Annotated in this window: 101 protein-coding genes and 1 pseudogene (1 of these 102 cut by a window edge); 44 read left to right on the forward strand and 58 right to left on the reverse strand. The window is 65.3% G+C overall.

The genetic code is table 11. The features are described 5' to 3' along the window. The 5 genes from AC0KXH_RS18580 to AC0KXH_RS18600 form a co-directional block, all read right to left on the reverse strand. Positions 1–491, reverse strand: partial view of a type I restriction endonuclease subunit R gene (locus AC0KXH_RS18580; protein WP_488223850.1) — the start only. It extends 2,548 nt beyond the left edge of the window; only the first 491 of its 3,039 coding nucleotides appear in the window; its start codon is at positions 489–491; its stop codon lies beyond the left edge, outside the window. Further along, complete coding sequence (locus AC0KXH_RS18585) at positions 488–1,666, reverse strand: restriction endonuclease subunit S (RefSeq protein WP_488223851.1); 1,179 nt, start codon at positions 1,664–1,666, stop codon at positions 488–490. Before AC0KXH_RS18585 ends, AC0KXH_RS18580 begins: the two co-directional genes overlap by 4 nt. Further along, the gene (rhuM, locus tag AC0KXH_RS18590; protein WP_286946124.1) at positions 1,663–2,664 is read right to left on the reverse strand and encodes a virulence RhuM family protein; all 1,002 of its coding nucleotides are present in this window, start codon (positions 2,662–2,664) and stop codon (positions 1,663–1,665) included. Before rhuM ends, AC0KXH_RS18585 begins: the two co-directional genes overlap by 4 nt. After that, positions 2,661–4,241 carry a type I restriction-modification system subunit M gene (locus AC0KXH_RS18595; protein ID WP_488223852.1) on the reverse strand — a complete coding sequence of 527 codons (1,581 nt, stop codon included), beginning with the start codon at positions 4,239–4,241 and terminating at the stop codon, positions 2,661–2,663. Before AC0KXH_RS18595 ends, rhuM begins: the two co-directional genes overlap by 4 nt. A gap of 73 nt (positions 4,242–4,314) precedes the next feature. Then, positions 4,315–5,199: a helix-turn-helix transcriptional regulator gene (locus AC0KXH_RS18600; protein ID WP_488223853.1), complete on the reverse strand. Its 885-nt coding sequence runs from the start codon at positions 5,197–5,199 to the stop codon at positions 4,315–4,317. 165 nt (positions 5,200–5,364) lie between these two features. On the opposite strand from AC0KXH_RS18600, the gene AC0KXH_RS18605 reads away from it, so the two are divergent. The 5 genes from AC0KXH_RS18605 to AC0KXH_RS18625 all read left to right on the forward strand — a co-directional run bounded on the left by AC0KXH_RS18605 (position 5,365) and on the right by AC0KXH_RS18625 (position 11,272). Further along, the gene (locus AC0KXH_RS18605) at positions 5,365–6,543 is read left to right on the forward strand and encodes an NUDIX hydrolase (RefSeq protein ID WP_488223854.1); all 1,179 of its coding nucleotides are present in this window, start codon (positions 5,365–5,367) and stop codon (positions 6,541–6,543) included. Positions 6,544–6,593: 50 nt separating this feature from the next. Further along, complete coding sequence (locus tag AC0KXH_RS18610) at positions 6,594–9,128, forward strand: McrB family protein (protein ID WP_488223855.1); 2,535 nt, start codon at positions 6,594–6,596, stop codon at positions 9,126–9,128. A gap of 11 nt (positions 9,129–9,139) precedes the next feature. Then, positions 9,140–10,450, forward strand: coding sequence for an McrC family protein (locus AC0KXH_RS18615; protein ID WP_488223856.1), 1,311 nt, complete (start codon positions 9,140–9,142; stop codon positions 10,448–10,450). Between the two features lie 226 nt (positions 10,451–10,676). Further along, on the forward strand, positions 10,677–10,886 hold the full coding sequence (locus tag AC0KXH_RS18620; RefSeq protein ID WP_488223857.1) for a hypothetical protein: 210 nt from the start codon (positions 10,677–10,679) through the stop codon (positions 10,884–10,886). Positions 10,887–11,041: 155 nt separating this feature from the next. Beyond that, positions 11,042–11,272 (forward strand): hypothetical protein, encoded by a 231-nt coding sequence (locus AC0KXH_RS18625; protein ID WP_488223858.1) that lies wholly within the window; start codon positions 11,042–11,044, stop codon positions 11,270–11,272. Positions 11,273–11,361: 89 nt separating this feature from the next. Here AC0KXH_RS18625 and mobI read toward each other — a convergent pair whose 3' ends face one another. After that, positions 11,362–11,958 carry a conjugative transfer protein MobI(A/C) gene (mobI, locus tag AC0KXH_RS18630; RefSeq protein ID WP_488223859.1) on the reverse strand — a complete coding sequence of 199 codons (597 nt, stop codon included), beginning with the start codon at positions 11,956–11,958 and terminating at the stop codon, positions 11,362–11,364. A 181-nt stretch (positions 11,959–12,139) separates the two neighbouring features. Here mobI and AC0KXH_RS18635 point away from each other — a divergent pair, with 181 nt between their 5' ends. Continuing rightward, entirely contained in the window at positions 12,140–12,526 is a 387-nt protein-coding gene (locus AC0KXH_RS18635; protein WP_488223860.1) for a hypothetical protein, read from the forward strand. Here AC0KXH_RS18635 and AC0KXH_RS18640 read toward each other — a convergent pair. Both AC0KXH_RS18640 and AC0KXH_RS18645 read right to left on the reverse strand, forming a co-directional pair. After that, positions 12,525–12,940, reverse strand: a pseudogene (locus AC0KXH_RS18640) (transposase family protein); the annotation flags it as partial. The gene AC0KXH_RS18635 and the pseudogene AC0KXH_RS18640 overlap by 2 nt on opposite strands. 102 nt (positions 12,941–13,042) lie before the next feature. Then, positions 13,043–14,395, reverse strand: coding sequence for a site-specific integrase (locus AC0KXH_RS18645; protein ID WP_488223861.1), 1,353 nt, complete (start codon positions 14,393–14,395; stop codon positions 13,043–13,045). Positions 14,396–14,765: 370 nt separating this feature from the next. On the opposite strand from AC0KXH_RS18645, the gene AC0KXH_RS18650 reads away from it, so the two are divergent. Continuing rightward, positions 14,766–15,380 (forward strand): DedA family protein, encoded by a 615-nt coding sequence (locus tag AC0KXH_RS18650; protein ID WP_043222558.1) that lies wholly within the window; start codon positions 14,766–14,768, stop codon positions 15,378–15,380. A gap of 3 nt (positions 15,381–15,383) precedes the next feature. Here the strand turns inward: AC0KXH_RS18650 and AC0KXH_RS18655 are convergent, their stop codons facing one another. Next, positions 15,384–16,475, reverse strand: a complete 1,092-nt coding sequence (locus AC0KXH_RS18655) for a DUF1615 domain-containing protein (RefSeq protein ID WP_325165355.1) — start codon at positions 16,473–16,475, stop codon at positions 15,384–15,386. A 62-nt stretch (positions 16,476–16,537) separates the two neighbouring features. Next, positions 16,538–17,047 (reverse strand): SixA phosphatase family protein, encoded by a 510-nt coding sequence (locus tag AC0KXH_RS18660; protein WP_488223862.1) that lies wholly within the window; start codon positions 17,045–17,047, stop codon positions 16,538–16,540. Between the two features lie 293 nt (positions 17,048–17,340). On the opposite strand from AC0KXH_RS18660, the gene AC0KXH_RS18665 reads away from it, so the two are divergent. From AC0KXH_RS18665 to AC0KXH_RS18680, 4 genes are read left to right on the forward strand one after another with little or no spacing between them, the layout of a single operon-like run. Next, on the forward strand, positions 17,341–18,732 hold the full coding sequence (locus tag AC0KXH_RS18665) for a GntP family permease (protein WP_041109501.1): 1,392 nt from the start codon (positions 17,341–17,343) through the stop codon (positions 18,730–18,732). A gap of 46 nt (positions 18,733–18,778) precedes the next feature. Further along, positions 18,779–19,549 carry a 3-hydroxybutyrate dehydrogenase gene (locus AC0KXH_RS18670; protein WP_200290452.1) on the forward strand — a complete coding sequence of 257 codons (771 nt, stop codon included), beginning with the start codon at positions 18,779–18,781 and terminating at the stop codon, positions 19,547–19,549. Positions 19,550–19,576: 27 nt separating this feature from the next. Beyond that, positions 19,577–20,272 (forward strand): CoA transferase subunit A, encoded by a 696-nt coding sequence (locus tag AC0KXH_RS18675; protein ID WP_488223863.1) that lies wholly within the window; start codon positions 19,577–19,579, stop codon positions 20,270–20,272. 2 nt (positions 20,273–20,274) lie between these two features. After that, positions 20,275–20,904 (forward strand): CoA transferase subunit B, encoded by a 630-nt coding sequence (locus AC0KXH_RS18680; RefSeq protein ID WP_043222568.1) that lies wholly within the window; start codon positions 20,275–20,277, stop codon positions 20,902–20,904. A gap of 21 nt (positions 20,905–20,925) precedes the next feature. On the opposite strand, the gene glgP is transcribed toward AC0KXH_RS18680, so the two are convergent. Beyond that, positions 20,926–23,433: an alpha-glucan family phosphorylase gene (glgP, locus tag AC0KXH_RS18685; protein WP_488223864.1), complete on the reverse strand. Its 2,508-nt coding sequence runs from the start codon at positions 23,431–23,433 to the stop codon at positions 20,926–20,928. Between the two features lie 15 nt (positions 23,434–23,448). Further along, positions 23,449–23,670: a YgdI/YgdR family lipoprotein gene (locus AC0KXH_RS18690; RefSeq protein WP_041109493.1), complete on the reverse strand. Its 222-nt coding sequence runs from the start codon at positions 23,668–23,670 to the stop codon at positions 23,449–23,451. Positions 23,671–23,807: 137 nt separating this feature from the next. Between AC0KXH_RS18690 and AC0KXH_RS18695 the strand changes: the two genes are divergently transcribed. After that, entirely contained in the window at positions 23,808–24,833 is a 1,026-nt protein-coding gene (locus AC0KXH_RS18695) for an NADP-dependent oxidoreductase (protein ID WP_061339125.1), read from the forward strand. An 81-nt stretch (positions 24,834–24,914) separates the two neighbouring features. After that, a complete protein-coding gene (locus tag AC0KXH_RS18700) occupies positions 24,915–25,922 on the forward strand; it encodes a zinc-dependent alcohol dehydrogenase family protein (protein ID WP_041109489.1) in 1,008 nt (335 codons plus the stop codon). 4 nt (positions 25,923–25,926) lie between these two features. On the opposite strand, the gene AC0KXH_RS18705 is transcribed toward AC0KXH_RS18700, so the two are convergent. The 10 genes from AC0KXH_RS18705 to AC0KXH_RS18750 form a co-directional block, all read right to left on the reverse strand. Beyond that, on the reverse strand, positions 25,927–26,598 hold the full coding sequence (locus AC0KXH_RS18705; RefSeq protein ID WP_488223865.1) for a uracil-DNA glycosylase family protein: 672 nt from the start codon (positions 26,596–26,598) through the stop codon (positions 25,927–25,929). Between the two features lie 7 nt (positions 26,599–26,605). Continuing rightward, entirely contained in the window at positions 26,606–27,139 is a 534-nt protein-coding gene (locus AC0KXH_RS18710; protein WP_043222579.1) for a DUF3299 domain-containing protein, read from the reverse strand. 54 nt (positions 27,140–27,193) lie between these two features. Beyond that, a complete protein-coding gene (locus AC0KXH_RS18715; protein WP_041109483.1) occupies positions 27,194–27,445 on the reverse strand; it encodes a GlsB/YeaQ/YmgE family stress response membrane protein in 252 nt (83 codons plus the stop codon). A gap of 192 nt (positions 27,446–27,637) precedes the next feature. Next, a complete protein-coding gene (locus tag AC0KXH_RS18720) occupies positions 27,638–28,723 on the reverse strand; it encodes a 5-(carboxyamino)imidazole ribonucleotide synthase (protein ID WP_488223866.1) in 1,086 nt (361 codons plus the stop codon). Positions 28,724–28,759: 36 nt separating this feature from the next. After that, positions 28,760–29,251, reverse strand: coding sequence for a 5-(carboxyamino)imidazole ribonucleotide mutase (gene purE / locus AC0KXH_RS18725; protein WP_041109479.1), 492 nt, complete (start codon positions 29,249–29,251; stop codon positions 28,760–28,762). A 124-nt stretch (positions 29,252–29,375) separates the two neighbouring features. Then, on the reverse strand, positions 29,376–30,470 hold the full coding sequence (locus AC0KXH_RS18730) for an HD domain-containing phosphohydrolase (RefSeq protein ID WP_488223867.1): 1,095 nt from the start codon (positions 30,468–30,470) through the stop codon (positions 29,376–29,378). Next, positions 30,463–33,333, reverse strand: a complete 2,871-nt coding sequence (locus AC0KXH_RS18735) for a hybrid sensor histidine kinase/response regulator (protein ID WP_488223868.1) — start codon at positions 33,331–33,333, stop codon at positions 30,463–30,465. Before AC0KXH_RS18735 ends, AC0KXH_RS18730 begins: the two co-directional genes overlap by 8 nt. Positions 33,334–33,456: 123 nt before the next feature. Next, positions 33,457–35,367: a bifunctional sugar phosphate isomerase/epimerase/4-hydroxyphenylpyruvate dioxygenase family protein gene (locus tag AC0KXH_RS18740; protein ID WP_488223869.1), complete on the reverse strand. Its 1,911-nt coding sequence runs from the start codon at positions 35,365–35,367 to the stop codon at positions 33,457–33,459. A gap of 30 nt (positions 35,368–35,397) precedes the next feature. Beyond that, positions 35,398–38,082, reverse strand: coding sequence for an AMP-binding protein (locus AC0KXH_RS18745; RefSeq protein WP_488224627.1), 2,685 nt, complete (start codon positions 38,080–38,082; stop codon positions 35,398–35,400). Between the two features lie 233 nt (positions 38,083–38,315). Then, positions 38,316–39,230, reverse strand: coding sequence for a LysR substrate-binding domain-containing protein (locus AC0KXH_RS18750; protein WP_043222590.1), 915 nt, complete (start codon positions 39,228–39,230; stop codon positions 38,316–38,318). A 159-nt stretch (positions 39,231–39,389) separates the two neighbouring features. On the opposite strand from AC0KXH_RS18750, the gene AC0KXH_RS18755 reads away from it, so the two are divergent. After that, positions 39,390–40,814, forward strand: coding sequence for an aspartate ammonia-lyase (locus AC0KXH_RS18755; RefSeq protein WP_043222593.1), 1,425 nt, complete (start codon positions 39,390–39,392; stop codon positions 40,812–40,814). A gap of 61 nt (positions 40,815–40,875) precedes the next feature. Continuing rightward, positions 40,876–42,135: a dicarboxylate/amino acid:cation symporter gene (locus AC0KXH_RS18760; RefSeq protein ID WP_041109471.1), complete on the forward strand. Its 1,260-nt coding sequence runs from the start codon at positions 40,876–40,878 to the stop codon at positions 42,133–42,135. Between the two features lie 20 nt (positions 42,136–42,155). Here the strand turns inward: AC0KXH_RS18760 and pdxR are convergent, their stop codons facing one another. After that, entirely contained in the window at positions 42,156–43,628 is a 1,473-nt protein-coding gene (pdxR, locus tag AC0KXH_RS18765) for a MocR-like pyridoxine biosynthesis transcription factor PdxR (RefSeq protein WP_488223870.1), read from the reverse strand. Positions 43,629–43,721: 93 nt separating this feature from the next. Between pdxR and AC0KXH_RS18770 the strand changes: the two genes are divergently transcribed. Then, complete coding sequence (locus AC0KXH_RS18770; protein ID WP_488223871.1) at positions 43,722–44,354, forward strand: FMN-binding negative transcriptional regulator; 633 nt, start codon at positions 43,722–43,724, stop codon at positions 44,352–44,354. A gap of 13 nt (positions 44,355–44,367) precedes the next feature. Then, positions 44,368–44,808, forward strand: coding sequence for a GNAT family N-acetyltransferase (locus AC0KXH_RS18775; protein ID WP_061340316.1), 441 nt, complete (start codon positions 44,368–44,370; stop codon positions 44,806–44,808). A 4-nt stretch (positions 44,809–44,812) separates the two neighbouring features. Here the strand turns inward: AC0KXH_RS18775 and AC0KXH_RS18780 are convergent, their stop codons facing one another. Then, a complete protein-coding gene (locus AC0KXH_RS18780; protein WP_165562500.1) occupies positions 44,813–45,631 on the reverse strand; it encodes a helix-turn-helix domain-containing protein in 819 nt (272 codons plus the stop codon). A gap of 172 nt (positions 45,632–45,803) precedes the next feature. Here AC0KXH_RS18780 and AC0KXH_RS18785 point away from each other — a divergent pair, with 172 nt between their 5' ends. Then, on the forward strand, positions 45,804–47,243 hold the full coding sequence (locus AC0KXH_RS18785; RefSeq protein WP_488223872.1) for an alanine/glycine:cation symporter family protein: 1,440 nt from the start codon (positions 45,804–45,806) through the stop codon (positions 47,241–47,243). Between the two features lie 190 nt (positions 47,244–47,433). Continuing rightward, the gene (locus AC0KXH_RS18790; RefSeq protein WP_488223873.1) at positions 47,434–48,423 is read left to right on the forward strand and encodes an asparaginase; all 990 of its coding nucleotides are present in this window, start codon (positions 47,434–47,436) and stop codon (positions 48,421–48,423) included. Between the two features lie 10 nt (positions 48,424–48,433). Here the strand turns inward: AC0KXH_RS18790 and AC0KXH_RS18795 are convergent, their stop codons facing one another. The 6 genes from AC0KXH_RS18795 to AC0KXH_RS18820 all read right to left on the reverse strand — a co-directional run bounded on the left by AC0KXH_RS18795 (position 48,434) and on the right by AC0KXH_RS18820 (position 54,767). Continuing rightward, complete coding sequence (locus AC0KXH_RS18795) at positions 48,434–49,132, reverse strand: carbonic anhydrase (protein ID WP_041109459.1); 699 nt, start codon at positions 49,130–49,132, stop codon at positions 48,434–48,436. 77 nt (positions 49,133–49,209) lie between these two features. Then, positions 49,210–50,118 carry a glutaminase B gene (gene glsB, locus AC0KXH_RS18800; protein ID WP_041109457.1) on the reverse strand — a complete coding sequence of 303 codons (909 nt, stop codon included), beginning with the start codon at positions 50,116–50,118 and terminating at the stop codon, positions 49,210–49,212. A 67-nt stretch (positions 50,119–50,185) separates the two neighbouring features. After that, positions 50,186–50,488, reverse strand: a complete 303-nt coding sequence (locus tag AC0KXH_RS18805) for a P-II family nitrogen regulator (protein ID WP_061339114.1) — start codon at positions 50,486–50,488, stop codon at positions 50,186–50,188. Between the two features lies 1 nt (position 50,489). Beyond that, a complete protein-coding gene (locus AC0KXH_RS18810; RefSeq protein ID WP_488223874.1) occupies positions 50,490–51,431 on the reverse strand; it encodes a sodium-dependent bicarbonate transport family permease in 942 nt (313 codons plus the stop codon). A gap of 103 nt (positions 51,432–51,534) precedes the next feature. Continuing rightward, positions 51,535–53,340: a sodium-extruding oxaloacetate decarboxylase subunit alpha gene (oadA, locus tag AC0KXH_RS18815; protein WP_041109452.1), complete on the reverse strand. Its 1,806-nt coding sequence runs from the start codon at positions 53,338–53,340 to the stop codon at positions 51,535–51,537. An 11-nt stretch (positions 53,341–53,351) separates the two neighbouring features. Further along, the gene (locus AC0KXH_RS18820; RefSeq protein ID WP_041109450.1) at positions 53,352–54,767 is read right to left on the reverse strand and encodes an acetyl-CoA carboxylase biotin carboxylase subunit; all 1,416 of its coding nucleotides are present in this window, start codon (positions 54,765–54,767) and stop codon (positions 53,352–53,354) included. 226 nt (positions 54,768–54,993) lie between these two features. Between AC0KXH_RS18820 and AC0KXH_RS18825 the strand changes: the two genes are divergently transcribed. Then, positions 54,994–55,953, forward strand: a complete 960-nt coding sequence (locus tag AC0KXH_RS18825; RefSeq protein ID WP_041109448.1) for a LysR family transcriptional regulator — start codon at positions 54,994–54,996, stop codon at positions 55,951–55,953. On the opposite strand, the gene AC0KXH_RS18830 is transcribed toward AC0KXH_RS18825, so the two are convergent. Together AC0KXH_RS18830 and hexR are read right to left on the reverse strand one after the other, a co-directional pair. Continuing rightward, a complete protein-coding gene (locus AC0KXH_RS18830; RefSeq protein ID WP_488223875.1) occupies positions 55,898–56,113 on the reverse strand; it encodes a PA3496 family putative envelope integrity protein in 216 nt (71 codons plus the stop codon). The two genes, AC0KXH_RS18825 and AC0KXH_RS18830, sit on opposite strands and share 56 nt — an antisense overlap. A gap of 152 nt (positions 56,114–56,265) precedes the next feature. Beyond that, entirely contained in the window at positions 56,266–57,129 is an 864-nt protein-coding gene (hexR, locus tag AC0KXH_RS18835; RefSeq protein ID WP_041109444.1) for a transcriptional regulator HexR, read from the reverse strand. A gap of 158 nt (positions 57,130–57,287) precedes the next feature. Between hexR and zwf the strand changes: the two genes are divergently transcribed. The 8 genes from zwf (at position 57,288) to trhP (ending at position 65,947) form a co-directional block, all read left to right on the forward strand. Next, a complete protein-coding gene (gene zwf / locus AC0KXH_RS18840) occupies positions 57,288–58,730 on the forward strand; it encodes a glucose-6-phosphate dehydrogenase (protein WP_041109442.1) in 1,443 nt (480 codons plus the stop codon). Between the two features lie 541 nt (positions 58,731–59,271). Then, a complete protein-coding gene (gene ectA, locus AC0KXH_RS18845) occupies positions 59,272–59,805 on the forward strand; it encodes a diaminobutyrate acetyltransferase (protein ID WP_041109440.1) in 534 nt (177 codons plus the stop codon). Then, positions 59,802–61,079 (forward strand): diaminobutyrate--2-oxoglutarate transaminase, encoded by a 1,278-nt coding sequence (ectB, locus tag AC0KXH_RS18850; protein ID WP_041109438.1) that lies wholly within the window; start codon positions 59,802–59,804, stop codon positions 61,077–61,079. Before ectA ends, ectB begins: the two co-directional genes overlap by 4 nt. Before the next feature lie 10 nt (positions 61,080–61,089). Further along, positions 61,090–61,494, forward strand: coding sequence for an ectoine synthase (locus AC0KXH_RS18855; protein WP_041109436.1), 405 nt, complete (start codon positions 61,090–61,092; stop codon positions 61,492–61,494). 55 nt (positions 61,495–61,549) lie between these two features. Further along, entirely contained in the window at positions 61,550–62,467 is a 918-nt protein-coding gene (gene thpD / locus AC0KXH_RS18860; RefSeq protein ID WP_488223876.1) for an ectoine hydroxylase, read from the forward strand. Between the two features lie 174 nt (positions 62,468–62,641). Continuing rightward, positions 62,642–64,072 carry an aspartate kinase gene (locus AC0KXH_RS18865; RefSeq protein ID WP_041109433.1) on the forward strand — a complete coding sequence of 477 codons (1,431 nt, stop codon included), beginning with the start codon at positions 62,642–62,644 and terminating at the stop codon, positions 64,070–64,072. Between the two features lie 164 nt (positions 64,073–64,236). Next, positions 64,237–64,455: an HP1242/YdcH family protein gene (locus AC0KXH_RS18870; RefSeq protein WP_041109431.1), complete on the forward strand. Its 219-nt coding sequence runs from the start codon at positions 64,237–64,239 to the stop codon at positions 64,453–64,455. A 121-nt stretch (positions 64,456–64,576) separates the two neighbouring features. Further along, the gene (trhP, locus tag AC0KXH_RS18875) at positions 64,577–65,947 is read left to right on the forward strand and encodes a prephenate-dependent tRNA uridine(34) hydroxylase TrhP (RefSeq protein ID WP_041109429.1); all 1,371 of its coding nucleotides are present in this window, start codon (positions 64,577–64,579) and stop codon (positions 65,945–65,947) included. Here the strand turns inward: trhP and AC0KXH_RS18880 are convergent, their stop codons facing one another. From AC0KXH_RS18880 to gspE, 9 genes are all read right to left on the reverse strand, one after another. After that, on the reverse strand, positions 65,948–66,457 hold the full coding sequence (locus AC0KXH_RS18880; protein ID WP_041109427.1) for a type II secretion system protein M: 510 nt from the start codon (positions 66,455–66,457) through the stop codon (positions 65,948–65,950). It lies immediately after the preceding gene. Further along, a complete protein-coding gene (gspL, locus tag AC0KXH_RS18885; RefSeq protein ID WP_488224628.1) occupies positions 66,454–67,596 on the reverse strand; it encodes a type II secretion system protein GspL in 1,143 nt (380 codons plus the stop codon). The genes AC0KXH_RS18880 and gspL overlap by 4 nt, the downstream gene beginning before the upstream one ends. 2 nt (positions 67,597–67,598) lie before the next feature. Next, positions 67,599–68,570: a type II secretion system minor pseudopilin GspK gene (gene gspK, locus AC0KXH_RS18890; RefSeq protein ID WP_061339107.1), complete on the reverse strand. Its 972-nt coding sequence runs from the start codon at positions 68,568–68,570 to the stop codon at positions 67,599–67,601. Further along, a complete protein-coding gene (gene gspJ / locus AC0KXH_RS18895) occupies positions 68,567–69,298 on the reverse strand; it encodes a type II secretion system minor pseudopilin GspJ (RefSeq protein WP_043222620.1) in 732 nt (243 codons plus the stop codon). The genes gspK and gspJ overlap by 4 nt, the downstream gene beginning before the upstream one ends. A 1-nt stretch (position 69,299) precedes the next feature. Next, a complete protein-coding gene (gene gspI, locus AC0KXH_RS18900; protein ID WP_041109420.1) occupies positions 69,300–69,698 on the reverse strand; it encodes a type II secretion system minor pseudopilin GspI in 399 nt (132 codons plus the stop codon). Beyond that, positions 69,695–70,270 carry a type II secretion system minor pseudopilin GspH gene (gene gspH / locus AC0KXH_RS18905; protein WP_439931952.1) on the reverse strand — a complete coding sequence of 192 codons (576 nt, stop codon included), beginning with the start codon at positions 70,268–70,270 and terminating at the stop codon, positions 69,695–69,697. The genes gspI and gspH overlap by 4 nt, the downstream gene beginning before the upstream one ends. 3 nt (positions 70,271–70,273) lie before the next feature. Further along, a complete protein-coding gene (gene gspG, locus AC0KXH_RS18910) occupies positions 70,274–70,708 on the reverse strand; it encodes a type II secretion system major pseudopilin GspG (protein WP_041109416.1) in 435 nt (144 codons plus the stop codon). Between the two features lie 4 nt (positions 70,709–70,712). Next, a complete protein-coding gene (gene xcpS, locus AC0KXH_RS18915; protein WP_061340325.1) occupies positions 70,713–71,927 on the reverse strand; it encodes a GspF family T2SS innner membrane protein variant XcpS in 1,215 nt (404 codons plus the stop codon). A 90-nt stretch (positions 71,928–72,017) separates the two neighbouring features. After that, positions 72,018–73,532: a type II secretion system ATPase GspE gene (gspE, locus tag AC0KXH_RS18920; protein WP_041109412.1), complete on the reverse strand. Its 1,515-nt coding sequence runs from the start codon at positions 73,530–73,532 to the stop codon at positions 72,018–72,020. Between the two features lie 521 nt (positions 73,533–74,053). On the opposite strand from gspE, the gene AC0KXH_RS18925 reads away from it, so the two are divergent. From AC0KXH_RS18925 to AC0KXH_RS18935, 3 genes are read left to right on the forward strand one after another with little or no spacing between them, the layout of a single operon-like run. After that, entirely contained in the window at positions 74,054–75,175 is a 1,122-nt protein-coding gene (locus AC0KXH_RS18925; RefSeq protein WP_043222630.1) for a Re/Si-specific NAD(P)(+) transhydrogenase subunit alpha, read from the forward strand. A gap of 12 nt (positions 75,176–75,187) precedes the next feature. After that, the gene (locus tag AC0KXH_RS18930) at positions 75,188–75,505 is read left to right on the forward strand and encodes an NAD(P) transhydrogenase subunit alpha part 2 (protein WP_003284152.1); all 318 of its coding nucleotides are present in this window, start codon (positions 75,188–75,190) and stop codon (positions 75,503–75,505) included. 3 nt (positions 75,506–75,508) lie between these two features. Then, complete coding sequence (locus AC0KXH_RS18935; RefSeq protein WP_061340326.1) at positions 75,509–76,945, forward strand: NAD(P)(+) transhydrogenase (Re/Si-specific) subunit beta; 1,437 nt, start codon at positions 75,509–75,511, stop codon at positions 76,943–76,945. Between the two features lie 62 nt (positions 76,946–77,007). Here AC0KXH_RS18935 and AC0KXH_RS18940 read toward each other — a convergent pair whose 3' ends face one another. Then, entirely contained in the window at positions 77,008–77,895 is an 888-nt protein-coding gene (locus tag AC0KXH_RS18940) for a LysR family transcriptional regulator (protein ID WP_041109407.1), read from the reverse strand. Positions 77,896–77,990: 95 nt separating this feature from the next. On the opposite strand from AC0KXH_RS18940, the gene AC0KXH_RS18945 reads away from it, so the two are divergent. From AC0KXH_RS18945 to AC0KXH_RS18970, 6 genes are all read left to right on the forward strand, one after another. Further along, entirely contained in the window at positions 77,991–78,980 is a 990-nt protein-coding gene (locus tag AC0KXH_RS18945; protein WP_348692747.1) for a YeiH family protein, read from the forward strand. Between the two features lie 169 nt (positions 78,981–79,149). Next, complete coding sequence (locus tag AC0KXH_RS18950; protein WP_488223877.1) at positions 79,150–79,359, forward strand: DUF1127 domain-containing protein; 210 nt, start codon at positions 79,150–79,152, stop codon at positions 79,357–79,359. A gap of 89 nt (positions 79,360–79,448) precedes the next feature. Then, positions 79,449–79,766, forward strand: coding sequence for a DUF2388 domain-containing protein (locus tag AC0KXH_RS18955; RefSeq protein WP_041109401.1), 318 nt, complete (start codon positions 79,449–79,451; stop codon positions 79,764–79,766). Positions 79,767–79,860: 94 nt separating this feature from the next. Continuing rightward, positions 79,861–80,157, forward strand: coding sequence for a DUF2388 domain-containing protein (locus tag AC0KXH_RS18960; protein ID WP_041109399.1), 297 nt, complete (start codon positions 79,861–79,863; stop codon positions 80,155–80,157). 41 nt (positions 80,158–80,198) lie between these two features. Then, positions 80,199–80,519, forward strand: coding sequence for a DUF2388 domain-containing protein (locus AC0KXH_RS18965; protein WP_041109397.1), 321 nt, complete (start codon positions 80,199–80,201; stop codon positions 80,517–80,519). Beyond that, on the forward strand, positions 80,516–82,471 hold the full coding sequence (locus AC0KXH_RS18970) for a DUF7844 domain-containing protein (RefSeq protein ID WP_488223878.1): 1,956 nt from the start codon (positions 80,516–80,518) through the stop codon (positions 82,469–82,471). The genes AC0KXH_RS18965 and AC0KXH_RS18970 overlap by 4 nt, the downstream gene beginning before the upstream one ends. 174 nt (positions 82,472–82,645) lie before the next feature. Here AC0KXH_RS18970 and AC0KXH_RS18975 read toward each other — a convergent pair whose 3' ends face one another. From AC0KXH_RS18975 to polA, 5 genes are all read right to left on the reverse strand, one after another. Continuing rightward, entirely contained in the window at positions 82,646–83,581 is a 936-nt protein-coding gene (locus AC0KXH_RS18975) for a hypothetical protein (RefSeq protein WP_312360314.1), read from the reverse strand. Then, on the reverse strand, positions 83,578–86,814 hold the full coding sequence (locus tag AC0KXH_RS18980; RefSeq protein ID WP_488223879.1) for a toxin VasX: 3,237 nt from the start codon (positions 86,812–86,814) through the stop codon (positions 83,578–83,580). Before AC0KXH_RS18980 ends, AC0KXH_RS18975 begins: the two co-directional genes overlap by 4 nt. After that, positions 86,811–87,680: a DUF4123 domain-containing protein gene (locus tag AC0KXH_RS18985; RefSeq protein WP_200629507.1), complete on the reverse strand. Its 870-nt coding sequence runs from the start codon at positions 87,678–87,680 to the stop codon at positions 86,811–86,813. Before AC0KXH_RS18985 ends, AC0KXH_RS18980 begins: the two co-directional genes overlap by 4 nt. Beyond that, positions 87,677–89,779 carry a type VI secretion system Vgr family protein gene (locus AC0KXH_RS18990; RefSeq protein ID WP_488223880.1) on the reverse strand — a complete coding sequence of 701 codons (2,103 nt, stop codon included), beginning with the start codon at positions 89,777–89,779 and terminating at the stop codon, positions 87,677–87,679. The genes AC0KXH_RS18985 and AC0KXH_RS18990 overlap by 4 nt, the downstream gene beginning before the upstream one ends. 437 nt (positions 89,780–90,216) lie before the next feature. After that, positions 90,217–92,961, reverse strand: a complete 2,745-nt coding sequence (gene polA / locus AC0KXH_RS18995; protein ID WP_488223881.1) for a DNA polymerase I — start codon at positions 92,959–92,961, stop codon at positions 90,217–90,219. Positions 92,962–93,036: 75 nt separating this feature from the next. Here polA and AC0KXH_RS19000 point away from each other — a divergent pair, with 75 nt between their 5' ends. The 3 genes from AC0KXH_RS19000 to ppnN all read left to right on the forward strand — a co-directional run bounded on the left by AC0KXH_RS19000 (position 93,037) and on the right by ppnN (position 95,849). Then, a complete protein-coding gene (locus AC0KXH_RS19000) occupies positions 93,037–93,318 on the forward strand; it encodes a DUF2782 domain-containing protein (RefSeq protein WP_041108988.1) in 282 nt (93 codons plus the stop codon). 27 nt (positions 93,319–93,345) lie between these two features. Continuing rightward, positions 93,346–94,299 (forward strand): homoserine kinase, encoded by a 954-nt coding sequence (locus AC0KXH_RS19005; RefSeq protein WP_041108986.1) that lies wholly within the window; start codon positions 93,346–93,348, stop codon positions 94,297–94,299. Between the two features lie 176 nt (positions 94,300–94,475). Next, positions 94,476–95,849 carry a nucleotide 5'-monophosphate nucleosidase PpnN gene (ppnN, locus tag AC0KXH_RS19010; protein ID WP_200290383.1) on the forward strand — a complete coding sequence of 458 codons (1,374 nt, stop codon included), beginning with the start codon at positions 94,476–94,478 and terminating at the stop codon, positions 95,847–95,849. A 123-nt stretch (positions 95,850–95,972) separates the two neighbouring features. On the opposite strand, the gene AC0KXH_RS19015 is transcribed toward ppnN, so the two are convergent. The 3 genes from AC0KXH_RS19015 to bipL all read right to left on the reverse strand — a co-directional run bounded on the left by AC0KXH_RS19015 (position 95,973) and on the right by bipL (position 99,925). Beyond that, positions 95,973–96,671 (reverse strand): TSCPD domain-containing protein, encoded by a 699-nt coding sequence (locus AC0KXH_RS19015; protein WP_041108982.1) that lies wholly within the window; start codon positions 96,669–96,671, stop codon positions 95,973–95,975. Positions 96,672–96,739: 68 nt separating this feature from the next. Further along, positions 96,740–98,890 carry an adenosylcobalamin-dependent ribonucleoside-diphosphate reductase gene (locus AC0KXH_RS19020; protein WP_488223882.1) on the reverse strand — a complete coding sequence of 717 codons (2,151 nt, stop codon included), beginning with the start codon at positions 98,888–98,890 and terminating at the stop codon, positions 96,740–96,742. Between the two features lie 96 nt (positions 98,891–98,986). After that, positions 98,987–99,925 (reverse strand): phospholipase BipL, encoded by a 939-nt coding sequence (bipL, locus tag AC0KXH_RS19025; protein ID WP_488223883.1) that lies wholly within the window; start codon positions 99,923–99,925, stop codon positions 98,987–98,989. A 107-nt stretch (positions 99,926–100,032) separates the two neighbouring features. Here bipL and AC0KXH_RS19030 point away from each other — a divergent pair, with 107 nt between their 5' ends. Further along, complete coding sequence (locus tag AC0KXH_RS19030; protein WP_041108975.1) at positions 100,033–100,602, forward strand: DUF6436 domain-containing protein; 570 nt, start codon at positions 100,033–100,035, stop codon at positions 100,600–100,602. A gap of 36 nt (positions 100,603–100,638) precedes the next feature. Here AC0KXH_RS19030 and AC0KXH_RS19035 read toward each other — a convergent pair whose 3' ends face one another. The 8 genes from AC0KXH_RS19035 to AC0KXH_RS19070 form a co-directional block, all read right to left on the reverse strand. Next, entirely contained in the window at positions 100,639–101,541 is a 903-nt protein-coding gene (locus tag AC0KXH_RS19035) for an ABC transporter permease subunit (protein ID WP_041108974.1), read from the reverse strand. Continuing rightward, positions 101,538–102,437 carry an ABC transporter permease subunit gene (locus AC0KXH_RS19040; RefSeq protein WP_041108972.1) on the reverse strand — a complete coding sequence of 300 codons (900 nt, stop codon included), beginning with the start codon at positions 102,435–102,437 and terminating at the stop codon, positions 101,538–101,540. The genes AC0KXH_RS19035 and AC0KXH_RS19040 overlap by 4 nt, the downstream gene beginning before the upstream one ends. Continuing rightward, positions 102,434–103,585, reverse strand: a complete 1,152-nt coding sequence (gene potA / locus AC0KXH_RS19045; protein ID WP_041108969.1) for a polyamine ABC transporter ATP-binding protein — start codon at positions 103,583–103,585, stop codon at positions 102,434–102,436. The genes AC0KXH_RS19040 and potA overlap by 4 nt, the downstream gene beginning before the upstream one ends. A gap of 111 nt (positions 103,586–103,696) precedes the next feature. Beyond that, positions 103,697–104,782, reverse strand: coding sequence for a polyamine ABC transporter substrate-binding protein (locus tag AC0KXH_RS19050; RefSeq protein ID WP_041108967.1), 1,086 nt, complete (start codon positions 104,780–104,782; stop codon positions 103,697–103,699). A gap of 195 nt (positions 104,783–104,977) precedes the next feature. Further along, complete coding sequence (locus AC0KXH_RS19055; protein ID WP_041108966.1) at positions 104,978–106,075, reverse strand: polyamine ABC transporter substrate-binding protein; 1,098 nt, start codon at positions 106,073–106,075, stop codon at positions 104,978–104,980. A gap of 217 nt (positions 106,076–106,292) precedes the next feature. After that, on the reverse strand, positions 106,293–107,651 hold the full coding sequence (locus tag AC0KXH_RS19060; RefSeq protein WP_043222674.1) for an aspartate aminotransferase family protein: 1,359 nt from the start codon (positions 107,649–107,651) through the stop codon (positions 106,293–106,295). 64 nt (positions 107,652–107,715) lie between these two features. After that, a complete protein-coding gene (locus AC0KXH_RS19065; protein ID WP_041108962.1) occupies positions 107,716–109,074 on the reverse strand; it encodes a glutamine synthetase family protein in 1,359 nt (452 codons plus the stop codon). A gap of 33 nt (positions 109,075–109,107) precedes the next feature. Beyond that, on the reverse strand, positions 109,108–109,854 hold the full coding sequence (locus tag AC0KXH_RS19070; protein ID WP_200629513.1) for a gamma-glutamyl-gamma-aminobutyrate hydrolase family protein: 747 nt from the start codon (positions 109,852–109,854) through the stop codon (positions 109,108–109,110). 253 nt (positions 109,855–110,107) lie between these two features. Here AC0KXH_RS19070 and AC0KXH_RS19075 point away from each other — a divergent pair, with 253 nt between their 5' ends. From AC0KXH_RS19075 to aguB, 3 genes are all read left to right on the forward strand, one after another. Then, positions 110,108–111,484 (forward strand): glutamine synthetase family protein, encoded by a 1,377-nt coding sequence (locus tag AC0KXH_RS19075; protein WP_488223884.1) that lies wholly within the window; start codon positions 110,108–110,110, stop codon positions 111,482–111,484. A gap of 96 nt (positions 111,485–111,580) precedes the next feature. Continuing rightward, positions 111,581–112,210, forward strand: a complete 630-nt coding sequence (locus tag AC0KXH_RS19080) for a TetR/AcrR family transcriptional regulator (RefSeq protein ID WP_043223354.1) — start codon at positions 111,581–111,583, stop codon at positions 112,208–112,210. A 127-nt stretch (positions 112,211–112,337) separates the two neighbouring features. Next, positions 112,338–113,219, forward strand: coding sequence for an N-carbamoylputrescine amidase (gene aguB / locus AC0KXH_RS19085; protein WP_061338766.1), 882 nt, complete (start codon positions 112,338–112,340; stop codon positions 113,217–113,219). Positions 113,220–113,286 lie beyond the last annotated feature (67 nt).

A 113,286-nucleotide genomic window follows, 5' to 3' on the forward strand; every position in this document is an offset into this window, starting at 1 on the left:
ACATCGAAGCGCGTGGCGTGCTTGCCGCCATGCTCGCCGGTTGGCGTTTCGTACTGGTTGATCACCTGCAAGACGTTGTTGTGGATATTGGCCTTGTCGATCAGGTAGATGTTCTTGCTGCTGCCGTCGTCGCGCTTCAAGACCTGGACGTGGTCTTCCTGCAGGCGCGCAGTTTTTTCCAGAATGCCGTCATTGGCGCCCGCAATGCTGGTGGCAAAGAAACTCTTCCACTCGGTGTCGGAAAACTCGACCTTGTTGAGCTGCTCCAGCCGGGCCCGCAGGTTGGCGACCAGCTCGGCCTCCGCACTGATAGGCAGGTACTCGTAGGCCTGCCGCTGCAGTTGTTCGATAAAAGCACTCTCCAGCGCCGCCTCGCTCTGGTAGCCGGTCTCGCGCGCACCCAGCGCATCCGGCAGAAACTCGGCCACCACGGTGCTCTCGTTGGAGAGTGCAATGGCCTCGTAGCGGTAGGGCTGGTTCTCAATGCTCATGCGGCTTCCTTGAATGTGAGCAAACGGTCGCGGTAGTAAGCGTACTGCCGACGGCGAGCGGCGATCTCGGCAGGCAGGCCGATGGAGATGTCATTTACCAGCGCATCGAACTTGTCGAGGATGGCGACGATGCGTGCCTGCTCCTCAAGCGAGGGAACAGGGATGGTCAGCTTGGCCAAGCTTTCTGAGGACAAGCGCTTCACCTTGGCTCGGGCGACAAACTTGTTCTTCTCCGCGTGAAACGCCGTGGTCTGGAAGTAATAGGAAACGAACCGTGGGTTCAGCGAATGCCGGAAGGCAAAGCAGTCGTCATGAATCGCCACTTCGTCATGGCCGAGCCATGCCACAGCCTTGCCCACATCCTCGACCGTCTCGCCCACGCCAGCGATTATCAAATCGCCTGGCTGTGCAAAGCGGAGCGACGAAGCCAAGTCGGCATCTACATGTGACGTCGTTGTTTCGGTGGCTGTGCCGTAATGCGTGTAGATGTCGCCATAGTGGATACAGGGCACCCCGTCTTCGACGTAGTCAGCCTTGGTGAAACGCCGACCTCGGAAGAACTCGCCGACCTCGGCCATCGCGGCCCAGCGAATATCTTGATCGCTGAAAGCGAGCAAGGCGTCGCGGTAGTACTTGTACTGCCTGCGACGCGCCTCAAGCTCCGCCTCAAGCTCCGCCTCAAGCTCCGCCTCAAGCTCCGTGAAAGTGTCCAGCACTTTCACGATTTCGCGCTGCACTTCCAAGGGTGGAATCGGAGCTTTGACCTGCTCAAGCGTACCCACCGCAAGACCAGGCTGCGCTGATTTCGTTGCGTACTGATTCAAGTTCATGGCGGTAAGCAAGTGGAATGCCCAGTCCATATCCACTTCAACCTTTCCTTCACACACAACAGCATGCTCTGTGGCAAAAAACCTCCCTTCTGTACGCTTCACGTTCCCGCAAAGCGCACCTTGCCGGCCAATCAGGACATATTTACCTTCTTGATTGCTGGCACGAACAAATCCACGAACACCATTTCCGCCGTAGCATGGATATGGGAAATCAGCATCCTGACGTTCCGATATTTTGCTGGCAGAAATGAATTTACCCGCTTTCATATCGAAAATTTCGCCAAGGGCTTTGTACTCCACCCCCTCCGGGCAAAGCTCAGCGATCAGCGCATCGATCCGGCTCATGGCTTTTTCTTCCCGGTGATTTTCTTCTGCACCGTCTTTACGGTTTCCAGATAAGCCGTTTCCACCTCGCTCGGCTGCTCAGCCAACTGGGCACGGAACTTGGCGTATTCCGTTTCGGCGTGAGCAATGGCCTGCTGATGGCTGACTTTGCCCGCACCTTCCAGAGCCTTACCACCCATGGCCAGGATCAATTGCTCCAGGTGCGCGAGCCAATCCTTCATATAGGTCGGTTCATGGTTCATGGCGCGGAACTCGGCGGCATCGAAATAGGCCGAGACCAGCGTATTCAGGCGCTTGAGCTCGTCAGCGTTGAGGTAATTCTTGGCGTTGGTGACTTCGGCCTTGGTGGGCTGCTTGCCGCTGAAGGACAGCAGGCCCATAAAGGGCTTACCAGCATCGGCACGCTGCCTGACCACTTCCGCCGCCGTCTGGCCGTGGGCCGCGTAATGCAGCTTGTTCTGTACGGCCTTGAAGAACACCACGCTGGCTTCGGCCTTGGGGTCGTAATCCACGCTGGTGGCGTACAGGTCGAGCACCTGGCGGTAGAGCACCTTCTCGCTGGAGCGAATGTCACGGATGCGATCCAGCAGTTCTTTCCAGTAGCTGCCGCCGCCCAGGTTCTTCAGGCGTGCGTCATCCATGGTGAAGCCCTTGACCAGGTATTCGCGCAGGCGCTCGGTGGCCCAGATGCGAAAGCGCGTGCCCTGCTGCGACTTGACCCGGTAGCCGACCGAAATGATGACGTCGAGGTTATAGAAGTTGGTCGGTTTGGTAGAAAATTCGGAAATTCCGATTTTTCTCATCACCTGCTCCGGCACCAGCTCGCCTTCCTCGAAGACGTTCTTGATGTGCTCGTTGATGGTCGACTTGGCCTTGCCGAACAGTTCCGCCATCTGCTCTTGGGTCAGCCAGACCGTATCGCCGTCTAGCCGCACATCGATGGCGGTTGCATCGCCACGTTGGTAAAGAATGATCTCCCCTGCTGGCTGCTCGCTCATGCCTGGGCTCCTTCCAGATCCGCAACGATGGCATCGATCTGCTTTCGCAGCTCCGCTTGCCGGGCAACGATGCCGCTGATCTTCTCGTTGAGCTCACGAATGTCTACCGCTTCGCTGGTGTCGGCCTGCTCGACGTAGCTGGAGACGGCGATGTTGTAGCCGTTGGCGGCGATGTCGCCATTCTCCACCATGCGTGCGAAATGGTCGATGTTCTGGCGAGCGGTGAATGCATCGAGAATTTTCCGCTGGTGGTCGAGCAACATCTTGTTCTTGTTGCCGCTGCGCACGAACAGGCTGGAGGCGTCGATGAACAGCGTGGCGTTGTCGCGTTTGGACTTCTTCAGCACGACGATGCAGGTCGCGATGGTGGTGCCGAAGAACAGATCGGGCGGCAACTGAATGACGGCATCGACGTAGTTGTTGTCGATCAGGTACTTGCGAATCTTGGCTTCCGCACCGCCGCGATAGAGCACGCCGGGGAACTCGACAATGGCAGCCGTACCGTTGACCGCCAGCCAGCTGAGAATGTGCAAGGTGAAGGCCAGGTCGGCCTTGCTCTTGGGCGCGAGCACGCCGGCCGGCGCGAAGCGCGGGTCGTTGATCAGCAGCGGGTTGGCATCGCCATCCCATTTGATCGAGTAAGGCGGATTGGAAACGATGGCCTCGAAGGGCTCGTCATCCCAGTGCGCCGGGTCGGTCAGCGTGTCGCCATGGGCGATGTTGAACTTCTCGTAGTTCACGTTGTGCAGAAACATGTTGATCCGGCACAGGTTGTAAGTGGTGAGGTTGATTTCCTGGCCGTAGAAGCCCTGGCGCACCTTGTTGTGCCCCAGCACCTTGGAGAAGCTGAGCAACAGCGAGCCAGAACCGCAGGCTGGGTCATAAACCTTGTTGACCTCCTTCTTGCCCACCACCGTGATGCGGGCCAGCAGTTCGGAGACCTCCTGCGGGGTATAGAACTCGCCACCGGACTTGCCGGCTGTGGAGGCATACATCTGCATCAGGTATTCGTAGGCGTCGCCGAACAGGTCGATGCTGTTGTCGGCAAAATTGCCCGAGCTGTTGCCCAGCGGCAGATCGCCGATGGCGTCGAGCAGTTTCACCAGCTTTTCGTTGCGCTTGGCCACGGTGGGGCCGAGCTTGCTGCTATTGACGTCCAGGTCATCGAACAGCCCCTTGAAGTCGTCCTCGCTACCAGCACCCAACGCCGAGGCCTCGATGTCCTTGAACACTTGCGACAGGGTTTCATTGAGGTTCGGGTCATGGCGGGCGCGCTTGCGCACATTGGCGAACAGCTGCGACGGCAGGATGTAGAAGCCCTTTTCTTGCACTGTCTCGTAACGCCCCACGATAGCGTGGGCGTCTGCTAAATCGCTGTAGTCAAAATCCGCACTGCCCGCGCGGCGCTCCTGTTCGTTGAGGTAGTTGGTCAGGTTCTCCGAGATAAAACGATAGAACAGCATGCCCAGCACGTAGGTCTTGAAGTCCCAGCCATCAACGCTGCCACGCAGGTCGTTGGCGATGCGCCAGATGGTTTTGTGCAGTTCGGCGCGTTCAAGATCTCTGGTATTGCTCATGGGACGTTAATCACTCTCAGCTTTCGTGTCGCCGGATGACTAACGCATCACAGCGTGTATGTAATTTGTTCGCTCAGGCCGCTCGGTAACCGGGCGCCAGCACCGCTGTTTCCACGCCGTAGAGCAGCAGGGGGTCTTTCAGCCAGAGGCGGTACTCTGGATCACGCAACCGATGATCTGGCGAACAGTCGACGCTCCATTTGCGCAGTACGTAACCCGCCGTAGCCCCGCGCAGCCTCAGGCGCAGCACACCGTCTCGCATGGCGTAATCCATGGCTGTGATGTCCGGATGTGGCTGGTCGGGGTGTGGCACCAATTCGACCTCCACTATCCGGCTCCACTGGACGTCCTGCTCCGGTCGCTCGTGCTCGGCGACGGGAGACTCCATCAGCAGCTTTGGCCGCCTGATGCGCGTGACCACGAAGTCCCGAAACGCACGGCGCTTGCGGTCATAGCCGCGCACGTGCCAGCGCAGGCCCGTATCGATCAGGGCAAACGGCACGATCTCCCGCTGGGTCTTGCCGCTGCCAAGGGAGTAGTAATCCACACGCAGAGGGCAGCGGTGGTAAATGGCACGCGTCACGATACCCAGTGTGTCCAGATCCGGCTGAGCAAGGCGCCCGGACGTTACGCATGAGATTCCCGGCGCACTGCTTGCCGGCTCACCATCACCAAAACCCTCTGCTAGCCAGGCCAGAACCCGGTCAGCGGAGAAGGTGAAGATCGGCCGGAACTCCTTGGTCGGCGTGTAGATTTTGCTGCTGCGGTCATAGGCCAGGTTGTTGCCGGCGAGCTCACGATAGGTGGCGAGGTCACGGGTAGCGGCCGCCGTTTGAATGCCGAAGCGCTGAATCAGGTCCTGCCGTCCTATCTCCCCCACGAATCGCAGGCGCAACTCCAGGTAGGCCAGGCGATCGCGCTGGGCTTGCGTTAGTTGCGAGAGAGCTGCAGTTGTCATGGTGGACTAGTCGCGGTTAAAACCTGGACAGCATAAATTGCGATCACAACACCCGCAATTAAAAATCACGAACGCACCGTTTACAGATCATTTTGATTCGTAATAGCCTAAGGCAATCGTCGGGCGCCAACTGCCCGACCCACAAACTCAGGGACGGGCAGGCACATGTGGCTGTTTACCAAATTCGGTTTCTTTTCCGTTGTAAAGAAAGGCACCCACGATGACCTGACCATTCGCAGCCGCACACGCAGCGACCTGGACCGTCTTCGCAATCACTATCTGCCTTCGCTCTCTGCCTCCCGAGCCCATGAGGGCACTGACTACCCCTGGCGAGCCACGGCGTCTGCTTCCGCCCTGGCGGAGGCGATGAGCGCCATTGCGCAGGACATTGACTATGCGAATTTCAAAGACGAAGTAGCGCTTAGCCTTGGGAAAGATCGCGCCAAACGCTACGGCAGAGTCTGGTCGGCGCTCTACGATATGTCGGATGATCTCAGCGAACCCCATCCGGAAGGCTTCGAGGGCCTCCCCTGGCAACAATGCGCCAGCACCGGTAAAGCCGTGGCCTATGGCGGCGTGGTGATCGACCCCAATGGCTACCTGCTGATGCGCGAGGTGAAAAACCACTTCGATGGCTATGTGTGGACATTTGCCAAAGGCCGCCAGGATAAAGGGGAAAGCCCAAGGCAGACCGCACAGCGCGAAGTCCGCGAAGAGATGGGCATAGATGCCACCATTCTCTCAGCTATACCCGGCGAATTTGCTGGCGGCACCACAATCAACCGTTTCTTCCTAATGCTGACGGACCGTGGAACACCAGACCTCACCTTTGGGAATCGGGAGACTGAGCGCCTGATCTGGGCAACTGCAGAGGAAGCCAAGCGACTGATCGCGCAATCAACCAACACTAAAGGGCGACAGCGTGACCTTGCCATTCTTCAAGCTGCGCTGGCCCTTCTGCCTGCCGAACCTCCACTTAAACGTGCTATGGCTCGCCGCACCGACTGGCAAAGCAAGTTCATGCCTGCTGCGCGAGTAATCGTGCCCCTGGAAACTCGCTATTCGCTTCAGGAAATGGCCACAATCATCCCTGGTTCCTTGCCCAACAGCCAGGATGACAAGTGGTTCATCTTCTACGAAGACGGCGTGCTGCACTGTCACCGCAGCTGGACAGGCATCTGCATTTTCCGAGTTCACTTCAGGCCCTGCGATAGCGGCTGGCAAGCATGGCAAGTGGAAATCAATCGACACAGCGGACAATACACAGCAACCGATGAACGCGAGGATTTTGCGCTGCTGGATATGATCATTGAGCAACTGCTGATCTTTTGCCCCGCAAGCTGACCCCAATGGTTCTGCTAAACCATCCGAATTACACGCAAGGCGAAAGCACAATGAGCGATTTTCAAAAAGAATACGCCCTGTGGGATGAATTTCTGTCTATCTGGCCTGCCTCCCGATTGGCCAGCATGACGCTGGACGAATACACCCAGGCAGGATCGAAAGACAGCTTCACCTATTGGATCGAATCACGCCTCGATGAACTGGGCAGCATCTGGGGTGGCTCGTCTTTCAAGTTCGGCGTGTTCTCGCGCAAGGACACTGAAGACAAGGGTTCGGACACTAAGCTTTCCTACTCGGAAACACACGGCTGGTATTCATCGCTTGGCACATCAGCCGAGGCTGCTTTCGACAAAGTCCGGAGTTTCGTAGCGCAGGTGGCGGACTGGGCCGCCAAAGGCGATCTGGACGCCATCGAGTCCTTTGAGCATCTGGGCGAGGCTTTTAAATGGAAGATTGCCTTCCACTACCAGGACCGGAAGGCGCCAGTGATCGTCGATATTTTCAAGCGTGCGCCGCTGGCAGTGTTTGTTGGCGGTACCGCAAGTCAGCGCATGGCCACGCTGCAGAAGGCCACACTGGCCAAACGCCCAAGCGACCTCGGCATTCTGGAGTTCGGGCGGCAGGTGTGGGAGGCGTGGAGCCAGAAGAATCTGGCCATCTGGAAGCTATCGCACGGACTAAACGACTTTTCTGCCGAAGAGCGCAGGCAGTACCTGCAGGAAGAGCTGGGCGTGATGCATAGCGATACCGCGAAGGGCCAGGCCGAGAGCTTCCAGAAGGCGCCAGCCGGCAGCTTGTTCTACTTGTGCCACGGAAATGAAAGCCTTCAACTAGTCGGACAGTTCATCTCTGATCCTGCACCATGCTTGAAAGGGGATGGTTGGCTACAGCGCCGCTACAGGGTGTTGAAGCACGGCATCAAGCATGGTGGCTTTCAAGGCAGCCAGAAAGGCTGGACGCCCAACTACCGCTCCACCTTCAAACAAGTGCCCGCTCACGATCTGCCGGAGTTCGAGAGTGATTTACTCAAGCCGTTTTTCGGCACCGATTTAGCTGAACTGGCCGCATTGGCCGGTGACCCCATCGCGGATGTCAGCCCCCTCGCCGCAAGCCAGTCATTGCCCCCAACCTCTCAGGTAAAGCATGTGGCCAGCAAACCCGTCGCAATCTGCTCCAACCGCATCTACTACGGGCCGCCCGGAACAGGCAAAACCTTCACACTGATGCAGCTACTCAAGCACGACTACGAAGAGCAGGTGGCATCGGTCAATGCAGATGAATGGCGGGCTCAGATTATTGCTGAAAAGATTGCACCGCTGACCTGGTGGGAAGGTGCGGCCGCTGCGCTATATGACCTGGGGGGCAAAGCCAAAGTACCAGAGCTAGCAGGACACCCCTTCATCAAAGCCATCGCTAGCGCAAAAGGTCGTACCAGCGGCATAAAGCAGACACTCTGGGGCACACTTCAGCACCACACGGTTCTGGAGTCAGCAACGGTCAACACGAAACTTCGCCTGGAACCTGCCATTTTTGATAAGTCGTCAGACTCGGCGTGGCAATTTGCGGGAGTCTCTCAAGACATCTGCTCGGACATCTTCACGCTTGTCGACAAGATCAAGCAGGGCCCCGTCCCCGACACAGGCGAACAACTGCAACGCCATAGCTTCGTCACCTTCCACCAGTCTTACGGATATGAGGAATTCGTTGAGGGCTTGCGGCCAGTACTCGCGGACGACCCGATTGATGGCGACGCTGAAACGGGCCAAGTGGCTTACAGGATCAAAGACGGAGCATTCAAGGAGCTCTGCCGCCGTGCACGCAACACACCTGACAAGCGTTTCGCGATGGTCATCGACGAGATCAACCGCGGCAATATCAGCAAGATTTTCGGCGAGCTGATCACGCTGATCGAGGCCGACAAGCGAGACCCACTCGATGGGACTCCACCGCCGACTGAAGTGATCCTTGCATACTCAGGAAAGCCTTTTTCGGTGCCAGCCAACGTAGACATCATCGGCACGATGAACACTGCGGATCGTTCACTGGCTCTGCTGGATACGGCGCTGCGCCGCCGTTTTGATTTCGTACCGCTGCTACCCGACACTCGCGCAACCAAATCACCTGATGAACCGCACAGTGCGCCGCTGGCAGGGTTGATAGTAACCACGGGGGCAGGCGAGATCGACGTGCGCCGGATGCTGGAACGCATCAATGAGCGAATCGAGGCGCTTTACGACCGTGATCATTGCATCGGTCACGCCTACTTCACTCATCTGTGGAGAAAGACGGATGGCCCGGACAGATTCGACGCACTGGCCGACACGTTCCGCAATCGAGTTCTACCCCTGCTGGAGGAATACTTCTTCGAGGATTGGCGCAAGATTCGCTTAGTTCTAGGCGACAACCAGAAACCCGACGCCGCCCAGTTCATTACAGAGAATGACTCACATGAGCAGGATCTGAGCACTCTCTTTGGGAGCGATCACGGATTGGATAGCTATAGCACCAAGCGCCGCTACCTACCCCAGTCCTCGGCTTACAGCGAACCAGCCGCCTATTTCGGTATTTACCAAACCTCGACCTGACAGGTACGGAAATGGCGGGCATTACGATTTTCGAGTTTGACGCCATGGCGGTTTTGCCGTCCGGCTCGCACGATATGGTTGGGTTGCACAGGATCTCTGCCAATGTTTTTGCCTGGCTGGAGACCCAGGCATTACGCAACGCAGAAGCGGGCGAGTCGACCTGGCTGCGCCTGACTCAACGGCACGGCCGAAGGGCCATACAGGTTAAAAGCTTCGTGGGCGTGATTCGCTGCCCCGACGGCTTCCAGATTGAAGTGCTGCCTAAGCTGGGTAAAGCCAATGGCGAAGCAGATGCGCGACAGCTGCTAATCGAGATGCTGTGTTGCCTCGGTAGTTTTCGCCACATCCAAACCAATAGTGCCCAGTTACAAGCTCGCCGGATGCCTTTGCTGGAGGTGTTCATCGCTGAGTTTCTGCGAGCAGTAGATCACACCGTGAAGCGAGGCCTGCGCAGCGATTACCGCGCCCAGCAAGATAATCTGTTCGCTCTGCGCGGCAAGCTGAATATGGCACAGCATCTTCGTCTCAATCTATGCCGTCGTGACCGGTTCTATACCGAGTTCGACGAGTTTTCGCTCAACAGACCGGAAAACCGCCTACTGCATACAACCCTAAAGCGCGTATTGAAGTGGACTGCCTCGCAAGCAAACCAGCAGCTAGCACGAGAGCTGTGTTTCGTTTTCGCCGAAATTCCCACATCTGACCAGATCAACGCGGACTTTGGTCGGATACGGCCAGATCGAGGGATGGCTCATTACGACGCAGCAATGGCTTGGGCCCGACTGATTCTGCTAGATGAGTCACCCCTTACTGGTACAGGCCAACATTCCGCGCCGTCCCTGCTCTTTCCGATGGAAGCGGTCTTTGAGGCTTTTGTCGCGAAACATCTCGCCCGACAACTCAACTCAGGCCACGACCTGCGCCCCCAAACACGCAGCCTGAGGCTTGTACGACATAAAGAGCAGGACTGGTTCCAGCTCAAGCCTGATCTGCTGGTACAAACTGCCAAAACCAATCGCTTGGTGCTCGACACCAAGTGGAAGCTGGTTGATGAGCGGAAAGCCAATAGCAAGGAAAAGTACGGCTTGAATCAAAGCGACTTCTACCAGCTACATGCTTACGGCGAGAGCTATCTCGACGGAAAAGGCGATGTGATCCTGATCTATCCCAAGACCGAAACCTTCGGCCAGCCCCTGACAGTATTTAGCTTCCCCAAGTCCCCCGACATGCGCTTGTGGGTTCTCCCCTTCTGTCTGCGTACCAAACAGATGCTCTTACCGCCTTGCGGAAAACTCGCTCGTTTTTTCTCGTCAGCAACCTGAGCGATAGTCGCTCAACATTCGGGAATCCCATGCTCAGTCGCTATCTCGCGGGTCTGCTGCTTGGCCTCACAGCAACAGCAAACGCAGCTGATACCTCCAGCTGTTACGCCATTGCTGAGGCTGATGCCAGAACCTACTGCCTAGCCCTCGCGCACAATGACCCAGGTCGCTGCTATGCGATTCAAAACTCCCCGATGCGCAGCCGCTGCCTGGCTGAAGCAAGACAATGAGTCCTGGCGAAATCAAAGAGCTGCTGCTTGACCTGCAGAGGCTCGTTTTGGAGACAGAGCAAGCAGAGCAGGCGATTCTGCGCAAAGCCCAAGAGCGTCTGGATCAACTGCCTAAGGCGCAATCCAGCGAAATTGAAAGGCGTCTGCTTCGAGGGGTGATATATCGAGCGGAAGCGGCACTAGGGCTGAAAAATCAGCTTGATTAAGCCACCTCCAAGCAACTTGATGGCGCCACGCAGTAGCGTGTCGAGGCCCGTAGGTTTTGTTCCAACGCATGGTCACCGCCAGCCGGAGCCCCAGGAGACCGTGAACAGCCTGTCGGCGCTGGATATTTAACCGCGGGGTTCGACGGAGGAAAGACATGGATGTTCATCAGCTGCGCGGCAAGAAAGGTGTTCACGCATGCTGTGGTCGCGATATGTCCATCACCACTTCGTTTCCCCGTTTGTTTTCTGAAAACAGAACGGTGCGAGATGTGTTGCGGGGCAATGCGAAAGTACCATGCGAGGCCTTGGTCGCCGAGGTAGTAAATATGACGCTGCCCAACTTGCTTCCTGGAGCCCTACGAGCTGATTTGCCGGATTATCTGTAGATCACAGGTCGGTAGGCTCCGGTTCAAATCTACCCTTGGGCGTAAGCCTCCCCCTACGGTACAGGATCGGGCTGTACCGTAGGGGGAGGCTAAAGACCCAGCAGACGGCGTACTGCGCTTTTGTCAAGCTCAGCGTGCTTTCGACTGATGTCATCCAACTCTGCAAGCGCATCTAGTATGCGCCTTTCTTCTGGGTCAACTTCAACTGGATGAGTCGGTAGGTTAAGCACAGTGTTGGTTATGCCTTTAATGGCTATTGCTGACTCCAAGGTTTTCCCCAAATGTGCGCTAATCTTACGGACTATCGCAAAGCTTCGCTCTGCTTCCATAATCGCTTTCTTTTCTGTTTTTGTGCATTTGCTGAATGCACTGGCTGGCAACTTGAATTCTGTCAGCTCCCCGCTTTCGATTGGCGACGAGAATTTGGACTTTCCGGAGTATTTCCGCCACCTCACAGTTACAGCTGTTACTCCTTGTTCGACGCTGCAAATGTGAGACCAGAATCGAAAGTTAGGGTTATTTTCTTGATCTTCCGCTCTGGTTGACTTGTACTTCTCAACAATGGCTTGAGAAAATTCAAATAGTAGAGCGATGGCTTGGTTTATTTCCGCGCGTATCACAAGCTCTGAGTCGGCTGCTCTATCGCTTAACTTGGCGAGCGCAACGCTAAGCTCGTTTTCTTTCATAAGATGTGCCCTCATAGTTTGCCCGCTGCTGGACAGCATAAGCAGGGGCGTAAGCCATATTATGGCGAGGCGATGCTGACTTGATTTTTGCCTAATTGCGGGAAATTAGCGTTTATACCGAACATCGAAATCTTTTACGGCGTGATAATTGGCAGTGTCTCGATGTATATAGGAGGTTTCTATGGCTGCTATCCGTTTGCGCGATATCGTTCACAACCGGGCTGTATATCGTCAGACCAGTACTTTTTTGGGGGAGGTCCAAGCCCTGCTTGGAGACGCCTCGGTGAAAGGTTTCGAAACCGACGTCAGTTTTCGCTACTCGTTACTAGCTGCGACGGCTCATCATTCGGTGCTCGAAGATTTGAAGGGGGTAGACGAGAACTTGCATTGGAGGGTTGCGTCGTTCCTGTCTGTCATCGAGTCCTATTTGGCTGACCGCCCATTTGACTCTAACAACTCCACGCAGCTCTTCGGTGCAATGAGCGTTCTGGCGACAGACTGCAGGATTAGAAGCGAGCAGCGGCTGAGTTCCCTGAGGTCTGCTCTGTTCTTGGACGGGGCTCGCTGACCTCAGCCTCCAGGGGGCGTTTATCGAGTGCTTTGAGGGTGTGCAAGCCGGTCAGATGGCTGACGTGGCTGATAGGCATATCCGCAGCAAGCCTTCGAGCCAAACCCGTAACCGCTGAGACAGAAGGGAAGCCGGTTCCAGCCAATCGATCCGCTCGCTCACTCGCCCACAGCGCAGGCAGTCGACGCGACGTGCGGGCAGTTGAAGTAGGACTCGTTGATCCAACAGATCGCGGTCACGTAGTTGCCGTAGACGCCGGTCATGAATCAACGGACTGGGCTGCTGGCAGCGCCCGCACCGAGGCACTAGCGTGGCTTGGGGTTCCAGCTCAATTAGCAGGGTGTTTTCAGCAACGGGGCGAGAGGCGACGACGTCGTAGCCTGGGCAGAAAACGGCAAGATCAACAGGATGCAGGGCGACAGCAGGGTGTGGGAGTTGGTGTGTGTGGCGACTGCCAATCTACCCACTTCCTTGCATATTAACTTACTCTTCCGCCAGAGTCCGCAGAACCTTTTTTTATTCGCTACCAGACTCCTCCTCTGGCGCATAGCTTTTCTTCCCACCGTTGGCGATCTGGAGCATTGCTTGCGTTGCCGTTTCCACGGACTGTCGGACCGGATCAAGATCGAGACGGGCATATATAAGGGTTGCCTTTAGGCTCTTCTGATTCAAGCTCTTTCCGATTATAGGGAGGGTAGCCCCCGTCTTTGCCTGCCAGCTCGCAAGAGTACGGCGTAAATCATGAATGCGCAGGTCGGTCATGTCATAGAGAGCAGGGTCGACTTGCAATGCTTTCGCTAGTTTGAGCAGGCGCCTTTCGGCTGTAATTGGCGCTGTGGCCACTTGCTCTTCAGCCTGCTGACGCCCTTCGGCGTCCAGCTTACCGAGCCGCTCCAATGTATCCAGCAATCGAAGTAAGCTCGCATGACGCAGCACAGCCGCCCAAGCTTTTTTGGGCTCCACTAAATGACCGGTTTTCCCCGTCCCGGGGAAAACGAAGGGTGAACCCTTGGCGCTGCGTTTACGAAGCCTCAATATCTCAATGGCCTCGTTGGATAAGGTGACATTCTGTGGCGTACCGTTTTTGGTCATATCAACACGCCAGACACGGCTCTCAAAATCTATATCGTGCCAGGTCATTGCCTGTACATTCGAGCGGCGGGCGCCCGTAAGTAGCGCGAGCAGGAAAAAGTGCCCCTGAGCAGACTTGTTCAGAGCCTCAAAAAGATAAGGTAGCTCAGATGCTTGGGCGAATCGATCGCGCTCAACGATCTCGTTCTTTTGAATCCGGACGGCGGGGTTGATACCAGAGTAGTGCTCATGGTCAGCCGCAAAGTTGAATACGGATGAAATGATCGCGACCGCCTTGTCCGCCTGCCGGGGGCTATTTTTGCTCACCTGGCGGTGGATGGAGGTCACCGCAGAACGCGTTACCTGCGACAGCTTGGCGTTAGCTATCGAGCCCATATGAAGCCGCGCGGTGTCGAGGTAGTCTTTCTTTGTACGCTCCGTTATATGGGCCCCGTTACGCTTACGCTTCTTTTCAAGCATCTCCGAGAGCATTGCGTTAAAGGTTGGCTCCTGCCGTATCGCACGTCGGGCTGCGGCCGGGTCTGCACCTGAAGCGAATTTTCCTAGCACTTTCTGCGCTTCCGAACGCGCCTGCTCAACAGTCATCTCCGGAAAGCCTCCAAGCTTTACCCAACTCATCGACGCGCCGGCTCGCTTGATGACATAGAACGTGCGGGACCCAGAAGAAGTGACTCGCATTGCCAGTTTAGGAATCTCGATGTCGTACACCGTGAGGCGCTTGCCCGCTTCAGGCGGCTCCACCGCCAACAACGCCCGTTTGGTGAACTTCAACTTCATCGCTCGCTCCTTCTCAGCGGTCACTAAGGCTATCGCCGGGCTAGCACTGGCTATCAATTATGGTCTATTAGCATCAGATCATAGAGCCATCAGAAGAGCCTGCAACCCACGCCACACCTACGTTTATTAAGTTCCATCCATGACCGTCAATATGCGGAGCCCCAAACTTGTAATCAGTAGGTCCCGGGTTCGACTCCTGGTGCCGGCACCATCTAAATCAAGGCTCGCAGCGATGCGGGCCTTTTTTGTTTTCGCGCGGACGGCACCCGGTCGAGCGCACCTGTTTCCAGATGCCTCCATCCGCTGTGCGCTCCGGCGCCTTCGTGGTGCAATGCGCGCCTGTGTGGCTGGCGCATTGGAGTGACCGAGCATGTTCGAATCGATTACCGGGCTGATCGAGCAGGGAGGCTATTTCGGCATCCTGGCGCTGATGTTTCTCGAGAATCTGTTCCCGCCGATTCCCTCGGAAGTGATCATGCCGCTGGCCGGTTTTCTGGCTGCGCGCGGCGAGCTCAATCTGTTCGGCGTGGTGGTGGCCGGTACGCTGGGTTCGTTTCTGGGTGCGCTGCCCTGGTATTACGCTGGCGCGCGGCTCGGCGAGGAGCGCATGCGCCGGCTTGCCGCGCGGCATGGGCGCTGGCTGACCCTGTCGGGCGACGATGTGCTGGAGGCCGGAGTCTGGTTTCGTGCGCACGGCCGCAAGGCGGTGTTCTTTGGCCGCCTGGTGCCGGCGATCCGCACGCTGATTTCGGTGCCGGCCGGGATCGCGCAGATGCCTTTTGCCAGCTTTGCCTTCTACACGCTTGCCGGCTCGGCGATCTGGACCTTTGTGCTGACGCTCGCCGGCTATCTGCTGCATGCCGAGTACGATCGCGTGGCCGACTACCTCGACCCGGGCTCGAACATCGTGCTGGGCACGATCGTGGCGATCTACCTGTACCGGCTGCTGCGCAACGGGCGCAGGGCCGGCGAGCGACAGCGCTGAGCCTTAGCCGCCGCGGGCGAGGCAGCGGCGGCGGCGCTCGTCGACCCGCTGGGCGAACCAGGCGGTGGTGAGGTTGCGGGTGATCTTCGGGCTTTCCAGCTTGATACCCGGCACCAGCGCACGTGGCAGCCGCTTGCCGGCGCGCCGGTCGGCCAGCGCGAACACCTTTTCGTAGAGTTCGCTGTCCTCGAAGGCCAGGCTGTCGCCCTGCAACAGGGCACGGCGGATCTCGTCTTCATCGAGATCCAGCTGCTTGCCGAGTGTGCGCACCGCGCGTTCGGTGGCCCCCACGCGGCTGCTGCCATGAATGACCAGGTCGCCATCGAGCGCGAGCTTGATGCCGCTGGCCCGGGTCACGGCGTTCTGGAAGGCCGCGTTGCGGCTGGCGTACCAACCGGCATTGAAGTCGGCGTAGCGATACAGCGACTTGTCGTAATGGGCCGGGTAGCCGAGCAGGTGGGCGATACCGAAGTACATGCCGCCGCGGCGGCTGAACACCTCGTCGCGCACGCTGCCTTCGATCGGGTACGGGTAGTCGCCTGCGCGGCTTTCGGCAAAGGCGATGCTGACCTGCATCGGCCCGCCGGTGCGCACCGGGTTGAGGCTGCCGAACAGCTGGCGGCCGAGCGGCACCATGCCGGTGAAGTCGTCGAAGATGGCGCTCAGTTCCTGCTCGGTGCGCACCCGGCTCAGCCGCTCGGCGTAGGTCTTGCCGGTCGGCGAATCGAGGCTGAGTGCGCCGCGCACGAGAAACTGCGGGATATGCAGGCGCGCGGCTCGGCGGTCGATCTCGGCGCGTGCGATCTTCGCCAGTCCGGGTACGGGCGGCGCGACCTGGAAGGTCGACTCCTGCTCGGTGACGGCGATCACCGAGCAGAGGTTTTCGCGGCTCGGCTCGATCTCCAGCGTCGTGAAGGCCGTCTGGATGTCCTGCGCCCAGCCCTGGCGATCGCGCAGGTTGCCCGGCAACAGGCGCATGAGCTCGGCGCGCACTTCGGCGGGTGTCGGCCCGGCGGGCTGCGGCTCGCGCAGGCCGCAGCCGGCCAGCAGCAGGGTTACGAGAAGGCTGAAGAGCAGAGGAAGCGGTGTGCGCACGGGGCCATCCTGGTCGGGTGTTCGCTGGGTTTGATCCTGCCAGGCGGTGGAAGGTCCGCCGCTCAGTCGCCGGCCTTGCGCTCGCGCTTGCGAGTCGGCCGATGGAACAGGCGCTGCACGGGCGCCTGGCCCTCGATCCCGGCCCAGCGACCGGATGCGAAGACCAGCTCGACGACGGCACAGGTCGGCATATGCTCGATGCCCGCGCCCAGGCGCGTGGCCAGCTCGGTCAGCTCCGGGTTGTGGCCGACCAGCATCAGGCTCTGCAGGTCGTCCGGCTGTTCGCCGATCACCGCCAGCAGCACGTCCGGCGTGCAGGCATACAGGCGCGCCTGGTAGTCGATGGCCGCCGGCGGATAGCCCATCGCCTCGGCCAGCGGGCGTGCCGTAGCCTGGGCGCGCGCGGCGGTACTGCACAGCAGGCGCTGCGGCCGCACGCCGCGCGCCGCAAGCCAGGGGCCGATCTCCTCGAGCTGCCGCAGGCCGCGCTTGGCCAGCGGGCGGTCATGGTCGGCCAGGGCCTGGTCGTCCCAGCACGACTTGGCATGCCGCACCAGATAGAGCGTTTTCATCGATTGCCTCTTTTCGCGTTAACGCCAGTCTCGATAAGGAGATCAAATCCCATAACTGGGAATGACCTATCTATCCCGGATTCATGGACACCACCGGGTGACTCCGGCTGTTTCTATCCCACAAACGGGACGCAGCATGCCAGTGGGCAGCCAGCATTCGTGCAAAATTCCTTTAAAAACAATAAGTTAGATCATTGGCACGAAACTGGCTATTCCGCCAGGCGCCCTGCGCAAACCACAACAACAAGAAGGTCTGCCATTGCCCCGCCGTGGTCAGGCCAGGAGATCGAACGATGAGTGTAGTCATCGCCCTTGCTGCTCTGGGGCTTCTGATGCTCGCCGCCTACCGCGGCTACAGCGTCATCCTGTTTGCCCCCATCGCCGCCCTCGGTGCCGTGCTGCTGACCGACCCCAGTGCGGTCGCGCCCGCCTTCACCGGCATTTTCATGGAAAAGATGGTCGGCTTCATCAAGCTGTATTTCCCCGTGTTCCTGCTCGGTGCGGTGTTCGGCAAGCTGATCGAGATGAGCGGCTTCTCGCGCTCGATCGTCGCCGCGGCGATCCGCCTGCTCGGCGGCGGCCAGGCCATGCTGGTGATCGTGCTGGTCTGCGCGCTGCTGACCTACGGCGGCGTCTCGCTGTTCGTGGTGGTGTTCGCGGTGTACCCGTTCGCTGCCGAGATGTTCCGCCAGAGCGACATCCCCAAGCGGCTGATCCCCGGCACCATCGCCCTCGGCGCCTTCACCTTCACCATGACGGCAGTGCCCGGCACACCGCAGATCCAGAACATCATCCCGACCACCTTTTTCAACACCACCACCTGGGCTGCGCCCTGGCTCGGGCTGATCGGCACGCTGTTCGTCTTCAGCCTCGGCATGCTCTATCTCAAGCGCCAGGCGAACAAGGCCCGCCACGCTGGCGAAGGCTATGGCACCAACCTGCGCAACGAACCGCAGACGCCGGACGACATCGCCCTGCCGAACCCCTGGCTGGCGCTCTCGCCGCTGCTGCTGGTGCTGCTGGCCAACCTGCTGTTCACTCGCTGGATCCCCGAACTCTACGGCAACAGCCATGTGCTGCAGCTCGCCGGCATGGCGGCGCCGCTGACCACCGATGTCAGCAAGGTGACTGCCATCTGGGCGGTGGAGGCCGCGCTGCTGCTGGGCATCCTGCTGGTGCTGGCATCGAGCTTCGCCACCCTGCGCGGCAAGCTGGCCGAGGGCACCAAGAGCGCGGTCAGCGGCTCGCTGCTGGCGTCGATGAACACCGCCTCGGAATTCGGCTTCGGCGCGGTCATCGCCTCGCTGCCCGGCTTCATGGTGCTGGCCGATGCGCTGTCGGCGATTCCCAACCCGCTGATCAACGAGGCGATCACCGTCAACCTGCTGGCCGGCATCACCGGCTCGGCTTCCGGTGGCATGAGCATCGCGCTGGCGGCCATGGCCGAGAGCTTCGTCGCCGCCGCCAACGCCGCGCAGATCCCGCTGGAAGTGCTGCACCGGGTCGCCTCGATGGCCTCTGGCGGCCTCGACACGCTGCCGCACAACGGCGCGGTGATCACCCTGCTGGCGGTTACCGGGCTGACCCACCGCGAGTCCTACAAGGACATCTTCGCGATCACCCTGATCGCCACCACCGCGGCCTTTTTCATCATCGGTGTGTTCTACGCTACCGGTATCGTCTGACGTGCAGCGCGCCGGCCCGGGCCGGCGCCGTCAAGGAGAGCCAAACATGAACCTCGCAGGCAAGACCGCTCTGGTCACCGGCTCCACCAGCGGCATCGGCCTGGGCATTGCCAAGCGCCTGGCCGAAGCCGGCGCCAACCTGGTGCTCAACGGATTCGGCGATGCCGAGCCGGCGCTGGCCGCGGTGCGTGCCGCCGGCGGCCAGGTGCGCCATCACCCCGCCGACATGGCCCGGCCCGAGCAGATCGCCGCGCTGGTGGCCTTCGTCGAAAGCGAATTCGGCGCACTGGACATCCTCGTCAACAACGCCGGCATCCAGCATGTCGCGCCGGTCGACGAATTTCCGCCCGAGCGCTGGGACAGCATCCTGGCGATCAACCTGTCCTCGGTGTTCCACACCACGCGCCTGGCGCTGCCGGGCATGCGGCGGCGCGGCTGGGGGCGGATCGTCAACATCGCCTCGGTGCACGGGCTGGTCGGCTCGACCGGCAAGGCCGCCTATGTCGCGGCCAAGCACGGCGTGGTCGGGCTGACCAAGGTGGTCGCGCTGGAAACCGCGCAGGAGCCGATCACCTGCAATGCCATCTGCCCCGGCTGGGTGCTGACGCCGCTGGTGCAGCAGCAGATCGACGAGCGCGCCCGCGCCGACGGCGACCTCGAGCGCGCGCGCCACGACCTGCTGGCCGAGAAGCAGCCTTCGCTGGAATTCGTCACCCCCGAACAGCTCGGCGAATTGACGCTCTATCTGTGCAGCGACGCGGCCGCGCAGGTCCGCGGCGTCGCCTGGAACATCGACGGCGGCTGGGCCGCCCGCTGAACAAGACAACAACAAAGAGGGAGATCCATGAACAAGCTCTACCCCAACGCCGCAGCCGCCCTCGACGGGCTGGTCGAAGACGGCATGACGGTCGCCGTCGGCGGCTTCGGCCTGTGCGGCATTCCCGAGACGCTGATCGCCGCGCTGCGCGACAGTGGCCGCAAGGGCCTAACGGCAATCAGCAACAACGCCGGCGTCGACGGCTTCGGCCTTGGCCTGCTGCTGGAGACGCGGCAGATCCGCAAGATGATTTCCTCCTACGTGGGCGAGAACAAGGAGTTCGAGCGCCAGTACCTCTCCGGCGAACTGGAGCTGGAGTTCACCCCGCAGGGCACCCTGGCCGAGAAGCTGCGCGCTGGCGGCGCGGGCATCCCGGCGTTCTACACCAGGACCGGCTACGGCACGCTGGTCGCCGAAGGCAAGGAGACCCGCCAGTTCAACGGCGAGTGGTACGTCATGGAAGAATCGCTGACCGCCGACCTGGCGCTGGTCAAGGCGTGGAAGACCGACAAGGCCGGCAACCTGCTGTTCCGCAAGACCGCGCGCAACTTCAACCCGCTGGCAGCGATGGCCGGCGAGGTCTGCGTCGTCGAGGTCGAGGAGATCGTCGAGACCGGTGAGCTGGACCCCGATCAGATTCACCTGCCCGGCATCTACGTGCACCGCATCGTGCACAACCCGAACCCGGAAAAACGCATCGAAAAACGCACGGTGAGGAGCTGAACATGGCCTGGACACGCGAACAGATGGCACAACGCGCCGCACGGGAACTGGAAGACGGCTTCTACGTGAACCTCGGCATCGGCCTGCCGACCCTGGTGGCCAACTACATCCCCGAAGGCATGGATGTCTGGCTGCAGAGCGAGAACGGCCTGCTCGGCATCGGCCCCTTCCCCAGCGAAGAGGAGGTCGACGCCGACCTGATCAACGCCGGCAAGCAGACGGTCACCGCGCTGCCCGGGGCGAGCTTCTTCGACAACGCGCAGAGCTTCGCGATGATCCGCGGCGGCCACATCAACCTGGCCATCCTCGGTGCCATGCAGGTCTCGGAAAAGGGCGACCTGGCCAACTGGATGATCCCCGGCAAGATGGTCAAGGGCATGGGCGGAGCGATGGATCTGGTGGCCGGGGTGAAAAAGGTCGTGGTGCTGATGGAGCACACCGCCAAGGGCGGCGCGCACAAGATCCTGCCGGCCTGCGACCTGCCGCTGACCGGGGTCGGCGTGGTCGACCGCATCATCACCGACCTCGCCGTGCTCGATGTCACCGAGCAGGGTTTGACGCTCGTCGAGCTGGCCGAAGGCGTGAGCTTCGACGAACTGCAGGCGGCGACCGGCTGCCCGATCGTTCGCTGAGCCCGGCGCAGCGGGCGCCGCTCAGGGCTGCCAGAGAATCAGCGGCAGTTCCAGCGGCACCCGCAGGCCGTCATAGGCCGCCGGGATCACCCGCGCGGTGTAGTGCGCCGCCGGGCGGGCGGCCGGCAGCGAGCCGCTGAACAGCCAGTGCGGCCCCGAACCGCTGCGCGCAGTCAGCGTCAGGCACTCGGCCGGCCAGTCTCCGCAGGCATCGGCGTACAGTTGCACGAGCAGGTCGTCGGCATACAGCTGCCCCACGTCCAGCTCCACGCTGGCCTGGTAGCCCTCGCCGAGCGGCTCCAGTGCGACCCGGACGAACGCCAGCCGCGGCCAGTGGCGCTGCAGCCGGTGGATGCGGCCGGCCAGCGCGTAGGCGCGGGCCGAGCCGTCCGCGCTGCGCTCGCGGTAGGCGCGCGCCGCCGGCAAGTAGAACTGCTCGGTGTACTCGCGCACCACCCGGTCGGCGGAAAAGCGCTGCACCAGTTCGCCCATGCTGCGGCGGATGCGCTGCACCCAGGCACGCGGCAGGTTGGCCTCGTCGCGGCTGTAGTACTCCGGTATCACCTCCTGCTCGAGCAGCCTGTAGAGCTGCTCGGCATCGCGCCCATCGTGCGTCTCGTCGTGCTCCAGACCGTCGCCGATCGCCCAGCCGAGGTCCGGCGCATAGGCTTCGGCCCACCAGCCGTCGAGCTGGGACAGGTTCAGCCCGCCGTTGGCCAGCACCTTCATGCCGCTGGTGCCGCTGGCCTCCCAGGGGCGCCGCGGCGTATTGATCCAGACGTCGACACCCTGCACCAGGTGCCGCGCCAGCCGCATGTCGTAGTCCTCGAGAAACACCACGCGCCCGGCGACATCCGGCCGCGCGATGAAGCGCTGCCACTCGGCGAGCAGCGCCTGCCCGGCACGGTCGGCCGGATGCGCCTTGCCGGCGACCAGCAGCTGCACCGGGCGCTCGCGGTCGGCGAGGATGCGCGCCAGGCGATCGGGGTCCTGCAGCAGCAGGTTGGGCCGCTTGTAGGCGGTGAAGCGCCGTGCGAAGCCGATCGTCAGGCGTTCGGCATCCAGCCCGCAGCCGGCCGCGGCAATGCACTCGGCAGTCGCCCCGTGCACCGCCAGGCTGCGCGCCAGGTAGCCGCAGACAAAGGCGAGCAGCTCGTGCCGCGCGTGCTGGCGGATCTGCCAGAGCCAGTGATCGTCGACCCGCGCCAGCAGGTCGGCTACCACGCTGTCGCCACCGCGCCAGGGGATCTCGTCGCCGTGCAGCTCGAACCAGTGCTGCTCGGCGTCGGACGACAGCCAGGTCGGCAGGTGCACCCCGTTGGTCACGTGGCCGATGGGCACTTCGACCAGCGGCCAGCGGGGGTACAGCCCGCGGAAGATGAAGCGGCTGGTGGCCTCGTGCAGGCGGCTCACCGCATTCACCGCGCCGGAGCCGTGTGCGGCGAGGCAGGCCATGTTGAAGGTCGCCTGCGGGTCGTCCGCTGCCGCCCCGCCCAATGCGAGCAGCTCGCGCGCGGCGATGCCAAGCTCCGCCTCGGCATAGCGGCCCAGGTACTGGCTGACGCGGGCCGCGGGAAAGCGGTCGAAGCCGGCTTCGACCGGCGTATGCGTGGTGAACAGGTTGCCGGCACGGGTCGCGGCCAGCGCCACCTCGAAGGGCACGCCGCGCGCCGCCATGTAGCTGCGCGCCCGCTCGAGCACGGCAAAGGCGGCATGCCCGTCGTTGAGATGGCACACCTCCGGGGTCAGCCCGGCAGCCTCGAGCAGGCGCCAGCCGCCGATGCCCAGCACGATCTCCTGACGCAGGCGCATCTCCCGGTCGCCGCCGTACAGCTGGCTGGTGATCAGGCGAACCTGCGGTGGGTTGGCCGGCTCGTTGGTGTCGAGCAGCAGCAATCGGCAACGGCCGACGCGCGCCTGCCAGCCGCGAATCCACAGCTGCATCCCGGGCAGGCGAAAGGCCAGGCGCAGCGGCCGGCCGGCCAGGTCGGTGAGCGGTTCGACCGGCAACTGCCGCGTGTCGTTGACCGGGTACAGGGCCTGCTGCCGGCCGTCGGCATCGATGCCCTGGCGGAAGTAGCCGTGCTGCCAGAGCATGCCCACCGCGACCACCGGCACGCCGAGGTCGCTGGCGGCCTTGAGCTGGTCGCCGGCGACGTTGCCCAACCCGCCGGAATAGATCGGCAGCGCCTCGCTGAGCATGTATTCCATGGAGAAGTAGGCGACGCAGGCGAGCGCATCATCGACGGCGCGCTCGGCGAACCAGGTCGGCTGCGCGGCCTCGGCACGGCGGCGCTCTACCAGTTCGCGCACCCGGCCATGGAATTCCGGCCGGCGCAGCAGCTCGGCCAGCTGCCGGTCGGGCACGGTGCTCAGGACCAGGCAGGGGTTGTGCGTCAGGTCCCAGAGGTCCTCGTCGATGGCCTGCCAGATGTCGTCATTGCGGCTCGACCAGCGGATCGACTGATCGAAGGCCAGCTCGCGCAGCGTATGCGGCGTGATCGGCGGTAGTCCGTTGCGCTGGGCCAAGGGCACCTCATGCGGTCAGTCGAGGGTCTGGATGCTCTGCACCTGGTCACGGTTCACGCGGATGCGCCGGCCATCGGCCTGCTCGAATTCATAGAAGCCGGTGTCCTCGTCGTATTCGGGCGTATCCAGGCTCTGCATCTGCCGGCCATCGGTAAGGGTGATCTGGCTCGGCGAGGCGCAGCCGCCGAGCAGGGCCATGCCCAGGGCGAGCATGGCGAAGGAGAATGTCCGGAACATGACGGCACCTCACGCAGGGGTTATGCGCAAAGTGTGGCACGCCGCCGGGCGGGCGCCAGTCGGCAATGCCGCAGGGCGGCGGGAACATGCGCCGGCCGACGGGTTCCCAAGCTGATGACCCCTCGCAGGAGCCACCGATGAGCCAGCAGAACCGCAGCATCCACCTCGCCTCGCGCCCGCACGGCGCGCCCACGCCGGAGAACTTCCGCCTGCAGAGCGCAGCGCTGCCGGAGCCGGCCGAGGGCCAGCTGCTGCTGCGCACGCTCTACCTCTCGCTCGACCCCTACATGCGCGGGCGCATGAGCGAAGGGCCGTCCTACGCGCCGCCGATGGCCGTCGGCGAGGTGATGGTCGGCGGCACCGTGTCGCGCGTGGTGCAGTCGCGGCACCCGGACTACCAGCCGGGCGACCTGGTGCTGGGCGCCAGCGGCTGGCAGGAATACGCGCTGTCCGACGGCAAGGGCCTGCTGCGCCTGGCGCCGGACATGCCCAACCCCTCGCATGCGCTCGGGGTGCTCGGCATGCCCGGTTTCACCGCCTACATGGGGCTGCTCGACATCGGCCAGCCCAGGCCCGGCGAAACCCTGGTGGTCGCCGCCGCCACCGGCCCGGTCGGCGCCACGGTCGGGCAGATCGCCAAGCTCAAGGGCTGCCGCGTGGTGGGCATCGCCGGCGGGCGCGACAAATGCCTGCATGCGGTGCAGACGCTCGGTTTCGACGCCTGCATCGACCACCGCGCCGAGGATTTTCCCAACCAGCTCGCGCGGCAATGCCCGAAGGGCATCGACATCTATTTTGAGAATGTCGGCGGCGCGGTGTTCGATGCCGTGCTGCCGCTGCTCAACAGTCGCGCCCGCGTGCCGGTCTGCGGCGTGGTCGCCCAGTACAACGCCACCGGCCTGCCGGACGGCCCGGATCGCTTGCCGCTGCTGCTCGAAACCATCCTGAAAAAGCGCCTGCGGATGCAGGGCTTCATCATCTTCGACGACTATGGGCACCGCTACGACGAGTTCTACCGCGACATGAGCGCCTGGTACGCCGATGGCCGCATCAAGTACCGCGAGCAACAGGTGCAGGGCCTGGAAAACGCACCCGAGGCGTTCATCGGCCTGCTCGAGGGGCGCAACTTCGGCAAGCTGGTGGTAGCCCTCGGCGAGTCGTAGCCGGCCACGACCAAGGGCCTACTGCCGCGTGCACGGCAAGGGTCCAGAATTCGGTATCGATAACTGCAACGGAGCAGCAGCATGAGCAAGGCGATCTACGTTCAACCCGGTGGTGGCTACGACCAGGTGGTGGTCGGCATCCACGAGGCGCCGGCACCCGGCGCGGGCGAAATCAGCGTGCGCCTGCACGCCAACTCGCTCAACTACCACGATTTCGCCGTGGTCAGCGGCATGTGGGGACCGAGCGAGCCGCGCATTCCGATGGCCGATGGTGCCGGCGAAGTGATCGCCGTCGGTTCCGGGGTCGAGGGCTTCAAGGTCGGCGATGCGGTGGTCAGCACCTTCTTTCCCGACTGGCTGGACGGCGAGCCCTGCGTCGAAGGTTTCGTCCGCGTGCCCGGCGATGGCATCGACGGCTATGCACGCGAACAGGTGACCGCGCCGGCCACCGCCTTTACCCACGCACCCAGGGGCTGGAGCCACGCCGAGGCGGCGACCCTGACCACCGCCGGGCTGACCGCCTGGCGCGCGCTGATGGCCGATGGTGCGCTCAAGCCCGGCGAGACGGTACTGGTACAGGGCAGCGGCGGCGTATCGATCTTTGCCCTGCAGTTCGCCCGCATGGCCGGCGCCACGGTGATCGCCACGTCCTCGAGCGACGACAAGCTGGCGCGCATGGCCGAGCTCGGCGCCAGCCATCTGATCAACTACCGCAGCACGCCGAACTGGGGCGAGCGGGTGCGTGAGCTGACCGATGGCCGCGGCGTCGACCACGTGATCGAAGTCGGCGGCCCGGCGACGCTCGCCCAGTCGATGACCGCCACGCGCATCGGCGGGCATATCGCGGTAATCGGCATCCTCACCGGGGTCGGCGGCGAGCTGCCTCTGGTCGAGGCCCTGGTGCGCCAGCTGCGCCTGCAGGCCGTGCTGGTCGGCAGCCGCACCCAGCAGCAGCAGATGATCCGCGCGATCGACGCCAACGGCATGCGCCCGGTGATCGACCGCTGCTTCGCCCTCGACGAGATCTGCGACGCCTTCCGCTACCAGGAGAGCAACCGCCACTTCGGCAAGATCTGCCTGACGTTCTGAGCGCTCAGCCCGGCAGGGCCACGCCGAGCTGCTGCAGGCGCGCCTCGAGCAGCTCGGCGAAGCGCCCGTACCAGGCCAGGTTGCGCGGCGAAGGGTGCGGCAGCGGGTGCAGGACGAATTCGCGGCTGCCGCCCCGGTCGTCTGCCAGGCGTACCGGCAGGCTGCGCTCGAAACGCCGCTCGTCGGCCCAGAAGGCCTCCAGGCGCCGACGCTCCTCGCGCGGCTGATCGATGCCGAACCAGAGAAAGGCTTCGCGCCCGAGGGTGACGATGTCGCGCCCCTGCCAGGATTCGATCAGCAGCTCGCGCATCAGTGGGTGGAAGCGCCGCTTGACTGCCATCGACCAGGCCCGGTTACCGAGCGGCTTGTAGGGCACGGTGTTGGCCCAGAAGAACGGCCGGCCGACTGCCAGCGAGGCGGCGAAATCCGGCAATTCCGTGCCATACAGGTGCCGATGCAGCCCACCCCGCACCAGCTGCCCGCCGGCGCCGACGAACGGCTCGCCGTGGCGTACCTCCTCGCGCCCCGGGTCGCGGCCGAAAAAGGCGAGCGGCGCCTGCGCATCGCCCAGGCCGATGATCGGCTCCAGCGGATCCTTGTCGAATTGCGCATAGACCGCCCGGTCGATGCCCTCGGTCGTCGCGGCCAGCTGGCGCAGGTTCGCAGCGAGCGGCACGCGGGGCTTACTCCAGGTCCGCTTCGTCGACCGGGACCACGGCGTCGGCATCGATGGCATAGGCGGCCTCGGCGAGCGCATTGCTCACCGGCTCGATGCGCAGCACGCCGTCGACCCAGAGCGGCGCGTAGATGTCGCCCAGCTCGATGCCCTTGGCCAGGCGCACCAGCACGATCTGGTTGGGCGGCGGTGGTGGCACATGAATGCAGGCCCCCGGATAGGGCACCAGAAAGAACTCGGTGCTGCGCCCGGCGGCGTCGGTCTCCAGCGGCACCGGGTAGCCACCCAGGCGAATGGCACGCCCGGCGAGCGCCGGCACCGTCCGCGCCGAATACATCACCTCGGGCAGCCCGGCGCCCTGCTTGAGCCCGCCGGCATCGCTGAAACCCAGGTTCTCGGGCGAGTCGTGCTCGATCTCGGGCATCTCCTCGAGCGCCTTGCGGTCCTCGGCGGGCATCAGTTCGAGCCAGTCGAGTTCGGCCGGGGCGGCGTGGGTCAGCGAGGCGAAGCAGAACAGCAGGCAGGCAAGGAATCGGCGCATGGCGGCAAAGGCTGGCTGGCGGAAAGGGGGCCGCCGGGAGCGGCCCCGGCGAAATCAGTGCTTACGGCTGGTCACCGCGCCGTAAATCACCAGCAGGATGATCGCACCGACCACCGCGCCGATAAAGCCGGCGCCCTCGCCCGCCTCGTACAGGCCCAGCGCCTGGCCGCCGTAGGTCGCCAGCAGCGAGCCACCGATCCCGAGCAGGATGGTCATGATCCAGCCCATGCTGTCGTTGCCGGGTTTGAGGAAGCGTGCGATCAGGCCGACGATCAGGCCGATGATGATGGTTCCGATGATGCCCATGGCTCAGTCTCCGAGGTCCGAAAAGGTAAGCAGTGGACCCCGCCCCGGCACCGGCAGTTCTACGACGGCACTTGCAGGCCTGACGACCGGGCGGACCCGGCACGGCTGCGCCTGGCCGCCGGTACACGCACCGGCCGCGTTCCCGCAGGGTGGAAAAGCGCGCCCGGCGCTTTCCACCCCGCGGGCCTGCGCTCAGCCGCGCCCGATCAGCGACTCGACGGCGGTGATCTGCCGGTCCAGGGTGGCCCGGTCCGGGCAGCGCAGGGTGGCGTGGCCGACCTTGCGCCCGGCCTTGAAGGCCTTGCCGTAGTGGTGCAGATGGCAGTCTTCGATGGCGATGACCTTGTCCACCGGTGGCACTTCGCCGATGAAGTTGAGCATCGCGCTCTCGCCGAGCTTGGTGGTCGAGCCCAGCGGCAGGCCGGCCACCGCGCGCAGGTGGTTCTCGAACTGGCTGCACTCGGCGCCTTCGATGGTCCAATGCCCGGAGTTGTGCACCCGCGGCGCGATCTCGTTGGCCTTCAGGCCGCCGTCGACCTCGAAGAACTCGAAGGCCAGCACGCCGACGTAGTCGAGCTTGTCCAGCACCCGCCCGACGTAATCTTCGGCGAGCTTCTGCAGCGGGTGATTGCTGCTGGCCACCGACAGCCGCAGGATGCCGGTCTCGTGCGTGTTGTGCACCAGCGGATAGAAGGCGGTTTCGCCATCGCGGCCGCGCACGGCCACCAGCGAGACCTCACCGGTGAAGGGCACGAAGCCTTCCAGCAGACAGGGCACGCTGCCCAGCTCGGCAAAGGCACCGGCCACGTCGGCCGCGCTGCGCAGGACCTTCTGGCCCTTGCCGTCGTAGCCGAGGGTACGCGTCTTGAGCACGGCCGGCAGGCCGATGCTGGCCACCGCGGCATCGAGGTCGGCCTGCGACTGGATGTCGGCGAACGCCGGGGTGGGGATGCCCAGCTCCTGGAACATGCTTTTCTCGAACAGCCGGTCACGGGCGATGCGCAGCGACTCGGCACTCGGATAGACCGGCACGAACTGCGAGAGAAAGGCCACGGTCTCGGCCGGCACGCTCTCGAATTCGAAGGTCACCAGATCGACCTCGTCGGCCAGCCGGCGCAGGTGGTCCTTGTCGTCGTAATCGGCGCGCAGGTGCTCGCCTAGCGCCGCGGCACAGGCATCCGGCGCCGGGTCGAGGAATGCGAAGGTCATGCCCAGCGGAGTCCCCGCCAGGGCCAGCATGCGGCCCAGCTGGCCGCCACCGATCACACCGATTTTCATGGTTCCACCTGCTTTGTCGATGACGAGCCGATCGGCTCAGGGCTGACGCGGGTCCGGATTGTCGAGCACGGTGCGCGTCTGCTCGTCGCGGAAGCGCTTGAGCGCGGCGTGGTACTCGGGGAATTCGTGGCCGAGCATGCTCGCCGCCAGCAGCGCGGCGTTGATCGCACCGGCCTTGCCGATGGCCAGAGTCGCCACCGGCACGCCGGCGGGCATCTGCACGATCGACAGCAGCGAGTCGACGCCCGAGAGCATCGACGACTGCACCGGCACGCCAAGTACCGGCAGGTGCGTCTTGGCCGCGCACATGCCCGGCAGATGCGCCGCGCCGCCGGCGCCGGCGATGATCACGCGCAGCCCGCGCTGCTCGGCCTGCTCGGCGTACTGGAAGAGCAGGTCCGGCGTGCGGTGGGCGGAAACCACCGTCACCTCGTGGGGAATGCCCAGCTTCTCGAGCATGTCGGCGGTGTGGCTGAGGGTGGACCAGTCGGACTTGGAGCCCATGATCACGCCTACCAGTGCGCTCATCGTCGTGCCTCTCGTCGGGCGCCCGAGGGCGCGTCAATAAACGACGAACCACGCAGAAAGGCGTGGTTCGGGGAAGTGTCGCGGCGGCAGCGCCTGCCGTTTCGCGGGCCGCGCAGTATAGCGCCTAGGCCAGCAGGCCGCGATCCCCGGCGCCGGCGGGCGGCTCGTCCGGCAGCCGCTGCAGCAGCAGCTCGATCGGCTCGACCAGGCGGCAGAAGATTTCCACCAGGGCCGGGTCGAAATGCCGCCCGGCCTGCTCGCGCAGCAGCTCCAGCGCACGCTCGCTGCTCCAGGCCTGCTTGTACGGCCGCGACGAGCGCAGCGCGTCGTAGACATCGCACAACGCCACGATGCGCGCCGACAGCGGAATCGCCTCGCCGACCAGGCCGCCCGGGTAACCGCTGCCATCCCACTTCTCGTGATGGTGCATGGCGATCTCCGCCGCCAGCTTGAGCAGGGGCGACTGTCCGGCCGCCATCAGGATCTCGTAGCCGATGACCGGGTGCCGGTTCATCTCCACGCGCTCGTCGTCGCTCAGCCGCCCGGGCTTGAGCAGGATGTGGTCGGGAATGCCGATCTTGCCGATGTCGTGCATCGGCGCCGCCAGGCGCAGCAGCTCTACGGACGACGGCGCCTGGCCGAGGGCTTCGGCGATCATCGCGGCGGACTCGCCGATGCGCAGGATGTGGTTGCCGGTCTCGTTGTCGCGAAAGGTCGCCGCCATCGACAGGCTGTGGATCATCGCTTCGTAGCTCTGCCGCAGCTGCTCGGTGCGACTGGCGACCTTGCGCTCGAGCTCGGCACGCTCGTGCTTGAGCGCGCGGCTGGCATGACAGAGCTGCAGCTTGCTGCGCACGCGCAGCATCAGCTCGGTCAGGTCCAGCGGCTTGCTGACGTAGTCGTCGGCGCCCAGCTCCAGGCCCTTGCGGCGATTCTCGACGTCGCTCAGCGCGGTGACGATGATCACCGGCGAGCAGCTCGGATCGCGCCCGGCCAGCTGCGCGAGCAGTTCGAAGCCGTTGGGCTGCGGCATGTCCAGATCGAGCAGCAGCAGGTCCCAGGGGTTGCTCTGCAGCCAGCCGAGGCCCTCGCCCGAATCGGAGAAGCCGACGATGCGGCGCATGCCGAACGCCCGCAGGCTGGCCTGCAGCAGGCGCAGGTTGGCGCGCACGTCGTCGATGACGACCACCGTCAGGTCGCGCAGGGTTTCGTCAAACATCGCAGTACTCCCGCGAGAGCAAGGCGCCGACCAGCGCGCGCAATTGTTCGAGGTCCAGCGGCTTGCGCAGCAGGCCCTGGCAGTCGAGGCCGACCAGCCGCGCATCCTCGGCCACGGCACTGAGGATCAGCACCGGCACGTCGCGCGTCTGCTCATGCTGGCGCAACTGGCGCAACACCTCGACACCGTCCATTCCCGGCAGATTGAGGTCCAGCAGCACCAGCGCCGGCGGCACGGCCAGCAGGCGCTCGAGCGCGACGCGACCATTGCCGACCACGCTCACCTGGGCCAGGTGGCCGAGCGCGCGGCGCACCAGCAGCTGGCTGGCGGCATCGTCTTCGACGTAGAACACGTGCGGCCGCGTCTCGCCGTTCGCTTCGCCGGGCTGCATCACGCGCGGCAGCTCGATCCAGAAACTGCTGCCGATGCCCGGCTCGCTGCGCAGCCCCATGCGCCCGCCCATCAGGCCGGCCAGCTCCTGGCTGAGCGAGAGGCCGAGGCCGGTGCCCTGGATCGCCGAGTTTTCCCGGCCCAGCCGCTGGAAAGGCTCGAACAGCTGCTGCTGCAGGCCCGGTTCGATGCCCATGCCGGTGTCCTCGACCAGCAGGCGTACCTGGCTGCCGAGCAGGTCGTAGCTGAGCGTGACCTGGCCTGACGGCGTGTTGTACTTGATCGCATTGGACAGCAGGTTGAGCAGCACCTGGCGCAGGCGGCGCGGTTCGGCGGTGACGTAGAGCTCGCCGTCGGGCAGGTCCAGCTCCAGGCTCAGGCCGTGGCGGCGGACCTCCAGCGCGACCAGCTCGGCACAGCCGCGCATCAGGTTGCCGACCTCGACCGCTTCGAGGGTCAGCCGCGGTTTTTCCGACTGCAGGCTCGACCAGTCGAGTACGTCACCCAGCAGCTGGTTGAGATGACGGCTGGCCAGGAGAATCTCGTCGAGGTAGTCGGCGGCATCGGACTGCTCGTTCTCCGGATGTTCCATGCGCATCAGCTGGGCGAAGCCGAGGATCGCGTTGAGCGGCGTGCGCAGTTCGTGGCTGATGCTGGAGATCAGCCGGCTCTTCGCTTCGCTGGCGGCATTGGCTTCGACCGAGGCCACGCGCAGCTCCGCCTCGACCCGCTTGAGCGCATCGATGTCGACGTGGGTGCCGACGATCAGCAGCGCCGCGCCGCTCTCGGGGTCGCGCTCGAGCACGCGGCCGCGGCTGAGCAGCCAGTGGTATTCGCCGAGGGCATCGGCGAAACGGAATTCGGTCTCGTAGCGCAGCATCTTGCCGCCGCCGGCGCGCTCCAGCTCGTCATGCATGCCCGGCAGGTCGTCCGGGTGCACGCGCTGCAGGAACTCGTCGGTCGCGAGCGTCGAGGCGGGCAGGCCGAAGCGCTGCACCAGGCGCCCGCGCAGGCGCACGGTGTGCGTGCGCAGGTCGTGCTCCCAGAGGCTCTCGGTGGCGCTCTCCAGGGTTAGATCGAGACGCTGCTGGGCGCGCTCGCGCTGCGCCTCGCTGTGCTCGAGCTGGGCCCCGATGGCCTGGGTGTGGCGCGACATATCGTCGAGCTCGCGGATCTCGGCGCGAATCGGCTGCGGGCGCCAGTGGCCCAGACCGATCTCGCCCATCATCCGCGATACGCCGCGCATCGGCGTCAGCAGCGACTGGCTGAGCTGGCGCGCGCGCCGCCACATGAAGCCGAAGAACAGCAGGTAGAACAGCGCCAGGCCGGCGATCAGCAGATAGCCGATCTGCTGGTAGCGCGAGGCAAGCAGGTTGGTCTGGGCGAACACCTGCGCCTCGTCGACCACCGCCAGCAGGTGCCAGCCGGTCTGGCCGACGGTGTTCCAGGCCACCAGCTGCGGCCGACCGCCGAGCTGCACGCGGAGCACGCCGGAAGCCTGCGTGGCGATCGCCGTGGCCAACTCGCGGGTCTCCGGGCGGCGCTCGAGGTTGAAGTCCTCGGGCTTGAAGATTTCCCGGCGTACCGCCTCGTCATAGGAGTGGTCGGTGAGTTCGTTGAGGCCGAAGTCGGCTTCGCCATCCTGCGGCAGGGCCATGATGTTCAGATCGCGGCTGACCAGCATGGCGTAGCCGTTCCAGGGCACATGGAGCTGGCCGATCTGCTCGAGAATGCCGCTGACGGTGATGTCGACGCCGCTCACACCTTCGAGGAAGTCGCCGCGGTAGACCGGCGCGATGGCCGACATCATCCAGCCATGGCCGGCCGGATCGAGATAGACGTCGGTCCACACCACCTCGCGCGCCGGATTGTGCTCGGCATCGGCGAGGTAATAGAAGTTGTAGTTGGGAATCACCATATCGTGCGGGTACTGGTCCGGCGTGAGGAACCAGGGGTAGATATGGTTGAGGCTGTCCCAGCTGTTGAAGTACAGGCTGGCGACCAGCGGATGACGGGCCTGCAGCTCCTTCATCAGCGGATCGAGCCGCGAGAGCCGGGCGACCTTGTCCAGGTCCTGCCGCTCGGCTGGCGTGGAGTTGGCGTAGAACACCGCGGCGCCGCCTTCGTCGCGCGGGGTATAGCGCACGCCATCGGCACTCAGCGCCAGGCCTGGCCGCTGGGCCGGCGGCTCCTGTTCCAGGGCGCGGGCGGTGAGGTTGCGATACAGCTCGGTGAGCGCCGAGATCTGGCCAAGCTGCTCATCGATCACGCGCGATTCGAGGTTCGCCGCGACCTTGAGGTCGGTCAGCGCGGTCTCGCGCAGGTGCTCGATCTGCGCATCGCGGATCGCATTGTTGGTCAGCAGATAGATGGCGATGAGCGCCGTTTCCACCAGCACCAGCGGGATCAGGGCACTCTGTACGAAGGCTCGCCAGATCCATTGACGCAACCCGAGGGGGCTTTTCGTTGACACGGCTGGGCTCCAGCGAACCACGGACGACACGCTGAACGGCATGGCTAGATTGGGCGCGCGATGATAGCACGCAGCCACGCCCGGAAAGCCCCCGGATCAGCCAATCGGACGGGCTGCAGGCGCTCAGGCTTCGAGCGCGGCCGGGCGCCTGCTGCGCTTGGCCATGGCCGCCAGACGTACCGCCACGTTGGCCGTGCCATAGCCGCTGTAGCCACCGCGGCGCTGGAGGATCTCGAAGAAGAAGCGCCCTTCGAACGACTCGGTATAGACGTGGAACAGCTCGCCGCCGTGCAGGTCGCGGTCATACAGCACGTTGTTGCGCGCCAGCTCGGCGAGCATCCGGTCGTCCAGGTCGAAACGCACCGCCAGGTCGTCGTAGTAGTTGCGCGGGATCTCCAGCAGCGGCACGCCGGCCGCCTGGGCACGGGCGACCTCGACGAAGATGTCGTCGCAGGCGAAGGCGACATGGTGCACGCCGGCCCCGCGATAGCTCGACAGCGCCTGGGCGATCACGGTGTTGCGGTCCTGCGAGGTGTTCAGCGGCAGGCGCACCTGGCCGCAGCGGCTCTGCACCGCGCGGCACTTCATCAGGCCGTAGGGGTCGGGGACCAGCAGCTCGTCGTCGGCCTCGAAGTCGAACAGGCTGCGATAGAACAGCACCCAGCTGGCCAGGCTGTCGGCCGGCAGGGCGGTGGCCATGTGGTCGATGCGGTGCAGGCCACCCCCCTCATGCCGCGCGGGCTCAAGGCGGAAATCCACGTCATACAAGGTCTGCCCCGGCGCACCGGGTTCGACCAGGTAGATCAGGCTGCCATCCGGCGCACGCACCGCCGGCACCCGGCGCTCGTTCGGGCCGACCAGCCCGCGGTAGGGCTGTGCGCCGAAGGCGCAGGCACGCTCGAGAATCGGCGTCTCTCGGTCGACCTTCAGGGCGGTGGCGCAGACCGAGGGGCCGTGGGCAAGAAAGTAATTGTGGGCAAAGGAATAGGGTTCGGCATTGAGCACCAGGTTGATGTCGCCCTGGCGATACAGCTGCACGTCCTTGGAGCGGTGCAGCCCGGCGCGCACGAAGCCCAGCCGCTGCAGCCAGCCACCCAGACGCGTGGCGTGCGCTTCGTCGACGGCGAACTCGAGAAACTCGATGCCCTCGTAGCGCGCCGGTGGCGGCGGCGCGAACAGCGCGGCGTCCACGCGCGGCGGAAAGCGGCCCTCGGCGCGCAGGCGCACGCGGGTCTGTTCCTCCAGATACTGCAGCGCGCGCAGGCCGTCACCGGCGATGCCCAGCGGCGGCGCGGCGCGAAAGCTGTCGTTGAACACCTCCAGCGACAGCGGCCCGGCGTAGCCGGCGCGCAGCACCGGCGCGAGAAACCCGGCCAGATCGAACTCGCCCTGCCCCGGGAAGCAGCGGAAATGCCGGCTCCAGTCCAGCACATCCATCGCCAGCAGGGGCGCATCGGCGAGCTGCACGAAAAAGATCTTCTCGCCCGGAATCGCGGCAATGCCGCTGGGGTCATCGCGCAGCGCCAGGGTATGAAAGCTGTCGAGGATCACCCCCAGGGCCGGATGATCGACCTGGCGCACCAGCGACCAGACCTGCTGCCAGGTGCGCACATGGCGCCCCCAGGCCAGGGCCTCGTAGCCAACGCGCAGGCCGCGGGCACCGGCGCGCTCGGCGATCCGCGCAAGGTCGTCGAGCAGGACCTGCTCGTCGCCCAGCGCATCGGGCTGGACATTGCTGCACAGCAGCACCAGGTCGCAGCCCAGTTCCTGCATCAGGTCGAACTTGCGCTCGGCGCGCTCGAGGTTGCGCGACAGCCGCTCACGCGGGCAGCCCTCGAAGTCGCGGAACGGCTGGAACAGCGTCACGGCGATGCCCAGCTCCTCGCAGCGCCGGCGGATGTCGCGCGGGCTGCCGGAGTAGTACAGCAGATCGTTCTCGAACAATTCGATGCCGTCGAAGCCGGCCGCCGCGGCAGCCTCGAGCTTCTCCGGCAGGGCCCCGCTGAGGGAAACGGTCGCGATCGAGCGCTTCATAAGGTCATCCTGCGACTTGTGTCCCGGTCACTAGCGACGCACCGCTGCGTCCCGTTCACTGGCATCGGCCAGCGGCATCAGGCCGTTCGCTTCGCCGGCAGCACCGGAGGACTGCTCGAGCAGCGCGCGCAGCGGTGTGGCGATCGATGCGGTGTAGTCCTTCACGCAGCGGTGATGGCCGCCCTCGACGTCGTAGCTCTCGAACTGCGTGCCCATGTTGCGCCAGGCGCGGCTGGTGTAGTCGGCCGAGAAGTACACCACCGGCGCGGCGATGCGCTGCGGCAGGTAGCGCGCCATTACCAGCGAGTAGCGCAGGAAGCGCGCGCGCACCAGTTGATCGCGCTCCGACGGCGGCTCCGGCCGCTTGCCGGCCAGGCGCTGCTGCAGGCCATGCGCGGCCTTGCGGCCGAGCTTGCCGGCGAGATTGGCCAGGCGCTTCGGATAGGGCCACTTGCTGGTCTCGCCGAAGCGGCTGAGCGCCTCGTAGGCCTGCGCCAGACGCGCATCGGGCAGTACCCGGTCCAGCGTGCGCAGGATCGCCCGCGACCAGGGCCGCACATTGGCGGTCGGCGGGTCGATCAGCGCGACGATCTCGACACTGTGCCCGGCCTCGATCAGCAGGCGCGCCGCCTCGAAGGCCACCAGTGCGCCGTTGCAGTACCCGCCGATGCGATAGGGCCCACTTGGCTGGCGCTGCAGGATCAGCGGCAGGCGCTCGCGCGCCATCGCCTCGACCGAAGCCGGAATCGGCTCGCTGCCCATGCCGTGCGGCGCGATCGCCGTCAGCGGCTGTTGCTGGCCGAGCAGCCGGGCCAGGCGCCGGATGTAGTAGCCGCCATGGGCGAAATCGCCGTGGAACCAGAACAGCGTGGTCTGCCCGGGCTGCGGGTTGAAATCGATCACCGGGATCGCGTCGGCAGCCAGGTTTTCCAGCTGCGCGGCCAGTTCGCGGGCGGTCTCCGCCTCGACCAGCACCGACTCGGGGATCACCCGGCCCAGCAGGCGTTCCAGTTCGGCGAGCATCTCGGTGGCCAGCAGCGAATCACCGCCGCAGTCGAGGAAATTGTCGTCCGGGCCGACCGCGTCGGTCTTCAGCAAGCGGCGCCAGAGTCCGAGCAGCTCCTGCTCCAGGGGCGAAACCGGCTCGCCAGTCGCGGCCTGGGCGCGCTCCTCGCGCTGCTCGGCGTACTGTTCGGCCAGCCGATGGCGCAGCACCTTGCCGGTCAGGCCGCGCGGCAACTGGTCGACGACGAGCACCCGCCGCGGCACCTTGAAGTACACCAGCACGCCGCGCAGGAAGGCCTGCAGCTCGCTTGCCGATGCCGTTGCGCCGGCACGCAGCACCACCGCGGCGGCGACGTCCTGGCCCAGGCGCGGATGCGGCACGGCGAAGGCGGCGGCGTCGGCCACCGCCGGGTGACGCAGCAGCGCGGCATCGACCTCCGGCAGGCTGACTTTCTCGCCGCCCCGGTTGATCACCTCGCGCAGGCGCCCATGCAGGTGCAGAAAGCCATCGGCATCGAGGCTGCCGATGTCGCCGGTATGGAACCAGCCGTCGCGCATCACGTCGCGGTTGAGCGCTTCATTGCCCAGGTAGCCGGGCATGACGGTCGCGCCGCGCACGCGGATCTCGCCGCGCTCGCCTGGCGTCACTGGCTGCCCGGTTTCGTCGACGATGCTCAGGGTTCCCGGCCATGGCCGGCCCACGGTGCCCGCGCGGAATTCGCCGGCGAACGGCGTATTGACGGCGATCTGCGCGGCCTCGCTGGAGCCGTAGTGCTCGACCAGTGGAAAGCCGAGCACGCGCTCGAAGTCCGCGATGATGTCCTGCGGCAGCGGCGCACCACCGGACGAGGCGAAGTCCGGCCGGTGCTGCTCGGGGTCGTCCGCGCGCGCCTGCGCCGCCTCGAGGATCGCCCGGTGCATCGCCGGGCCGGCGGAGTACCAGCTCGGCTGTAGCGTGTCGAACCATTCGTGCAGGTCGATCACCGCCGGGCTCAGCGGAAAGGCGACGCTGCCGCCGGTCAGCATCGGGGTCAGGATGGTGACTTTCAGCCCGTGCGAGTAATAGGGCGCCGAGATGCACAGGCAACGATTGCCGGTCGGCAGGCGAAACCAGCTCTGCCATTTGCGGGCGGCGGCCAGCATGCTGCGATGGCTGAACGGAATCAGCTTGGGCAGTGCCGTGGTGCCCGAGCTGCGCAGGATGAACGCCGGCGCATCGGCCAGTGGCAGTTCGTCGGCGGCGGCACGCGGCGCGCGCGGCGCACGCAGGCGCATGGCCGGCGTGCCGTCTTCGGCGGCCTCGGCCATGATCAGCGGCAACCCGCGGCGGCGCGCGGCGGCCAGCGCTTGCCCGCCCTCCTCGCTGACCAGCATGGCATCGAGGCTGAGCTGCTCGAGAAACTGCTCCAGCTCCACCGGGCCCAGGCGCGGGTCCAGCGGCACCGCCACTGCCGAACAGGCGATGGCCGTGATGGTCACGGCCGCCTGCGCCGGCTCCGGCAGGAGGATGCCGATACGCGCCTCGCGACCGAGGCCGGCCTGGCGCAATTGGCTGCGCGCCTGCTCGATGGCCTGTTGCAGGGTCCGGAAATCGAGCGTCGCAAAGCGTGTCGAGCAGACCGCCGGATGCTCGGGAAACAGACGAGCCAGATGCTCGAAGGCGGCATGCAGGGTGATCGCCCGTCCGCAGGCGTCCGGCCCATCGAACATGGGCGAGACCGGCCCTGAGCAGGGCCCGGTCGAGAGAAGTTCAGTGTTCAAGGCTGTCTTTCCTTGGCCGAGATTCGGCCTGGCCATGGCACGAGTTGCTCAGCTAAGACAGCAAGCGAGACGGAAGTTGCCCGAGGCGGCGATTTTTTTCCGGGGCCATGGGAAAAGCCAGCCTGGTCTGGCAGGAGTCGGCGCGATTCCCGGCATTCGCCGAGATTCGCCGCAGACCTGTTTCACACCTCGCTGGCGGTACGCGCGCGTTCGTCCAGGCGCCGCCAGAGCAGTCGCACCGCGCCCTTGCGCATCAGCGCGCAGCGATACAGGCGGATTTCCAGCGGCACCCGCCATTGCTCGCCGCCACAGACCACCAGCTCGCCGCGCTCGAGCTCGGAGCACACCGACAGGCGTGGCACCCAGGCGATGCCCAGGCCCTGCAGCGCCATGCTCTTCAGGCTGTCGGCCATCGCCGTCTCGTAGACGGTGGTCGAGCGCAACGCACGCTGGCGCAACAGCAGGTTCACCGAACGCCCGAGAAAGGCGCCGGCGCTGTAGGCCAGCAGCGGCACGCTCTGCCCGCTGTCGATGTCATAGAGCGCGCGGCCGTCCTCGCCCGTGGCACAGACCGGCAGCATTTCGGTGCGCCCCAGGTGCAGCGACGGGAAGAGTTCCGGGTCCAGCTGCAGCGCGGCGTCCGGGTCGTAGTAGGCGATGATCAGGTCGCAGCCGCCTTCACGCAGCAGATGCACCGCATCGCCGACGTTCGCCGCCACCAGGCGCGTGGCCAGATTGAGGCCCTCGCGGCGCAGCCCGGCGACCCAGCCGGGAAAGAAGCCCAGCGCCAGCGAGTGCGCCGCGGCGACCTGCAGGACCTCGCCCTGCTGGCCTTCGAGGTGATGCAGATGGCGCACCACATCGCCGAGCTGCTCGACCAGGCTGCGTGCGGTGACCAGAAACAGCTGCCCCGCTTCGGTCAGCTGGACCGGCGTGCAGCTGCGGTCGACCAGGGTCAGCCCCAGCGCTTCCTCCAGCGAGCGGATGCGCCGACTGAACGCCGGCTGGGTGACGTAGCGCCGCTGCGCGGCCTGGGAAAAGCTGTGCGTGGCGGCCAGCGCAATGAAGTCTTCCAGCCATTTGGTTTCCAGATTCACAGGCCCCTCCGCCACGCTCGCCACGACCGGCAAGTCACGCCGCCATTATGCCGTTCCTGCATAGGGCAGCAAGCAACGGCATTGGCCGCCGGACGGCAGCAAGCCCTATCGTAGCGCCACTGCAGCCAAGCCTGCGCCAACCCGAACCAAGCGACCATCATGTCCGAACCTGCATCATTCCGTATCGAGAAAGACCTGCTGGGTACCCTTCCGGTGCCCGCCGACGCCTATTACGGCATCCAGACGCTGCGCGCGCTGAACAACTTCCGCCTGTCCGGCGTGCCGCTGTCGCACTACCCGAAACTGGTCACCGCCCTGGCAATGGTCAAACAGGCCGCCGCCGACGCCAACCGCGAGCTCGGCTACCTCAGCCCGAGCAAGCACGAGGCCATCAGCCAGGCCTGCGCACGGCTGATCCGCGGCGAGTTCCACGAGCAGTTCGTCGTCGACATGATCCAGGGCGGCGCTGGCACTTCGACCAACATGAACGCCAACGAAGTGATCGCCAACCTCGGTCTGGAGGCCATGGGCCACACCAAGGGCGACTATCGCCACCTGCACCCGAACAACGACGTGAACATGGCGCAGTCGACCAACGACGCCTACCCGACGGCCATCCGCCTCGGCCTGCTGCTCGGCCACGACACCCTGCTGGCCAGCCTCGACAGCCTCTGCCAGTCGCTCGCTGCCAAGGGCGAGACCTTTGCCCAGGTGCTGAAGATGGGCCGCACCCAGCTGCAGGATGCGGTGCCGATGACCCTCGGCCAGGAATTCCACGCCTTTGCCACCACGCTTGGCGAAGACCTCGGCCACCTGCGCCGCTTCGCACCCGAGCTGCTGCTGGAGGTCAACCTCGGCGGCACCGCGATCGGCACCGGCATCAACGCCGACCCGCGCTACCAGGCCATCGCCGTGCAGCGCCTGGCGCAAATCAGCGGTCAACCGCTGCGCCCCGCCGCCGACCTGATCGAAGCGACCTCGGACATGGGCTCCTTTGTGCTCTTCTCCGGCATGCTCAAGCGCCTGGCGGTAAAGCTGTCGAAGATCTGCAGCGACCTGCGCCTGCTCTCCTCCGGGCCCCGCACCGGGATCAACGAGATCAACCTGCCGCCGCGCCAGCCGGGCAGCTCGATCATGCCCGGCAAGGTCAACCCGGTGATTCCCGAAGCGGTCAACCAGGTCGCCTTCGAGGTGATCGGCAACGACCTGGCGCTGACCCTGGCGGCCGAGGGCGGCCAGCTGCAGCTCAACGTGATGGAGCCCTTGATCGCCTACAAGCTGTTCGATTCGATCCGCCTGCTGCACCGCGCCATGGACATGCTGCGCGAGCACTGCATCGAGGGCATCACCGCCAACGAGGCACGCTGCCGCGAGCTGGTGGAAAACTCCATCGGGCTGATCACCGCGCTCAACCCCTACATCGGCTACGAGAACAGCACCCGCATCGCCCGCGAGGCGCTGCTCAGCGGGCGCAGCGTGCTGGAACTGGTGCGCGAGGAGCGCCTGCTCGACGAAGCCATCCTGGCCGACATCATGCGGCCGGAAAACATGGTTGCGCCCCGCCTGACGCCGCTGACCGCCTGACCCCAGCGCCGGGCCGCGTCACGCGGCCCGGTGCAGCAGAACAAGAACAACAGGAACGACCATGACTCCAAGTACGACCCTTGCGGCGCCCCTGCGCCTGCTCGTCCGCCTGCCGCTCTGGCAGCAGATTCTCATTGGCCTGACGCTCGGCATCGCCACCGGCCTTGGCCTCGGCGAAGGCGCGCAGACCCTCGCGCCGCTCGGCACACTGTTTCTCAATGCCATCAAGATGCTCATCGTGCCGCTGGTGTTCGTCTCGCTGGTCGCCGGCATCACCTCGATGCACGACAGCGCCAAGCTCGGCCGCATCAGCCTCAAGACCATCGCCATTTACCTGGTAACCACCGCCTTCGCGGTGAGTATCGGCCTGCTGTTCGGCGCCCTGTTCAGCCCTGGCGAGGGCATGCAGCTGGTCGCCAGCGGCCATGAGCAGGCCAGGCAGGCGCCCTCGCTGGTGTCGATCCTGGTCGGCCTGGTGCCGCCCAACCCGGTCAGCGCCTTTGCCGAGGGCAATATCCTGCAGATCATCGTCTTCGCCATCGCCCTGGGCGTGAGCATCAACCTGATCGGCGAGCGCGGTGCGCCGGCGGTCCGCCTGTTCGATGCGCTGGCCGAGAGCTTCTACAAGCTCACCGACCTGGTGATGCGCGTCGCGCCGATCGGCGTCTTCGCCCTGACCGCCGGCGTGGTCGGCAGCCATGGCGCCGACGTGCTGCTGCCGCTGGCCGGCGTCATCGGGGTGATCTATCTGGCCAGCCTCGCACACGTGCTGCTGGTCTACGGCGGGCTGCTCGGCGGGCTGGCGCGACTCAACCCGCTGCGCTTCTTCCAGGGCATCGCCCCGGCGCTGGCAGTGGCCTTCAGTACCTCGAGCAGCTCCGGCACGCTGCCGGTTTCCATCGAGTGCGCGCGCAACAATCTGGGCGTATCCGAGGGTGTCGCGGGCTTCGTCTTGCCGGTGGGCGCGACGATCAACATGGATGGCACCGCGATCTACCAGGGCGTGCTGGCGCTGTTCATCGCCCAGGCCTTTGGCATCGAGCTGGGCGCCGGGCAGTACGCGATGATCATCCTCACCGCGACGCTGGCCTCGATCGGCACCGCCGGCATTCCCGGCGCCGGGCTGATCATGCTCGGCCTGGTGCTCAGCGCCGCGGGCCTGCCGCTGGAAGGCGTGGCGCTGATCGCCGGCATCGACCGCATCCTCGACATGGCGCGCACCACGGTGAACGTCGCCGGCGACCTGATGACCACCACCCTGGTCGGCCGCAGCGAAGGCGAGCTCGACCGCGAACGCTACGACAGCCGGCAAAAGGTGTGATGGCCCCCTGGAGCCTGTCGCTATTCGGGCGGCAGGTTCCAGGCCCGTCGCAGGCGCTGCAGCGCGGCGACGATCTCACCTTCCGGCACCGCGGCGAAGCCCAGCACCAGCCCGCCGCCTGCACCTGGCGGCGCCTGGCCGTCCAACCAGTAGTCGGCCAGCCCGTTCATTTCCACGCCGGCCGCCCGCGCCTTGGCCACCAGCTCGGCTTCCCGTGTCGGCGAGTGCACCGGCACGCACAGGTGCAAGCCGGCATCCACGGCCGGTAGCGCCGCGCAGCCGGGAATCTCCGCCGGCCAATGCCGCAACAGCGCATCGCGGCGTGCCCGCGCGGCCTGGCGCATGCGCCGCACGTGACGCTGGAAGTGACCGGCGGCAATGAATTCGGCCATCACCGCCTGGCTGCCGATGTCCGAATGGCGCATATCGAGCGCGCGGCGGCGGGCGAAGGCCTCGGCCAGCGCTGGCGGCAGCACCAGGTAGCCCAGGCGCAGCGCGGGAAAGGCGATCTTGCAGAAGGTGCCGACGTAGAGCACCCGCCCCTGCCGATCCAGCGCGGCCAGAGGCGCCAGCGGCGTGCCGTTGTAGCGGTACTCGCTGTCGTAGTCGTCCTCGACGATCCAGCCATCGCGACGCTCGGCCCACGCCAGCAGCTCCAGGCGCCGCGCCAACGACAGCGTGACACCGCTGGGGTACTGGTGCGACGGCGTCACGTAGGCCAGCCGACAACCCTCGATTCGCGCCAGGGCGGCGCTGTCCAGACCTTCGCCGTCCACCGCCACGCCGCACAGCTGGGCACCGGCCACGGCGAAGGCATGGCCGGCGGCGCGATAGCCGGGATTTTCCACCGCCACCCGATCACCCGGCTGCACCAGCAGCTGGGCGCAGAGGCTGATGCCCTGTTGCGCACCGCAGGTGATCACCGCCTGGCTCGCGTCGCAATTCAGGCCACGGCTGCTGCGCAGATAGGCTGCCACCAGTTCGCGCAGGGTCGGATCGCCGGCCGGGTCGCCATAGCCCAGGCGCGCCGGCGAAGGCCGGCGCCAGAAGCGCGCCGACAGGCGTGCCCAGGTCTCGAAGGGAAACAGGTCGAACGCCGGCACACCGATGCGAAAGGCCCGCGGCGCACCGCCGAGCGGCGGCGCCAGATGATGCACCTCGAGCCGCCGCAGCGGCTCGGTGGCAAGGGTCGCGCCGGCGCCCGGGCGCGCCTGTGGTCGCTGACCGTCCAGCTGCGCCACGAAGGTGCCGGCCCCGACCCGCCCCGCGACGTAGCCCTCGGCATACAGCTGGTCGAAGGCGCGCGTCACGGTATTGCGCGATACGCCCAGCAGGGCGGCGAGGTCCCGGCTGGCCGGCAACCGGCTGCCGCCGCGCAGGCGCCCGTCGAGGATGCGTTCGCGCAGCGCCTGGTAGAGCTGACGTGCCAGCCCCTGGCCCGGATCGAGGCGGATACCGGACAGATCGACCGGCAATGGGGGTAGCGTGGGCATGGTGAATTGGCTCTATCGAAGTGGCCGCCAATGGATCTTACAGCGGACCAATATCCTGCCTAGCATGGCCCCATCGCACCAGAGACCCACGCCATGTACCTGCCCGCCGCCTTCCGCCAGGACGATCTCGGCGAACTGCACCGCCAGATTCACGCCACGCCGTTCGCCCTGCTCGCCAGTGCAACCGCCGCTGGCGTGCAGGCCAGCCATCTGCCGCTGCTGCTGGAGCCGGGTGAAGGCGAGCTGGGCACGCTCTACGGCCACTTCGCCAGGGCCAACCCGCACTGGCGCGCGCTGCACGATGGTGGCGAGGCGCTCGCGGTGTTCAGCGGCCCCGACGCCTACATCAGCCTGGGCTGGTATCCGAGCAAGGCAGCGCACGGCAAGGTCGTGCCGACCTGGAACTACATCGCCGTGCACGCCCGTGGCCCGGTACAGCTGATCGAGGAGCGCGACAGCCTGCTACGCATCGTCAGCCGCCTCAGCGACCGGCATGAAGCCGGCCGACCGCAGCCCTGGGCCGTCAGCGATGCGCCCGATGATTATCTGGACGCCATGCTGCGCGCGATTGTCGGCTTCGCCCTGCCGATCAGACGCCTGGAGGGCAAATGGAAACTCGGCCAGAACCGCTCGCCGGCAGACCAGGCCGGGATTCGCCAGGGCCTGGCCACCTCGCACGACCCGCACGGGCAGGCGCTGGCCACACAGATGCCGATCACCGACTGAAGAGGACCGCAACGTGTTTCAGATCCGCCCGATTGCCGCCGCCGACCGCGCCGCCTGGGACGAACTCTGGCAGGGCTACCAGCGCTTCTATGCCGCCGAGATTCCCGGCCCCACCAGCGAGCTCACCTGGCAGCGCCTGCTCGACCCGGCCGAACCGATGCATGCGGCGCTGGCCTGGCAGGCGGGCCGCGCCGTCGGCCTGGTGCACTGGATCTTTCATCGCAGCTGCTGGACGCCTGGCGACTACTGCTACCTGCAGGATCTCTACGTGGCCGAGGACGTCCGCGGCGCGGGCATCGGTCGCGCGCTGATCGAGCACGTCTACGCCCAGGCGGCCGCCGCCGGCGCTTCGCGCGTCCACTGGCTGACCCAGGAGACCAACTATGCCGGGCGCATGCTCTACGACCGCATCGCCGAACGCTCGGGCTTCATCCAGTACCGCAGGCTGCTCTGACGATTCACGCGAAGCCGAACAGCCCGTTCTCCACATGGGGTGTCGCCAGGCGCTCGCGGATCTCCGGATCGATGCGCGGGTCGTCCGGCGCATAGAGCATCACCTGGCGATAGGCGCTGACGCGGTTGATCTCCCTGCCGAGGAATTCCCAGACCACGCGGGTGCAGGCCGGGGTGCGCCGGTCGCCGGAGGAGACGCCGGTCTTCAGGCCGTTGAGCCGGGTGATGCGGCTCTTGAAGCTGGGGATGAGGATGGTCTGGCTCATCTCGTTGAGCGTCAGCGATTCGTAGTCGATCAGAAACAGCCGGTCCTGCAGGCCGAAGGCCGCGCCCAGGTAGCGACAGCGCACCCAGTCCTCGGCCAGCCCGAGGGTCGGGCTGGCGCGTTCCTGGCGCTCCTGGCGCTCGAACAGGTACAGGCCGTTCTCTTCGCGCAGTTGCACCAGCGAGACCAGCACACTGCCCGGCACCGACATGCAGTTGGCATATTCGAAGTAGTAGCCGCAGTAGCGGGTGAGGTCGGCGCACTGCGCCCGCAGCGGCGCCATCAGCTCGAGCAGTGGATCACCGACGACCGCTTTCTGCGCGTCCGGGTTGCGTGCGCCGACCAGGCGCGAGAACTGCTCGGCAGGCAGCTCCAGTTCGTAGGGCTCGACGCCAAAGAAGTCGCCGATGCGCTTGAGGTTGTAGGGCGTCGGCCGGCTCTGCCCGCTGAGGTACTTGTTGAACTGCGCGCGGTTGATCGACAGCCGCCGGCAGACCTCGGCGATCGAGCGGTAATGCCGACACAGCAGTTTGAGGTTTTCGCTTAGATGGGAAGTCACGGCACGGCCCGGATAGCTGACGCGAGTGACGCAAATATAGCATCAGGTCGCGCCAGTTCGCGGCCGCCCGCGAAATTGCCCGGCGCGCCGTGCCTGATCGACCATCCCTGCCTGGCTCGCCCCGCCCCGGCGGGGCCCTGCATACAACAACGACAAAAAGGTGAACATTGCCATGCTCGACCTTCTGAATGACCTCATCTGGAGCAAGGTGCTGATCGTGATGCTGATCGGCCTGGGCCTGTTCTTCACCATCCGCTCCGGCTTCGTCCAGTTCCGCTACTTCGGGCGGATGTTCAGCATTTTCAGCCATGCCTTCGAACGCCAGCCCGGCCAGCTGTCCTCCTTTCAGGCCCTGATGCTCTCGGTCGCCGGGCGCGTCGGCGCCGGCAACATCGCCGGGGTATCGGTGGCGATCATGCTCGGCGGCCCCGGTGCGGTGTTCTGGATGTGGGTGGTAGCCCTCGTCGGCATGGCCACCAGCTACTTCGAATGTTCGCTGGCGCAGCTGTACAAGCGCCGCGAGCCGGACGGCACCTACCGCGGCGGCCCGGCGTTCTACATCCAGCATGGCCTGGGCCAGCGCTGGCTCGGCATCGTGGTTTCGATCCTGCTGCTGATGACCTTCGGCTTCGGCTTCAATGCCGTGCAGTCCTTCACCGTCGCCAGTTCGCTGCACGACACCTTCGGCGTGCCCACCGTGGCCAGCGGCATCGCCCTGACCCTGGTGATCGGCCTGATCATCTTCGGCGGCATCCGCCGTATCGCCAAGTGGGCCGACGTGCTGGTGCCGGTGATGGCGTTCTCCTACCTGGCGATGGCGCTGTTCGTCATCGGCAGCAATATCGGCTCGGTACCCGAGACCTTCGGCCTGATCTTCCGCAGCGCCTTCGGCCTCGAGCAGGCTTTCGCCGGCGGCATCGGCGCGGCGATCCTGATGGGCGTCAAGCGCGGCCTGTTCTCCAACGAGGCGGGCCTGGGCAGCGCACCGAACGTCGCCGCCGTCGCCGAGGTCAAGCACCCGGTGGCGCAGGGCATCGTGCAGTCGCTGTCGGTGTTCATCGACACCATCATCCTGTGCAGCTGCACCGCGCTGATCATCCTGCTCTCGGGCGTCTACGAGCCGGGCATGGACCAGGCCGGCGTCGTACTGACGCAGACCGCCATGGCCGCCGTGGTCGGTGAGTGGGGCCGGGTGTTCATCAGCATCGCCCTCTTGCTGTTCGTGTTCACCACGCTGATCTACAACTACTACCTGGGTGAGAACGCCCTGGGCTTCTTCACCGAGAAGCGCATGCCGGTGGTGATCTATCGCGTGCTGGTGATCGCTCTGGTGCTGTGGGGCTCGATGCAGGATCTGGGGACCGTATTCGCCTTCGCCGACGTCACCATGGGCCTGCTGGCGATCGCCAACCTGATCGCCGTGACGCTGCTGTTCAAGGTCGGCCTGCGCCTGATGCGCGACTACGACAGCCAGGTGCGTGCCGGCGTCGAAGAGCCGGTGTTCGACCCCCGCCAGTACGCCGACCTCGACATCGACCCGGCCGCCTGGCCCGCCGTCGACGCCACGGTCAGCCAGCCTGCGCCTGCCTCGGCCGTGCCGGCACGCAGCTGACCGCCCTGCCCGGCCAACGCGCCGGGCTGCAGCCGGGCCGCCGCTCGCGCGGCCCGCTCGGCTTGGCCCCGGCCAGGAAACCGGCTAGGGTCTGTGCCGCCCGGTGCGTTACGCGCCGGCGCGGGCACAGCGCCCGCCAGCTCCCCTTCCCACTTCCTGCGGCGCTACGCCGCGTGAGCGAGGACCGCGCGTGACGCAATCCCCCACACGTCTGCTGGTGCTGTACACCGGCGGCACCATCGGCATGCAGCAGAGTGCCGCCGGCCTGATGCCTGCCTCCGGCTTCGAGACACGTCTGCGCGAGCGCCAGGCCGAGACGGGCGAGGCCCTGCCGGACTGGATCTTCCGTGAGTTCGTCCCGCCGCTGGACAGCGCCAACATGCAGCCCGCGAACTGGCTGCAGATGGCCGCCACGATCCGCGCGGCAGTGGACCACGACGGCTGCAATGCGGTGTTGGTCCTGCATGGCACCGACACCCTGGCCTACAGCGCGGCGGCCCTGTCGTTTCTGCTGCTCGACCTGCCGGCACCGGTGCTGCTGACCGGCTCCATGCTGCCGGCGGCGGCACCCGGCAGCGACGCCTGGGACAACCTGTTCGGCGCCATGCTTGCCCTGCAGGAACACCGGGTCGAAGGCGTGCGCCTGTTCTTCAACGGTGCGCTGCTGCACGGCGCCCGGGTCAGCAAGTTGCGCAGCGACGACTTCGATGCCTTTGCCGAGGCGCCGCGCAAGCGCCAGGGGCCACGTGCCGATCGGCGCCTGCCGATGAGCTACCGCAGCGCCTGGCAGCCGCGCGGCGTGGCAGTGCTGCCGTTGTATCCCGGCGTGGCCGCCGCACAGTTGACGGCCCTGGCCGACAGCGGGGTGCAGGCGCTGCTGCTCGAGTGCTACGGCAGCGGAACCGGCCCGGCCGATGACCCGGCCTTTGTCGCCGCCCTGCGCGAGGCGCATGCGCGCGGGCTGGTGCTCGGCGCGATCAGCCAGTGCCCGGGCGGGCATGTGGAATTCGGCGTCTACGCCGCCGGTAGCGGCCTGCGCGATGCCGGCCTGGTCTCCGGTGGCGGGATGACCCGCGAAGCCGCCCTCGGCAAGCTCTTCGCGCTGCTCGCCGCCGGCCTCGACCAGGCCGACGTCGAGTACTGGTTCGGCCACGACCTGTGCGGCGAGATGGCGGGCTGAGCCCGCCTGCTCAGGCCTGCGGGTAACGCGGCTTCGGCGTGGCCATCGGCAGCGGCCCATCGCCGATCAGACGGAACTCGCCGCGCTCGGCATCGTAGGCACGGATGGCGCTGGTCTCGATGTCGTAGACCCAGCCGTGGATGAACAGCTGGCCGCTGGCCAGCCGCGCGGCGACCGACGGGTGGGTACGCAGGTGGTCGAGCTGGGCCACCACGTTTTCCTCGGTGAGGATGCCCAGGGTGTGCTCGTTGGCGCAGCCGCAGTTCTGCGCGACGACCGTCTTGGCGACTTCGGAATGGCGCAGCCAGGCCTTGACCGTCGGCATGCTCTCCAGCGTCACCGGGTTGAGCACCGCCTTCATCGCGCCGCAGTCCGAATGACCGCAGATGATGATGTGCTGCACGCCGAGCGCCATCACCGCGAACTCGATCGCCGTGGACACGCCGCCGAGCATCTGGCCGTAGGGCGGCACCACGTTGCCCACGTTGCGGGTAACGAACAGGTCGCCCGGCGAACTCTGGGTGATCAGCTCGGGGATGATGCGCGAGTCGGCGCAGGTGATGAACATCGCCCGCGGCGTCTGCTCGTGGGCAAGCTTCTTGAACAGCTCGCGCTGCTGCGGATAGATCTCCTCGCGAAAGCGCTTGACGCCCCCGACGATGGCGTCGAGGGCTTCCTGCGCGGTTTCGCTCGTCCTGTCATCGTTCATTTCGTTTCTCTCCAAGGGTTTGTTCAAAGGGTGGGACGTGGCGGCGGCACGCGTGGACACAGCCGTGCCGCCGCGCATCAGAACACCGACCAGTCGATGCGCTGCGACAGGGCCTCCAGCGCGGCCATGCCGATCAGCGAATTGCCGGCGGCGTTGAGTTCCGGTGACCAGACGCAGACGCTGAAGCGCCCCGGGACCACCGCGACGATGCCGCCACCGACGCCGCTCTTGCCCGGCAGGCCGACGCGGTAGGCGAAGTTGCCGGCCTCGTCATACAGACCGCTGGTGGCCATGATTGCGTTCACCTGGCGCGCCTGGCGCGGCGTGAGCACCGCCTCGCCGCTCGACAGGCAATGCCCGTCGCGCGCGAGAAAGCCGAAGGCGCGGGCCAGGTCGACGCAGTTCATGCGCAGCGCGCAATGGTGGAAATAGCTGCGCAGCACCGCCTCGACATCGTTGTGAAAATTGCCGAACGCCTGCATCAGGTAGGCCATGGCCGCATTGCGCGCCCGGTGCTGGTATTCGGACTCGGCCACCCGCGCATCCGAGACGACATGCGGGTTGCCGGACAGACGCCGAACGAAGTCGCGCAGCGAGATCTCCGGGGTGGCGAAGCGCGACTGGTTGATGTCGCAGATCACCAGTGCGCCGGCATTGATGAACGGATTGCGTGGCCGCCCACGCTCGAATTCCAGCTGCACCAGCGAATTGAACGGCTGCCCCGACGGCTCGTGCCCGAGGCGCTCCCACAGTGATTCACCACGGTGGCCGATGGCCTGGACCAGACTGAAGACCTTGGAGATGCTCTGGATCGAGAACGGCGTGCGCGCATCACCGGCCTCGAACAGCTCGCCCTCGGCGCTGCACACGGCAATGCCCAGCTGGTCGGCGGCCACATCGGCCAGCGCCGGGATGTAGTCGGCGACGCGCCCGCGGCCGAGCAGCGGCCGTACCTCGTCAAGTATCTGTTCAAGCAGGGCTTGCATCAGGCAGCTCCCATCGGTCCTGGCTCTGGGTGTGGACGCCGGTGGCCGGGCACACATCACAGGCCGTTCAGAACTTCTCCGGGCGCAGCACTTCGACCTCGGCCAGGTAGCAGACCATGGCGAAGTTCTCGTAGTAGCGCTGTTCGAGGTGCGCGGCGATGCGCTCGGCGATCTCGCGGCTGCAGATTACCTCCAGACGGATGTTGCCGTCGGTATCCCAGCCGGCGCTGCGCACGCCGCGGCTGCCGCTGCCGCGTGCGTCCGACAGGGTCCAGCCGGGCGCGCCGAGCGCCTGCAGGTCGGCGACCAGCTTGTGTTCCAGTGCGGCCTCGCAGATCACGGTGAGCAGGGTGCGGGTATGGCCAGGCATGTCAGAACCCCCAGGCGATCAGCTGTTCGGCCAGGGCCAGGTACAGCGGAATGCCGATCAGGATGTTGAATGGAAAGGTGATACCAAGCGAGGCGGTCAGCGACAGCGATGGATTGGCCTCCGGCACCGCCAGGCGCATCGCCGCCGGAACCGCGATGTAGGAGGCGCTGGCCGCCAGCGTGGCGAGCATCGCCGTGCCGCCGAGCGACAGCCCCATGAAGCGCGCCAGCAGCGCGCCGATCAGCGCCCCGAGCAGCGGCATGAGCAGGGCGAAGGCGGCGAGCTTGATGCCGTAGCGCCGGAGCGAGCCGAGCTGGCCGGAGGCGATCAGGCCCATCTCCAGCAGGAAGAACGCCAGCACCGGCTTGAACATGCTGGTGTACAGCGGCTCGAGCGGCTTGATCGCTTCCTTGCCGGCGACCACGCCGATCACCAGGCCACCGAGCAGCAGCATGATGCTCTTGCCAAGAAAGATCTCGCGCCCCAGTTCCTTCCAGTCGGTGTCCTTCGATACGCCCTTGGCCAGCAGAATGCCGACCAGGATCGCCGGAATCTCGAGAATCGCCACGAACAGCGGCATGTAGCTCTCGAAGAAGGCCTCCCGCGCCGCCAGGTAGGCCACCACCACCGCGAAGGTACCGGCGCTCACCGAACCGTAGTGCGCCGCCACCGCCGCCGCGTTGATGCGGTCGAAGCGCAGTCCGCGCAGCAGGCCGAAGGCGATCACCGGCAGCACGATGCCGAGCAGCAACACCAGCAGCGACTGGCCGAGCAGCGCGGCACTGGCCTGTTCGGCCAGCTCCACGCCGCCATGCAGACCGATGGCCAGCAGCAGGACGATGGACAGGGTGTCATAGAGCGCCGGCGGCAGCTTCAGCTCGCTCTTGACCAGACCGGCCATCAGGCCGAACACAAAGAACAACACGACTGGGTCGATTCCCATCGCTCACTCCGCTAGACGAACTTGCAAGGCGACCTTCCGTGGCGTTATTCCGGCCCGAAAAAAGGGAGCCACAAGGGCTCCCGAGGGGACTTTCCGGTCGGCGTCAGGCCTCGATCTCGATCAGGACTTCGCCGGGGTTGACCCGGTCACCCTTGCCGACGTGAACCACCTTCACGGTGCCGGCGATCGGCGCCTGGATCTCGGTCTCCATCTTCATCGCTTCGCTGACCAGCACGGCCTGACCGGCCTTGACCACGTCGCCTTCCTTGACCAGCACCTCGACCACGTTGCCGGGCATGGTGGTGCTGACGTCGCCCGGCGCGCTGGCCTGGCGGCGGCCGCCACCGCTGCCGCCGACGAAGTCGTTGAGCGGCTCGAAGACCACTTCTTCGGGCATGCCGTCGATGGACAGGTAGAAGTGGCGCTTGCCTTCGGCCTTGACGCCGACGCCGGTGATGTCGACGCGGTAGCTCTCGCCGTGCACGTCGATGACGAACTCGGTCGGCACGCCGCCCTGCGCCGGCGCCGCGGCCGCGCCCGGCATCGGCAGCAGCACTTCAGGCTGCAGGGTGCCGGCTTCACGCTCTTCGAGGAACTTACGCCCGATGTCCGGGAACATGGCGTAGGTCAGCACGTCCTCTTCACTCTTGGCCAGCTCGCCGATTTCCTTGCGCAGCTTGTCCAGCTCGGGCTTGAGCAGGTCGGCCGGGCGGCAGTCGATGACCTCCTCGCTGCCGATGGCCATGAAGCGCAGGCGCTCGCAGACCGGCGCCGGCGCCTTGCCGTAGCGGCCCTGCAGGTAGTACTTCACCTCGGTGGTGATGGTCTTGTAGCGCTCACCGGCAAGCACGTTGAAGAAGGCCTGGGTACCGACGATCTGCGAGGTCGGGGTGACCAGCGGTGGGTAACCGAGGTCCTTGCGTACCTTCGGGATCTCGGCCAGCACGTCGTCCATGCGGTGCAGCGCGCCCTGCTCCTTGAGCTGGTTGGCCAGGTTGGAAATCATCCCGCCGGGGACCTGGTTGACCTGCACGCGGGTGTCGACGCCGGTGAATTCGCTCTCGAACTGGTGGTACTTCTTGCGCACCGCATAGAAGTACAGGCCGATCTCCTGCAGCAGCTCCAGATCCAGGCCGGTGTCGTACGGGGTATCGCGCAGCGCGGCGACCATCGACTCGGTGCCCGGGTGGCTGGTGCCCCAGGCCATCGAGGAGATCGCGGTGTCGATGCGGTCGGCCCCGTTCTCCACGGCCTTGAGCTGGCACATGCTGGCCACACCGGCGGTGTCGTGCGAGTGCACCACCACGTCGAGCTCGGGCAGCGCCTGCTTCAGTGCCTTGACCAGCTCGCCGGTGGCGTAGGGGGTCAGCAGGCCGGCCATGTCCTTGATCGCGATCGAGTCGATGCCCATCGCCGCCATCTGCCGGCCCTGCTCGACAAACGCCTCGACCGTATGCACCGGGCTGGTGGTGTAGGCGATGGTGCCTTGGGCGTGCTTGCCGGCCTTCTTCACGGCGCGGATGGCGGTTTCCAGGTTACGCACGTCGTTCATCGCGTCGAAGATGCGGAACACGTCGATGCCGTTCTCGGCGGCCTTGGCGACGAACGCCTCGACCACGTCATCGCTGTAGTGACGGTAGCCGAGCAGGTTCTGCCCGCGCAGGAGCATCTGCAGGCGCGTGTTGGGCAGCGCCGCCTTCAGCTGGCGCAGGCGCTCCCAGGGGTCTTCCTTGAGGAAGCGCACGCAGGCGTCGAAGGTGGCGCCACCCCAGACTTCCAGCGACCAGTAGCCGACGCGGTCGAGCTTGTCGCAGATCGGCAGCATGTCCTCGGTGCGCATGCGGGTCGCCAGCAGCGACTGGTGGGCATCACGCAGGATGGTATCGGTAACGCTGATTTTCTTGCTCATGGGTGTGGTCCTCACAGGCCTGCGTGGGCGGCAATGGCGGCGGCGATGGCCAGGGCAAGTTCGCCCGGCTTGCGTTTGATCGAGTAGTTCAGCAGTTCCGGATGGTTGTCGACGAAGCTGGTGTTGAACTGCCCGCTGCGGAATTCCGGGTTGGCCAGGATCTGCTGGTAATAGGTGGCGGTGGTCTTCACGCCCTGCACGCGCATGTCGTCGAGCGCACGCGAACCGCGCGCCAGCGCCTCTTCCCAGGTCAGCGCCCAGACGATCAGCTTCAGGCACATCGAGTCGTAGTACGGCGGGATGGTGTAGCCGGTGTAGATCGCCGTGTCGGTGCGTACGCCCGGGCCGCCCGGGGCGTAGTAGCGGGTGATCTTGCCGAAACAGGGCAGGAAGTTGTTGCGCGGGTCCTCGGCGTTGATGCGGAACTGCAACGCGTAGCCGCGGTACTGGATGTCTTCCTGCTTGATCGACAGCGGCAGGCCCGAGGCGATGCGGATCTGCTCGCGGACGATGTCGATGCCGGTGATTTCCTCGGTGATGGTGTGCTCGACCTGCACGCGGGTGTTCATTTCCATGAAGTACACCTCGCCGTCGGCGAGCAGGAACTCCACGGTGCCGGCGTTCTCGTAGCCGACCGCCTTCGCCGCCTTCACCGCCAGATCACCGATGTAGGCGCGCTGCTCGGGCGTGAGCTGCGGGCTCGGCGCGATCTCGATGAGCTTCTGGTTGCGCCGCTGGATCGAGCAGTCGCGCTCGAACAGGTGCACGGTGTTGCCGAACGAGTCGGCCAGCACCTGGGCCTCGATGTGCTTCGGGTTGACGATGCACTTCTCCAGAAACACCTCGGCACTGCCGAATGCCTTGGTCGCCTCGGAAATGACCCGCGGGTAGGCCTGGGTCAGTTCTTCCTTCGAGTTGCAGCGACGGATGCCACGGCCACCGCCACCGGAAGTCGCCTTGAGCATCACCGGATAGCCGATGCGTTCGGCTTCGCGCAGCGCTTCCTCGAGATCGGCGACGTTGCCTTCGGTACCGGGCGTGCAGGGCACGCCCGCGGCCATCATGCTGCGCCGGGCCTCGGTCTTGTCGCCCATGCGGCGGATCACCTCGGCCTTCGGGCCGACGAACTTGATCCCGCGCTGCGCACAGATTTCCGCCAGCTCGGCGTTCTCGGAGAGGAAGCCGTAGCCCGGGTGCAGGGCATCGCAACCGGTCTCCACGGCCAGGTTCACCAGCTTGCGCGGGTTCAGGTAGCCGGCCAGCGGGTCCTCGCCGATGAAGTGGGCCTCGTCGGCACGCTTGACGTGCAGCGCATGGCGGTCGGCCTCGGAGAATACCGCCACCGAGCGAACGCCCATCTCGGCGCAGGCACGCACGATGCGTACGGCGATTTCCCCTCGGTTGGCGATCAGCAGCTTCTTGATCACGCTGTCTTCCCTCGGATCGATGATCAGGCGGCCCGTGCAGGGCCGGTAGGCACGCGTAGTAGCGTTTTTTCACCCTACGCCGAGGGCAGCGATCAGCGAAAATGAATAATTGTTTGCCCGACCATAAGAAAAGACTTATACAAGCGCAACGACGGTGCCTGAAGCACCGTTCACGAGCCATTTCCTGATCGTTCGGTCAGCGTTTCAACGCCGGGAGGCGAGCCAGATGCGAAAGTCGCTGATGCGCATGACCCTGCGCCAGCTGCAGGTTTTCAACGCGGTCTGCGAGACGCGCTCCTACAGTCGCGCCGCCGAGGACATGGCCCTGACCCAGCCGGCGGTCAGCTCGCAGATCCGCCAGCTCGAAGAGCTGGTCGGCCAGCCGCTGTTCGAATACGTCGGCCGCAAGCTCTACCTCACCGAGGCGGCCGAGGTGCTGCGACGCGCCAGCGGCGACATCTTCGGCCGCCTGGAGAGCCTCGACATGCAGCTCTCGGACCTGCGCGGCTCGCTGCAGGGCCAGCTCAAGCTGGCGGTCGAATCGAGCGCCAAGTACTTCGTCCCGCACCTGTTCGCCGCCTTCAAGCAGCAGCACCCGGACGTCGGCCTGCAACTGACCGTGGTCAACCGCGCCCAGGTGATCAAGCGCCTGACCGATAACCGCGACGACCTGGTGATCATGTCGCTGATGCCCACCGAGGTCGCGCTGGAGTTCCTGCCGTTCCTGAACAACCCCATCGTCGCGGTAGCGCCGCCGGAACATCCGCTGTGCAGCGCGACCAGCCTCACCCTGCAGGACCTGACAGCCTATCCGCTGCTGATCCGCGAGCAGGGCTCAGGGACGCGCAAAGCATGCGAAGAGTACTTCCAGCAGAAGCGCGCGCATTTCGCCCAGACCGTGGAGATCGCCTCGCTCGACGCCCTGCGCGAGGCGGCCATCGCCGGCCTCGGTGTGACCTTGCTACCGCGCCACGCGGCAAGCCTCGAACTCGGTCACGGCCTGCTGCGCGAACTGCCGGTCGAGGAATTGCCGCTTTACCGCAGCTGGTGCGTGGCGCATGCCCGCGGCAAGCGCCTGACGCCGGTGGCGCAGGCGTTCTTTGCCTTCATCCGCGACCGGCGCGCGCAGATCAGTGCGCTGGCGACACGCTTTGGCGGTTCTGCACCCAGGCCTGCTGCGCAGTAAGCGCCGAAGGCTCGGCGAAGGGATCGAGCAGCGCCTGCAGCCGGCGCTGCTCGGCATAGCTCTCGATGGCGCGGCGGTAGCGCATGCGACGCACGTCCTGGGCCTTGCGGCGGGCCTTGGCGTCGAGTGGCGAAACGGATTCGTCGATGTTCTGCAGCATGGCGTGTCTCCCGGCGAGAGGTTTCGGGAGTTCCAGCTTCCACCGGCGAGATGACCGGGTGATTGCAGCTTGTCGACAGGCCGATGACGGCAGCCGTGGCCGGACCGGCGGTCGCAGCGGACCTGGCCCGGCACCCGCCTGCCGAGCGCGCCTCAGTCGTCGTGCTTCACCGTCTTGGGCGACAGGCGCAGGCTGCGCAGGCTGCGCTTGACGCTCTTGAGGTGGTTGACCAGGCTCGGCCCGCGCGCCATCGCCACACCCATCGCCAGTACGTCGATCACCACCAGGTGGGCGATGCGCGAGGTCAGCGGCGTGTAGATCTCGGTGTCTTCCTGCACGTCGATCGCCAGGTTGATCGTCGCCAGCTCCGCCAGCGGGGTCTGGCTCGGGCACAGGGTGATCAGCGTGGCGCCGGTCTCGCGGACCACATTGGCGGTGATCAGCAGGTCCTTGGAGCGACCGGACTGCGAGATGCAGATCGCCACGTCCGAAGGCTTGAGCGTCACCGCCGACATCGCCTGCATATGCGGGTCCGAATAGGCCGCCGCCGACAGCAGCAGGCGGAAGAACTTGTGCTGCGCGTCGGTGGCCACCGCGCCGGAGGCGCCGAAGCCGTAGAACTCCACCCGCTCGGCGCGGGCGATGGCCGCCACGGCGCGCTCCAGGGCCTGGGGGTCGAGGCGCTCGCGCACTTCCATCAGGGTGTGCAGGGTGGTGTCGAAGATCTTCTGGCTGATGTCGCCGATGGCGTCCTGCTCGCTGATCGAGAACTGCCCGAAGCTGGCGCCCGCCGCCAGGCTCTGCGCCAGCTTGAGCTTGAGGTCCTGGAAGCCCAGGCAGCCGATGGCCCGGCAAAAACGCACGATGGTCGGCTCGCTGACGCCAACCGTATGGGCCAGATCGGCCATGGAGCTGTGCATGACCGCCGCCGGATCGAGCAACACATGATCGGCGACCTTCAGTTCCGATTTGCGCAGCAGGCTTCGGGATTGGGCGATGTGTTGCAGCAGATTCACGGGGCTGACTCGCTATGATCGGCTGGCGACCGCCGGATGCAGAGCGTCCGGCCACCCGGCCAGCGGGTTGTAGTGGGTCGGTAGTTATACTACAAGCCCTCTGCCGGCGCCCAACAATCCGGCCATTTTTTGCCCACTTACGCACCTGGAGTGATGCCGTGTCGATTTCCTGTGACATGCTCGTGTTCGGCGGAACCGGTGACCTGGCTCTGCACAAGCTGATCCCCGCGCTCTACCACCTGCATCGCGAAGGCCGACTGCACCGCGACGTGCGCGTCCTCGCGCTGGCACGCAAGAAGCTCGATCGTGCCGCCTACCTGGCCCTGGCCGAACGGCATTGCCGCGCCCAGGTCGCCCGTGGCGACTTCACCAGCGAGGCCTGGCAGGCCTTCGCCACCCGCCTGGACTACCTGCCGCTGGATGCCACCCAGCGCAGCGAATTCGTCCGCCTGGCGCATCACCTCGGCGAAGCCGGCAAGCGCGTGCGGGTCCACTACCTGGCCACCGCGCCGGACCTGTTCGAACCCATCGCCGCCAACCTGGAAAGCGCAGGGCTGGCCGGTGACGATGCACGCATCGTGCTGGAAAAGCCGATCGGCCACTCGCTGGACTCGGCACTGGAAATCAACGAGGCGATCGGCGCGGTATTTCCCGAATCGCGCATCTACCGGATCGACCACTACCTGGGCAAGGAAACGGTGCAGAACCTCATGGCGCTGCGCTTCGCCAACGCGCTGTTCGAGCCGATCTGGCGCGCCGGGCATATCGACCACGTGCAGATCACCGTGGCCGAAACCCTCGGCGTGGAGAACCGCGGCGGCTACTACGACCATGCCGGCGCCATGCGCGACATGTTGCAGAACCACCTCTTGCAGCTGCTCTGCCTGGTGGCGATGGAGGCGCCGGTGCGTTTCGACGCCAAGCACATCCGCGGCGAGAAGGTGAAGGTGCTCGAGGCGCTCAAGCCGATCACCGGCAACGACGTGCTGGACAAGACCGTGCGCGGCCAGTACGGCGCCGGGCGCATCGGCGGGCACGACGTGCCGGCCTATTACTTCGAGCCGAACATCGACAACGACAGCGACACCGAAACCTTTGTCGCGGTGCAGGCCGAGGTCGACAACTGGCGCTGGGCTGGCGTGCCCTTCTACCTGCGCACCGGCAAACGCATGGCGCGCAAGCGTTCGGAGATCATCATCACCTTCAAGCAGGTGCCGCACCTGCTGTTCAAGAAGGGCGAGGTCAACCGCCTGGTCATCAGCCTGCAGCCGGAGGAATGCATCAGCCTGCAGCTGATGGCCAAAGCACCGGGCAAGGGCATGCAGCTCGAGCCGGTGGAGCTGGATCTCAACCTGGCCCATGCCTTCAGCAGCACCCGCCGCTGGGAGGCCTATGAGCGTCTGCTGCTGGACGTGATCGAAGGCGACTCGACGCTGTTCATGCGCCGCGACGAGGTGGAGGCGGCCTGGCGCTGGGTCGATCCGATTCTCGAAGGCTGGCAGGGCCACTACCGCAAGCCACGCCCCTACCCGGCGGGCGAGGACGGCCCCGAACAGGCCCGCCAGCTCGTCGAACGGCATGGCCACCAGTGGTGGCGCTGAACTTGCCGGACAACTTCCGAGCATATCGCCGTGAACTCCCGTGCCAGACGGCCTGCAACTTCCTGCGCATGCGCCGGACAGCACCACCTGAACTTCGCCGGATCAGACTTTTGTTGCAGGATTTTGTCCGCTGAATCTACCGATGAACTATGCCGTGAACTTCCGCCTGCACAGGAAGTTCACGGCGTAGTTCTCGCACGCTCAATTGGCCAATCTTCAGCACCCCTCACGCCGGCCCGTTCCGCTGCACGCGGCATCAGCCATTTCGGCTGCGCAACCCAGCAAATTCGCGGCTTCCAGGCCACCTCTGCACGCCCCGGCAGGACGCGCAGGAGGCGCCGCACGGCGCGGCGAACATTCGTCGGGAACCTTGGGCGAACAGCGAGCTCGAACTAACCCGCGGAAGTATTTGAAACTTCGCCGATATCGCGCGATATCAGCGCGGCAATTGCAAGACGTTCGGGAAGTTCGGGGTTGAGAAACTTTTCCCGATGTGCCTACCCTAAAAAGGAATTCAATCAACAACCCAAAAGGCTTTGTTTTGAGTTTCTCCACCGTACAGCTCCGTCGCCCAACCGACGGCGACGGTTACAACCTTCATCAGCTGGTGGCGCGCTGCCAGCCCCTCGACACCAACTCGGTGTACTGCAACCTGTTGCAGTGTTCGGACTTCGCCGACACGGCCATCGCCGCCGAGACGTCCGATGGTCAGTTGGTCGGTTTCATCTCCGGTTATCGCCCGCCCCAGCGGCCCGACACCCTGTTCGTCTGGCAGGTCGCGGTCGACGCCTCGATGCGCGGTCAGGGCCTGGCCCTGCGCATGCTGCTCGCGCTGATCGGCCGGGTTGCCCGCGAACAGGGCGTGCGTTACCTGGAAACCACCATCTCGCCGGACAACGCGGCCTCGCAGGCGCTGTTCCAGCGCGCCTTCGCCCGCCTCGGCGTCGAAGCCGAAACGCGCACGCTGTTCTCGCGCCAGACCCATTTCGCTGGCAAGCACGAAGACGAGGTGCTGTATCGCGCCGGTCCTTTCGACGCTTCCCGTCTAGAAGAAGAGCTCAAGGAGCAAGCATGAAAACTTTCGAACTCAATGAATCCAAGGTTCGCAGCTACTGCCGTTCCTTCCCGGTCATCTTCAAGCAGGCCCGGGGCGCCGAACTGATCACCCAGGACGGCAAGCACTACATCGATTTCCTCGCCGGTGCCGGCACGCTGAACTACGGGCACAACCACCCGCTGCTCAAGCAGGCGCTGCTCGACTACATCGAGCAGGACGGTGTGACCCACGGCCTGGACATGTACACCGCCGCCAAGGAGCGCTTCCTCGAAACCTTCAACCGCGTGATCCTCGAGCCGCGCGGCATGGGCAGCTACCGCATGCAGTTCACCGGGCCGACCGGCACCAATGCGGTGGAAGCGGCGCTGAAACTGGCGCGCAAGGTCACCGGCCGCAACAACATCATCAGCTTCACCAATGGCTTCCACGGCTGCAGCATCGGCGCACTGGCGGCCACCGGCAACGGCCATCACCGCGGCGGTGCCGGCACCGGCCTGACCGACGTCAGCCGCATGCCCTACGCCAACTATTTCGGCGACAAGACCAACACCATCGGCATGATGGACAAGCTCCTGTCCGACCCGTCCAGCGGCATCGACAAGCCGGCGGCGGTGATCGTCGAGACGGTGCAGGGCGAAGGCGGGCTGAACGTCGCCTCGACCGAATGGATGCGCAAGCTGGAAAAGCTCTGCCGCAAGCACGACATGCTGCTGATCGTCGATGACATCCAGGCCGGCTGCGGCCGCACCGGCACCTTCTTCAGCTTCGAGGAAATGGGCATCAAGCCGGACATCGTGACCCTGTCCAAGTCGCTCTCCGGTTACGGCCTGCCGTTCGCCATGGTGCTGCTGCGCGAGGAGCTCGACCAGTGGAAGCCGGGCGAGCACAACGGCACCTTCCGCGGCAACAACCACGCCTTCGTCACCGCTGCCGCTGCGGTCGAGCATTTCTGGCAGAACGATGAGTTCGCCAGCAGTGTGCGCGCCAAGGGCAAGCGCATCGCCGACGGCATGCAGCGCATCATCCGCCGACATGGCCCGGATTCGCTGTTCCTCAAGGGCCGCGGAATGATGCTCGGCATCAGCTGCCCGGATGGCGACATCGCCGCCGCGGTGTGCCGCCAGGCATTCGCCGACGGCCTGGTGGTCGAGACCAGCGGCGCCCACAGCGAAGTGGTCAAGTGCCTCTGCCCGCTGGTGATCAGCGAGGAGCAGATCGACAAGGCGCTGAACATTCTGGACAAGGCCTTCGCCGCCGTGATGGGCGAGCAGGCCGCCAACCAAGCTTCCTGAGGACCCCGCGATGATCGTAAGAACCCTGGCCGAATGCGAAGCCACCGACCGCAAGGTCCACAGCCAGACCGGCACCTGGAACAGCACGCGCATGCTGCTCAAGGACGACAACGTCGGCTTCTCGTTCCACATCACCACCATCTACGCCGGTAGCGAGACCCACATCCACTACCAGAACCACTTCGAAGCGGTGTACTGCATCAGTGGCAACGGCGAGATCGAGACCACTGCCGACGGCAAGATCTACCGGATCGAGCCGGGCACGCTCTATGTGCTCGACAAGCACGACGAGCACCTGCTGCGCGGTGGCAGCGAGGACATGAAGCTGGCCTGCGTGTTCAACCCGCCGCTCAACGGCCGCGAAGTCCACGACGAAAGCGGTGTCTACCCGCTGGAGGCCGAAACCATCGCCTGACCCAGGACCCACGGGGCGCGCGCCGCCCCGCATTCCCAACCGAAAGGAGGACGACATGAGCACCGCACGAGACGACCAGTATCCATCGCGCCACGAAGACCAGCCCCGCTGGCAGGAGCGCCTGGACCCGGTCGTGTACCGCAGCGACCTGGAGAACGCGCCGATCGCGGCCGAGATGATCCAGCGCTTCGAGCGTGACGGCTATCTGGTCATTCCCAACCTGTTCAGCGCCGAGGAAGTGGCGCTGTTTCGCTCCGAACTCGACCGCGTACGGCAGGACCCGGCCGTCGCCAGCTCCGGCAAGACCATCAAGGAACCCGACAGCGGCGCGATCCGCTCGGTGTTCGCCATCCACAAGGACAACGCGCTGTTCGCCCGCGTCGCGGCGGACGAACGCATTGCCGGCATCGCCCGCTTCATCCTCGGCGGCGATATCTATGTCCATCAGTCGCGGATGAACTTCAAGCCCGGCTTCAGCGGCAAGGAGTTCTACTGGCACTCGGATTTCGAGACCTGGCACGTCGAAGACGGCATGCCGCGCATGCGCTGCCTGTCCTGCTCGATCCTGTTGACCGATAACGCGCCGCACAACGGCCCGCTGATGCTGATGCCCGGTTCGCAACGCCACTACGTGCGCTGCGTCGGTGAAACGCCGGAGAACCACTACGAGAAGTCCCTGCGCAAGCAGGAGATCGGCGTGCCGGACGAGAACAGCCTGACCGAACTGGCCAGCCGCTTCGGCATCGATTGCGCCACCGGCCCGGCCGGGAGCGTGGTGTTCTTCGACTGCAACACCATGCACGGCTCGAACGGAAATATCACACCCAGCGCACGCAGCAATCTGTTCTACGTGTACAACCACGTGGATAATGCCGTGCAGGCGCCGTTCTGCCAGCAGGCACCCCGCCCGGCCTTCGTTGCCGAGCGCGAGGACTTCACCCCGCTGCGAATTCAGCCGCAACAGTATCTCTGATGCCTGCCGGGTCGTCTGATCGACGAGCCCGGCTCCCCTACCGGCCATATGCCCTTCGCCATTCGCTGACGAAGGGTCCGGCCCAGGGATGACTCTCACCAAGGTTGTCGACCGCGCGAGCGCCACCCTGCGCCCGGCCCGTCCACGGCCTGCAGAATGGGACGCAACGAAACGATGCATACCGTAGAAAAAATCGGCGGCACTTCGATGAGCCGCTTCGAGGAAGTCCTCGACAACATCTTCATCGGCCAGCGTGAGGGCGACGCGCTGTACCAGCGCGTGTTCGTCGTCTCGGCCTACAGCGGCATGACCAACCTGCTGCTCGAGCACAAGAAGACCGGCGAGCCGGGCGTCTACCAGCGCTTTGCCGACGCGCAGAACGAGGAAGCCTGGCGCGAGAGCCTCGAGCAGGTTCGCCAGCGCATGCTGGAAAAGAACGCCGAGCTGTTTGCCAGCGAATACGAGCTGCATGCCGCCAACCAGTTCATCAACAAGCGCATCGACGATGCCGCCGAGTGCATGTACAGCCTGCACAAGCTGTGCAGCTACGGGCACTTCCAGCTGTCCGAGCACCTGATGAAGGTGCGCGAGATGCTCGCCTCGCTGGGTGAGGCGCACAGCGCCTTCAACTCGGTGCTGGCGCTCAAGCAGCGCGGCGTGAACGCCCGCCTGGCCGATCTCACCGGCTGGCATCGCGATACGCCGCTGCCGTTCGAAGAGATGATCCGCGACAGCTTCGCCGGCATCGACTTCAACCGCGAACTGGTCGTCGCCACCGGCTACACGCACTGCAGCGAAGGCCTGATGAACACCTTCGACCGCGGCTACAGCGAGATCACCTTCGCCCAGATCGCCGCCGCCACCGGCGCGCGCGAGGCGATCATCCACAAGGAATTCCACCTCTCCTCGGCCGACCCTAACCTGGTCGGGGCCGACAAGGTGGTGACCATCGGCCGTACCAACTACGATGTCGCCGACCAGCTGTCGAACCTCGGCATGGAAGCGATCCACCCGCGCGCGGCCAAGACGCTGCGCCGTGCCGGTGTCGAGCTGCGCATCAAGAACGCCTTCGAGCCGCACCACGCCGGCACCCTGATCAGCCAGGACTACAAGTCCGAGAAGCCCTGCGTAGAGATCATCGCCGGGCGCAAGGACGTCTTCGGCATCGAGGTGTTCGATCAGGACATGCTCGGCGACGTGGCCTACGACATCGAGATCACCAAGCTGCTCAAGCAGCTCAAGCTGTACGTGGTGAACAAGGACTCGGACGCCAACAGCATCACCTACTACGCCTCCGGTTCGCGCAAGCTGATCAACCGCGCGGCCAAGCTGATCGAAGAGCAGTACCCCGCGGCCGAGGTCAGCGTGCACAACGTGGCGATCGTCTCGGCGATCGGCTCGGACCTCAAGGTCAAGGGCATCCTCGCCAAGACTGTCGCCGCGCTGGCCGAGGCCGGCATCAGCATCCAGGCGGTGCACCAGTCGATCCGCCAGGTGGAAATGCAGTGCGTGGTCAATGAGGAAGACTACGACGCCGCGGTTGCCGCGCTGCACCGCGCGCTGATCGAGCCGGAGAATCATGGCGACGTGATCGCTGCCGCCTGATCTTCGCTGTCGCACAGACGCCGGGCCCGGTAATGCCGCGCCCGGCGTTTTGCCGTCTGCCGGCCGCGTCGGCGGCCTGATGTCGATCAATAAACCGCGCGGCGCGGCGGACCAGTATGGAATCGGGCGCCGGGACCGGCGCTCTTGCCATCACAGGAGTCCGCATGTTTCCCGAATACCGTGAGCTGATCACCCGCCTGAAGAACCAGGACCCGCATTTCACCCGCCTGTTCGACGATCACAACGCGCTCGACCAGCGCATCAAGAACATGGAAGCGCACATCGTCCACGGCACCGAAACCGAGGTCGAGAACCTGAAGAAGGAAAAGCTGCGCATCAAGGACGAGCTGTACGCCATCCTCAAGCAGGCCGCCAGCGCCTGAGCCGGCGCACCCCGCCGGTTTGCGGCGGGGTGACACGCCCCACCGCTCGCCCGGGCAGGGCGCACTCGATGGCGTTCGGCGGTAGAATCGCCGCTTTTCCGCCTCGCCGAGTCACCGCGCCATGTCCACCACCTTTCGCCCCGAGCTGCTGTCGCCCGCCGGCACGCTGAAATCCATGCGCTACGCCTTCGCCTACGGCGCCGATGCCGTGTATGCCGGGCAGCCGCGCTACAGCCTGCGCGTGCGCAACAACGAGTTCGACCACGCCAACCTCAAGCGCGGCATCGACGAGGCCCACGCGCTGGGCAAGCAGTTCTACGTGGTGGTCAACATCGCGCCGCACAACGCCAAGCTGAAGACCTTCATCAAGGACCTCGAGCCGGTGGTGGCGATGGGCCCGGATGCGCTGATCATGTCCGACCCGGGGCTGATCATGCTGGTGCGTCAGCATTTTCCGCAGCAGACCATCCACCTCTCGGTGCAGGCCAACGCGGTGAACTGGGCGACGGTGAAGTTCTGGGAAAGCCAGGGCGTGTCGCGGGTGATCCTGTCCCGCGAGCTGTCGCTGGAGGAGATCGGCGAGATCCGCGAGCAGGTACCGGGCATGGAGCTGGAGGTGTTCGTCCACGGCGCGCTGTGCATGGCCTATTCCGGCCGCTGCCTGCTATCGGGCTACATCAACAAGCGCGACCCCAACCAGGGCACCTGCACCAACGCCTGCCGCTGGGAATACAAGACCCACGAAGCGAAGGAGGACGAACTGGGCAACTCGGTTCACCTCTACGAGCCCATCGCCGTGCAGCCGGTCGAAGCGCAGGGCAACCCGACCCTGGGTGCTGGCGCGCCGACCGACAAGGTGTTCCTGCTCGAGGATGTCTCGCGGCCCGGCGAGTTCATGGAGGCGACCGAGGACGAGCACGGCACCTACATCATGAACTCCAAGGACCTGCGCGCCGTGCAGCACGTCGAGCGGCTGGTGCAGATGGGCGTGCACTCGCTGAAGATCGAGGGCCGCACCAAGAGCCACTACTACGTGGCGCGCACCGCACAGGTCTACCGCAAGGCCATCGACGATGCGGTGGCCGGCCGGCCGTTCGACAGAAGCCTGATGGACACCCTCGAGTCGCTCGCCCACCGCGGCTACACCGAGGGTTTCCTACGCCGCCACGTGCATGACGAGTACCAGAACTACGAGCGCGGCTTCTCGCTGTCCGAGCGCCAGCAGTTCGTCGGCGAACTGACCGGCGAGCGGCGCAACGGGCTGGCCGAGGTCAAGGTGAAGAACCGCTTCGCGGTCGGCGACCGGCTGGAGCTGATGACTCCGCAGGGCAATCTCAATTTCCGCCTGGAAACCCTGGAAAACAGCCGCGGCGAGCACACCGAGGTCGCCCCCGGTGACGGCCACACCGTGTACCTGCCGGTACCGGACGATGTCGAACTGGCCTACGGGCTGCTGATGCGCGAACTCGACGGCGGCAGCACGCGCGGCTGATCAGCCGGCAGCGAAGCGCACCCGGGCATTGACCTGGCCGTCGCCGACGCGCTCCAGGCTAACCTCCGCCAGGCGCACGCCGAGCGCCTGCAGCTCGTCGAACCAGCGCAGCAGCAGCGCGGCCGAGGCCCCCGGCAGGCTGACCTGCAGGCTGCCGTCGGCGCCATTCTCGAAGCTCTCGATCAAGAGGTTGCTCTGCTGCGCGCTCTGCGTGATCAGCCCCTGCAGCTGGTCGGGGGCCAGGCTCGGGCTCTCCCCGCCGCCCAGCTGGCGCGCCAGGTCGGTGTTCTGCTCGAGGTAGGCATGCAGCTCGCGCTGCTCGAGATAGGCCTCACGCGCCTGCTGCGCGGCGCGCTCGGCCGGCAGCCAGAGCCAGAGCCAGAACAGCACGCAGACGACAAACGCGGCCAACAGCCCCAGCGCCAGGCGTTCGCGCGGCGCCAGCCGCTGCCAGCGCTGCCATAGCGGCGAATCGGCCAGGCGCACACCCAGCTGTTGGCGCAGGTTCATGCTTCACCTCCAATCACCAGCCGTGCACTGACACCGGCGCCATCGCGGCTGGCCGAGCCGAGCTGCACGGTCTGCCCGGTCTGTGCCAGCTGCTGGCGCAGCTGTTCGAGCGCGGCGAAATCGCCCGCCTGCACCTGCAACGCCAGGTCGCCACGGTCGGCGTTGTAGTCGAGCCCGCTGACCGTGACCGGGGTACCCTGGGCGAGTGCGTCGGCGACGTACCCGAGCAGGCGCATGAAACCCACCTGCCCGCCACCCTCACGGGCAATGTGATCGGTGAACTGCGCCCGCAGATTGACGATCCGGGTGTCCTCTGGGAACAGCTCGCGGTACAGCGCCAGGCTCGCCTCGGCATAGGCCTCGGCCTGCCGTCCGAAATACCAGCCCTGCGCCAGGTTGAAGCCCAGCTGCATCAGGAGGATCAGCCCGAGCGTGGCCACCAGCGGCTTCCAATAGGCCAGCCCGCTACCGCCCAGTTCGACGGCGAACTCGCCCTGCGCCAGGTTGACGGCTGCCGCCCGCTGGGAGGCGAGCAGGCGGTAGGGCTCGTCGACACGCGCATAGTCGTCGACCATCGGCGGCGCCTGCTCGGCATCGCCGCTGGCGTGGCGAGGCGCCGGGCAGCCCTCGGCCAGCGCCGGCCACTGCTCGATGGCGAACGCCAGGCGCGGCTCGGGGCTGCCGCCGAGCAGGCCGCGCCCGCCGAGCAGCAGCAATTGCGTGCCCTCACGCGGCAGCAGGTCCGCATCGACATGAATGGCGACCACCGCAAGGCCCATCTCACGCAACGCGGCAAGCCAGCCGGCGAGCAGCCCGCGGCGAATGGCGATCACCCGATGACGGCCATCGTCGAGCGGCTCGCCAAGGCTCAGGTGCAGCTCGTCAACGCTCTCGGCGAGCAGCTCCTCGGCGGCATAGGCCAGGGCCTGTGCCAGCCAGCGGGCCTTGCGGGTGGGCAGGGCGACGGCGAAGGCACTGCAGCATTCGGCCGGCAGAATCAGGCTGATCGCCCCGGGCTCCGCCGCGGCGACCTCGGCCAGCGGCACCTCGCGCGACGGTCCTTCGGCCGGCAGCCAGACGACCGGCAGGCCCGGCGTCAGCTGCGCGGGGCAATCGGCCGGCAGGAACAGGCAATCCATGGTCATGGTTCTCCTTCAACGGATGACGGGGGCAGGCGCGGCGGCTGGCCGAGGTTGCGCCAGAGCACACGGACGCTGCCGTCCTGCTCGCGCTGCAACAGGCTGACCAGCGCCAGGCGCCGATCGCCCAGGTGCACTTCCGAGGTCGCCTGGAAGAATTGACTGCCGACGGCGATCGCGGTGCCCTGCAAGGTGGTGCCGGCCATGGCCGGCTGGGCGAGAAAGGCGGCGGTATCGGTAAAGGGCGCGCCTTGCCGCTGCAGCACCAGCGCCTCGGCCGCGCCCAGGCTGAGGCTGTCGCTCAGGGTCGACAGGACCACTGCGCTGGCGGTGTTGACGTTCAGCGCGGCGTCCGCCGGCAGCGCGGCGACATAGGGCGCCAGACGCTGGTAGTCCTCCTCGCGCATGCCCAGCAACAGGCGCAGCTCGGAAAGGTCGAACAGCCGGCGGTTGGCGGCACGGTACGGCGGTTCGGCGAGCAGGTAGGCGCCGTCCTCGGCCCCCTGGGCACCGCTCGGTTCCTGATCGATATCGAGCCAGTCCACCAGCCGCTCGGCATAGGGCTCGCCAATCTGCAGCCGAGCCAGCAGCCGGCGGAACTGGTCGACGCCCGCAGCCTCGGCCTGGCCGTTCTTCACCAGGCTGTTGAGATTGAAGCGCCCGGCCATGTCCTCGATCCGCAGCCGAATCTCGCCGCCCTCGATGGCGTAGGCCGGCAACGGCTGTGCCCAGGCTTCGCCGAGATGATCGACGGCGGCCTGCTGCTGACCGCCGTCGCGCAGGTCGCGCCTGAGGATGGCCTGCGCCAGCGCCTCGCCACCCAGCGCGTAATGCCACGCCTGGCGCGCCTGCAGCTGGTTGCTGCCCGAGCGGATGGCCAGCTGCTGGCGGGCGACCATGCCGGCACTGACCACGGTGACCAGCGCCACCACCAGCAGCACGGTGATCAGCGCGACGCCGCGCTGCACCTTCATTGCGGCACCACTCCGGGCGGCTCGGGTGCGCCCTCGTCCGGCGAGCCGGGGACGCCCTCGGCGCCCGGCAACGCCACCTGACTCTGCTGTGACGGCGGGTCGGGCAGCCGCACCAGCCGGCTGAGGCGCCCGTAACGGGGCACCTCGAGGATCAGTTCGACCGCCTGCGGCAGGCGCTCGGCAGCATTCTCGGTGCCGCCACGGCCGAATTCGAACGGCGGCCACTCCTCATGCCAGCCGCCGTTCTCGTCGAGGTAGCGCAGTTCCAGCGCCGTCACATCGTCCAGCACGCGTTGCTCGCGCGGCGCGCTGTCCAGGTCGCGGTCGAGTACGACCCAGTAGAGCCGCTCGAGCCGGCCGCCAGCCAGCCGCCAGCGCACGCGCTGCAGGTTGGCCCGGCGCAGCCCGGTCGGGTTGCGCCAGCCACTGCGAGTCAGCTCCAGCAGCGGTGCGCCGTCCTCGCCGGCGGTCTGGCCGATGAAGGCGTTGGCTTCATCGCCGAACGCATCGCGGATCGGCCGCGGCGACACCTGTTGCAGGTCGCGCTCGAACAGCCAGACCGCCCGGCTCAGCGCACGCAGCCGCTGCTCCTGCTCGGCGGTCGCCTGGTCGCTGCGCAGCACCGCCTCGAGCATGCGGTAGGTGCCGAGCCCGAGCAGCGCGAACAGGGCGATGGCGATCAGCAGTTCGAGCAGGGTGAAACCTGCGGTGCGCCGGCGAACGGGCATCTCAGCGCACCCCGATGAAGCCGGACAGGCTGGTCACGGCGCGTTCTGGCAACGGTCGGTTGCGGCGCCGCCCCTCGTCCAGCGCGACCCAGACAGTGACCTGCAACAGCCCGGGGTCCGCCGCCGCGCGTATCTCGCTGAGCGTCTGCCATTGGCGCCCGGCGTACTCCAGCTCGGTCGTCTCGCGCCCCGGCGCCGGCGGCGTGCGTTGCAGCTGCAGCTCGGTGATGCGGTTGTCGGCTATCCAGCTGGCGAGGGTCAGCTCTTCCAGCCGGGCGGCGTTCAGCGTGCTGCGCCCGGCCGCGGTCAGCACCACCGCCGAGACCATGGCGAAGATGGCCAGTGCCACCAGCACTTCGAGCAGGGTGAAGCCGCCGGCCCTGGCGCTCCTGCGCCTCATCGCCGTGACTCCAGCGGCTCGGCCTGCGGCAGCCGCAGACCGTCGCTGCTCAGGCGCCAGGCATTGCCGTCGGCGCGTCGCTCGGACAGGCGCAAGGTAAAGGGCGAGAATTCGCCGCTGGAGAGGATCAGCAGTTGCGGCTCCAGCCGCGGGCGCCGCTTGGAGCGCTGCGGCGCTTGGTCTTCGCGCGACAGCCCGGCGCGGTCGCTTTCGCTCCTTGCCGGGTCGAGCAGGCGCAGCGGCGTGCCGTCGAGCTCCAGCTGCAGGCGCATCCACTCGGGTAGCTGCCGACCACGCGAACGGTCGGGTTCGTCCCAGCGCCCGGTCGCCTCGTCCAGACGCAGCACCCGGTAACCCGCGTCGCTGACCAGCAGGCCGTACTCGCGGCTGTCGAGCACCGCCTCGTCCGACAGCACGCCGATCAGCGCCGCCAGGCGCCGGGCCTCGTCGCGCAGCTCGCGCGAACTACTGGAGCTGCCGCTGGCCAGCACCGCCAGGCCGACAAGAATGCCGAGCAGCACCAGCACCACCAGCAGTTCGATCAGCGTGAAGGCGCGGGCTCGCCGGCGCATGGTTCAGAGTTCCCAGTTGCCGATGTCCGCATTCAGCTCCGAACCGCCGGGCTTGCCGTCGGCACCGTAGGAAAACAGGTCGTAGGGCCCCTTGGTACCGGGCGCCAGGTATTGGTACTCGTTGCCCCAGGGGTCCTTCGGCAGGCGCTTGAGATAACCGTCGGCATTCCAGTTACGCGGCTGCGGGCTGCCGCTCGGCCGGCTGACCAGCGCCTCGAGGCCCTGCTGGGTGCTCGGGTAGCTGAAGTTGTCCAGCTTGTACATGTCGAGCGCCGCGGCGATCGCCTTGATGTCGCCCTTGGCGACGGTGACCTTGGCCTGGTCCGGCCGGCTCATCACCTGCGGCACCACCAGCGCCGCCAGGATGCCGAGGATGACCACGACCACCATGATCTCGATGAGGGTAAAGCCCCCCTGCCTGTATCGTTGCAACTTCATGTCGTTACCCCACCAGTTGGTTGAGAGAGAGGATCGGCATCAGGATGGCCAGCACGATCACCAGCACCACCGCCCCCATGAACACCAGCATGAACGGCTCGAACAGGCCGACCAGCAAGGCAATCTGCGCGGCCAGGTCGTTCTCCTGATTGCGCGCCGTCCGCGCGAGCATCTGGTCCAGTTCGCCGGACTTCTCCCCGCTGGCGATCATGTGCAGCATCATCGGCGGGAATTCTCCGGTGGCCTCCAGCGCACGGGTCAGGCTGGTGCCCTCGCGCACCTTCTGCGCCGCCTCGACCACGCGCTCGCGGATGCGCAGGTTGGCGATCACCGCGGCGGCAATCGACAGCGCCTCGACCAGCGGCACGCCGCTGCGCGTGAGGATCGCCAGGGTCGAGGCGAACCGCGCGGTGTTGGTTGCCCGGCTCAGCCGACCGACCAGCGGCAGGCGCAGCAGCAGCGCATCCCAGCGTCGCCGGAACGCCGTGTCGCGCAGCGCGGCGCGCAGGCCCAGCACGCCGGCGACCAGCACGAGGACGATCAGCCAGCCCCAGCTCTTGACCAGATTGCTGGCGGCGATCAGCCCGCGGGTCAGCGCCGGCAGCTCCTGGCCGGTGTTGACGAAGACCTTGACCACGTCGGGCACCACGTAGCCGAGCAGCAGCGAGACGATGGCCAGCGAGGCGACCAGCAGGATCACCGGGTAGAGCAGCGCCAGCTGGATCTTCTGCCGCGACTGCTGACGCTGGTCGGTGTAGTCGGCGAGCTGGTCGAGCACCAGGCCCAGGTGCCCGGCATGCTCACCCGCGGCGACCGTCGCGCGGTACAGCTCGGGAAACGCCGACGGATATTCGCGCAGCGCCGCGGCCAGGCTGTGGCCTTCCATGACGCGGGCCCGCACGGCCAGCAGCATCGACTTGATCTTCGCCGAGCTCGACTGCGCCGCCGTCGCGCGCAGCGCTTCTTCGATCGGCAACGCCGCCTGTACCAGTGTTGCCAGTTGACGGGTCAGCAGCGCCAGATCGCGCGCCGATAGCCCGCGGCCAAGGCTCAGCCCGGGCCGCGTGCTGTCCTCGCGTGCACGGGCCGGCTTCACCTCCAGCGGCGCCCATTGCTTGTCGCGCAACAGCTGGCGCGCCTGGCGCGGGCTGTCCGCCTCGATCAGGCCCTTCTGCTGGCGCCCGCGCGGGTCGAGGGCGAGGTATTCGAACGCGGCCATCAGGCTGCCCTCGCCGCCCGCGGCTCAGCCAGGCGGTCATCGCCGTGCCGCGCGGCGCTGCTTGCCTGGCTTGGGCAAGCGCTCGTCCACTCACTCCTCACGCGTCACCCGCAGCACTTCTTCGATGGTCGTCACACCTTCGCGCACCTTGCGCATGCCGTCCTCGCGGATGCCCGGGCCAAGCTCGCGGGCGTGGCGGAGCATGTCCTGCTCGCTGGCGCGGGTGTGCACCATGCTGCGCAGGCGGTCGTCGAAGACCACCAGTTCGTAGATGCCGGTACGCCCGCGGTAGCCGAGATTGCGGCACACCTCGCAACCCTCGGCGTGATAGAGCGTGGGCGGCGCGGCCGGATCGGCGCCAACCAGCGCGCATTCGGCGGCGTCGGCGACGTAGGGCCGCTTGCAGTCGTCGCATAGCACCCGCACCAGACGCTGGGCGAGCACGCCGAGCAGCGACGAGGCGATCAGGAACGGCTCGACGCCCATGTCGACCAGCCGCGTGACCGCACCGATGGCACTGTTGGTATGCAGCGTGGAGAGCACCAGGTGGCCGGTCAGCGAGGCCTGTACCGCCATGTCGGCGGTTTCCTGGTCGCGGATCTCGCCGACCATCACCACGTCCGGGTCCTGGCGCAGAATCGCGCGCAGGCCGCGGGCAAAGGTCATGTCGACCTTGGTGTTGACCTGGGTTTGGCCGATGCCCTCGAGGTTGTATTCGATCGGGTCCTCGACCGTGAGGATGTTGCGCGTGCGGTCGTTGAGCGTGGTCAGCGCGGCATACAGCGTGGTGGTCTTGCCCGAACCGGTCGGGCCGGTGACGAGGATGATGCCGTGCGGCTTCTTCACCGTCTGTTCGAGCAGGCGCCGGTCCTGTGCGCTCATGCCCAGGTGGCGCAGGGTCAGCCGCCCGGCCTGCTTGTCGAGCAGACGCAGCACCACGCGTTCGCCGTTGGCCGAGGGCAGCGTGGACACACGGATGTCCACCTCGCGGCCGCCGACCCTGAGCGAGATGCGCCCGTCCTGGGGGATACGCTTCTCGGCGATGTCGAGGCGCGCCATGACCTTGATCCGCGAGACCAGCAGCGCGGCCAGCTCGCGCTTGGGCTGGACCACCTCGCGCAGAATGCCGTCGACGCGGAAGCGGATCACCAGGCGCTTTTCGAAGGTTTCGATATGGATATCCGAGGCGTTCTCGGCGATGGCTTCGCCGAGGATGGCGTTGATCAGGCGGATGATCGGCGCGTCATCCTCCTGCTCGAGCAAGTCCTCGGTCTCTGGAATCTGATCGGCCAGGCTGTGCAGGTCGAGGTCGTTGCCGATGCCCTCGACCATCAGCATCGCCGCGGAAGAATCGTGCTGATAGGCCGCGCCGAGGGCCTGGTCGAACGCCTCCGGTGCCAGCCAGGTCACCGGCAGGCGCCGCCCGAGCACCCTCTGTGCCTCCTGTACCGCGGTCAGCGCCGCCCCTTGGCGCAGGCCCAGCCGCGGCGGGTCTTCCCGATCGAGCACGATCACCCCATGCCGGCGAGCGAAGGCGAAGGGCAGCCTTCGCTGTGCCGGCTCGTCCAGCAGGGGAGAAAGTAGATCGGCGTCCGTTTCGGCCATGCATGTCGCTCCTGGCTGCACTGCATCCGCGCCATCGGCCAGTTGCCGGACGGCATTTCAGGGTGGTTTGACTACAAGGACTGCATGACATTTCATGCGTTGCGACTTTTTTCCCCACCTTTCAGGCGAAACGGCGAACATCCGGACCGGCACCAAGGTCGAACCTGCCACCTTCGCCAGACGAATAGCCGGTTGATGCCGCGTCATTCATGATCCGGCCGGACAAAAAGTCGCGCGCCAGGGCTGCTCGTCTGTAGCCCAGCAATGATGCGGGCTACAGACCGAAAGAGCCCATCCCAGTCACGTTTTGACCATCCGCCAGGGAAGTATTCAGCATTAAAACAGTTGTTTGATTTTTTTGGCGCTTGCAGAATGCCAGGCCGCCGCATGCCTTCAGGGGCCTGCGGCACTTGTTCATCGGATCAGAAAAACCGGCCGCCAACGTAGTGGCCGGACAAAACACCAGCTTGCATCGCCTGGCGCGAGCGGGCTGGGTCGGATCACGCAGGAGAACAACAACAATGCACATCGGTGTACCTCTCGAAACCCATCCCGGGGAGACGCGCGTCGCCGCGACCCCGGAGACCATCAAGAAGCTGATCGGCCAAGGGCACCGGGTCACGGTGCAGAGCGGTGCCGGTGCGCAGGCCAGCGTGCCGGACAGCGCCTACGAGGCGGCAGGTGCAGCCATCGGCGATGCCGCCGCGGCGCTCGGCGCCGAGCTGGTGCTGAAGGTCGCCGCGCCGGACGAGGCGGAGCTGGCGCTGATGCAGCCGGGCAGCGTGCTGGTCGGCATGCTCAACCCGTTCGACAACGCCAACATCGCGCGCATGGCCGAACGCGGCATCGTCGCCTTTGCCCTCGAAGCCGCGCCGCGTACCTCGCGGGCGCAGAGCCTCGATGTGCTGTCCTCGCAGGCCAACATCGCCGGCTACAAGGCGGTGATGCTGGCGGCCAACCATTACCCGCGCTTCATGCCGATGCTGATGACCGCCGCCGGTACCGTTAAGGCCGCGCGCGTGCTGATCCTCGGCGCCGGTGTCGCCGGGCTGCAGGCCATCGCCACGGCCAAGCGCCTGGGCGCGGTGATCGAAGCCTCGGACGTACGCCCGGCGGTGAAGGAACAGGTCGAGTCGCTCGGCGCCAAGTTCGTCGATGTGCCCTGCGAGACCGACGAGGAGCGTGAGTGCGCCGAAGGCGTCGGCGGCTACGCGCGGCCGATGCCGGCCTCGTGGATGGAGCGCCAGGCCAAGGCGGTGCACGAGCGTGCCAAGCAGGCCGATATCGTCATCACCACTGCGCTGATCCCCGGGCGCAAGGCGCCGACCCTGCTGCACGAGGCCACGGTGGCGGAGATGAAGCCGGGCTCGGTGGTCATCGACCTGGCCGCGGCCCAGGGCGGCAACTGCCCGCTCACCGAAGCCGACCAGGTGGTGGTCAAGCATGGCGTGACCCTCGTCGGCTACAGCAACCTGGCGGCCCTGGTGCCGGCCGATGCGTCGGCGCTCTATGCGCGCAACCTGCTCGACTTCCTCAAGCTGGTCATCGACAAGGACGGCCAGTTCCACCTCGATCTCGACGACGACATCGTCGCCGCGTGCCTGATGTGCCGCGACGGCCAGGTCGTGCGGACCAACGCTTAAGGGAGCCCCGACATGGATCTGATTTCCGACGGCATCTACAACCTGATCATCTTCGTGCTGGCCATCTACGTCGGCTACCACGTGGTCTGGAACGTCACCCCGGCCCTGCACACGCCGCTGATGGCGGTCACCAACGCGATCTCGGCGATCGTCATCGTCGGCGCCATGCTCGCCGCCGCGCTGACCGTGACCCCGCTGGGCAAGGCCATGGGCACCCTCGCCGTGGCCCTGGCTGCAGTCAACGTGTTCGGCGGCTTCCTGGTCACCCGCCGCATGCTGGAAATGTTCAAGAAGAAGGACCGCAGCGCGGCCAAGGCGGAGGGCAAGTAAGCCATGAGCATGAACCTGATTACCCTGCTCTACCTCATCGCCTCGGTGTGCTTCATCCAGGCGCTGAAGGGCCTGTCCCACCCCACCACGTCACGCCGCGGCAACCTGTTCGGCATGATCGGCATGGCGATTGCCGTGCTCACCACCGTGGCGCTGATCTTCAAGCTCGGCAGCGAGCTGGCGGTCACCGGCATCGGCTACGTGATCGTCGGTCTGCTGATCGGCGGCACCGCCGGTTCGATCATGGCCAAGCGCGTCGAGATGACCAAGATGCCCGAACTGGTCGCCTTCATGCACAGCATGATCGGCCTGGCCGCGGTGTTCATCGCCATCGCCGCGGTGGTCGAGCCGCAGTCGCTGGGCATCGTCGAGCAGATCGGCTACGCGATTCCGGTGGGTAACCGCCTGGAGCTGTTCCTCGGCGCGGCCATCGGCGCCATCACCTTCTCCGGTTCGGTGATCGCCTTCGGCAAGCTGTCCGGCAAGTACAAGTTTCGTCTGTTCCAGGGCGCCCCGGTGGTGTTCAAGGGCCAGCACATGGTCAACCTGGCGGTGGGCCTGGCGATCGTCGCGCTCGGCCTGATCTTCACCTTCACCGGCAACCTCAGTGCCTTCGCCCTGCTGGTGGCGCTGGCCTTCGTCATCGGCGTGCTGATCATCATCCCCATCGGCGGTGCGGACATGCCGGTGGTGGTGTCGATGCTCAACTCGTATTCGGGCTGGGCGGCGGCCGGTATCGGCTTCTCGCTGAACAACTCGATGCTGATCATCGCCGGCTCGCTGGTGGGCTCGAGCGGCGCGATCCTCTCGTACATCATGTGCAAGGCGATGAACCGCTCGTTCTTCAACGTGATCCTCGGCGGCTTCGGTGCCGACGCCGATGCCGGTGGCCCGGCGGGCGCGCAGCAGGAGCGCAACGTCAAGTCCGGCTCGGCCGACGATGCCGCTTTCCTGCTGACCAACGCCGACACCGTGATCATCGTGCCCGGCTACGGCCTGGCGGTGGCCCGCGCGCAACACGCGCTGATGGAGCTGGCCGAGAAGCTGACCCATCAGGGCGTGACCGTGAAGTACGCGATCCACCCGGTCGCCGGGCGCATGCCGGGGCACATGAACGTGCTGCTGGCCGAAGCCGAGGTGCCTTACGAGCAGGTCTTCGAGATGGAGGACATCAACTCCGAATTCGGCCAGGCCGACGTGGTGCTGGTGCTCGGCGCCAACGACGTGGTCAACCCGGCCGCCAAGACCGATCCGAAGTCGCCGATTGCCGGCATGCCGATCCTCGAGGCGTACAAGGCCAAGACCGTCATCGTCAACAAGCGCTCCATGGCCAGCGGCTATGCGGGCCTGGACAACGAACTGTTCTACATGGACAAGACCATGATGGTCTTCGGCGACGCCAAGAAGGTCGTCGAGGATATGGTCAAGGCCGTGGACTAAGCCGCCCGGCCGGACCAGCAAACCCCTCCCGGCGCCGCCGCGAGGGGTTTCTTTTTGTCCGCTCAGGCTTCGCCGAGAAATACCTTGAAGGCCTGCCACAGCGGGCTGCGGTAGCGCTGCGGATGCCAGACCAGCGAGAAGCTGCGACTCAGCGGCAGGTCGCTGGCCAATGCCACCAGTTCGCCGCGCGCGATCTCTTCGGCAACGCACAGTTGCGACAGGCAGCCCAGGCCGAGCCCCGCACGCACCGCCTGCTTGATCGCCTCATGCTGGTTCAACGCCATGCGTACCCGCAACCGTGGCGTGCGCATGCGCGCAGCCGCCTCGAATACCGCCCGCGAGCCGGAGCCCGGTTCACGCAGGATCCAGGCTTCGCCGGCAAGGTCCTCGTCGCTCAGGTAGCCGCGCGCAGCCAACCGATGTTGCGGGGCACAGACGATCAGCATGCGGTCCTCGCGCCAAACCTCTGCACTCAGCCGAGGGTCGTTGCACGGACCTTCGATCAGGCCGAGATCAGCCTCCAGATGCAGCAGGTCGGCAATGACTTCCCCCGTGTTGCGCAGCCGCGTGGTCACTTCCGCACCGGGATAGCGCTCGGTGAAGCGCCCGACCAGCGAGGGCACCAGGTGCGTGCCGATGGTCGCACTGGCCACCAGCGTCAGCTCGCCGTGCAGTGCGCCATCGGGCTCGCGTGCCGCTTCGACGAAGGCCTCCAGCTCGTCCAACAACCGCTCGGCACGCGGCAGCAGCCGGCGCCCAGCCTCACTGAGCTGCAGGCGCTTGCCGAAACGATCGAACAGCGGCACCTCCAGGCGCCGCTCCAGTTCGGCCAGCGAACCGCTGCTCGCCGATTGCGACAGGTTGAGCCGGTCCGCCGCGGCGGCCAGGCTGCCTCCGCGGGCGACGGCCACAAAGACCTGCAATTGACGAAAGCTGACGGCGGGATGCATGTCGGTTTTTCCGTTGAGTTATATCGTTATAACCATTTTTACAAGACGCTACCTTGCCCCTAGCCTGCGCGAACCACAAGCAGGAGCAAGCAACCATGTGGCAAGGCCTCATCCTCTGCGCGGCGCTGACCGGCGCCGGTTACATCCTGACCCAGCTGCCCGGCGTCCACGACCTGGGCATCAGCCCGCTGGTCTGCGCCCTGTTGCTCGGTTTCGTCGCCGGCAACCTGCCCGGCGGCACCGCCCTGGCCACCCGTGCACGTGCGGGCCTGCAATTCTCCACGCGCTGGCTGCTGCGCGGCGGCATCGTGCTGTTCGGCCTGTCGCTGACCTGGCAGCAGATCGCCGCCCTGGGCCCGCGCATCCTGCTGCTCGATGCGCTGGTAGTCGCAGCGGTAATGCTGATCGGTTACCAGGTCGGCACCCGCCTGCTCGGGCTCGATCGCGAAACGGCATTGCTGACCTGTGCCGGCAGCGCGATCTGCGGCGCGGCCGCCGTGCTCGCCACCGAGGCGACCATCCGTGCACGGCCCGCTTCGACCGCCATGGCAGTGGCCACGGTGGTGCTGTTCGGCAGCCTGGCGATGCTGGTCTATCCCCTGCTCTACCCGTTGACCGGGCTCGACGAGGGGCTGTTCGGCATCTACATCGGCGCCACCGTGCACGAGGTGGCGCAGGTCGTCGCAGCTGGCGATGCGGTCGGCCCGGCCGCGCTCGATGCTGCGGTGATCGTCAAGCTCGTCCGGGTGATGCTGCTGGTACCGTTCCTGCTGATCGTAGGCCGCTGGTGGGCTGCGCGCGACACGGGCGGCGAGCCGGGCCGGCTGACGATTCCCTGGTTCGCCCTGGGCTTTCTCGGCATGGTGCTGTTCAACAGCCTCGTCCAGCTGCCACCCCAGCTGCACAGCGCGCTCATCGTCATCGGCCAGCTGGGCATGACCATGGCGATGGCCGCTCTTGGCTATGAAACCCGCCTGGAACGGCTGGCTGCGTTGGGGTTGCGGCCATTTCTGCTCGCCCTGGGCCTGTTCCTGCTGCTGACCGGGGGCGGGCTGCTGTCGATCCGCGGCCTGCTGGGCGGCTGACGATCATCCACCGGCAGCACAGTTGGCGACGCCCAGAGCAGCACAGTTTGCCGTTCGGGCGACACTGTGCCGGTACAAGCGCACGACCCTGTGACTGTTGCGTAACAGTGGCAGGCGCGAAGCTGTAGACCCCCTACAGCCCCCTTGCGAAGAGGGAAAGGAGCGCCCCATGGAACGCGCCATCATCCGCCTGCAGACGCTTGCTCGCCCCGCCACTGGCTTGCGCGCCCGCCTGCACCTGCTGCCGCTGTTGCGCCTCTGGCGGCTGCGCCTGCGTACCCGGCGCCAACTCGCGCAGCTGGACGATCGTCAGCTCGCCGATATCGGCATCAGTCGCAGCGAGCGCAGTGCCGAGCTGGACAAGCCGTTCTGGCGCTAGCTCGGCTCGCGTGGGCGGAACTAATCTTCCGGTAACGGAACGCCGAGGCGCTCCGGCTGTCCAGAGCCGAACCAGACAGGAGAACCGCCATGCCACGCCACCTGCCCCTACTGCTTGCCACTACCCTGCTGACCGCCGGTACCGCCTCGGCGGCCAGTTTCACCGGCACCACCGACATGGTGGTCGGCGGCGTGACCAACACCGTGGACGCGACTTCCGACATGACGTCCTCGCTACGTGACGACAAGCTGGTGGTCGAGGCGCGCGAGGACGCAGCACGCTTCGTCGCCAGCCAGGGCGAGCAACGCGGCGCCCGGCTGGAGGCGGCCCTCGTGCATATCCGCAGCCAGGCGCCGGCGCTCACCGGCAGCGATCTGGAACTGGCCGAGGCAATCCTCGCCCGTTGAGCCGCATGATCGCCGCGGCCGCAGCCCTTAGGCTGGCCGGGGCCGTCGGGTTTCGCTAGCCTTTGCGACCGGATTAATCCGTACCGGAAGTACCATGCGATCGCTTTACCTGCCCGTTGCCTTGGCCTGCCTGCTGGCCGGCCCGGCCCAGGCGCTGGAAACCACCACCGGCGCCCTGGTCAAGACCAGCTATGTCAGCAGCCGCCTGACCAGCGCCCCGTTCGACCGAAAGCTCATACTCGCCGCCCGCGAAGACGCCGCCAGCTTCGTTGCCAGCAACGGCCAACGACTCGGTGTACGCCTGCAGGCCGCCATCCGCGAGCTACGCCACGCCCATCCTGAGCTGGACGCCAGCGATCTGGAACTGGCCCAGGCCATACTCGTCCAATGACCCGCCGGCCGAGGCCGGCGCCAACTCCGAGAATCATCGACATGAACCGACTCCTGATAGCCGCCCCGCTGGCCATTGCCCTTCTCGCTGGCGCGGCCCAGGCCCAGACCCTGGTGGCCACCAGCAACATCGTGGTGAAAGCGCTGGACCGCAGCATCGACTTCACCTCCGATACCACTACCTCGATCCGCGACATGAAGGTGGTCAGCGAAGCCCGTGACGACGCCGCAAGCTTTGTCGCCAGCGCCGGCGCGGTTCGTGGCGCCCAGCTGGAGGCGGCCTTCGGTAGCCTGCGCGAGCGCTTCGCCGAAGCGCGTGAGGCCAGCGACCTGCAGCTGGCCGAAGCCATTCTCGCCCTGTGAAACGACGCTGCGCCTGGCTGCTGGTCAGCCTGCTGGCGCTCGCCAGCAACGCTGCCCAGGCTGGGCTGCGGCTGATTCTCGACGAAACCGATCTGCGGCCGCCCGAACGCAGCGCCAGCACGGCACTGCTGGACGAAGCCGTGGCCGCCCTGCCGCCGCGACTGGTCGCCAGCCTCGACCGCCAGGTGCAGGTGCGCTGGCTCGATGGCCTCCACTCCGCAACTTATGGCCGCGCCGGGCCGGATGTGCTGGAACTCAATCGACGCCTGCTGCCGTCGCTCGCCGACGGCAGCGCGGCGCACCAGGCCACCGACCGTCCGCATGGCACGGTACGCCAGGAACTGCTGGCCACCGTCATTCACGAAATTGCCCACCTCTATGACCGCGCCCGCCTCTGGCCTGCCGACCAGGCGCTGGAGCAGGCCCGCTGTCGCCAGCAGGCCGCAGGCCTCGGCCTGGTCGGGTTGCGGGACGGCTGCCGGGGCCAGACCGCACGCCGCTTTACCCTGAGCGACGACCCTCGCCTGCTCGACCTCGCCGGCTGGCCCCAGCAGGTCGGCCGGCGCGGCGCGCGAGAACAGACCAACGCGCAAATCGCCCGCAGCCCCGACCGCTACGAGCTGAGCAACCCGCGCGAGTTCGTCGCGGTAAATCTCGAATACTTCCTCCTCGACCCCAGCTATGCCTGCCGCCGCCCGTCGCTGCATGGCTATTTCCGCGAGCACTTCGGCTGGCAACCGGCAACGGTCCAGCCCTGCGAGACGGGCTATCCGATCCTCAATGCCGGCCGCGACTTCGGCCGCACGCCGCTGCTGCGCCTGGACCCGGAGCGGGTCTATCAGGTCGACTACCTGTTCGCCGAGGCCAACGATGCCTGGGTCAGCCGCTGGGGCCACAGCATGCTGCGCCTGGTGATTTGCAAGCCCGGGCGCGTGCCCGGCCCGGAGTGCCGGCTGGACCTGGATCAGCACCTGGTGCTGTCGTTCCGCGCCTTTGTCGACGATGTGCAGCTGTCGAGTTGGGACGGGCTGACAGGCGTCTATCCATCACGCCTGTTCGTTCTGCCGCTGGATCAAGTCATCGAGGAATACACCAAGGTCGAGCTGCGCGGCCTGGCCTCGGTGCCGCTGAAGCTCACCCGCAAGCAGATTGCCCAGCTCGTCGCGCGTAGCGCCGAACTGCACTGGAGCTATGACGGCGACTACTACTTCCTGTCGAACAATTGCGCGGTGGAAACGCTCAAGCTGCTGCGCAGCGGCACGGCACGTAGCGAGCTGGTCGCACTGGACAGCATCCTGCCCAACGGACTGCTGGAGCTGCTGATCCATCGCGGCCTTGCTGACGCCAACGTGCTTGAAGATCCTCGCGAAGCCTTGCGCCTGGGTTATCGCTTCGACTCCTACCGCGATCGCTACCAGGCCATGTTCGCCGTGCTACGCGAGCGCCTGGCGCTAACGCAGCAGGACGTCGAACAATGGCTGGCCCTGCCGGCACGCGAACGCAGCCGCTGGATCGACTCAGCCGACCTGCGGGCCGCGGCCGCGATGCTGCTGGTGGAGCAGGCCGCCCTGCGCCGCCACCTGCTGCTGGCTCAGGACGAGCTGAAAAATCGCTACCTTAGCGGGCGTGGTCAGGACGCCAGCCTGGAGCGAGCCGACAGCGCCCTGAAGGAAATCCTCGCCAGCAGCGGCTACCTCAGCCGCCCGGCCGAACTGCTCGACGGCAATGGCTACGGCCTGCCCCAGCCCAGCGAATGGACCCGGCTGGAACGCGAGAGCGAAGAACGCCAGCTACGGCTGAACGAACTGAGCGAAGAACTCGACCGGGAAGTCCGCCTGCTGCTGGGCGATGAGCGCCGCGAGGAACTCGAAGCGATCGAGAGCAACCTCACACAGATTGGCAAACACCTGCGCATCCTGCATAAGGTCGGGGGTGGGTTGGAGTTGCCGTGACGGGGCCCTTCGCTGTGAGCGACGCCCAGAATTATGGCATTTAAATGTTCTCCCGATGTCAATAGAGACATCGTTCTTGCGCAGCTGGTAATGAAAGTACCTAGGCAGCTCGATGTTGGCGTTATCAAGAGGTCTCGTGAGCAGCCCCTATCGCTGTGACTGGCGAGGGCGTGGTCATGCAGTGGCCAGCGCCGCCTCTCGCTCTGCGATGGCTTGCTCCAACTCAGGCGAGCGCTTGGCCCATTGCTCGGGCGGTAACGGTTTGGACCACTCAATCACTTCAGGCGCTGTTAACTCGGGGATATGAGCGAGTTTTTTACGCGTTATCCAATGGGCCCCCATCGGGTTGAATATGGGGAACATGATGCCAACTTCCCAAACCACCGTGAGAAACAGCCCTCTTTCCTGGCAGGACTTGTCGAACTCGCGCCAAAAAATCTGTTTTAGGCTCAAGCCACAAATATTCTCTAGCGGTTCGGGTATTGCCTCCGGGCCCACCTCCATAAAGCTGCGAATACATTCCCACTGCGCCATGGAGGAAATACCGCCACCGGCATTGACCATCAGCACCCAGCCTTGCTTGTCGGGGGCGTAATTTTCGTGCTCTTGCCCCTTGAGCGGGAACCACAGCAGCAAGCTGCCGTGCTGACTGGCGCCGCCGGTATTGAGGCTGAGCGCACTGGGGGCAATGGCATGTACCCGCTCCCAGGGAACAAACCAGTAGCTACCATCGGGTTCGGTGATACAGACCTCACGGCGCTGCCGATTAAAGCGAATCGGTGGGATCAGGGGCTTGCGCCACTGTTTGATAAAGAAGTACCAGAGGGTGCTCATAAGCCCTGCCCCAGCACTAAATAACGCGAGAGCAGCCCAGTAATCGCCTGTTGAGACGACGTATGCAACGATCATTACAGATATGAACGTACCTAAGTGCAGCGTGATAAAGCCCCCCCCCATAGCGAAACTGCCGATATCCAGAAACACTTGATTTTTGCGCCAGACGATATTCATCAGGTCGCTGGCAGGCTGGCCTGTTGGAATGGGCAATGGGGCCAGATGCTCCTGTTTCCAGAGCAGGCCTTGCTTGGTATCACCGGCTTGTTCGGTCATTCACTTTCCTTGGGGTGTAGCAGCTCTTGACTCACTGGCACGGCGCTAAAGCTATCGACAAGCAAGGGGCCGTCATTGGAGGCATGCTCAACGACTGCAGTGCCGCGGATGATATAGCGCAGACCCATGCCGCCGCCGACCACCATTTGCTGCGGGCCGAGTGTGCCGGCCTGCATAGCCAACGGGCTATGGTACAAAACCTGAAGCTGCCAGTAATGGCTGTCGGCGCGCTTGGGCAGTGCACCACTCAAGCGCAAGCCCATACCCTGATGAATAGGTAACCATTGGCTTTCCAGATTGCCTAACCATTGCCGGGTACAGTCGGCGGGGGTGTTGCGGTTGTCGAACGCCGCCAGTTTTACATACAGCTGAGTACGTTCGGGATTGGCCCCCGGTAGAAACAGTTGCAGGCTGTCGGTACGACTCTCGATCACGATGCTGTGATCGCTTTGGCCAATCCGGCGGCTATGCAGGCTCGCGGTGGCCAATAGCTTGGGCTTGAACAGCAGGTCAATCAGGGTTTGCAGCTCCTCGCTGCGCTGCGCCGGGCTGTCGTCCCAGCGCCGCTTTTGCCCCCAGCAACATTGCTCAAGAAAGGCTTGCAGCTCGCTGTCCTTGAAATAGTTCCAGGCCAGGTACAGTCCTTCGATAATAAGCAGTAGCCAGTTCACTGGCACGATGCGCAAGGTGAACCACTTGATCGCCTGCTCGGTGGTCCATTTCCCAGTCAACGCCATGTAAGTGGCATAGCCACCCAGGCCGGTTTGGGCGCTCATTAATCCCAATACCGCGCTATCGTGGCCCAGCCTTGCCCAATGGTCGGCTGTCCAGTAAGCACCGTCTTTTTGCATTTCCGCAGAAAGCTTGGTCAAGTCAGTAGCGCTGGCAAAGAATGAAAGCACACCAGTAGTGAAACCAAACAGCGTTACAATGGGAGCCTTAACGCCGAACTTGCTGATTTCAACCCGACCCGTCGCCTCCCACGCTGCGCCGATCACAGCCGATAGCGCCGCACCGACCTTGAGGTTTTCGGCCAGATGTTCACGGCTGCGCACCTCATCATGCTCGCGCCCCTGGTCGCGCTGATTAAGTATCTGCACGTTGTTCATATGCAGCAGCAGAGCCGCCAGTGGCAGCACGCCACCCAGGGTGTTCAAGCTCTTGATACCGGTGACAGCCGGGGTCAGGCCTTTCTGCAGATTCTGCCCGGCAAGCCGGCCCCAGTCCCACAGACGCTGCCCCACCGTACCGCTTAGGCTAAAGCCCATGCTGCCGGCCTTGATAGCGCTGTCCGAGCACAGCCTTACGAGCATCACCAATCCTCGTAGCGGCTCGGGGAAGCGCTGGATCAAATTGCTCGGAGCTGCGCTACTGGCCAGGTGCTCGGCCTCCAACGCGGCAAAGGCCGCAGACAAGCGCGACACCGCTTGCCCCCAGTCTGCGCCGCTTGGGCCGCCGAGATCACTGAGCCAGGCATATTTACCACTGACCACCAGGCTGCCAATCAGTTGGCCAATAGCCGCCTGGTTAGCGCTGGTGAGGGCTGCTTCTACCTCGGCGCCACGGTCCGCCAGGTCCATCAATGAGGGGCTGAAACCACTGGCCAGCAAGCTGAAGGGTTGTTCAACCGAAGGCGCGCGCAGCAGATTAACGGCCAGCTGAGTGCCGGGTCCGCTGCTACATAGGGCACTCAGGCTGTTGCGGCTGAGCTCACTGAGCCAGGAGCAGTGTGCGCCGTTGTCGAAATCGGCATACCAGAGCGCGCCCCCGTGGCGCGCCAGGTAGATGGACATGTCTTTATAAAGCACCTCACGGCGGGCAAACAGCCACTGGCGGTGCGGCTCGGCCACTTCGGCCATCCATTTCTGCATAGCTGCCAATTGCACACGGTCAGCAACCTGAGCGCTACTTTTGGCGTCAGTCATGTTGTGGACCTTATTGGCCTGGTAGGCCATGACCACACCTTGCAACTGCCCGTGCAGATCCAGCGGAATAAATTCCCGGGTAGGCGCCAGAACCACTTCTTCACGACGATGAATATCAGCAATGCGAGCATCAGCGGCAGCATGGCCAATTCTGTGGCGCTGGCGCTGATTGACTTCGGTCTCTTCGGCCAGCAAAGGGGTGAGTTCGCGCCTAGCCTTGAGCAGAATATCGCCCTGCTCCGGGGTTAGCTGGATATCGCGATCGCGGTAACGGTAGTTGATCAGGTTGCTTAGCTCTGCACCGTCTTCACTGATCAGGCTGTTGATAAAGCCGGCGATCATCCCTTTGTGGGCATGTACCTGATCCCAGTCTTCTTCGCGCTGATTGACCATGCCTTGCTCATGATTCAGGTCGCGCAATACGCCCAGATCATCATCCAGGCTGGCAAACACCCCGTGCAGCTCGCCGGCCTGGCTGCGCGCCTTGCCCAGCCAGGCATCCGTTGCCGGCACATCCCATGGTTGCGCGCTCCATTCGCCTGGCGCATGTTCGGCGGCCTCTGGCTGGCGGGCGGCGGCCTGTTCGCGCTCGTACAACCAGGTACGGGCGTGGACATACGCTTGAATGCGCTCGGGGGTGGGTTCGTCCATCATCTGCTTGCCGAGGGTATTCACACCCTCGCGGTAGGCGCCGCCGTTCTGCGCGTAGTCGTGAGACAGGGCTCGCTCGCGAATCTCGGGCATCAGTTCGGCCATGACCTGTTCGGCACTATCCAAGGCCGGGCAATGGTCGGCCTCAAGGGTGCGCGCGACTTGAGTCAGGCTGATGCGGCGCATGCGGGCGCGACGCTCGTCCGGCTCGCCCGCAAGGCGCTGGTGGACGGCAGCGGTCAAAGGGATTTCGGTATAGAGCAACAGGGCGTCGTGTTGTTTGTTTAGTGCGATGCCCGCGATGCGTCCGCTGGCCACGTCGCTGGCGGCGTCATCCAGCCCCTGCTCCAGCAACTGACCGTCGGCGGCCACGGCAAAGCGGCGCAGCGGCCCTTGGTCGTGCCAGAGATAAAGGTAACCGGGGCGCAAGCGGCGCAGGGCCATGGGATGGCTCTGGGTTCTGCTCGCTGGTCGGCAGCGCTCATGCGCGGCTGCCTGTTCGGCCAGGGCATAGCGTACGGGAACGATAAAAACCTCGGCCTGGCGCGCCGGACAGCTGGCCATGGGGCTGGACAGGTCGTCCTTTTCGAAGTCCTGCTGCGCGGCTTGGTCGGCGTGGGCCAGGCGTAACGCTCGATCCTGAGCTCGGGCGGTCATGCGACTGACTCCTTGTCGGTGCGCAGCAACTGGCATTGCAGTTCGGCGATGAGGTTGTCCAGGCGTTTTGCCGGCAACAAATCACGCTGCTCGAGCAGTTGGCGATAAGTGTCGTGTTCGGGAGCCTGCGGAAAATCACTGCCCAACTCGGCCAGCAAGCCCGCCCAACGGGCGACTTCATCGGCCGCACTATAGCCATAGCGTGCCGCGCTTTGACGACACAGGGTGGCGAATTGATGCTGAGCGGCAGCATCCATGCCCTGTAGCGATTCAGGGAAGAAACGCTGCAAATGGGCCAGCAGACGCTGATCGAAGCAGGTGTGCTTGGCCTGGTTTAACTGTTCCAGTTGTCCTTGGGAAAACCGCAGCCAAGGCTTGTCGTCATAGCGCGCAAAGGTCTGCGGCTTGGTCTCGCGTAGCAGCGTCAGTTTCGCACCAGAATCTGCCGGTAGACGAATACGATGCACCGGACCCATCAACGGATCGCGTTCGTCGGCATTCAGCGGGCCCAGCCATAACGCCATGATGCGTGGGTCGTGGTAGCGGAACAGGGTCGTTTGTTCACCTTCCAGGCGCACATGAATCAAGCTGCGCAGGTGCTCGACCAGATCGTCTTCGCTCGCGTCGGACTCGAGCCAGATACCAGCCGTTGCGTGCCACTCCTGCTGGAATACCTGCGCAAGTTCGCTGTGCGGCCGTACCGCTACCAGCAGCGGGCCAACTTCGGCCAGCGCCTCATAGGCACTTTGCTGGTAAAGCAGATGAAGCAAGGGCGATTCTTCCAAGGCGTAAATTTTGGCGGCCAGTCCATCGATCTGTGCGCCATCGAGCAGCAAATAGCTATTCATCAGCGATAGGGCCGTCATACCTTCGCCTCTAGCTGCTGACAGATCTCACAGATCGGCAGGGCAGTACGCGCCGCCTGTTGCAACGCCTGTTTCTGCGCCTGAATCAACAACTGCCCTGCCTTATCCGCATCCGCCGCCCTCACCTGCCCCGGCAATATTGGCGCCGCGGCTGATCCCTTTCCCGGACTTCCACCCGAGTTCATCCTGATCAAAGGCCCCACCATGGTGATGCCGCTGGCATCGAGTTTGATAAAACTGCCACCAGCCTTGAAGGTCAGTTCGCTGCCGGCTTCGAGCACGACCTTGAGGCCGCTGGAGACGTGGATTTCATTGCCCGCCTCGATGAACTGGCCGGTGCCGATCTTCAGGTGCTGGCTGTTGCCCACGGTGAGGTGGTCATTGGCGCGGACTTCGGTCTTGCGGTCGGCGTGGGTGGTGCGGTGTTCCTCGGCCTTGAATTCGCTATAGCTGTTGGCTTCGACGGTGTCGTGGCGTTCGTGGCCGACGCGGATCTTCTGGTCGTGTTCGATGTTCTCGTCCCAGTCGCGCTGGGCGTGGATGTAGATCTGTTCCTGGCCCTTGCGGTCTTCAATGCGCAGTTCGTTGTAGCCGCCACCACCCGGGCTGCTCAGAGTCTTGAACACCGTACGGGTCTTGTTGACCGGCAGGTCGTAGGGGACCTGGTGCTCCTTGTGGTACAGGCAGCCGGTCACCAGCGGTTGGTCGGGGTCGCCTTCGAGGAAGGTCACCAGCACTTCCATGCCGACCCGCGGGATCGCGATGCCGCCATAGCGGTCTCCGGCCCAGCTGGAGCTGACGCGCAGCCAGCAGCTGGTCTTGTCGTCGGCCTGGCCATGACGATCCCAATGGAACTGGACCTTCACCCGGCCGTACTCGTCGCAGTGGATCTCTTCGCCGGCAGGTCCGGTGACGACGGCGGTCTGGCTGCCGAGCACCTTCGGTTTGGGATGGCGCAGGGCCGGGCGGTGGGGAACGGTCCAGGGCGTGACGGTGAAGTGGTTGCGGTAACCCTGGTGGAACTCGGTGGCGGCCAGGGTCCCCTCACCCCAGCCCTCTCCCCGGCGGGGCGAGGGGGTTGCACTGTGCAAGTTGGGCGCGCTGGTAATCGACTCTTCCAGCACCTGCGGCTGCTTGCCTTCGTGGAGCACCTCGTCCAGCAGCCAGAGCTGGTTCCAGTCGGCCCTCGGATGCTCGGTCAGTTCGAGGAAGTGACCGCTGACCAGCAAGGGTTGGTCACTTTCACCCTCGGCCCGTTCGTAGTCGTGGCGGTGCCTTTCCAGCGCCCGTTGGGCCAGGTGCTTGCCGCGGTTACGGTCGACGAAGCGGCCGGGGTAGTCGTAATCCTCCAGGTCCGGCTGGAAGTCGCTCTGAAATGCCGCTTCCAGGGTCAGGCGCGGTTTCTCGAAGTCGTAATCGCGCCGCGTCACGCGGCTGGTACGGGTTTCCAGGCGCAGGCCGAAGCGCTTGACGACCGGCTGATCGGCGACCAGCCCGGAATCCTGCTGGTAAGCCACTGGCGCCAGCGTGGGAAACACCGTCTGGTCGTCGCCAAACACCAGCATATGGCCGTCGGCGCTGTGCTGGAAGTGATAGTGGATGCCTTCTTCTTCGCAGAGGCGCTGGATGAAATGCAGGTCGCTCTCGTCGTACTGCACGCAGTACTCGCGTTCGGGATAGACCACCGGGCCGAGGTCGAAGCGATGGCCGACGCCAGCGAGGATGCCGTGCTCCTCGAGCACCCGGGCGACGATCTGCGGCACGGTCAGATGCTGGAAGATGCGCTGGTTGCTGCGGTGGGCGAGGTAGGCGAGCTGCGGCACCAGCGTCAGGCGATAACGGGTCAGGCGCTGGCCGGACTCGCCCTGGGCGATGCGATGGACCAGGCCGTGAATGCCGCCACCGTCCGGGGCGAAGGCGAGAAACGCCGGCTGGTGCAGCAGCGTTTCCAGCTCCAGGTCGGGGCGTTCGCTGACCAGTTCGACCTCGAAGGCGAAGGGCGTCGAGAGCGCCTCGCGGCCGCGGAATTCGAGCACCTGCAGGTCGTGCGCGACCGGCAGCTGCAGGCTGAAATGGGGTTGGTTGGCCGGGTTGAACATTCCTTGTTCCTCCGTCAGTCCGTTGAGCGGATAGCGGCCAGCTTTTTACGGCGGAACAGGGATGGAGGAGCGTACCGGTCGAGGTTTGCGTGGTACAGGCACGATATTTCGTGACCGCATTCGCATGCGCGCAAGATGTCGGCGGGCTTGGTCGGTACTGGCAGAAATCTGCGCAGCAGAGTGGCTGAATGCTGTTTTTTACGCCAGCGGAACGTTTTCTACGGGCAAAAAAAACCTCGAACTTCATTGGGGGAGGGGGAAGTTCGAGGTCGAATCCGGACCGCTAGGGCGGGGTCCAGAGATCTGCCAACACTTAACACAACAAGGAGCATCGAAGAGCTTTCACACCCTTCGCAAGCTCTGACCGACGCGCGTTGCGTAAAGTTCAACCGGCGCGGAAAAAATGTCCGCTAGCGACGCTTTACGGCAGTACGCGGTCAGTGCGCCTCATCCCAGTTGGCGCCAACGCCCGCTTCCACCAGCAGCGGCACGTCCAGTCTCGCCGCCTCGCTCATCAACGGGCAGATGCGCTCGCGCAGCGTCTCGACCTGATCCTCGCGGACCTCTAGCACCAGTTCGTCGTGCACCTGCAGGATGATCCGCGCATCCAGGTTCGAGGCCTGCAGCCAGGCGTCCACCGCAATCATCGCGCGCTTGATGATGTCCGCCGCGGTGCCCTGCATCGGTGCGTTGATCGCGGTGCGCTCGGCGGCCTTGCGCATCGCGCCGTTCTTCGAGTGAATTTCCGGCAGGTACAGGCGACGGCCGAACAGCGTCTCGACGAAGCCCTGCTCGGCGGCCTGGGCGCGGGTGCGCTCCATGTAGTCGAGTACGCCGGGATACCGCGCGAAGTAGCGGTCGATGTAGTCCTGCGCCTCCTTGCGGCCGACGCCGATCTGCTTGGCCAGGCCAAAGGCGCTCATGCCGTAGATCAGGCCGAAGTTGATCGCCTTGGCGCTGCGCCGCTGGTCGCCACTGACGTCTTCAAGCGCGACGCCAAAGACTTCCGCAGCGGTGGCGCGGTGCACGTCCAGGTCGTTCTGGAAGGCATGCAGCAGCCCGGCATCCTGCGCCAGATGGGCCATGATGCGCAGCTCGATCTGCGAATAGTCCGCGGCTAGCAGCCTGTAGCCCTTGGGCGCGACGAAGGCCTGGCGGATGCGCCGCCCTTCGGCGGTGCGGATCGGGATGTTCTGCAGGTTCGGGTCCGAGGAAGACAGCCGGCCGGTGGCGGTGACCGCCTGGTGGTAGCTGGTGTGGATGCGCCCGGTGCGCGGGTTGATCTGCTGCGGCAGCTTGTCGGTGTAGGTGCCCTTGAGCTTGCTCAGGGAACGGTGCTGCATGATCACCTTCGGCAGCGGGTAATCCTGCTCGGCCAGTTCGGCGAGCACGCCCTCGGCAGTGGACGGCTGGCCGCTGGCGGTCTTGGAAATCACCGGGCAGCCGAGCTTGTCGTAGAGGATGGAGCAGAGCTGCTTGGGCGAGCCGAGGTTGAATTCCTCGCCGGCGATATCGAAGGCCTGGCGCTCGAGCTCGATCATCTTCTCGCCGAGCTCGACGCTCTGCTGGCCGAGCAGTTGGGCATCGACCAAAGCGCCGTTGCGCTCGATGCGCGCCAGCACCGGCACCAGCGGCATCTCGATGTCGCGCAGCACCGACAGCAGCGAAGGCGTCTGCTCCAGCTTGCCGAGCAGGGTCTGGTGCAGGCGCAGGGTGACGTCGGCATCCTCGGCGGCGTAGGGGCCGGCCTGCTCGATGGCGATCTGGTCGAAGGTCAGCTGCTTGGCACCCTTGCCGGCGATGTCTTCGAAGCGGATGGTGCCGCGGCCAAGGTACTTGAGCGCTAGGCTGTCCATGTCGTGGCGGGTCGCGGTGGCGTCGAGCACGTAGGATTCGAGCATGGTGTCGAAAGCCAGGCCGCGCAGCTCGACGCCGTAGTGCATCAGCACGTTCATGTCGTACTTGCCGTGCTGGCAGATCTTCGCCCGGGTCTCGTCCTCGAGCAGCGGTTTGAGCGCGGCGAGCACGGCATCGCGGTCAAGCTGCTGCGGCACGCCCATGTAGCTGTGGCACAGCGGCACGTAGGCGGCCTTGCCCGGCTCGACGGCAAAGGAGACGCCGACCAGTTCGGCGCGCTGGGCGTCGAGGCTGGTGGTCTCGGTGTCGAAGGCGAAGCACTCGGCCGTCTTCAGCCGCTCGAGCCAGCGCTCGAAATCAGCCTGCTCGAGAATCGTCTCGTATTCGGCCTCGGCCTGCACCGAGCAGCCGTCGGGCTGCACCGCGCAATCTTCGCCGGCGGCCTTGGCCTCGCGCAGCAGTTCGTCGAGCCACTGCTTGAACTCGAGTTCGCGGTAGAGCGCAATCAACGCCTCGCGATGCGGCGGCTCGGGCATCAGGTTGGCGACCTCCACCTCCAGCGGCACGTCGAGCTTGATGGTCGCCAGCTCATAGGAAAGGAAGGCCGCGTCACGGTGCTCCTCGAGCTTGGCCGCCAGCGACTTGGCGCCGCGGATCGGCAGGCCGGCGACCTGGTCGAGGTTCTCGTACAGGCCCTTGAGGCCGCCGTCGATGCCATTGAGCAGGCCACAGGCGGTCTTCTCGCCAACACCCGGGACCCCGGGAATGTTGTCGACCTTGTCACCCATCAGCGCGAGGAAATCGATGATCAGCTCCGGGCCTACGCCGAATTTGGCCTTCACGCCCTCGACGTCGTAGACGCTGCCGCTCATGGTGTTGACCAGCGTGACATGCGGGCAGACCAGCTGCGCCATGTCCTTGTCGCCGGTGGAGATCACCACGTCGCGGCCGAGCGCCGCGCACTGCCGGGCCAGGGTGCCGATCACGTCGTCGGCCTCGACGCCCTCGACGTTCAGCAACGGCAGGCCGAGGGCGCGCACGGCGGCGTGCAGCGGTTCGATCTGCACGCGCAGGTCGTCGGGCATCGGCGGGCGGTGCGACTTGTAATGCTCGAACAGCTCGTCGCGGAAGGTCTTGCCCTTGGCGTCGAAGACCACCGCGAACGGGCTGTCCGGATACTGCTTGCGCAGCGCCAGGAGCATGTTCAGCACACCCTTCACCGCCCCGGTGGGCTTGCCCGTGGAAGTGGTCAGCGGCGGCAGTGCGTGGAAGGCGCGGTAGAGGTAGGACGAACCGTCCACCAGGACGAGGGGCGCTTGGCTCATGAGGCGAATCAACCTTTTCGGCGGGCCCGGGGCTAGAATGCACGGACCATCTGACGACAAAGGGACAAGGTTACCATGCGCGCTTTCAAACACCTGATGCTGGCCGGCCTGCTGGCCTGTGTGCCCCTCGCATCGTTCGCCCAGCAGCCCGAGGGCGAGCCGGAAGTGACCATTCGTCAGGAAGAGGACCGCACCGTCGAGGAGTACCGCGTCAACGGCTTTCTCTACGCCATCAAGATCACGCCCAAGCATGGCAAGCCCTATTTCCTGGTACGCGCCGATGGCAACGAGGGCAATTTCGTGCGCTCCGACCAGCCGGACATGCTGATTCCGTCGTGGAAGATCTTCAGCTGGTAAACCCCGCTCCACAGGAGGAACGCCGTCATGTCCGTCTTCACCCCGCTGCGCCGCGATGAACTCGAAGCCTTCCTCGCGCCCTACGGGCTGGGCCGGCTGCACGAATTCCAGGGCATCGCCTCGGGCACCGAAAACAGCAACTTCTTCGTCAGCCTCGAACGCGGCGAGTACGTACTGACCCTCGTCGAGCGCGGCCCGGGCGAGGCGCTGCCATTCATGATCGAGTTGCTCGACGTGCTGCACCGCGCCGGGCTGCCGGTTCCCTACGCCATCCGCAGCGAAGACGGCGAGCCGCTCGGCGAACTGGCAGAAAAGCCGGCGTTGCTGCAGCCACGCCTGCCGGGCCACCACGTGGCGGCGCCCAACCCGCACCATTGCGCCGAGGTCGGCCGCTTTCTGGCCCGCCTGCATCTGGCGACCGGCGAGCAGACCCTCGAGCGGCCCAGCGATCGCGGCCTGGACTGGATGCAGGAGCAGGGACCGAGCCTGGCGCTCGGCCTGCCCGACAACCAGCTCGAGCTGCTGCGCGAGGCGCTGGCCGAGATCGCCGAACGTCGGCCCCGCTTGCTCGCCCTGCCGCGTGCCGACCTGCACGCCGACCTGTTCCGCGACAACGTGCTGTTCGAGGGCAACCACCTCAGCGGTGTGATCGATTTCTACAACGCCTGCTCGGGGCCGATGCTCTACGACCTGGCGATCGCCGTGAACGACTGGTGCTCGCACCCCAACGGCGAGCTCGATCACCAGCGCGTCGAGCCGCTGCTTGCCGCCTATTCGAGCCTGCGGCGCTTCACCCCGGCCGAGGCCGAGCTGTGGCCGACCATGCTCCGTGTGGCCTGCCTGCGCTTCTGGCTGTCGCGACTGATTGCCCAGCAGCAGTTCGCCGGCCAGGCCGAGGTACAGGTCAAGGACCCCGACGAGTTTTGCCGGCTGCTGGCCGCGCGACAGCAACCGGATTGCCCGCTGCCTTTCGCTTTCTGACGTTCTGCGCCTTTTGGTGAGCTTGCCTGAGCGCCTGGGCAACAGGTTAAGCTGATGCTATCCGCGGTTGCATCCGACGCAACCGATCCCCGCCCGCCCCGGTCAAAGCCGTACGCCATCCTCTTTCCCGATGCACGGACGCAGACGCGGCGGCATCGTTTCACATGGAATCCCGCATGACCCAACGCCATGTCATCAACGCCTCGGTCAACCCCCGTGGCAGCCTGGAAACCCTCTCCCAACGCGAAGTCCAGCAGCTCTCCGAGATCGGCTCCGGCCGCGCCCACGAGCTGTTCCGCCAGTGCGCGCTGGCGATCCTCAACACCGGCACGCGCATCGACAACGCCAAGACCATCCTCGAGGCCTACGCTGACTTCGAGGTGCAGATCCTGCAGCAGGACCGCGGCGTGCGCCTGGAGCTGTTCAACGCACCGGCCGACGCCTTCGTCGACGGCGAGATGATCGCCAGCACCCGCGAAATGCTGTTCAGCGCGCTGCGCGACATCGTCTACACCGAGAGCGAACTGGGCAGCATGCGCATCGACCTGGAGAGCTCCCAGGGCATCACCGACTACGTCTTTCACCTGCTGCGCAACGCGCGCACGCTGCGCCCAGGCGTCGAGCCGAACATGGTGGTGTGCTGGGGCGGCCACTCGATCAGCACCGAGGAGTACAAGTACAGCAAGCGCGTCGGCCACGAGCTGGGCCTGCGCAAGCTGGACGTCTGCACCGGCTGCGGCCCAGGCGTGATGAAAGGGCCGATGAAGGGCGCCACCATCGGCCATGCCAAGCAGCGCCTGGTCGGCAGCCGCTACCTGGGCCTGACCGAGCCGGGCATCATCGCCGCCGAGGCGCCGAACCCGATCGTCAACGAGCTGGTGATCCTGCCGGACATCGAGAAACGCCTGGAGGCCTTCGTCCGCGTCGGTCACGGCATCATCATCTTTCCCGGCGGTGTCGGCACGGCGGAAGAATTTCTCTACCTGCTCGGCATCCTGTTGCATCCGGCCAATGCCGAACTGCCGTTCCCGGTGGTGCTCACCGGCCCGCGCAGTGCCGCGGCCTACCTGCAGCAACTGCACGCGTTCGTCGGCGCCACGCTCGGCGAGCAGGCCCAGGCGCGTTATCAGATCGTTATCGACGATCCGGCCGAGGTCGCCCGGCAGATGGTCGATGGCCTGACCGCCGTGCGCCGCTTCCGCCGCGAGCGCAATGACGCGTTTCACTTCAACTGGTTGCTCAAGATCGAGGAAGGCTTCCAGCGCCCCTTCGATCCGACCCACGAAGCGATGGCAGGCCTGCAGCTGCGCCGCGATCTGCCGCCGCACGAGCTGGCGGCCAATCTGCGTCGGGCGTTCTCCGGCATCGTCGCGGGCAACGTCAAGGACAAGGGCATCCGCCGCATCGAGCAGTACGGCCGCTACGAGATCCATGGCGATGCGCAGATCATGCAGCCGCTGGACCAGCTGCTGCAGGCCTTCGTCGAGCAGCACCGCATGAAGCTGCCCGGCGGCGTGCCCTACGAGCCTTGCTACCGCGTGGTGAGCTGAAGCCGCGACGGGCGCCGGACGCTCGTCACGTCGTTTCCACCTCTCGCCTCCTCGGCGACAGGTAAAGCAAAAGGCCCGGAGCACAAGCCCCGGGCCTTTTCGTTTCGGTCAGCTAGCAGATGCTCAGCCGCACTTCGAATGGCCGCAGTTCAGGCAAGTGGCGCAGCCATCCATCTGCACCACCGCCTGGGTGTTGCACTTGCCGCACAGCTGCGCGCCAGCGGGGAAGCCGTCGCCCGGCTCGACCGCCACTGCGCCCTGACTGGCCTCGTAGGCGGCACGCTTCTCGGCCAGGTACTTGAGCTGCGCCTCGTCCAGCGCCTGGCCCTCGAGCATGCCGATGGCGATCAGATGGCGCTCCAGCACCGCGCCGATCTCGGCGACGATCGAGGGCATGTAGATGCCGCCCTTCTTCAGGTAGCCACCGCGCGGGTCGAACACGGCCTTGAGCTCTTCGACCAGGAAGGTGCAGTCGCCACCCTTGCGGAACACCGCGGACATGATCCGGGTGAGCGCGACGATCCACTGGAAGTGGTCCATGTTCTTCGAATTGATGAAGATCTCGAACGGCCGGCGCTGCTCGTGCGGCGTGCCGGCGTTGAGCACGATGTCGTTGATGGTCACGTACAGGGCGTGCTCGAACAGCGGCGACTTGATCTTGTAGGTCATGCCGATGAGGGTTTCCGGGCGCTGCAGGCTTTCGTCCATCTCCACCACGGTGACCTTGGTGGTCTTGCCGTCGGTGGCGGCCGCCGCCGGGCGCTCGACGGTCTCGTCGACGACCTTGAAGCCCTTGATGCGCTGGGTGATCTTGACGGTCATTGCTATCTCTCTCCAGCCGGGCGGCATGCGCCCGGCGCAAAAACGGTAACGGTCAGGCCGGCACGGCGTCAGTACTTGCCGTAGTAGCCTTCCTTGAGGGCGTCGAACAGGTTGGCGGCGGTATTCACCTCGCCGTCGTACTCCACTTCCTCGTTGCCCCGGAGCTCGACCACGCTGCCGTCCTCGAGCACGAAGCGGTACTTGGTCTTCTCCAGGTCGGCTTCCTTGACCAGCACGCCCTGGAAGGCGGCCGGGTTGAAGCGGAAGGTGGTGCAGCCCTTCAGGCCCTGGCGCCAGGCATAGCGGTAGATGTCCTTGAACGCCTCGAACGGGTAGTCGGTCGGCACGTTGGCGGTCTTGGAGATGGAAGAGTCCACCCACTTCTGCGCCGCGGCCTGGATGTCGACGTGCTGGGTCGGGGTGATGTCGTCGGCGGTGACGAAGTACTCCGGGAGCTTCTGCCCGGGCTCGCTGGCGCCCGGCGTGGCGTTGGGGTTGATCAGCGTGCGGTAGGCCAGCAGTTCGTAGCTGAACACCTCGACCTTTTCCTTGGCCTTGCGCCCCGGGCGGATCACGTTGCGCGCGTACTGATGGGCGAAACTCGGCTCGATGCCGTTGGAGGCATTGTTGGCCAGGCTCAGGCTGATGGTGCCGGTCGGCGCGATGGAGCTGTGATGGGTGAAGCGCGCGCCCTGCTCGGCCAGCGCCTCGATCAGGTCGGGGGCGAACTCGGCGACCTTTTGCATGTAGCGCGAATATTTGGCGTGCAATACGCGACCGGGCACCCGGTCGCCGACCTTGTACCCATCCTTGGCCATCTCCGGACGCTTGCGCAACATCTCGGCGGTGACCTCGAAGGTCTCGGTCAGCAACGGCGCCGGGCCTTTTTCCTTCGACAGCTCGAGGGCCTGCTCCCAGCCGACCAGGGCCATCTCGCGCGACACCTCATCTGTGAATACGCAGGCCTCGGGGCTGCCGTAGCGCAGCTTGAGCAGGGTCAGGGTCGAGCCGAGGCCGAGGAAGCCCATGCCATGGCGGCGCTTGGTGAGGATCTCATGGCGCTGCTGCTCGAGCGGCAGGCCATTGATCTCGACCACGTTGTCCAGCATGCGGGTGAAGATGCGCACCACCTCGCGGTACTTGTCCCAGTCGAAGCGCGCCTCGTTACCGAACGGGTCGATGACGAACTTGGTCAGGTTGACCGAGCCGAGCAGGCAGGAACCGTAGGGCGGCAGCGGCTGCTCGCCGCAGGGGTTGGTCGCGCGGATCGCCTCGCACCACCAGTTGTTGTTCAGCTGGTTGACGCGGTCGATGAGGATGAAGCCCGGCTCGGCGTAGTCGTAGGTGGAGACCATGATCATGTCCCACAGGTGCCGCGCCTTGGCCCGGCCGTAGACCTTGCAGGCGACCAGGCCGTCGTCGCGCACCAGGTAGCCGTCATGCACCGGCCATTCGCGCCAGATCACCTGGCTGTCGTCGGCCAGGTCCAGCTCGTCGGCTTCCTTGGCGTGCACCGGGAAGATCAGCGGCCACTCGCCATCGGCTTCCACGGCCTGCATGAATTCGTCGGTGATCAGCAGGCTCAGGTTGAACTGGCGCAGGCGACCGTCCTCGCGCTTGGCGCGGATGAATTCGCGCACGTCCGGGTGGCAGACGTCGAAGGTGCCCATCTGCGCGCCGCGGCGGCCACCGGCCGAGCTCACGGTGAAGCACATCTTGTCGAAGATATCCATGAACGACAGCGGGCCGCTGGTGTGCGCGCCGGCGCCTGAAACGAAGGAACCGCGCGGGCGCAGGGTGCTGAACTCGTAGCCGATGCCGCAGCCGGCCTTGAGCGTCAGCCCGGCCTCGTGGACCTTGCCGAGGATGTCGTCCATCGAGTCGGTGATGGTGCCCGACACGGTGCAGTTGATGGTCGAGGTCGCCGGCTTGTAGTCCTGCGCGCCGGCGTTGGAGATGATCCGCCCGGCGGGAATGGCGCCGTGGCGCAATGCCCAGAGGAAGCGCTCGTACCAGTGTTCGCGCTGCTCGGCCGGCTCGACGTCGGCCAGGGCGCGGGCGACGCGCTGCCAGGTGGCGTCGACGCTGTCGTCGATCGGCGTGCCGTCCTTGCTGGTCAGGCGGTATTTCTGCGTCCAGATGTCCTCGGAAGCCGGCTGCAAGGCGATGCCGGCGGTGGTTTTGCTGTCTGCCGCGATGGTCCCGTCCGTCTTCGCCATGGGCTTAGCATCCTCGTGCCGATGAGAGAAAAATAAAGCGAGCAATTTAGGCGAATTCGCCTGGAGGTGCACCACCTCAGATCAAGGAAGCGACGGCTACCGCAACCGTTCGCGCAGGAAGTCGAAATAGCGCTGGCGCAGCGCGTCCGATTCGTTGACCAGATGGTGCCTGGCCTCGGGCAGCAAGAGGATTTCCGGTTCGGTGAACTTGGCTTGCAAGACCGGCAGGTTGTGTTGCCAGTCCACCGTCATGTCGGCCTCGCCCTGCACGATGATCGGGCTCTGGGAGCTGCGCTCGGCGCCCTCGATCCGCGGTATCCAGCGTGCCAGCGCGCCGACCCAGCGAGCCGGCAGAATGTCCGCCTGCAACGGGTCGCGGGTCTGTACGAAACGCAGAAAGTCGGCATCGCCGGAATTGTCGGTAAAGGTCCGGCGAATCTGCCGCACGAACGGCCGCAGCAACTGGTAGCTCAGCCGCGAACGCAGCCAGGCGCGCGGGCGCACCAGCGGCGCAAGCAGGATGGTCTCGCCGAGCTCGGCCGCTGTCGGCTGGTGCAGCAGATGGTCGAGGGCGATGGCGCCGCCGGTGCTCTGGCCGAGCAGGTGCCAGGGTCGCGGCAGATCCAGTCGGCGCGCCTGCTCGAAGAGGCCGAACAGCACCGCCTGGTATTCCTCGAATTCGTTGATCGCCGCCGGCGGCCCGCTGGACAGGCCATGCCCCGGCAAGTCGCAGGCCAGTACCGCGAAGCCCATCTCCAGGCCCCAGCGCACCACATGCCGGTACAGCCCCATGTGATCGTAGTAGCCATGCAACACCAGCAGCGTTGCGTGCGGCTCGCGCGGCCACCAGGCCTGCGCGACGATCTCGTAATCGTGCACACGGAAGCGCCCGAGGCGGCTGTGAATCGCTCCGGGGCGGGCCAGGTCGAGGCCGTAGAAACGCTGGTAGTGAAGGGCTTCGCTGCCAAGGTCGCCGGCTTCGCCGAGCGGAGGCAGCTGCTGTCGCAGCCGTTCGGGTTGGATACGCGAGGACATGGGCGTGCATCGACATCGATAGGACAGAGGCGGCCGGGCCGCTGCCGGGGATATTCCGCTCTGCCACGACGCATGGCAAGCTGGCGCCCCCATCTACGGGCTGCATCATGACCAAGCGTCACAAGTATCTTCTCGCCGTGCTGATCACCCTCGCCTGGGGGGGCGCCATGCTGCTCGCGTTCTGGTGGTTCGAGGCGCGTTACCTGCGCACCTTCGAGGGCGAGCGCGCCGAACTGTTCTCCGGCGATGCGCTGCGCCTGCCAGCGTCGCTGGCTGGCCCCGGGCCGGTGCGTTTCGTGCATTTCTGGGACCCGGGCTGTCCATGCAACGTCGGCAACCAGCAGCACCTGCAGCAATTGCTCGAGCGCTTCGCCGGGCAGCCCGTGGCGTTCTATGAGGTACGCAAGCCAGGCAGCCACGGGCGCCTGCCTGGGCCCCTGGCTGCGCTGAAGCCGCTCGAAGGCCTGGTCGGCGCCGACCAGCTGCCGGCGAGCCCTGCCGTGGGGATCTGGGATCAGCAGGGCGAACTCGTCTATATCGGCCCCTACAGCGAAGGCGCGGTGTGCAGTTCGGACAACAGCTTCGTCGAACCCATCCTCGAAGCGGTCCTGGCCGGCCGCCGGGTGCGCGCCACCCATTCCCTGGCGGTCGCCTGCTTCTGCGACTGGCAGCGCTAGAAACGCAACAGGGCAGCCGAGTGCCCTGTCGCGCCATCAGCTGTGCGCCGAGGGCGGCACCATGGTCTTGCGGCTGTCGATCACCTGGCGCCAGCTGGGCGCGCTGTTGCCTTCGTCCTGGGCCTGCTGCATGGCGCGTGCACGGCGCTTGTCCGCGCGTCGGCCGAAGTACCAGGCCAGGAAGGTCGCTAGCGACACGACGAGCAGGATCAGGCTGGCCACCGCGTTGATTTCCGGCTTCACGCCCAGGCGCACCGCGGAGAAGATTTCCATCGGCAGCGTCGTCGAACCGGGGCCGGAGACGAAGCTGGCAAGTACCAGGTCGTCCAGCGACAGGGCGAAGGAGAGCATGCCGCCAGCAGCGAGCGAGGGCGCGATCATCGGCATGGTGATCAGGAAGAACACCTTCCACGGCCGCGCGCCGAGGTCCATCGCTGCTTCCTCTATGGACAGGTCCAGCTCGCGCAGACGCGCCATCACTACCACCGCGACATAGGCCGAGCAGAACGTGGTGTGGGCGATCCAGATCGTCACCAGTCCGCGCTGCGCCGGCCAGCCGACCAGCTGGGCCATGGCGACGAACAGCAGCAGCAGCGACAGACCAGTGATCACTTCGGGCATCACCAGCGGCGCGGTGACCAGCCCGCCGAACAGCGTACGGCCGCGGAACACCGGGATACGGGTGAGCACGAAGGCCGCCATGGTGCCTAGCGCGACCGCGGCGACGGCGGTGTAGAACGCCACCTCCAGCGAACGCATCACGGCGCTCATCAGCTGCGTATTGTCCAGCAGGCCCAGGTACCACTTCACCGACCAGCCGCCCCAGACGGTCACCAGGCGCGAATCGTTGAACGAGTAGATGACCAGGATGACCATCGGCAGGTAGATGAACACCAGGCCGAGCGCCAGGATCAGGTTGGAGAAGCTCCAGCGTTTCATAGCTTGCCCTCCAGCTCGCGCGCCTGGTTGCGGTTGAACAGGATGATGGGGATCAGCAGGATCGCCAGCATCACCACCGCCAGCGCCGCGGCTACCGGCCAGTCACGGTTGTTGAAGAATTCCTGCCAGAGCACCTTGCCGATCATCAGTGTCTCCGGCCCGCCGAGCAGCTCGGGAATGACGAATTCGCCCACCACCGGGATGAACACCAGCATGCAGCCGGCAATGATGCCGTTCTTTGACAGCGGCACGGTGATCTTCCAGAAACTCGCCAGGTTGTGCGCACCGAGGTCGGCGGCGGCCTCCAGCAGGCTCGGGTCGTGCTTGACCAGGTTGGCGTACAGCGGCAGCACCATGAACGGCAGATACGAATAGACCACGCCGATGTACACGGCGATGTCGGTATTGAGGATCTGCAACGGCGCGTCGATCAGGCCGAGGTCCAGCAGCAGCCCGTTGAGCAGCCCGTTGCTGCTGAGGATGCCCATCCAGGCATAGACGCGGATCAGGATCGCGGTCCAGGTCGGCATCATGATCAGCAGCAGGAACACCGTCTGCAGATCCTTGCGCGACCGGGCGATGGCATAGGCCATCGGATAGCCGATCAACAGGCACAGCAGGGTGCTGAAGAAGGCGATCTTCAGCGAGCCCAGGTAGGCCGCCAGATAGAGCTCGTCCTCGCCGAGGAAGATGTAGTTGCCCAGGTTGATCAGCACCTGCAGCTGCTGATCGGCGTAGCTGAAGACTTCCGTGTAGGGCGGAATCGCCACGTCGGCCTGCGAGAAGCTGATCTTCAGGACGATGGCGAACGGCAGCAGGAAGAACAGAAACAGCCAGAGGAACGGCACGCCGATGACCAGTCGGCGACCGTTGTTCAGCACGGGCCGGCGCTTCATGCCTGCAGTACCACGCCGCTGTCGCTCAGCCAGTGCAGGTAGACCCGCTCTTCCCAGGTCGGCCACTTCACGTGCCGCTCGGCGTTGGCGACAAAGGCCTGCAGCAGCATCCCGGACTCCAGCTTGATGTAATACACCGAGTGGCCGCCGAGATAGGCGATGTCGTGCACCACGCCTTCGACCCAGTTGTAGTCCTCGAGCTCCAGCTCGGGTTTTTCCAGGCTCATCAGCAGTTTTTCCGGGCGCAGGGCGTAGGTCACACGCTTGTCCTGGGCGCGGGTACTGATGCCATGGCCGACATAGATTGGCCGTTCCAGCTGCGGGCAGGCGATTACCGCATGGTCTTCGAGATCTTCCACGAGCTCGCCGTCGAACAGGTTGACGTTACCGATGAACTCGCACACCAGCCGGCTGGCCGGGGTTTCGTAGATGTCCATCGGGCTGCCGACCTGGGCGATCCAGCCGTGGCTCATGATGGCGATGCGCTCGGCCATGGTCATGGCCTCTTCCTGGTCGTGGGTGACCATCACGCAGGTCACGCCGACGCGCTCGATGATCTGCACCAGCTCGAGCTGCATCTGCGAGCGCAGCTTCTTGTCCAGAGCGCCCATCGGTTCATCGAGCAGCAGCAGCTTGGGCCTTTTCGCCAGCGAACGGGCCAGCGCCACGCGCTGGCGCTGGCCACCGGAGAGCTGGTGCGGCTTGCGCTTGGCGTACTGGGTCATCTGCACCAGCGAGAGCATTTCGTTGACGCGCGCGGTGATCTCTTCCTTCGCCAACCTGTCCTGCTTGAGGCCAAAGGCGATGTTCTGCTCCACCGTCATGTGCGGAAACAGCGCGTAGGACTGGAACATCATGTTGATCGGCCGCTCGTAGGGCGGCAGGTCGGTGATGTCCTGGCCATCGAGGAAGATGCGTCCCTCGCTCGGCCGCTCGAACCCGGCGAGCATGCGCAGCAACGTCGACTTGCCCGAGCCGGAGCCGCCGAGCAGGGCGAAGATCTCGCCCTGATGGATGCTCAGCGAAACATCATCGACCGCCACCGTTTCGTCGAATTTCTTCGTGACGCGGTCGATCTTCAGCAGCACCTGCTTGTTCTTGCTCTCGCCGGTGAGGGCTTTCTTGTAGGCGCTGGAGGCAACGGCCATGCGCGAACTCCCGAATTGAAGGTTTGCCCCGGCGCTGCCGGGCGATGCGTTGGGTTGGGTGACATGGCAGATGCCCGTGAACCACGGGCACGCGCCTGGCCTTGACTGCGCTTACTGGCCGGACTTGACCTTGGTCCAGCTACGCGTCATCAGCCGCTGGATCTTCGGCGGCAGCTCGGCTGACACGTAGAGACGGTCGAGCACGTCCTGCGGCGGGTAGACCGACGGGTCCTGGCGCACCTCCTGGTCCATCAACTCCCCCGCCTTGAGGTTGGGGTTGGCATAGCCGACATAGTCGCTCACCGCGGCAATCACCTCGGGGCGCAACAGGTAGTTGATGAAGGCATGGGCCTGCTCGACGTTGCCGGAGTCGGCGGGAATGGCGAGCATGTCGAACCAGAGGTTGCCGCCTTCCTTGGGAATCGAATAGGCGATTTCGATGCCCTTGCCGGCTTCCTCGGCGCGTGCGGCGGCCTGGAACACGTCGCCGGAGTAACCGGCGGCGACGCAGATATTGCCATTGGCGAGATCGGAAATGTACTTGGACGAATGGAAATAGCGTACGTAGGGCCGCACTTCCATCAGCTTGGCTTCGGCCTTGCGGTAATCGGCCGGATTCTCGCTGTTCGGGTCCAGCCCCAGGTAGTTGAGCATGGCCGGGATCATCTCATCGGCGGAGTCGAGAAAAGCGACACCGCAGCTGGAGAGCTTCTTGATGTTTTCCGGCTCGAAGACCATCGCCCAGGAATCGATCTTGTCCACGCCCAGCGCAGCCTTGACCTTCTCGACGTTGTAGCCGATGCCGTTGGTGCCCCACAGGTAGGGCACGCCATAGGCATTGCCCGGGTCGTTGCGTTCGAGCTGTTTGAGCAGCGCCGGGTCGAGGTTGTCCCAGTTGCTCAGCTTGGACTTGTCCAGTTTCTGGAATGCGCCGGCACGGATCTGCTTGCCGAGGAAATGGTTGGTGGGCACCACCACGTCGTAGCCGCTGCGCCCGGCGAGCAGCTTGCCCTCGAGGGTTTCGTTGGAATCGAAGACGTCGTAGACGGGCTGGATGCCAGTCTCCTTCTCGAATGCCTCGAGGGTGTTTTCGCCGATGTAATCCGACCAGTTGTAGATATGTACGGTGGCAGCCTGGGCGCTGGCGGCTCCGGCCAACGCGACGGCAGTGATCAGCGACTTGAGGGTCGAGCGCATGGGAAGGTCCTCTTCGTTACAGGCCGTGCGTTGCCCCGTGGGGAAAGGCCGGCTGTTTATTGTAAAAACCTCTGAAAATCAACAGTTGGCACAACAAATTCGTTTCGATTCAAACACGGGGTGCGGCCATTGCAGCACCCCGTATGCGACACGCGAGCGACCGGCCCGACAGGCCCGGCCGCCGCGTGCCGACGCTCAACGCCCGGACTTGATCTTGGTCCAGCTGCGGGTCATGGTGCGCTGCGTCTTGGCGTCCAGATCCGGGAAGGTGTAGAGCTTCTGCAGCACTTCCTGGCTCGGGTAGACGCCCGGGTCGGTGCGGATCGCTTCATCCACCAGCGGGGTGGCAGCGGCGTTGCCGTTGGGGAACTGCACGTAGTTGGTGATCGAGGCCATCACCTCCGGCTTCATCAAGTAATTGAGGAAGACGTGGGCGTTGTCGACGTTCTTCGCGTCAGCCGGAATGGCCAGCATGTCGAAGAAGCTACCGGCGCCCTCCTTGGGAATCTTGTAGCTGACGGTCACGCCGTTGTTGGCCTCTTCGGCACGCGCCTTGGCCTGGTAGATATCGCCGGAATAGCCGATCGCCACGCAGATGTTGCCGTTGGCCAGGTCCGAGATGTACTTGGAAGAGTGGAAATAGGCCACGTTCGGACGGATCTGCATGAACAGCTCTTCCGCCTTCTTCAGCTCGGCAGGCTTGCCGCTGTCAGGGGCATAACCGAGGTAGTGCAGGGCGGCCGGCAGGATCTCGGTCGGCGAATCGAGGAACGACACGCCGCAGGACTTGAGCTTCTCGATATTCTCGGGCTTGAACACCAGGTCCCAGGAATCGACCGGAGCGTTCTCGCCGAGCGCGGCCTTGACCTTCTCGACGTTGTAGCCGATGCCGATGGTGCCCCACATGTAGGGCACCGAGTACTGGTTGCCCGGATCGCTCGGCTCCAGCGCCTTGAGCAGGTCCTTGTTGAGGTTGTCCCAGTTCGGCAGCTTGGACTTGTCGAGCTTCTGGAACACGCCAGCCTTGATCTGCTTGGCCAGGAAGGGGTTGGAGGGCACCACCACGTCATAGCCCGAACCGCCGGCGAGCAGCTTGGCCTCCAGCACTTCATTGCTGTCGAAGACGTCGTAGACGACCTTGATGCCGGTTTCCTTGGTGAAGTTGTCCAGCGTGTCTTCGGCGATGTAGTCCGACCAGTTGTAGACGTGCAGCACCTCGTCTTCGGCCTGCGCAGCCCCGGCGAAAACGCCGGCCAGCGACAGGGCGAGTAGGGTCTTGGCGAAGGGTTTCATCCGTGCAGCTCCTGTTTTGTCATCGTTCGTATCGGGGCAGTTGGAGCAGGCCACACAGACAATGGCGGCCTGGCGGTTCAGGGTGTGCCGGCATCGACGCACCCCGCGGTAAGTCTGGCCGTCAGCACGGGCGCAGTCTGGCAAGGTCGAGGGCGTTTTTTCAACAGCCCGAACGGCCGACTTCGCCCCTGCATCCGGCAGGCCCCGACCGGAGTCATCAACCCAGCGCGTCGCGTGCCGTCGCGTCCAGACATAGCCGGACCTTGCCGATCAGCTCGTCGATCTCCTCTTCGCCGATCACCAACGGCGGCGAGATGATCATGGTGTCGCCCACCGCCCGCATCACCAGCCCGTTGCGGAAGCAATGCTCGCGGCAGAGCATGCCTACGCCGGGGTCGGCAAAGCGTTCGCGGGTCTTCTTGTTCTTCACCAGTTCCAGCGCACCGAGCATGCCGACGCCACGTGCCTGGCCCACCAGTGGGTGTTCGGCCAGCTCCTGCCAGCGAGACTGCAAATAAGGTGCCGTATGGGCCTTCACCCGCTCGATGATCTTTTCTTCGCGCAGGATGCGGATGTTTTCCAGCGCCACCGCCGCGGCGACCGGATGGCCCGAATAAGTGAAGCCGTGGTAGAACTCGCCGCCCTCGTTGAGGGTGCGCACCACTTCGTCGCGCACGATGACGCCGCCCATGGGGATGTAGCCCGAGGTGAGCCCCTTGGCGATCGGCATCAGGTCCGGCTCGAGGCCGTAGTAGTCGCTGCCGAACCACTCGCCGGTGCGCCCGAAGCCACAGATCACCTCGTCGGCGATCAGCAGGATCTCGTGGCGCGCGAGGATTTCCTTGATCCGCGGCCAGTAGCTGTCTGGCGGGATGATCACGCCCCCGGCGCCCTGGATCGGCTCGGCGATGAACGCGGCGACCTTGTCCTCGCCGACCTCGAGAATCTTCTGCTCCAGCTGATCGGCGATGCGAATGCCGAATTCCTCCGGCTCCATGTCGCCGCCTTCGCCGTACCAGTAGGGCTGGTCGATATGCTCGATACCGGGAATCGGGAAGTCGCCCTGGCCGTGCATCGCCTTCATTCCGCCGAGGCTGGCGCCGGCGACGGTCGAGCCGTGATAGCCATTCCAGCGGCCGATGACCACCTTTTTCTCCGGCTTGCCCTTGGTTGCCCAGTAATGGCGCACCATGCGCAGCACGGTGTCGTTGGCTTCGGAGCCCGAGCCGGTGAAGAACACATGTTGCATGCCGGGCGGGGCGATTTCGGCAATGGCGCGTGCCAGCGCCAACGCCGGCGGATGAGCGGTCTGAAAGAACAGGTTGTAGTACGGCAGCTCGCGCATCTGCCGGGCTGCGGCTTCGACCAGCTCTTCGCGGCCGTAACCGACGTTCACGCACCAGAGCCCAGCCATGGCATCGAGGATGCGGTGACCTTCGCTGTCCCACAGGTGAACGCCCGAGGCGCGAGTGATCACTCGCGCGCCCTTGGCGTTGAGCGCCTTGTAGTCAGTGAACGGCGGCAGGTGATGGTCCCGGCTCAGCGCTTGCCAGTGCAGGGTTTGCGAATCGCTCATCAGTCACCTCGTTGCCAGTAAGTGTGTTGTCGGTGCGCCAGCGCCTGGTCTGCGCATCGTTGCCCTACACCGAGAGCATCAGGAACTCCCGCTCCCAGGAGCTGATCACCCGGTGGTAGTTCTCCTGTTCGGCGCGCTTGACCGCGATGTAACCGGTGATGAACTTCGGGCTCAGGTACTTGCGCAGTTCGCGGCAGTTCTCCATGCGCTCGAGTGCGGTCTCCAGCGTCAGCGGCAGGCGCAGGTTGCGACGCTCGTAGCCGCGGCCGCGAACCTGCGGGCTGGGGTTGAGCTCCTCGACCATGCCGATGAAGCCGCACAACAGGCTGGCGGCAATGGCCAGGTAGGGGTTGGCGTCGGCGCCGGCCAGGCGATTCTCGACACGTCGGTTCTGCGGGTCGGAATCCGGTACGCGCAGGCCCACGGTGCGGTTCTCCTCACCCCATTCGACGTTCACCGGCGCCGAGGTGTCGGGCAGGAAACGGCGGAACGAATTGACGTTCGGCGCGAACATCGGCAGCAATTCGGGAATGTACTTCTGCAGCCCGCCGACGTGGTTCAGGAACAGCTGGCTCATCGAGCCGTCCGGGTTGGAGAAGATGTTGCGCCCGGTTTCCAGGTCCACCACGCTCTGGTGCAGATGCATCGCGCTGCCCGGCTCGCCGGTCATCGGCTTGGCCATGAAGGTTGCCGCGACGTTGTGCTTGAGCGCCGCCTCGCGCATGGTGCGCTTGAACACGAGGATCTGGTCGGCCAGATGCAGCGCCTCGCCGTGACGGAAGTTGATCTCCATCTGCGCGGTGCCTTCTTCGTGAATCAACGTGTCCAGGTCCAACCCCTGGGCTTCGCACCAGTCGTACATGTCCTCGAACAGCGGGTCGAACTCGTTGGCCGCATCGATGGAAAAGGACTGCCGGCCGGTTTCCTGGCGCCCGGAGCGGCCGATCGGCGGCTGGAATGGCAGGTCCGGGTCCTCGCAGCGCTTGGTCAGGTAGAACTCCATTTCCGGCGCGACGATGGGCTGCCAGCCCTTGTCGGCGTACATCTTCAACACGCGCTTGAGAATGTTGCGCGGCGACAGCTCGATGGGGTTGCCCATCTTGTCGTAGGTGTCGTGAATGACCTGGGCGGTCGGTTCGATTGCCCAGGGCACGAGAAACACGGCGTTCGGGTCCGGCCGGCAGAACATGTCGATGTCGGCCGGGTCGAGCAGCTCGTAGTAGATCTCGTCCTCGACGTAATCGCCGGTCACGGTCTGCAGCAGCACGCTCTCGGGCAGGCGCATGCCCTTTTCGCCAAGAAACTTGTTGGTCGGCGAGATCTTGCCGCGGGCGATGCCGGTCAAATCGCTGATCAGGCACTCGACTTCGGTGATCTTGCGTTCTTTCAGCCAGCCGGTGAGCTGGTCGAGCTTGATAGTCATGATGACCTCGGTTGATGAAGTTGCGCCGCCGCCTCAGCGCCGCTCGGCGCGTGCCCGACAGGCTTCGGCGAAGCCTTTGAACAGCGCCAGGTAATGCGGGTTCTGCTGCACCTGCCATTCCGGATGCCATTGCACGCCAAGGGCGAAGCTGCGTGCGCCTTCGACGGAAAAGGCCTCGATCAGCCCGTCCGGGGCCAGCGCCTCGATACGCAGGCCGGTGCCCAGCCGCTCCACCCCCTGGCCGTGAACGGAGTTGACCTGAATCTGTGCCGGCAGGCCGAGGCGCTCGAGCAGGCCGCCCGGCTGCACGTGCAGCGGGTGACTCAACCCATACTGTACTTCCAGCGGATCGTCGGGGCGCTCGCGATGGTCTTGATAGGGCCCGACTTCGTGCACCTTCTGGTGCAGGCTGCCGCCAAAGGCGACATTCATTTCCTGGAAGCCGCGGCAGATGCCGAACACCGGAATGCCCGCATCGACCGCCGCGCGGATCAGCGGCAGCGTCAGGCTGTCGCGCGACGGATCGTGATGCGTGCCGGCCTCGCTGGCAGGGCCGCTGTAGTGGTGCGGCTCGACGTTCGATGGCGAACCGGTGAACAGGAAGCCGTCGAAACGTTCAAGCAGGGTAGCCTGGTCGATCAGCTCGTCCAGCGCCGGAATGATCAGGGGCATCCCGGCGATCGCCGCGGCGCGCAGGTATTTGTCGCCTGCAATATGGAAACCGTGATGACCGAGTTGACGGGTGCAAGCGGAAACGCCGATCAGGGGCATGCGAGGCATCGGAAACTCTTGCTAAAAAGTAGGAAGCGCCGTTGGAGAGTAGTCTTGTTCATTTTTATAGACAATAGCCGGCCAGGCGGCCAGGCGCCTGCTGGGTTGCAAGCGCCGGAAAAGCTGCGCAAACGCCCCATAAACGCCCACGCAGCGCATAAATGGGGCATTACATGGGCGCTATTGACAGCCTATGGCCTTTCGGATTGACTCCTAGCCATGCACCCGGTGATTGAAATTTTTAACAATAAGGTACGCCATCATGCTCCCCCCGCCACGTGCCGTTCAGCTCAACGAAGCTAACGCATTTCTCAAGGAACATCCGGAGGTGCTCTATGTCGACCTCCTGATCACGGACATGAACGGGGTCGTGCGCGGCAAGCGCATCGAGCGCGGCAGCCTGCACAAGGTCTACGAGAAAGGCATCAACCTGCCCGCCTCGCTGTTCGCGCTGGACATCAATGGCATCACCGTCGAAAGCACCGGGCTGGGTATGGACATCGGCGATTCGGATCGCTGCTGTTTCCCAATCCCCAATACCCTGTCGAAGGAACCCTGGCAGAAGCGGCCCACCGCACAGCTGCTGATGTCGATGCACGAACGTGACGGCGAACCGTTCTTCGCCGATCCGCGCGAGGTGCTGCGCCGCGTGGTGGCGCGCTTCGCCGAACTGGAGCTGACCATCTGCGCCGCCTTCGAGATCGAGTTCTACCTGATCGACCAGGAAAACGTGAATGGCCGTCCGCAGCCGCCGCGCTCGCCGATTTCCGGCAAGCGGCCGCACTCGACCCAGGTCTATCTGATCGACGATCTCGACGAGTACGTCGACTGCCTGCAGGACATCCTGGAAGGCGCCAAGGAGCAGGGCATTCCGGCCGACGCGATCGTCAAGGAAAGCGCTCCGGCGCAATTCGAGGTCAACCTGCACCACGTGGCCGACCCGGTGAAGGCCTGCGACTACGCAGTGCTGCTCAAGCGGCTGATCAAGAACATCGCCTACGACCACGAGATGGACACCACCTTCATGGCCAAGCCCTATCCGGGCCAGGCCGGCAACGGCCTGCATGTGCACATCTCGCTGCTGGACAAGCACGGCAACAACATCTTCGCCACCGACAACCCGCTGGAAAGCCAGCCGCTGCGCCACGCGATCGGCGGGCTGCAGGAGACCATGGCCGCCTCGATGGCCTTTCTCTGCCCGAACGTCAATTCCTATCGCCGTTTCGGCGCCCAGTTCTACGTGCCCAACGCGCCATGTTGGGGCCTGGACAACCGCACCGTGGCACTGCGCGTGCCTACCGACAGCTCCGATGCGGTGCGCATCGAGCACCGTGTTGCCGGCTCGGACGCCAACCCCTACCTGATGCTCGCCGCGGTCCTGGCTGGCATCCATCACGGCCTGTCCAACCGCATCGAGCCGGACGACCCGGTGGAGGGCAATTCCTATGAGCAGGTCGAGCAGAGCCTGCCGACGAACCTGCGCGATGCCCTGCGCCAGCTGGATGACAGCGAGATCATGGCTCGCTACATCAGCCCCGACTACATCGACATCTTTGTCGCCTGCAAGGAAAGCGAGCTGGCCGAGTTCGAACATTCGATTTCCGATCTCGAATACAACTGGTACCTGCACACCGTCTGAAGCCGACAGCACGCCATGGCACCGGCGCCTGCCGGTGCCGGTTGCATCGGAGCGGCTGGCTGGCTTCCAATGACGGCCCCGTCCAGCGAGTTCGTCATGGCCCGTCCCGCCACCACCCGCCGCCCCCGCGCCAGCAGCCAGGCGCGCATCGACAGCATTCTTGCCGCCTCGCGCGCACTGCTGGCCGAGCAGGGCGTTGCCGGCCTGTCGATCTACAGCGTCGCCGAACGCGCCGGTTTGCCGCCGTCCTCCGTGTATCACTTCTTCCCCGGCGTCGCGCAACTGCTCGAAGCCTTGATCGGCCAGGTGCATGCGGCGTTTCGCGATTGCCTGGCTCAGCCGATCGAAGGCCCGCTGACGCGCTGGCAGGAGCTTTCGAGGGTGATCGAGTTGCGCATGCTGGCGATCTACGCGCAGGACCCTGCCGCTCGCCAGCTGATCCTCGCGCAGCATGGGCTGGCCGAGGTGACCCGGGCCGACCTGTCCCACGACATCGAACTCGGCAAGGCCATGCGAGTCCTCTTTGAACAGCGGTTCGTGCTGCCCCCGCTGCCGGATGAACCCGACGTGTTCAGCCTGGCGCTGGAGCTGGGCGACCGCGTCTATGCGCGTTCAATCCAGCAGTACGGACGGATTACCGAGCGCATGGCCGAGGAAGGCATGCGGGTATTCGACGCCTATCTCGGGCTTTATCTGCCGCCGTTTCTGCCTGCCGCGCCGAATTAATGCCGATAAATATCGACAAATCTAACCATCGCAAGCAGCTGTATCGAGATTTACTGGTTTTCAGGCCGATAAACATCGACTAGAGTGCGCTCATCTCAGCGCCCTTCCGCACCCGCGAGGTATTGCCATGACCCGTAACGTCACCGTCGCCGCCACCCAGATGGCCTGTTCCTGGGATCGCCAGGCGAACATTGCCAACGCCGAAAAGCTGGTGCGCGAGGCCGCCGGCAAGGGCGCGCAGATCATCCTGATCCAGGAGCTGTTCGAAACCCCGTATTTCTGCCAGAAGCCCAACCCGGAGTACCTGCAGCTGGCGACGCCGGTGGAGCAGAACCCGGCGATCCAGCATTTTCAGAAGCTTGCCGCCGAGCTGCAGGTCGTCCTGCCGGTGAGCTTCTTCGAGCTGTCCGGGCGGGCACGTTTCAATTCCATCGCCATCATCGATGCCGACGGCTCGTTGCTGGGCGTCTACCGTAAAAGCCACATTCCGGACGGGCCGGGCTATCATGAGAAGTACTACTTCAACCCCGGCGACACCGGGTTCAAGGTCTGGAACACCCGTTACGCGAAGATCGGCGTCGCCATCTGCTGGGACCAGTGGTTCCCCGAGACGGCGCGCAGCATGGCGCTGATGGGCGCCGAGCTGCTGTTCTACCCGACCGCCATCGGCAGCGAGCCGCACGATCCGAGCATCACCTCGCGCGACCACTGGCAGCGCGTTCAGCAGGGGCATGCCGGGGCCAACCTGATGCCACTGATCGCCAGCAACCGCATCGGTACCGAAGAGCAGGACGGTTACGACATCACCTTCTACGGCTCCTCGTTCATCGCCGACCAGTTCGGCGCCAAGGTCGAGGAGCTGGACGAAACCAGCGAAGGGGTGCTGGTGCACAGCTTCGACCTCGACAAGCTCGAGCACATCCGCAGCGCCTGGGGCGTGTTCCGCGACCGCCGGCCGAACCTGTACGGCCCGATCCGGACGCTCGACGGCCAAGCGCCGTCGGCCTGAACGCAGGGGTGGAAAACCGCGCAGCGTTTTCCACCTGGGACGCCACGTGGTGGAAAAGGCCTGCGGC

This window comes from Stutzerimonas sp. CXK-1 (assembly GCF_057738225.1).

Excerpts from the sequence above, each read along its gene's own strand:
- polA (WP_488223881.1), bottom strand. The coding sequence starts at position 92,961 with ATGAGCCAAGCGCCCCTCGTCCTGGTGGACGGTTCGTCCTACCTCTAC.
- AC0KXH_RS19000 (WP_041108988.1), top strand. The coding sequence starts at position 93,037 with ATGCGCGCTTTCAAACACCTGATGCTGGCCGGCCTGCTGGCCTGTGTG.
- gspH (WP_439931952.1), bottom strand. The coding sequence starts at position 70,270 with ATGCGCCGGCGAGCCCGCGCCTTCACGCTGATCGAACTGCTGGTGGTG.
- AC0KXH_RS18950 (WP_488223877.1), top strand. The coding sequence starts at position 79,150 with ATGGAACGCGCCATCATCCGCCTGCAGACGCTTGCTCGCCCCGCCACT.
- AC0KXH_RS18645 (WP_488223861.1), bottom strand. The coding sequence starts at position 14,395 with ATGAAGTTGAAGTTCACCAAACGGGCGTTGTTGGCGGTGGAGCCGCCT.
- AC0KXH_RS18870 (WP_041109431.1), top strand. The coding sequence starts at position 64,237 with ATGTTTCCCGAATACCGTGAGCTGATCACCCGCCTGAAGAACCAGGAC.
- AC0KXH_RS19050 (WP_041108967.1), bottom strand. The coding sequence starts at position 104,782 with ATGCGCTCGACCCTCAAGTCGCTGATCACTGCCGTCGCGTTGGCCGGA.
- gspG (WP_041109416.1), bottom strand. The coding sequence starts at position 70,708 with ATGAAGTTGCAACGATACAGGCAGGGGGGCTTTACCCTCATCGAGATC.
- gspL (WP_488224628.1), bottom strand. The coding sequence starts at position 67,596 with ATGGATTGCCTGTTCCTGCCGGCCGATTGCCCCGCGCAGCTGACGCCG.
- AC0KXH_RS19015 (WP_041108982.1), bottom strand. The coding sequence starts at position 96,671 with ATGACCGTCAAGATCACCCAGCGCATCAAGGGCTTCAAGGTCGTCGAC.
- AC0KXH_RS18670 (WP_200290452.1), top strand. The coding sequence starts at position 18,779 with ATGAACCTCGCAGGCAAGACCGCTCTGGTCACCGGCTCCACCAGCGGC.
- ectB (WP_041109438.1), top strand. The coding sequence starts at position 59,802 with ATGAAAACTTTCGAACTCAATGAATCCAAGGTTCGCAGCTACTGCCGT.
- AC0KXH_RS18660 (WP_488223862.1), bottom strand. The coding sequence starts at position 17,047 with ATGAAAACGCTCTATCTGGTGCGGCATGCCAAGTCGTGCTGGGACGAC.
- purE (WP_041109479.1), bottom strand. The coding sequence starts at position 29,251 with ATGAGCGCACTGGTAGGCGTGATCATGGGCTCCAAGTCCGACTGGTCC.
- AC0KXH_RS18980 (WP_488223879.1), bottom strand. The coding sequence starts at position 86,814 with ATGACCGCCCGAGCTCAGGATCGAGCGTTACGCCTGGCCCACGCCGAC.
- AC0KXH_RS19005 (WP_041108986.1), top strand. The coding sequence starts at position 93,346 with ATGTCCGTCTTCACCCCGCTGCGCCGCGATGAACTCGAAGCCTTCCTC.
- gspE (WP_041109412.1), bottom strand. The coding sequence starts at position 73,532 with ATGGCCGAAACGGACGCCGATCTACTTTCTCCCCTGCTGGACGAGCCG.
- potA (WP_041108969.1), bottom strand. The coding sequence starts at position 103,585 with ATGGCCGTTGCCTCCAGCGCCTACAAGAAAGCCCTCACCGGCGAGAGC.
- AC0KXH_RS18675 (WP_488223863.1), top strand. The coding sequence starts at position 19,577 with ATGAACAAGCTCTACCCCAACGCCGCAGCCGCCCTCGACGGGCTGGTC.
- AC0KXH_RS18865 (WP_041109433.1), top strand. The coding sequence starts at position 62,642 with ATGCATACCGTAGAAAAAATCGGCGGCACTTCGATGAGCCGCTTCGAG.
- AC0KXH_RS18695 (WP_061339125.1), top strand. The coding sequence starts at position 23,808 with ATGAGCCAGCAGAACCGCAGCATCCACCTCGCCTCGCGCCCGCACGGC.
- AC0KXH_RS18625 (WP_488223858.1), top strand. The coding sequence starts at position 11,042 with ATGGATGTTCATCAGCTGCGCGGCAAGAAAGGTGTTCACGCATGCTGT.
- AC0KXH_RS18690 (WP_041109493.1), bottom strand. The coding sequence starts at position 23,670 with ATGTTCCGGACATTCTCCTTCGCCATGCTCGCCCTGGGCATGGCCCTG.
- AC0KXH_RS18990 (WP_488223880.1), bottom strand. The coding sequence starts at position 89,779 with ATGTTCAACCCGGCCAACCAACCCCATTTCAGCCTGCAGCTGCCGGTC.
- AC0KXH_RS18700 (WP_041109489.1), top strand. The coding sequence starts at position 24,915 with ATGAGCAAGGCGATCTACGTTCAACCCGGTGGTGGCTACGACCAGGTG.
- AC0KXH_RS18595 (WP_488223852.1), bottom strand. The coding sequence starts at position 4,241 with ATGAGCAATACCAGAGATCTTGAACGCGCCGAACTGCACAAAACCATC.
- AC0KXH_RS19055 (WP_041108966.1), bottom strand. The coding sequence starts at position 106,075 with ATGAAACCCTTCGCCAAGACCCTACTCGCCCTGTCGCTGGCCGGCGTT.
- AC0KXH_RS18855 (WP_041109436.1), top strand. The coding sequence starts at position 61,090 with ATGATCGTAAGAACCCTGGCCGAATGCGAAGCCACCGACCGCAAGGTC.
- pdxR (WP_488223870.1), bottom strand. The coding sequence starts at position 43,628 with ATGCCCACGCTACCCCCATTGCCGGTCGATCTGTCCGGTATCCGCCTC.
- aguB (WP_061338766.1), top strand. The coding sequence starts at position 112,338 with ATGACCCGTAACGTCACCGTCGCCGCCACCCAGATGGCCTGTTCCTGG.
- AC0KXH_RS18710 (WP_043222579.1), bottom strand. The coding sequence starts at position 27,139 with ATGCGCCGATTCCTTGCCTGCCTGCTGTTCTGCTTCGCCTCGCTGACC.
- thpD (WP_488223876.1), top strand. The coding sequence starts at position 61,550 with ATGAGCACCGCACGAGACGACCAGTATCCATCGCGCCACGAAGACCAG.
- AC0KXH_RS18935 (WP_061340326.1), top strand. The coding sequence starts at position 75,509 with ATGAGCATGAACCTGATTACCCTGCTCTACCTCATCGCCTCGGTGTGC.
- AC0KXH_RS18770 (WP_488223871.1), top strand. The coding sequence starts at position 43,722 with ATGTACCTGCCCGCCGCCTTCCGCCAGGACGATCTCGGCGAACTGCAC.
- AC0KXH_RS18610 (WP_488223855.1), top strand. The coding sequence starts at position 6,594 with ATGAGCGATTTTCAAAAAGAATACGCCCTGTGGGATGAATTTCTGTCT.
- AC0KXH_RS18945 (WP_348692747.1), top strand. The coding sequence starts at position 77,991 with ATGTGGCAAGGCCTCATCCTCTGCGCGGCGCTGACCGGCGCCGGTTAC.
- AC0KXH_RS19035 (WP_041108974.1), bottom strand. The coding sequence starts at position 101,541 with ATGAAACGCTGGAGCTTCTCCAACCTGATCCTGGCGCTCGGCCTGGTG.
- AC0KXH_RS18605 (WP_488223854.1), top strand. The coding sequence starts at position 5,365 with ATGTGGCTGTTTACCAAATTCGGTTTCTTTTCCGTTGTAAAGAAAGGC.
- glsB (WP_041109457.1), bottom strand. The coding sequence starts at position 50,118 with ATGCAAGCCCTGCTTGAACAGATACTTGACGAGGTACGGCCGCTGCTC.
- AC0KXH_RS18600 (WP_488223853.1), bottom strand. The coding sequence starts at position 5,199 with ATGACAACTGCAGCTCTCTCGCAACTAACGCAAGCCCAGCGCGATCGC.
- AC0KXH_RS18665 (WP_041109501.1), top strand. The coding sequence starts at position 17,341 with ATGAGTGTAGTCATCGCCCTTGCTGCTCTGGGGCTTCTGATGCTCGCC.
- AC0KXH_RS18615 (WP_488223856.1), top strand. The coding sequence starts at position 9,140 with ATGGCGGGCATTACGATTTTCGAGTTTGACGCCATGGCGGTTTTGCCG.
- AC0KXH_RS18760 (WP_041109471.1), top strand. The coding sequence starts at position 40,876 with ATGACTCCAAGTACGACCCTTGCGGCGCCCCTGCGCCTGCTCGTCCGC.
- AC0KXH_RS18880 (WP_041109427.1), bottom strand. The coding sequence starts at position 66,457 with ATGAACCTGCGCCAACAGCTGGGTGTGCGCCTGGCCGATTCGCCGCTA.
- AC0KXH_RS18925 (WP_043222630.1), top strand. The coding sequence starts at position 74,054 with ATGCACATCGGTGTACCTCTCGAAACCCATCCCGGGGAGACGCGCGTC.
- bipL (WP_488223883.1), bottom strand. The coding sequence starts at position 99,925 with ATGTCCTCGCGTATCCAACCCGAACGGCTGCGACAGCAGCTGCCTCCG.
- rhuM (WP_286946124.1), bottom strand. The coding sequence starts at position 2,664 with ATGAGCGAGCAGCCAGCAGGGGAGATCATTCTTTACCAACGTGGCGAT.
- AC0KXH_RS18745 (WP_488224627.1), bottom strand. The coding sequence starts at position 38,082 with ATGTTCGATGGGCCGGACGCCTGCGGACGGGCGATCACCCTGCATGCC.
- AC0KXH_RS19080 (WP_043223354.1), top strand. The coding sequence starts at position 111,581 with ATGGCCCGTCCCGCCACCACCCGCCGCCCCCGCGCCAGCAGCCAGGCG.
- AC0KXH_RS19030 (WP_041108975.1), top strand. The coding sequence starts at position 100,033 with ATGACCAAGCGTCACAAGTATCTTCTCGCCGTGCTGATCACCCTCGCC.
- AC0KXH_RS18830 (WP_488223875.1), bottom strand. The coding sequence starts at position 56,113 with ATGCTGCAGAACATCGACGAATCCGTTTCGCCACTCGACGCCAAGGCC.
- AC0KXH_RS18720 (WP_488223866.1), bottom strand. The coding sequence starts at position 28,723 with ATGAAAATCGGTGTGATCGGTGGCGGCCAGCTGGGCCGCATGCTGGCC.
- AC0KXH_RS18940 (WP_041109407.1), bottom strand. The coding sequence starts at position 77,895 with ATGCATCCCGCCGTCAGCTTTCGTCAATTGCAGGTCTTTGTGGCCGTC.
- AC0KXH_RS18785 (WP_488223872.1), top strand. The coding sequence starts at position 45,804 with ATGCTCGACCTTCTGAATGACCTCATCTGGAGCAAGGTGCTGATCGTG.
- AC0KXH_RS18755 (WP_043222593.1), top strand. The coding sequence starts at position 39,390 with ATGTCCGAACCTGCATCATTCCGTATCGAGAAAGACCTGCTGGGTACC.
- AC0KXH_RS18930 (WP_003284152.1), top strand. The coding sequence starts at position 75,188 with ATGGATCTGATTTCCGACGGCATCTACAACCTGATCATCTTCGTGCTG.
- oadA (WP_041109452.1), bottom strand. The coding sequence starts at position 53,340 with ATGAGCAAGAAAATCAGCGTTACCGATACCATCCTGCGTGATGCCCAC.
- gspI (WP_041109420.1), bottom strand. The coding sequence starts at position 69,698 with ATGAGGCGCAGGAGCGCCAGGGCCGGCGGCTTCACCCTGCTCGAAGTG.
- AC0KXH_RS18805 (WP_061339114.1), bottom strand. The coding sequence starts at position 50,488 with ATGCCTGGCCATACCCGCACCCTGCTCACCGTGATCTGCGAGGCCGCA.
- AC0KXH_RS18585 (WP_488223851.1), bottom strand. The coding sequence starts at position 1,666 with ATGAGCCGGATCGATGCGCTGATCGCTGAGCTTTGCCCGGAGGGGGTG.
- AC0KXH_RS18650 (WP_043222558.1), top strand. The coding sequence starts at position 14,766 with ATGTTCGAATCGATTACCGGGCTGATCGAGCAGGGAGGCTATTTCGGC.
- AC0KXH_RS19070 (WP_200629513.1), bottom strand. The coding sequence starts at position 109,854 with ATGCCTCGCATGCCCCTGATCGGCGTTTCCGCTTGCACCCGTCAACTC.
- gspK (WP_061339107.1), bottom strand. The coding sequence starts at position 68,570 with ATGAAGGTGCAGCGCGGCGTCGCGCTGATCACCGTGCTGCTGGTGGTG.
- AC0KXH_RS19060 (WP_043222674.1), bottom strand. The coding sequence starts at position 107,651 with ATGAGCGATTCGCAAACCCTGCACTGGCAAGCGCTGAGCCGGGACCAT.
- gspJ (WP_043222620.1), bottom strand. The coding sequence starts at position 69,298 with ATGCCCGTTCGCCGGCGCACCGCAGGTTTCACCCTGCTCGAACTGCTG.
- AC0KXH_RS19065 (WP_041108962.1), bottom strand. The coding sequence starts at position 109,074 with ATGACTATCAAGCTCGACCAGCTCACCGGCTGGCTGAAAGAACGCAAG.
- trhP (WP_041109429.1), top strand. The coding sequence starts at position 64,577 with ATGTCCACCACCTTTCGCCCCGAGCTGCTGTCGCCCGCCGGCACGCTG.
- xcpS (WP_061340325.1), bottom strand. The coding sequence starts at position 71,927 with ATGGCCGCGTTCGAATACCTCGCCCTCGACCCGCGCGGGCGCCAGCAG.
- AC0KXH_RS18955 (WP_041109401.1), top strand. The coding sequence starts at position 79,449 with ATGCCACGCCACCTGCCCCTACTGCTTGCCACTACCCTGCTGACCGCC.
- AC0KXH_RS18680 (WP_043222568.1), top strand. The coding sequence starts at position 20,275 with ATGGCCTGGACACGCGAACAGATGGCACAACGCGCCGCACGGGAACTG.
- AC0KXH_RS18960 (WP_041109399.1), top strand. The coding sequence starts at position 79,861 with ATGCGATCGCTTTACCTGCCCGTTGCCTTGGCCTGCCTGCTGGCCGGC.
- AC0KXH_RS18795 (WP_041109459.1), bottom strand. The coding sequence starts at position 49,132 with ATGAACGATGACAGGACGAGCGAAACCGCGCAGGAAGCCCTCGACGCC.
- AC0KXH_RS18965 (WP_041109397.1), top strand. The coding sequence starts at position 80,199 with ATGAACCGACTCCTGATAGCCGCCCCGCTGGCCATTGCCCTTCTCGCT.
- AC0KXH_RS19075 (WP_488223884.1), top strand. The coding sequence starts at position 110,108 with ATGCTCCCCCCGCCACGTGCCGTTCAGCTCAACGAAGCTAACGCATTT.
- AC0KXH_RS18715 (WP_041109483.1), bottom strand. The coding sequence starts at position 27,445 with ATGGGCATCATCGGAACCATCATCATCGGCCTGATCGTCGGCCTGATC.
- AC0KXH_RS18730 (WP_488223867.1), bottom strand. The coding sequence starts at position 30,470 with ATGTTTGACGAAACCCTGCGCGACCTGACGGTGGTCGTCATCGACGAC.
- AC0KXH_RS18810 (WP_488223874.1), bottom strand. The coding sequence starts at position 51,431 with ATGGGAATCGACCCAGTCGTGTTGTTCTTTGTGTTCGGCCTGATGGCC.
- ppnN (WP_200290383.1), top strand. The coding sequence starts at position 94,476 with ATGACCCAACGCCATGTCATCAACGCCTCGGTCAACCCCCGTGGCAGC.
- AC0KXH_RS19040 (WP_041108972.1), bottom strand. The coding sequence starts at position 102,437 with ATGAAGCGCCGGCCCGTGCTGAACAACGGTCGCCGACTGGTCATCGGC.
- mobI (WP_488223859.1), bottom strand. The coding sequence starts at position 11,958 with ATGAAAGAAAACGAGCTTAGCGTTGCGCTCGCCAAGTTAAGCGATAGA.
- AC0KXH_RS18635 (WP_488223860.1), top strand. The coding sequence starts at position 12,140 with ATGGCTGCTATCCGTTTGCGCGATATCGTTCACAACCGGGCTGTATAT.
- AC0KXH_RS18825 (WP_041109448.1), top strand. The coding sequence starts at position 54,994 with ATGCGAAAGTCGCTGATGCGCATGACCCTGCGCCAGCTGCAGGTTTTC.
- AC0KXH_RS18985 (WP_200629507.1), bottom strand. The coding sequence starts at position 87,680 with ATGACGGCCCTATCGCTGATGAATAGCTATTTGCTGCTCGATGGCGCA.
- AC0KXH_RS18620 (WP_488223857.1), top strand. The coding sequence starts at position 10,677 with ATGAGTCCTGGCGAAATCAAAGAGCTGCTGCTTGACCTGCAGAGGCTC.
- AC0KXH_RS18740 (WP_488223869.1), bottom strand. The coding sequence starts at position 35,367 with ATGAAGCGCTCGATCGCGACCGTTTCCCTCAGCGGGGCCCTGCCGGAG.
- AC0KXH_RS19020 (WP_488223882.1), bottom strand. The coding sequence starts at position 98,890 with ATGGCGAAGACGGACGGGACCATCGCGGCAGACAGCAAAACCACCGCC.
- AC0KXH_RS18975 (WP_312360314.1), bottom strand. The coding sequence starts at position 83,581 with ATGACCGAACAAGCCGGTGATACCAAGCAAGGCCTGCTCTGGAAACAG.